The sequence below is a fragment of the Rhodococcus sp. 06-235-1A genome (genome assembly GCF_002258785.1).
Taxonomy (GTDB): domain Bacteria; phylum Actinomycetota; class Actinomycetes; order Mycobacteriales; family Mycobacteriaceae; genus Rhodococcoides.
Genome location: NZ_NOYI01000009.1, coordinates 56,893 through 166,245, shown reverse-complemented (window position 1 = coordinate 166,245; position 109,353 = coordinate 56,893). Strand labels below are relative to the sequence as shown.

Below are 109,353 nucleotides of genomic sequence, written 5' to 3'. Positions count from 1 at the left end.
CACCGCGACGATGGTCGTCGGAGTGGCAATGACGATGGCGTCGAACCTCGCCGTGATCCTGGTCGGTTTGGTGATCCTGACCATGGGATTCTTTGCCGCCCACGCCATCGCGTCGGGATGGACGGGCCAACGCGCCGTCCACGGCCGCGCGCAGGCGACGTCGCTGTACAACCTGTTCTACTACGGTGGGTCGTCCATCGTCGGCTGGCTCGGCGGTGTCGTCTTCCAGTCCCTGGGATGGAATGCGTTGGCGCTGTTCGTCATTGCGTTGGCCGTCGTCGCAGGAATCTGGGCTGCGTGCCTGGGCGGGCGGCTGGCGCGGCCAGTCTCAGTAGGTCGATGAGGTCGACGCCGCCACCGCGAACAGAATGATGGCCCCCACTACGATGACGAACAGCGCGATCGATACGTACCCGACCACCAGGCCTGCCGTAGCGAACCCGGATCCGCCCTCGCCGGTGCGCTTGATCTGACCGCGCGATATGTGGCCGCAGACCACGGCGCAGACGGATGCAAGCAAGGGAATGAACGTCAGACCCAGAATTGCCAACACGAGCGAGACTATCGCCAGAGTGTTGGTGGACGCGGGTGCCCGATACCCGCCCGCATACGGCGCGTTCCCGTACTGGGGGTTGGGGTACTGAGGATTCTGGTACTGGGGATTTTGGTACTCAGGGTTCTGGTACTGCGGGTTCTGGTACTGCGGGTTCTGGTACTGGGGGTACTGCTGCTGGCCCGGGTACGGCTGATCCTTGTTGGATGCGTCGAACGGATCGCTGCCCTCGCCCTGCGGATTCACCATTGCGGGAGTTTGACACTTCGACACCGTCGCCGCAAGCGCGCACGCAGTGGTTATGTCCCGAGCTTGCCCCAGCCCACATACGCGTCGACGGTCACGTAACCGGTCACCCGAGGCTGATCCCGAACCGGATACGGGTTCCCGGTGTAGTGCGTCGAAATGCGATCGATATCCACCAGATCCGGATCGTCCTGCAACTCGATCGAGCCGTGAACCGTCACGTGCGTGTACCAACTGGCCTCGTCCAACACCGAAATCGAGACCTTCGGATTCGCCCTGATGTGCTCGAGTCGCTTCCGGGACGCGTCGAAATTGAGCACGATCTTCCCGTCCTCCCACAAATACCAGGTGGGCGCGGTGATCGGCGTTCCATCGGCACGAACCACAGCCATGACCGCGGGATTCGGCTTCTTCAACAACTCGACTGCGGCATCGGGCAACGGGGGCTTCGGCATAGGACAACACTACGACTCGACCGTCGCCTTGGTCCCACATTCCGCCACAGCGCCTCCCTGAGTCCGCCCCCGAGTCCACTCGATGTGCCATTGACTGCCGAAAAGGCCACTGAATGTCACATCGAGTGCACTGGGGGATCCGGGCGCGATCGGACGTCGAGTGCGCCCGCGAGGTACTGCCGACTACAGGTTCGGGAGTTTGACGACCTGTCCGGCGTAGGACAGTCCTGCACCGAAGGCGAGGAGCAGTGCGGTGTCGCCTGCTTTTGCTTTGCCGGTTCGTAGGAGTTCTTCCATGGCCAAGGGGATCGAGGCTGCCGAGGTGTTGCCGGTTTCGGCGATGTCGTTGGCGACCGGGGTTCCCTCGTCGAGGTTGAGGCTCTTGGCCAGTAGTTCGGTGATGCGGCTGTTGGCCTGATGGGGGATGAAGGCGTGCAGTTCGTCGGCTTTGATGCCTGCGACGTCGAGTACCTTCTGTGCTGCCTTGCCCATCTCGAATGCGGCCCAGCGGAAAACGGAGATGCCGTTCATCCGGATCCAGGGGCGTTCCATGTCGGCCTTGGTGATGTAGTCGTACCAGTCGATGGTCTGGACGATGGCGTCGGACTGCGAACCGTCCGAGCCCCAGACGGCAGGTCCGATTTCGGTTTCGTCGCTCTGTCCGACGACCACGGCACCTGCGCCGTCGGCGAAGATGAAGCGCGTGGTGCGGTCGTATGGGTCGGTGGTGACGCTGAGCTGCTCGGCACCGATGACCAGGACGTACTTGGAAGTTCCGGCCTTGACGAGGTCGGATGCGACGGCCAGGGAGTAGCAGAAGCCTGCGCAGCCGGCGCAGATGTCGAATGCGGCGGGCCCCTTGGTGCCGAGTCCGTGCGCGACCTTCGCTGCTGCCTGTGGTGTCAGCTCGAGATGCGTGGAGGTGGCCACGATGACGGTGTCGACCTGATCGGCCGTGATTCCGCTGGCCTCGAGGGCTTTGCGGCCTGCCGAGATCGACATCTGTACGACGTTTTCCTCGGGATCGGCGAAGCGCCGGTTCTTGATTCCCGAGCGCGTCTGAATCCACTCGTCACTGGAGTCGATGAATTCGCAGATCTCGTCGTTGGTCACGACTCGTTCGGGGCGGTGAACGCCGAGTCCGAGTAGTTTCGACTGTCGTCCCTGCGTCGTGCTGATCGCACCCATCTTCAATTTCCTCTCGTGCTACCGCGCCATCGCCGAGCTTCGGCTCGGGTCTTGGGCTACGGGCTCGGGGACACACGTTACGTGCGTCGCCTCGAGCGGTTCACACCAGTTCGGCGATGAGGGCCGCGACCTCGGCGGGTTTGTCGATCATGGCGTGGTGGTGCGCCGGTACGACAACGGTGAAATCGGCCTGCAGGTACTCGGCCAGCTTGCGCTGGGTTCGGATCCACCGTGTTGCCCAGGGCGACGGCCGGCCGGTATGTGCCGCCGCGACGGTAACGGGGACGTCGAGCTCGAATCTCTGACGAATGCGGTTCAGTTCGGCGGCGAGATCCGGGTACACGACGTCTTCCATCAACGCGGCGGCAAGATAGGTGGGCCGGCGATAGATGTCATCCACCCAGTCGAATGTCTCCTGCGGCGTGCCGTCGGGCGGGGTCGCCTGGTTGAGAACTCGGCGCGCACGCGGTCCGACCAGTTTTTGCAGACCGGTTCTGCTGAGCACCGTGGCGATCACGTGTGCAGCTTCGACGCGCACGGCGGCCGGGATGATGCGTCGAGGGTCGGATTCGGCGCTGGAATCGAGGAGCAGAACCCCACGGATGCGCGACGGGTACAGCCGGGCGACGGCTTCGGCGTAGAAGCCGGCGATCGAGTGACCGGCGACCACCGCCGGTTCCGTGGCACCGAGTGCATCGAGGACACCGATGATGCGGTCGGCTTCGCCCCGGACGGTAGGGGTGGCACCGGCAGGCAATGGATCGCTGAGTCCGAAGCCGGGCCGGTCGATGACGACGACGCGGTGCTCGGCGCCGAGAATGTTCACCGTGTCCTGCCAGTCGAACCAATTGCTGCCCAATCCGCCGCACAGGACGATCGTGGGGCCCGAGCCGCGCACGAGAATGTGGAGGCGCTGGCCGTCGACCTCGACGAACTGCCCAGGCGGATGTTTCACGGGAAACAACGCTGCTGGCTCGGTTCGGGCTTCGAGGTCCATGTCGTCTCCAGGGCGATATGCGTGACGCATTTCCGGTTTCCGCCACTGTTTACAGTCATGTTCCTTGTTTCTGGCCGGTTCGTCCAATTGGCTCGGTTGCAGAGGACATCACTGACGAGGCTTGGCCAGCGGAAACGCCAGCGTCTCGCGAATGCTGCCTCCGGTGATGAGCATGACGACGCGGTCGACGCCCATTCCCAGACCACCGGTCGGCGGCATTCCGTGCTCGAGTGCCTGCAGGAAGTCCTCGTCCAAGCTCATCGCCTCCTCGTCGCCGCCTGCCGCCAACAGTGATTGCTCGGTGAGTCGTTGCCGCTGATCGACGGGGTCAGTCAGTTCGCTGTATGCCGTTCCCAGTTCGACACCCCACGCAACGAGATCCCACTTCTCCGCGACGCCCGGGATGCTGCGATGCGGCCTCGTCAGTGGCGACATCGACGTCGGGAAGTCCTTGTAGAACGTGGGGAACTGGGTGTAGTCCTCGACGAGGTGCTCGTACATTCCCTGGGCGAGCGCTCCTGCGTCCCAGGTCTTCTCGTACGGAATGTCGTTCTCTTCGCACAGACGCTGGAGCTCCTCCAGAGGAGTCGCCGGTTCGACGGGCACTCCCAACTTCTCTGCGACGGCACCGTGCAGCGTCTTGACGGGCCACTCGCCGGAGATGTCGATCTCGATCATCTCCCCGTTGGGACCGTCGGGGCGCAGGATGATCTCGCGACCGTGTGCCGCGACGGCTGCCCGCTGAATCAGTTCGCGGCACAACACCATTGCGCGTTCGTAGTCGCTGTGGGCCTCGTACGCCTCGAGGATCGTGAACTCGGGATTGTGTTTGAAGTCCGCGCCCTCGTTGCGGAACACGCGACCGATCTCGAACACCTTCTCCATACCGCCGACGCACAGGCGCTTGAGGTACAGCTCCGGGGCGATCCGCAGGTAGAGATCGAGATTGTAGGCATTGATGTGAGTCACGAACGGCGCTGCATTCGCGCCACCGTGCACCTGCTGCAGAATCGGGGTCTCCACTTCCATGTACCCGCGCTCGCTGAGCGAATCACGCAGTGACTTGACGACATTCGAGCGAGCGATCATCAGCGCGCGAGCGTCGCGATTGATGGCCAGATCGACGTAGCGTTGCCGCACCCGGGCCTCGGGGTCGGTGAGTCCTCGGTACTTGTCCGGCAACGGGTGCAGGCACTTGGCGTTCATTCGCCAGTCGCTCGCGAGTAGCGACAGCTCTCCGCGCTTGCTGCGTCCGATGGTGCCGCTGACCTCGATGAGATCGCCGAGGTCGAAATCGGCGTCGAAGTTCTCGATCGAATCGCCGACGCGATCGCGGTCGAACAGCACCTGAATGTCGGCCGACCAGTCGCGGACCACAGCAAATACGACGCCGCCGTAATCCCTGATCCGCAGGATACGTCCGGCGATTCGCACCGTTGTACCCTGCGGCGAGGTCACTGCTGCCTCGACCGTGTGAGTCGGGGGATAGGCGACGGGATAGCCCTCTGTGCCCTCGCGTTCGAGGCGATCGAGCTTCGACATCCGCACGCGCACCTGGTCGGGGCGCTTGCGACTCGCTGTCTGCTCGTCGAGAACGCTGTCGGGACCACTGCCGTCCGGATGAATGTCCTCGGCGTCGGCCAGAGCGGCGGGGACAGCGACATGGGATCCGGTGTGCGTCGACGCCCGTCGGAAGGTCGGGAGGGTAAGGAAGCCCTCGGCGATGGCAGAAGCGACTCCGACCTTGGGCAACACCCGATTGTCTGCGAAGCACAGGTAGCGGGGTTCCCACTCGGGCAGGTACTTCACGTTCGAGCGATACAGGGCCTCGAGCTGCCACCATCTCGAGAAGAACACCAGCACGCTGCGCCAGATCCGCAGTACCGGTCCGGCCCCTATTCGGCTGCCCTCCTCGAACGCCGCGCGGAACACCGCAAAGTTCAGCGAGATCTTGCTGACGCCGAAATGGTCTGCGCTGGTCGCGAGTTCGGTCACCATCAGCTCGATCACCCCGTTCGGCGATGCCGGATCCCGGCGCATCAGATCCAGCGACGCGCCCGTGCGGCCCCACGGCACCAGCGAGAGAACACCGATCACCTTCTCGCCCTGAATCGCCTGCACCAGAAGGCAATCGCCGTCGAGCGGATCACCCAGGCGGCCCAACGCCATCGAGAAACCGCGCTCGGTCTCGGTATCGCGCCACGCATCCGCGCAGGCAATGATCTCCGACATCTCCTCCGACGAAATGTCCCGATGACGACGCACGGTGACCACGACACCCGCTTTGCGAGCCCGGTTGACCGCCTGACGCACGGGGCGCATCTCGCGTCCATTGAGGTTGAAGTCTTTGGTTTTCAGGATCGCTTCGTCGCCGAGTTCGAGGACGCTGAGGCCGGCCCGCTTGTACGCGGTGGCTCCGATCTCGCTGGCCCCCATGACAGCTGGAGTCCAGCCGTACTTCTCGGCCAGGTCCAACCATTCGGATATCGCGTGCGGCCATGCCTCCGGATTGCCGATCGGGTCCCCACTGGCCAGACACACCCCGACCTCGACGCGATACGTCACCGCCGCCTTGCCGCTCGTGGCAAAGATGACACCTTTGTCGCGGCGGGTGGCGAAGTATCCGAGGGAATCGTCGGCACCCCACTTGTCGAGCAGACCGCGGAGAGCGGACTCGTCGCGACCGGTGAGCGCATTGCTGGACCGCTGCGACCGAAACAACGTGAAAATCGCGCCCAGCAACGCCAATGCACCGAACAAGCCCAACGCCGTGTTGACGAAACCGTTGGGCCTGCCGTCGAACTGCTCGTTGTCCACCGTCGCCAACGCCGTGACGCGGTTGAACGCCCACAGAAATGTCTGACCTTCCGGCAACGAACCGGGGAACAAGGCCACCAGCGCCCACCCGACAATCGTTCCGACGGCCGCTCCGAGCACGAGCACGCCGAGCGCCTTCCAGACCGCGCCACGGCGGACCCGGGTGTAGAACTCCTTGCGCGACGCGACCAGCACCCCGGCCACCAGAACGTGCACAGCCAGTGCGATCCACGAGTTGACGTTCTTGTCCTGGATACCCTCGACGACATTGGTGATCGCCAACAACACCAGATAGATCGTCAGCAACCACCACGCAATTCTCTTGCGACTCGCCAACGCTGCCGCCAACAACCCGACAACCAGCGCCCACGACAAACTCGTGTCCGGCGCGTCGAAGTAGTACCGGTCCACGTACTCGCGAGGAACGTGAATCAGAAAACGCAGAGTGGGCGACAGACTCCACAAGAACAACAGCACGGCGAACACCCCGAGCACCAGCCCCGCGATATGCGGAACCTCACTCAACCGACCTCGCTCGGGCGGAACGAACGACCGTGGAGTCGTAGAACCGGACCGCTCCGAGGGAACTGCTGTCGCCGTCATGTCTCACTCCCGAAGTCAGAATGCATGTATGCAAAGTAGACGGTATCCCCGTCGCCCCCGACTCTGCGATCATTGCCCGCACCTCCCGCCCACTCAATGTGACCGACAGTGGCCTTTTCGACGGTCAATGGCACATCGAGTGGACCTGAGACGGTCGGCGGGCGGGCGGTTGCGGCGGGCGGTTGCGGGCTCGCATCGGCCCTCGATGCCGGCGATCGGATTCCGAGTCGATCCACAGGCAAAGAGTTATCCACAGGGCATTCTGTTGTCCGTCGTCATGTGCCAATCGTGTCGTGCGGGCAGCGCATCATCATGTTCATGAAACGGGGCGGCGCACGAATCGATGCGAAGGTGATCGCGGCTGCGTCGGATCGAGGGTTGGTGCGGACGGCGAAGCTGCTCGAGCTCGGGGTGGCCTCGAAGACCATTGTCCGACGCACACTCCCGGACGGTATCTGGTCACGGGCGCTGCCTGGGTTGGTGTTCTTGACGAACCGTTCGTTGACGCAGTTGGAACGCGCGACCGCGGTGTCGATCTACTGCGGGAGTGATGCTGTGATCAGCGGTCGGGCAGGGTTGGCGCTGCACGGATTGCTCCCGCCGGGGTCGTTCGAGGAGACGTTCGCCCTCATTCCCGAGGCGCAACATCGAAAGTCCGTGGGCTTCGCTGCGGTGGAGCGCACGTGGCGGATGCCGCCGCCGGAGATCAAGTCGGGGCTGCGCGTCGCGCCCGTCGTTCGATGCTTGTGCGACGCGGTCCGCCGAATGAAGAACACCGAGCAGTGCATGGCGTTGATTGCACGTGTCGTGCAGAGGGGAGCGGCCACCGTCGACGCGATCATGAAGGAGCTGAACGCCGGTAGTACGCGGGGAACTGCGATGCCCCGGCGAGTGTTGAGGGAATTGGCGACGGGCGCACACTCGGTGGCGGAGGCCAAGGCCCAGAAGCTGTACGGCCGCAGCGGGCTTCCGGCGATGCACCACAACGTTGCTGTGTACGACGAGCAGGGCAAGTTCCTGCTGATCGCCGACAATTGGCTCGACGACGTCGCGTTGGACTGGGAGATCGATTCGCTCGAGTACCACCTGTCCCCTGCAGACCACCGAGCGACGGTGGAGCGGCGTGAGCGAGCGCAGAACGCGGGCCTCATCGTCGTGACACACCTGCCGAGCGACATACGTGACAATCCGGAACGGGTGTTGTCGGATTTGCGGGCACGCTACGAACAGGCAAGGGCACGACCTCGACCGAACGTCACGATGCGCCCGACAGTGGACCGCACCTACCGACAATCGGGCTGATATACCCACACCATGTGACGGCCCGTTTCGGACGCCGCAGCGATCGGTCGATTCTCGATCCTGTCCAGCGCGAAGCCGACCCTTCTGGGCACGGCCTGGCTCCTGAGATTTGCTTCATCGCAGTGGATTTCGACTCGGTCGATTTCGTCGAGCTCCAGTGCGACCTTCATCAGCGCCGTGGTGGCCTCGGTCATCACCCCGCGACCCTCGGCTTCGGCATCGAGCCAGTACCCCAATTCGATTCCGTGCGGACCGATCCTGCGATGCAGGCCGATCTTGCCCATGAAGGAACCGTCCACCAGATCGAAAATGCTGTAGTCGAACATGTCGCCGGCGTCCCATTGCTCGCTGGCGCCTGCGATGCGAGCGACCTGCGTCGACACTTCCGCAGCCTCGCCCGTCGCCCAACTCATCCACGGCAGAAGCCGAGTTCGATTGCGATCGATCGCATCGGCTACGACGGCAGCGTCATCCGCCGACTCCCGACGAATCACGAGGCGGTCGGTCACAATCCGATCGGGAGGCGCGAAGACCATGGCAGTCAGTCTGACGGCCACGCCGCGCATCGGCGAGCCATTTTGACTGCAGTTCGCAGATCGTCATGTCCACTCGATGTGCCATCGACGGTCGAAAGGGCCACCGAATGTCACATCGAGTGGACGGAGGTGTCTCGTGAGGGTCAGGAGGCCGACCAGGATCGCCAGGACAGTTTCTCGATGATGATCACCGGACCCTCGGGTCTGTTGTTCTTGTATTGACTGTATTTCGCGACCAGGGCGTCTGTTGCCGATGTGCCTTCGGCGCTGGAGGTTTCGGTGATGTGTGCGTTTCCGTCGGCGCGGATCCACCAGAGTTGGGTCCAGTCGTCGGAGTAGTGGTCGACGATGAGGCTGACGGCGGGGTCGGCGCGGATGTTGTCGAGTCGCTGGAGTTTCTGTGTTGTCTTGGGTTTCCAGTCGATGGCGGTGAAGATTCGGTCGCCGGTGGGTGCGACGGCGAACACGATCGGCACCAGGTGCGGTGTGCCGTCGGGGTTGATGGTGGAGAGTTGAGCTCGGGGTGCGTCGGTGAAGCGTTGAACTTCGTTGTCGATCTTCACGTTCGTTCCTTGGGTTATGCGGATTCGCTGTGGGTGCTGTGTCGGGCGATGAATTGTTCGAGTGCCGCGATGGACATGGGGCGTCCGAGTAGGTGTCCTTGGCCGAAGGTTACGCCCATGTCGGTGCAGATCTGGAGTTGCTCGGCGGTCTCGATTCCTTCGATGACGGTGTCTTTGCCGAGTGTGGTGGTGACGTCGACCAGGGCTGTGCACAGCGTGGTCATGGCGCGTCGTCGGTGGAGGTTGTCGCTGTCGAGGTGCTGGGTGAGTGATTTGTCGATCTTGAGGATGTCCACGGGGAGGGTGGCGAGGCGTTCGAGCGAGGAGAAGCCGGTGCCGAAGTCGTCGATGGCGATGAGGACGCCGTGGCGTTGGACGTCGCGAAGTTGGTAGTGCACGGCATCGAGGTCGTGCAGTGTTTTCGATTCGGACAGTTCGAGTGCGAGCCGTCCGGGTTCGATGCGGTAGGTGTCGACGATATCGATGACGTCGGTGGCCAGGGTTCCGGTGGCGAAGTGGGCCGGGCTTATGTTGACCCCGATTTGGAGGTGGATGCTGCGGGACTGCCAGTCGGCGATCGTGTGCGCGACCTCGGTGATGATCCACAGGCTCAGCGGGACGATGAGGTCTGCGTCTTCGGCGAGTGGGATGAAGGTGTCGGGCATCAAGAGGCCGAGTTCGGGGTGATTCCATCGGATGAGCGCTTCCGCGCCGACAACCGACCCGGTCGCGAGTTCGACGATGGGCTGGTAGACCATCGTCAGTTCACGTTCGACCATGGCGACGCCGCGTAGTCGTTCGATGAGTTCGAGTCGGGTGCGGTTGGTGTGGTGCAGCTCATCGGTGAAGACGTGATACTTGTTCCGGCCGACGGCTTTCGCGGCGTGCATCGCAGCGGTGGCATTGTGCACCAATTGTGTTGCGCTGATGTCTTTTTCGGTGCTGGAGGCGACTCCCACACTGGCCGTGAGGGTGAGTTGCCGGTTGCCCAGCGCGAAAGCGGGCTCGAAGATGCTCGCGAAGCCTGCTGCCATCGCGCGGGCCGCGATGGAGTGGCATCGTCGTGCGATGACCACGAATTCGTCGCCGGCGAGTCGGCCGATGGTGTCGCCGGGCCGGAGCGAGGCGGCGAGCCGGTCGGCGATCATGCACAGCAGATCGTCACCTTGAGCGGGCCCGAGGGCGTCGTTGAATTCTCGGAATCCGTCGATGTCGACCAGCAGGACGCTGAAGTGCTGGTCCGAACTGCGGTCGGCCAATTCGGCGGTGATGAGAGTGAGAATCTCGTCGCGGCTCGGGAGTCCGGTCAGTGCGTCGTGTCGGGTGGCAGCGACATGACGGGGCGGCGCGTCGTGCTCTCGGCTCACTGTTCCCCCTCATGGCCGGATAGCCATGACAGATCGTAGCTGAGAGTTTGCTTTTCTGCTATAAACCGGGGACATCCCCCTTTTTACGACCTATTAGATCATGATGTCCTCGGTTTGTGTCCGGTTTTCGACTTCCGTCGATTTTCGTTCCTCGATGCTCCAGGCTGCGGCATCCACGCCCTCGCTCAGTCCGAGTACCCATCGGGCCGCCGACCGGCCCTGGTCGAACAACGATTGCGCAACGGTGGTCAACCCGGCTGCTGCTGCAGCGGGGGAGTCGTCCCACCCGGTGACGGCCAGCCGCGCTGGAATGTCGATTCCGGACGATGCCGCAGCGTCGATCGCCCCCAAGGCGAGCTCGTCGCTCATCACGAGCAGGGTGTCGACGACGTCGTCCTGGAACAACTGCTGCGCAGCGACGGCACCTTCGGCGCGGGCGTTGTGGGTGGTGAAGAGAGTCGGTACCGTCGACCAGTCGATACCGAGTCGAAGGCACGCGTCGCGGTAGCCCTCGATCCGGGCTCGCGTCACCGGCATCGAGATGTTCGACGCATCCGCGCCACGCACGATCGTCGATTCGCGTCGGGAATCGGGCCGAAGAGCCACGATCGCCGGGTGTGCTCGGCTGCTCAAGGCGGCGGTGGCGATTGCCTCTGCCGCTGCTCGGTCGTCGATGGCGATCCACTCGAGGCCGGGGTGGTCGGGCCCACCCTGGATGCAGGTCGGGCGTCCGGTATCGACGAGTACGTCCAGGAGGGGGTCGCCGATCTCGGTGGTCCACACGACGTACCCGTCTACCTGTGCGTCTCGGATTCGCGCGGTGTCGTTGTCCCGGTGCAGGTTCGGCAGCATCACCAGTGCGGTGTCGGCGTCGAGGCACGCGTCGGCGATACCCGACAGGAAGCGTCGAGCCTGCGGATCCTCGAAAGCGTAGGTGAGTTTCTCGCCGAGTACGACGCCGATGCTGTTGTGTTTGCCGCTCCGCAGCGATCGGGCTGCGCGATTGGGTCCGGTGTAGCCGAGGTGGGCCGCTGCCGCGCGGACTCGGTCTCTGGTGGCCGACGAGACACGGCTCGGCTGGTTGTAGGTGTAGGACACGCTCATGGTGGAAACGCCCGCCGCCGCGGCAACGTCGGCCATGGTCACCCGAGTGTTCACTGGGCAACTGTAGCGCGATCCAACAATGATGTGTAACGATACACAGCATGTCGTCACCTCTACCGAGACTGCTCGTGCTCGCCGCGGCCGCCTTCATCTACGTCACAGCGGAAACGCTGCCCGTGGGTTTGCTCCCCGAGATCTCCGGCGACCTGGGTGTCAGCGAATCGGCCGTCGGGCTCCTCCTGACCTTCTATGCCTACGGCGTCGCCGTGATGACGATGCCGTTGATCAGGTTCGTACGCGAATGGCCGCGCCGACGCGTCGTCGTCATCACCGTTGCCGCACTCGCACTCTCGCAACTCCTCTCGGCGGTCTCCGTCGGTTATCCGATGTTGGTGATCTCTCGAATGCTCTGCGCCGCGACGCACGGAGTCTTCTGGGCCGTCGTCGCGCCCGTCGCCGCGTCCCTTGCGCTGCCCGGTAGGCAGGGCAAGGCCATCGCCACGGTCTACGCGGGCACCTCGTTGGCGTTGGTCGCCGGCAACCCACTCACGGCAGCCTTGGGCCAGTGGTTCGGATGGCGCACGGCAGCAACGATTCTCGGCATCGTCGCCGCAGCCATCGCTGTGGCACTGTACTTCGTACTCCCGGCGCTTCCGGTCGCCCGAGCGGTCTCGGAAACGAAAGAGACACCGCGAGTGCTCGACGGCTCCCTGGCCATTCTGTGCGGCGTGACGTTCCTGGCTGTCCTCGGTCATTTCGCCGCGTACACGTACTTCTCGGTGATCGTCGACCGTGCCATCGGATCGGCGGGAACCACCCTGACCTTGATGTTGATGCTGTACGGACTGTTCGGGGTGATCGGCATCTGGGTGATCGGCAGAACCTACGACCGGTGGCCCCGGCACTCGACCATCGGGGCACTGGGTGCGGTCGCAGCGGCAGTGGCAATTCTCTGGTGCACTCTGAGCGGGGCACCGGGCAGCTGGGCCGTGTTCGCCGTCGGTGCCATCGCGTTGTGGGGGCTGGCATTCACCACCCTCCCGGTGTGTATTCAATCGGCCGTGGTCAGAGCAGCACCGGCCGATGCGGACAAGGCGTCGGCGATCTATGTGGTTGCTTTCCAACTGGCGATCGCGACGGGCGCGCTGGTGGGCGGCGTCGTGATCGACCTCAGTGGCATCGTGGCCGTCACCGCTGCTGCAACGGCGCTCGTAGGCGCAGCGTTGGCCGTTGTCGTCCTGGCGCGCAACACCTTTCCACGCAGCTATGCACAGGGGCCGGTGACAGCAGCGGCACGCTGACCGTTGAGGGGTCCCGCACGATAGGGTCAGCACGCGACGAACGAGGGAATCCGGTGCAAATCCGGAGCTGGCGCGCAACGGTGACGAGTGAGAGCTCGAAGTCCGAATGCTCGGACGTCGTGATTCACCTCCATCCGCGGCTCCGCGACACGAGCCCTCAGCAGGAAGCTCTCTGACGATGCGTACCACTCTCGCCGTCCTAGGCGCTGTCTCCATCCTTGTTCTCGCCGGCTGTTCGTCCACGGCAACCACCGACGCGGCCGACCCGACCAGCGGCAACTACCCGCTGACCATTCAGAATTGTGGCCGCGACGTCGTTGTCGGCGCCCCTCCGCAACGCGCGGTCTCCTTGAACCAGGGTTCGACGGAAATTCTGCTGTCGCTCGGTTTGGCAGACCGCATGGTCGGCACCGCAACCTGGACCGACCCCGTTCGGGAGAACCTCGAGTCGGAGAACTCGAAGGTCCCCAGGTTGGCGGACAACAAGCCTTCCCTCGAGGTGGTGCTGGACGCCGAGCCGGACTTCGTCTCCGCCTCGTTCGGCGGCACCCTCGGGCCGGGAGGCGTCGCCGACCGGGACCAGTTCGAGCAGCTCGGTGTGCCGAGCTATCTCTCTCCCACCGACTGCAATGGCAAGACCGACGACAGCGTCAACTCCGACGGCGCGCGTACATCCCCGCTCGAGATCGAGACCGTCTACCAGGAGGTTCGCGACCTCGCGGCCATCTTCGACGTGCGTGATCGGGGGGAGCGCTTCGTCAGCGAGCTGCAGGATCGCTTCGCCGAGGCCTCCGGAGCCATCGATGCCTCTGGTGTGACGTTGGCGTACTGGTTCGCCGATACCGACACCCCGTACATGGCCGGGTGCTGCGGGTCGTCGGGCATCATCACCGATTCGGTCGGTGCGCAGAACATCTATGCCGACACCACCGACGAATGGCCCCAGGTCAATTGGGAGAGTGTCCTCGACCGCAACCCGACGGCGCTCGTGCTCGCGGATCTGAGCCGACGCAGCATTGCCGGGGATGCCCTCGACAGCAAAATTTCATTCCTCGAATCGAACTCCGTCACAAGCCGACTGACCGCTGTCGAGGACAAGCGCTACATCGTCGTCAACGGTGCCGACCTCAACCCCTCGATCCGGACGATCGACGGAGTCGAGAAAGTGGCTGCTGCCCTGCAGAATTGGGGCCTGACCACCCGATGAGCCGGACCGATCGCGGGTTGCTGATCCCGCTTCTTCTCGGTGGCTGTGCGGTGTTGGTGCTGTCGATCGGCGTGGCCGTGACGATCGGTCCGGCCAGTGTCTCCGTTGCCGACGTCTATCGAGTGATACTGGGGCACATCGGAATCGGCACGGCCGGGGTGAGCCGCATCGAGGATGGCATCGTCTGGGAGCTGCGGCTGCCCAGGACGCTGCTGGCGGCCGTCTGTGGTGCGGGTCTGGCGCTGTGCGGAGCCATCATGCAATCGCTGCTGCGTAATCCTCTCGCAGACCCGTTCGTGCTTGGTATCTCGTCGGGCGCATCCACCGGTGCTGTCGTGGTCGCTGTGCTGGGGGTCGGCGGCGGCGCACTGTCGCTGTCGACCGGCGCGTTCGCTGGTGCACTGCTGTCGTTCGTACTGGTCATGCTGCTCGCCGCAGGAGCGGGCGGCGGCAACGACCGCGTCGTGCTGGCGGGAGTGGCCGGAACACAACTGTTCTCGGCTCTGACGTCGTTCATCGTCATCTCCTCGGCCGATGCCGAACAAACCCGGGGAGTGCTGTTCTGGCTCCTGGGCTCTCTGAGCGGTGCCGACTGGACGGACGTGGCCCTGTGCGGGGCGGTCACGCTGCTGGGAATGGTGTTGTGCCTGTTCAACACCTCGGCCCTCGATGCGTTCACTTTCGGGCACGACGCGGCGGCCGCCCTCGGTGTTCCGGTGAAATGGGTGCGAATCCTGTTGCTGATCATCACCGCATTGATCACGGCCGCGCTCGTCAGTGCTGCCGGCGCGATCGGTTTCGTGGGGCTGGTACTGCCGCACGCTGCTCGCTTCCTCGTCGGCGCGAGGCATCGACGACTGCTGCCGACGACGGTGGTGATCGGCGCGATCTTCATGGTCTGGGTCGACACCATTGCTCGAACTGTGTTCGCGCCGCAGGAGATTCCAGTCGGAGTGGTCACGGCGCTGATCGGGGTGCCCGCTTTCGCGCTCATTCTCTTTCGGCTACGGAGGTCTCGATGACATTGCACGCCAACCACATTCGATGGACCCGTGGCGGGCACCCGATCCTCGACGGCATCAGCTTCGCGCCCGAACCGGGAGAGACCATCGGGCTGATCGGTCCCAACGGTTCGGGAAAATCCTCGCTGCTGCGCATCCTCGCGGGGATCGTCGCCCCCGACGGCGGCGACGTCCTGCTCGACGGAGACAGCCTGCGGACCCTGCGTCGACGGCGGGTGGCCAGACGCGTGGCGATGGTCGACCAACACTCCGACACCGACGTCGACATCAGTGTCCGCGACGTCGTCCGCCTCGGCCGCATCCCCCACCACGGGATCCTCGGCGGCGACGCGGCCGACGACGACGTAGCGATCGCGCAGGCGCTCGCCGATACCGCGATGGCGTCGAAAGCCACCCGCCGCTGGCACACCCTCTCCGGGGGCGAACGCCAGCGAGTCCAGATCGCGCGCGCCCTCGCCCAGCAACCCACCGAACTACTGCTCGACGAGCCGACCAATCACCTCGACATCCAACATCAACTCGACATCCTCACCCTCGTCGCAGGCCTACCCCTGAGCAGCTACATCGCGCTGCACGACCTCAACCTGGCAGCCATGTTCTGCGACCGGATCATCGTCCTCGACCAGGGCACCATCGTGGCTTCGGGCACCCCTGGAAATGTGATCACCGAACACCTGGTGCGATCGGTATACAACGTGCACGCCACCGTGACGAATGCCGACAACTATCCACAGGTGACCTACCGTCGCCCGCAATCTCCCGCCCCACCCGCCCCCCGAGTCCACTCAACGTGACATCGACCGTCGAAAAGGCCACCGAATGTCACATCGAGTACCGGCGGAGGTGGTGAACCCGGACGAGGGCAGGCGACCCTAGAGTTGCCGCAGTTTCTTCTCGAATGCGTCGATGCGTGTCGTGTCCTCGAAGAAGTCTTCCTGCGAGATGATTTTCCCCCAGCTCGTGCGGATCAGTAGCACTGTGCGGTTGCTGTGGAGCTCGGTGCGGTCGGCTGTGCGGGCGTAGTCGTCGAAGCGTGCGAGCAGGGTCATTCGCCAGGGTGCGCCGCCGCTGTAGATTTCGGTGATCTGGCCCTTGATGCCGGCGGCGACGAAGTCCTGGAAGAATTTTTCGATGGCAGGGCGGCCGCGGTGGGTACCGGACCAGCGGCTGTTCCCGTCGGCGAATCTGAGCACCGCATCTCGGTGGAACGACGCCAGCAGGGGACGGTAATCGCCGTTGTTGAGTGCCTCGATGTCTCGCTGCAGCTTGAGTGTCAGCGCTCGCATCACCAGGAGCTTGACTGCAAAGGCCGTCGAGACGCCGGCCAGAAATCTCAGTTGCATACCCATACGTTTGCCTACCGTTCACCGACGTGTCAATCGAGATGGCGGTACGTTCGTTCGATGATTCACCACGTGCAGGTCGCATGCCCGGCGGGCGGCGAGGACCGTGAGCGCGAGTTCTACTCGGGTGCGCTCGGCTGGCAGGAAATCGCGAAACCGCCGTTGTTGGCAGTCCGCGGGGGCTGTTGGTTTCGCGTGCCGGGAGTGGGCGGTCCCGATGGCGAGGTGCATGTCGGCATCGAGGACGACTTTCGCCCGGCGCTCAAGGCGCACCCGGCCTTCGCCGTCGACGTCGATACCACCGCTGCAGCGCTGACGTCTGCCGGATATCCGGTGGACTGGGCCGACGTGGACGAGATACCGGGTCGTCGACGATTCCATACCCGTGACGGAGTGGGTAATCGAATCGAATTCGTAGCAGCACAATAGATCACAGACCGACCGAGATTGCTCCGGTGAGTATCGCGAAGACGATGTACATCAGCGATGCGGCCAGTATCCACAGGAATGCGAAGCGCTGGAAGTCGCCCAGTGATGCGCGGACCAAGCCGAGAAGGACCCACAACGGCGCCGACGCCGGTCCGATCGAGTGAGCCATCTGTCCGATCACTGCGGCGCGCGCCATCTCCTCGGGTGGGATGGCGTACTGCGCAGCCGATTCCGCGAGGACCGGCACGATCCCGAAGAAGTAGGCATCGTTGGCCATGAAGAAGCTCAACGGTATGCCGATCAATGCGGCCGCGGCAGGGATCATGCCCTCGGCGCCGTCCGGAATCAGCGAGATCAGCGCGTCGGCCATGGCGGTGGTCATACCGGTCTCGGTGAGGATTCCTGTGAACACGCCGGCACCGAGGACCAATATGACGACGGGGACGGCGTTGGCTGCGTGCGATCGGATCACCTCGCCCTGATCGGAGGGCTTGGGGTGATTGACGACCAGCACGATGATGAATCCCAGCATGAACAGCACCAGTAGGTCGGCAACTCCCAGCACCAGCAGCACCAGCAAGGTCACCGTCAGTGCTGCGTTGACCCAGGTTCGCCAGGATGCCTTCGTCAGAAGTGTTCCTTCCGAGCCCTTGTCGTGCCCGCCGGAGGACACGTGCGCGGTGACTTCGGCGATGCGCTCAGGGGAGATCTTCTTCCGTGCGCTGCGGCCCAACAGGTACGCGAGCCCGATGATCGCCGCAGACATGAGCAGCATCGCCGGCAGCATGTGTACGAAGTAGTCGGTGGCGTCGATCTGCAACACGCTGATCGCTCGGGTCGCAGCTCCACCCCAGGGGGTGGTGCCGGATATGGTCCCGAGGGCCATCGTCGCGATCGTGGCGATAACCAGGGGATTGATTCCGAGCTTGCGATAGATGGGAAGAAACGCAGAGCAAATGATCATGTACGACGTCGTGCCGTCGCCGTCGAGTGCGACCAGGAGTGCGAGAACCGCTGTGCCGACGCAGATTTTGACGGGGTCACCTCCGGACAACCGGATGATGCCACGCGAAATGGGGTCGAACAGTTTGGCGTCCATCATGATCCCGAAATACAGGACGGCGAACAGTAGGAGGATCGCTGTGGGAGCGACGGTTTCGATGCCCTCTGCCACCATGTCCGGTAGTGCCGCCCCCTGACCGCTGATCAGCAGGACCGCGATCGGGATGGTCACGACGGCAACCAGAGCCGTCGCCCACTTCTTGATGACCACCAGCATGAAGGATGCAAGAGAGACGAATCCGAGTACTGCCAGCACGATTCAGGCCTCCGAATCGAGGTGCTCGATCACCGCGCGTGTGAAGTGCTCGGTTGTCGCGGTTCCGTGGAGGTCCGCTGTGCGGGTCTCGGGCTTGCCTACTGCGGTGTCGATGGCTCGATGGATCGATTGTCCGGCTGCAGAGACTCTTTCGTCGCTGCGCTGTTGCCCGATCCAGTCCAGGAGCATGGCCGCAGAGCCGATCAAGGATGCCGGGTTGGCGATTCCCTGCCCGGCGATATCGGGTGCCGATCCGTGTTGAGCCTGTGCGACGGCATGCGTGTCGCCGACATTCAGCGACGCTGCCAACCCCAGGCTGCCCGAGAGTTCGGTCGCCTCGTCGGACAGGATGTCCCCGAACATGTTGGTGGTGGCGATGACGTCGAAGGACTCCGGTCGACGGATGAGAAGTGCCGCGACTGCGTCGACCAGTAGCTCCTCGTAGTCGACATCGGGGAAGTCCTGTCGGACGGCCCTGGCGGCCTCGAGGAACAGTCCGTCGCTCAGCCTGAGGACGTTGGCTTTGTGTACCACTGTGACCTTCGATCGACGCGTCTGTGCAAGCTCGAAGGCGCGGCGAACAATTCGTTCGGAACCACGTCGCGTCACTTTTCGGATGGCGAGGGCGAGGTCTTCGGTGGGCATGAATTCGCCACCACCTGCGAACATGGTGCGGTCGGCGTAGAAGCCTTCGGTGTTCTCTCGGGCGATCACGAGGTCGAACTTCTTGCCGAGAGGATTCGGCAGGGCCGGGACGGTCCTTGCGGGCCGAATGTTGGCGTACAGATCCAACTTTCGCCGCAGTATTCCCGACGGGTTGACGCCACCCTCCGACGCCGGGGGGTAGTCCAGGTGCGACACCGGGCCCAGGATGACGCCGTCGGCTGTGCGTGCGAGGTCGACGATGGCGTCGGGCATCGTTGTCCCCGATGCGCGATGTGCCTCGAATCCGATGACGCCGACGGTGAAGGTGGCGGTGATGCCGTTGCGTGCGAGCGCGGCCTCTACGACAGAAACCGTCGCGGAGCTGATTTCGGGACCGATGCCGTCTCCGGCGAGAACCACCAGTTCGACGGTGTTGGGACGGGCGGAGTCGGAATATCCGGATGTCACGATGTCTCCAGGTGTTCACGTCCGCACCGTTGCGGACTCGGCCCTCGTTGTGACCTGTGGCATACCTTGCCGTGCCACCAGCGTGAAGACCAGAGACTGTTTCTTACATCGGACTTAAGCCGAATTCATAGCTTGGAACAACGCGATCAGAACCGATCGCATAGCCTTCGCGGCGGGTGACGGCGTTCGTTGATCGAGCCGGCACAGCAGGATTCGACGCCGCGAGAGTTCGTCCAGAGCGATGGATTCCACGCCATCGCGAAGGTAGCGAGTGGTCATGGCTGGTGCCACGGTGAGTCCCAGTCCGGCTGCCACCATTGCCTGAGATTCCATGTAGTCGTTGGACTCGACGAGGACCTTCGGCTCGAATCCCGCTTTGAGACAGGCCGATCGGAACATCGTGGTGATGGCGTGCTGCGATGCGCGGACGATCCACTGCTCGTCTGCGAGCGAGTCGAGGAGAATCGGACCTCCGCGCGACCAACCCGCCGGAACGAGAAGAACGGTGGCGTCGTCGGCGATGACCTCGGTCTCGACGTCGTCGACCATCATCGGCAGTTCCGGGTAATCCCATGCCAAGGACAGATCCACCTCACGGCCGAGCAGCATGGCGTGCAGATCGCGTAGCCGTGACGACCGTATTCCCAGCTCGATCCCCGGGTGCGCGGAGCGAAACGCGCCCATGACGTCCGGCAGAAGAGATGCAGCGAAGGAAGGGAAGACGCCGAGGGTGACGTGGCCGCTGCGGGCGTCGAGCAGATCGTCGAGGTCGGCGCGCAGGGCAGACAGTTGCGTGTCGATGGCCGCGGCTCTCCCGGCTACGAGCCGACCGGCTTCGGTGAGGCGCACTCCGCGCGCATGTCGCTCGACGACGGGGGTGCCCACGACGGACTCGAGTCTTTTGACCTGCTGAGACACCGCCGATGGGGTGTACATGAGCCGTTCGGCAGCGGCCGTCATCGACCCGCTGCGGTCGATCTCCACCAGTAGCTTGAGCAGGGACAGTTCCACATCCATCCGTCGAGACTAAGCGGTGTCTGCGACGATGGAGCCCGTGACGACAGCACCTGTGCGAGTAGGTTCAGCGCACTCGACGAACGAGCTGCAGCAGGGGGAGGCACCGTGGACCCGCTAGCGGCGTTCTGGCGGGAAGCGGACGACACCGATCCCGTACGGATGCGGATGCAGATGGACCACCTGCTTTCCACCGCACCGTATTCGGACGCTCGCATGATGTTCGAGCGTGCATCGTTGGAGGACTTTCTCGGCGACGGGGCAGCCGCAGTCCCGTTGTACGAGGCGTCCCTGTCCGGAGGGCTCGATGTCGACAGAGAGAATCAGGCCCGGATTCAACTGGCCAGCTCGTTGCGCAATGTCGGGCGTTTACACGAAGCGCTCGACGTGCTGCAGAACTTCGAGTTCTCCAGTGAATACATCTCTGCACGTGACGCATTCGCCGCGCTGACCCTGTGGGATCTCGGTCGAGGTGAACGGGCACTGCAAAACGCCTTGCACGCAGCGCATCCGGCGCTGGGGAAGTACCGCCGCGCAATCGGGGCATACGCGGCCGAGTTGTCCACACGACCTGAGGGGAATCCATGACCGGCAATGCATTCGATCCACACGACTTGCTCGAGCAAAGCCGAATCGGAGTGCTGGCCACCATCAAGGCCAGCGGACTACCGCAGCTGTCTCCGGTGACGCCGTTCTACGACCGGGCAGCCGGCACCATCCGGATCTCGGTCACCGAAGGGCGGGCGAAAACGGCCAACTTGCGCCGAGACCCGCGTGCCGCGCTGGAAGTGACCAGCCCCGACGGTAAGGCATGGGCAACGGCGGAAGGGACCGTCACCCTCACCGGGCCGGGCACTTCACCGAACAGCCCCGAAACCGAGGCACTGGTCGACTACTACCGCGCCGCGGCCGGTGAGCACCCTGACTGGACGGAATACCGAGCAGTCATGGTCGCCGACCGACGAGTACTGGTGACGATTGCCGTCACCCACGTCTACGGTCAGTCGATTTGACGGCCCCCCATGTCCACTCGATGTGCCATTGACTGCCGAAAAGGCCACCAAACGTCACATTGAGTACATGCCGTCGGGCGGTTCAATTGACCTGGTACACGTCCAACTCCACTGAGTTCGGCAATCGTTCGCCGGATCCGAGGAACAAGCGCTCGTTCATCCACGCGTGTCGGCTCGAAGCGGAGGACAGTCGTGGTTGGCTCCTGAAGTAGATGCGGTCGGCAGGGACTTGTTCGCCGCGTACCAGTGAGTCGATGTCCTCCTCGGTACCGCTTCGAGTCCCCACGTTGTGTACGGCGATTCGTTCGCCTGCGTCGGTCTCGAGCGCGTATCTGGCGTCCAGCTCGGTGAGTGTGGCAGTGCGGAGAATTTGGTGATCCGCCCCGCCGGGCAGGACTCGACCGCGTAGGAGAGGGCCTTCGACGGTCCCGCCCAGGATCGGGACGAGGCGACGGTGACCATCGACCACCTCGCCCAGGTCGATCGGGTCACCCACGATCACCGACAGATGTGCGACGAAGGTCAGCTCAGGGCGCACGTTAGTTGGTTCGGTCGGCAAATCCGTCGGGTAGGTCAGCCGGCGCGACCGACACGATCGTCTCGTCGTCGCTGCCGACGTTTTCGAATAGCGTGATTTTGGCGAACTCGGGGACCACGTAGATGGGGTAGGTCGGCCCCGCATCACGGTAGGCGCGCATCTCGTCGAGATGATCATTCTGGTATAGAACGGTTTTCGTACCGTCGAGCTCGATCCACTGAGGGAAGAAGATGGTGCCGTGTAAGCGTCGTTTACCGGGTAGGACGTTGACGACAACCGATGTTCCCGTGGGTTCGTTCCAGGAGATCTTGTAGACGTCGTCATCGAGCTGAACGAGGTCGACCTCCTGATCCTTGACCCATCGTCCGCCGACCATGCCGGTGTGGATGCGGTAGTCGATGGTTGTGGCGTTCTTGACGTACATCTCGTACTGCCAGTTGTTCGCGTACGTGTAGATGAATCGGTGTCCGACGATGCCGCGGAGGTCCTGAGTCGGAATCGGGTTCTCAACTGTGGTCTCTGTTTCCATAGGACAATTTTGTCACAAAACTATGTTTGCGGCAAAACTATCTGTGCGACCATCGAACGATGCACTCCACCGCGATCGAGCTCGGTCGGCAACTGGGACCGCTACGACGTTCGTTGCTTCGTGCGACGCGAGAAGCCGCTCAGTTGCCCGACATTCCGGATTCGCACATCGAGGTCATGCGAGCCCTCGCCGGGGGACCGTCGATGAGCCCGGGAAACCTCGCCGCATACCTCAACCTCGCCCGCTCCACCGTGAGCAACCTGATCAAAGCGATGGTCGACGCGGGGCTCGTCGAAAGATCGGTCTCATCGGGGGACCTACGCGGTGCGGCCCTCACAGCATCACCGAAGGCCCTTGCACTCCTCGCCGAATACGACGCAGTCAGCTCACAGGTGCTCTCGGACGCACTCGACGAACTGACACCCGACCACCGGCGAGCGCTGTCTGCGGCCACCCCAGCCCTGGCCGACCTGACGACGATCTTGGCCCGCGGGTATTCCTGATTGTTCGGACCCACATCGTGCGGGTCCACTCGATGTGCCATTGACCCCCGAAAAGGCCACTGAACGTCACATTGAGTGGGCACCGTGGCTAGTGGCTTCGCTGGATTGGAATCCACAGTTCTCCCGCTCCCGAGGTCCAGTCGGGTGTGTTTTCGGTGACGGTCAGAATTTCCGGTCCCGGGATCGTTTCGTAGGGGTTGGAGGGAAACCATTCGCCGAATGCGTCGGCCCAGAGTTGTTGGAGTGCGGGCGCGAGTGCGGTATCGCTGCGCGTCTCGAATACTGCCCAGGTCGATGCGGCGACGGCGAGGGTGTCCCACTCGGGTGGTGTGGGTGATGTGGTGGCGACGGCGAAGTAGTAGTCGAAGAGACTGCCGTCCTCGCGTTCGGGTTCGAAGCCGTCGCTGACGAAGAGGATGTCGGGTAGTTCGGGAATGTCGGCGAGTTCGCGTAGTTTCTCACCGGTTCCGGGGGCCAGGCTTCGGTGGAATTCGGTCATGGCGGTGTTCTCGCCGCGGAACCGAAGTGGGATGCGGGTCGACTTGCCGACGATGTGCAATTCCGGCAGTTCGGTGATTCGGTATCGCATGGTGCTCCGTCCTTCGATGGTCAGATGAAATGTCACTGCTTGTCTCGAACGAAGGTTGGCTCCGGGCTTGCGTGCTCGAGATGGGTTGATGCCATGCAGGTCTCGGAACGCACGGGTGAACGCGTCTGCGGTGTAGCCGTACTTGGATGCAACGTCCAGCACACCCGAGCCGCCCAGGAGGTCCGCTGCTGCCAGGGTCATTCGGCGTTGACGGATGTACAGCGACAGCGGTAGTCCGGCGAGCGCCGAGAACACGCGTCGGAAGTGGTACTCGGAGGTGAGGGTGATCCGTGCGAGTTCGCGCGGGTCGATCTCGCCTGCGAGGTTGTCCTCTATGTAGTCGAGTGCTGCGTTCCATCGTTCGAGCATGTGGCGGGGACCTTCTTTCGTTCTGACCGAAACGATAGGCAAGGGTGGCAGCGCACACTCGACTTTCTGTGCCCGGCAAAGTCGGACGTCAGATCGTGCGCAGATGCCGCCCACTGCGTCGTTGTCGCTGCCGAACGAGTTCGTCCAGCGCAGAACGAGATTGCGCGTCCGCGGGCCGGTAGACGATCAGCCGTAGGTCCGGGTCTCCGAGTGGCGTGAGAACATCGAACGTCACGGTCACCGGCCCGACGAGCGGATGTCGCATCGGTTTGTCACCCCGGTTCCGTACGGCCACTTCCCGAGACTGCCAGAATCGGGAGAACTCGGTGCTCCCTCGTTCGAGCTCGTCGATCAAGGCGGCGAGCTCCTCGTCGTGAGAGTGATTCACCCATGCGGCACGTAGGTCGGCCACTGCACCTCGGACGACGTCGTCGCGTGCCTCGTAGAATCCGTCGAATCGTTTGTCCAGGAAACACATTCGCAGAACATTGCGTTCCGAGACCGGACGGTCGTCGATGTCGAGCAGCAGCGCGGCCATCGTGTCGTTCGCGGCCAGTATGTCGAGTCGGTGATTAAGCACCATCGCCGGCAGCGGGGCGATATCACCGAGCAAGTGCCGGATGCCGGTGGGAACCTGCGGGGCGGCGGCCCGCTCGGGTGCCCGATGCCCGGCGAGCGTGAACAGATAGCCGGTCTGATCGGAGGACAGCTTCAACGCATTCGACAGTGACCGAACCACCTGGGCGGACGGCCGAACATCTCTTGCCTGCTCGAGCCGAACGAGATAGTCGACGCTCACCCCGGCCAGCGCAGCGACTTCCTCGCGTCGCAGTCCAGGCGTACGTGACGCCCCGATTCGCGGCGGCAGACCGACATCCGACGGGACGAGTGCCTCGCGTCGGGCACGCAGAAATGCCGCCAGCTCGTCTCGACCCGGCCGCGTACTCACCCGCCTCAGAGTAGGCGATTGCAGCGTGATCAGCCTGGTACCGCCTTTCCCAGGATGATCACGACCTTCCCGTCGCTGGACAGGACCGGGACTGTGGGCTGGAGAGAACCGTGAACGAGAGGAACAACCGATGACGCGCATGGACGAGTACCGACTGCTGGGCCGCTCCGGTCTGCGAGTATCACCACTATCGCTGGGAGCCATGACATTCGGCGACGCCTGGGGCTGGGGTGCTGACGAGGACGACTCGAGGAGAATCTTCGACGCCTACCTCGACGCCGGCGGAAACATGGTCGACACTGCCAACGTCTACACCGAGGGCCAGTCGGAGCGGTACCTGGGCAGGTTTCTCCGGGGCCGTCGCGATTCGATCGTCGTCGCGACGAAATACGCGGCAACGCGTGATCCGTCGGATCCGAATGCCGGTGGGGGTGGGAGAAAGAGTCTTCGCGGGTCTGTCGAAGCGAGCCTGAAGAATCTCGGCACCGACTACATCGACCTGCTGTACTTGCATGCGTGGGACGGGATGACGCCGAGTGACGAGGTCATCGCATCGCTCGGTGAACTCGTCCGTTCGGGAAAGGTGCTGTATCTCGGTGTTTCGGACACCCCAGCGTGGCAAGTCGCTCGTATGCACACCACGGCAGAGGTGCGTGGATGGCCGGCTTTTGCGGCACTTCAGGTGGAATACAGCCTGATCGAGAGAACCACCGAGCGGGAATTACTTCCTATGGCAGGCGATCTGGGTCTCGGTGTGATTCCTTGGGCTCCGCTCGGCGGTGGGGTGTTGACGGGCAAATATTCTGCCGCCGACCTCGAGACGGCGGGTTCCGACAGCCCAGTAGGAACCCGTCGCGATCACGCGAAGTCAAGCGGAACGCTGACCAGGCGGGGACTCGCCATCGCCGACGTCGTCGTCGACGTCGCACGAGAACTCGGTGCGTCGGCTGCGCAGGTAGCGCTGGCATGGACGCTTCGGAATCCGTCGGTCACCAGCTCGCTGATCGGTGCTCGGACCGTGGAACAGTTGCAGCAGAACATCTCTGCTCTCGATGTGCTGTTCGACGAATCCCAGCTCGACAGGCTGCATGCAGTCAGCGCTGTGGACCTCGGTTTTCCGCACGAATTTCTGATGCGACCGATGGTGCGCAGCGTCACGACCGGACACACCAGTACTCGTCCGCGCCCGACCAGGCGGTGGTGAGCCGCAGCATCATGGCACGGGAGGGCGACGGTAGGTCATGGGCTCCGTGTCGTCGACGAGCGAGAATCCCGCACTTTCGAGCACCCGGCGCGAGGCCGTGTTCGCCCGATACACCTGCGCCGCCATCGGTAGCCCGGCCGCATACTGCTGCGCGTGCTCGAGCAGCTCGCCTGCGTATCGGTGGCCCCAGTGTTCCGGATGCACCCAATAGCCGACCTCCAGGTGGTCGGATCGCCGAGTGATGCTGAGCAGTCCGACGGGTATCGGCTCCCTCGTCGTTCCGATGAACCATCTCTGCACATCCGGCCGGTGGCTGTCCGTCGCGCTCAACGCCTTCGCCAGTCGGCGATCGAAATAGGCTCTGCTCCAGACCTTTCCGTCTCCGACCCATCGGACCACCTCGGCGTCCGATGCCATCGAGAACAGAAACTCGGCATCGGACCGAACAGCGGGGCGCACGAGAATTCGCGTCACAACTCTCGGACTCGAGAAGTCAGGTCTCCGCCCGCATCCCCGGTATTGACGGTGCCCGTTCTCTCGAACAGCAACGCCGATACCTCCTCGACGGCCTTGGGGCAGTGCTCGACGCCTGCCGGGACGACGAAGACATCGCCAGGACCGAGGACGACGTCTCGGTCGCGCAGCTGGATGATCAGTTCCCCACTGTGAACGAAGAACATCTCATCGGTGTCCGGGTGCGTGTGCCAGACGAACTCGCCGAGGAGCTTCACCACCTTGACGTCGTAGTCGTTGACGCTGACGAGTCGGTGGGGTTGCCACGGATTCTCGATCACGTTCAGAGCGTCGGAAACATTGCGTACATCGCCGCCGGTGCTGTCCATGCTCATGTGATGTTGCCCTTCGTCGTCGCTCCATTCGACCGTCCCCAAATTCTACTCGTCGGGCAGTTCCGACACGGGCCCGATATGGACTGCACGATAAACTTTGTCGCGCAGTAGATTTGCTTCCCGGTCGGTCATCGTGCGACCGAGTGGCCGCAGCGTCATGCGGATCAGCGCATTCACGTGGTCGGCACCGAGGCCGAGTCGGATACGAGCGGCCTCGGGCAGATCGCCGTAGGTGGTGACAGAGAGAAGTTCGACGGATTCGAGCAGTTCGCCGTCGCCGCCAAGAGCGGTGCGAACGGCATCGCCGAGGATCTCGTCGTCGATGCTCCGGTGCACAACGACCGAGATGTCGCGACCGATGGGCGGCATGTGCGATACGGGTCGCCACCGGTTCAAGTGGAGCATCTGGCTTCGAATCCGCGGATCTTCGGCGCGTAGCAGGCGAATGTCGTCGATTCCCTTGCGTAACATCAGTGCTCGGTCCAAGCCCAACCCGAGTGCGAGCCCCGACCACCGGCCCGGATCGAGTCCGCTGCGCTGCAACAACTCCGAAGAGATCCTGCCGCATTCGGCGAGCTCCATCCATGCATCGCCGACGAGTACGTCGATCTGGTAGCCGCCGGTGGTGTAGGGATGCTTCGCCGGTGCTGCCCGCCACTCGGCGTCCGGTAGCACGGAGCGAACAACGGATTCGATCATCGCCGTCATGTCCTGGTCGGTGAGGGTCGCCCGAGATGTCAAGCGCCACAGGTCTACCTGATGAGGTGCACCGACATGCGTACGGTCGATGGCATCGCGCCGATAGACGAGGCCGGGCAGAACGACGAGCCGGTCGACGTCCGATCCATTGTCCGTCTGCTCGAGTAGCCACGGGATGTATGCGGAGGTATGACTGCGCAGCATCACCTCCGGACCGAGGTAGCGCGAGTACCGACGGTCACGGGTGACGGCCTCGGCATCGAAACCGAGCTTGTCGTAGTTGTCCTCCACCGGTACCACGGCACTGAGCCGAACGACCTCGGTAGCCGTGTGCCACATGTGCGCGAGATCCTCGACCACATCGGTCACCAGGAGCTGCATCGCGTGCGCACCCTGGTCCGGGTCTGTCAGGTCTCGCAGCGAGAGATACTGCATCAGTTGAGAATTCGAGATGTAGCTGTTCATGACACTGTCCTTCATCGATCGACGGATGGAATTCCCTCGACCGTGTCGGACGTCCGGACTTCAGCGGAGTACTGGGCTGGCCCGACGACCGGTACCCGGTCGAGGGCCTGTAAATCGCAGTACGATGTTCATGACCTGTAGACGGTAACGGCACGCGCTGTGGGCCGCCACCGAATTCCGTGAGGAGCGCTCGCACGATGGATCTCGCCGACTACGACGTACTGAGCTTCGATTGCTACGGGACGCTGATCGATTGGGAGGCAGGAATTCTGAACGTTCTCCGGGCGTGGGCGGAGGAGTCCGGTTCGGTCGTGTCCGATGACGAGCTACTCGAGGCCTACGGGGCAAACGAGTCTCGGGTTCAGCTCGACTCACCCTCGATGCTCTATTCCGAGATCCTCGCAGAGGCGCTCGTGCGGACCGGTGACGCGCTGGGAATCGGTGTGTCGGCGCAGTGGGCGAGCACACTCGGATCGTCCGTACCCGATTGGCCTGCGTTCCCGGACTCCGCCGACGCATTGGCGACTCTCGCCGAGCACTACAAGCTCGTCATCCTGTCCAATGTGCACCGCGACGGTTTCGCCGGTAGCAGTCGGCGACTGGGCGTCGAGTTCGACTCCATCGTCACAGCCGAGGACGTCAAGGCCTACAAGCCGGCCGACAACCACTTCGATGCACTCGACGGAGTACTCGACGACCTCGGCGTGCCCCGATCGCGTCTGCTTCACGTTGCGCAGAGCCTGTTCCACGATCACGTGCCGGCCAAGCGCCACGGCATTCCGTCGGTGTGGATCGATCGACGCCAGGACCGACCCGGTTGGGGCGCAACCCCACAACCGGGCGGTGAGTACAGCTACGACATGAAGTTTCCGAGCATGGCCGCCTTCGCAGCAGCTGCCGACGAGGCGCATCGCAGTGGGTGAGCTGGTGACGCGGCGCGTCCGCCGCAGCCGAGCTCACCAATGCCATGCGTCCCCTCCGACGTTCTCGATCGTCTGCTGCAACACTCGAATAGTCGTCACGAACTCGTCCTGTCCGATGCCCTGCATGCGCTCGTCCTGCAGCATTTGCTGAACGTCCGACGCCCGCCGAATCTGTGCTTCACCGTCCGGCGTGAACTTCAGGCGTGAATTCGATTCCACGATCCAACCTTTGGAGCGCGCGGAATCGATGGCCTCGACGATGGCCTCCGGGGTGTCGTTGTGGCCGATCTTCTCGATTGTCTCGTCCCGATCGGCTCCGGCGGGATGCAGCGAGATCTGATGCAGGAGCCACCATTCGGGTTGTGTGACGCCGATATCGTGGAGTGCTCCACGGGTCCGTGCTCGAATGGCTTCCCCCGCGCGGGCGGTCCAGAACCCGATGGGCTGACGCTCCGGCGGTTGCATCGGTCGTGGCGGTATGGGTGCCTGTGTGTTCATGGAAGCGACAGTAAAACCTCAACCACGCTTCAGGTCAACAGGACAGACGCCACAAGAGCGACACCGACCATTACTGCGCTGGTGGCAAGCGGTCCGACCGTCCCGAGGCTCGAGCCGTAGACCAGGCCGCCGAGAGCGGGCCCTGCGGCGGCACCGATGTTGAGGCTCGCTGTTGCGAACGAGCCCGCCATCGTCGGCGCACCGACCGCGTTGCGCATCACCAGGCTCACCAGTGTGCTGCCGAGGGCGAACGACAGTCCGCCCTGCACGAAGGCAAAGACCAACACGCCGACCGGGCTCTGCGATAGCAGCGCGAGCAAGCACCAGCCGACGACAAGCGCTGCGCCGCCGGAAGACACGATCGTCGTTGCGTATCGATCACCGAATCTGCCCGCGGCCCACACTCCACCCAGAGCACCCAGCCCGAACAACGCAAGCACCACCGGCACCATCGCACTCTGCAATTCCGCTCGTTCGGTGACTACCGAAGCCAAGAAGGTGAACGAGCAGAACGTGGCACCGTTGACGAGAACACAGAGAACGAGGACTCGAATCAACGACTGTCGTTGCAAGACAGTGAATTCTGTTGTCAGCGAACCATCGGATCGCCAATCCTGCGTGGTGGGTGCAGTCATGCTCACGGCGATGAGGGCGGGAACCGACAGCAATGCCACACCCCACAGCGCTGCGCGCCAATCCAGAAGTGCCCCCACCAGCGTGCCGGCCGGTACGCCGACCACCAAGGCAAGAGTGGTGCCGGCCAGGATGGTGGCGATGGCGCGCGAGTGGCGATCGGGTGTGACCAACGCCGAGACCATGGCCAACGTGAGTGCCAGGAAACCGGCGTTGGCGAAGGCGGCCACTACCCGCGAGACGAACAGGAGCGCGTAGCTGTCGGTCGACGCGCCCAGTACGTGCATCGCGATGAAGGTCGCCAGCAATGAGCACAGGGCCAGACGCGGTGGACACTGCCGAGTCGCTACGGCCATGACCGGCGCCCCGACAACCATGCCGATGGCGAATGCCGAGGTCAGCAATCCAGCGCGGGGGACCGTTGTGTGGAGATCGGTGGCGATGTCGGTCAGCAGTCCGGCCAGCATGAACTCTGACGTTCCCTGGGCGAAAACAGCTGTGGACAGCAAGAATACGAGCGGTGGCATGGAGGTTTCTCCGAATGTGAGACGGGTCCAGGACAGATGGACCGGCACACGGGTGCTCACCGAACGGTCGTGATCGAGTGCTTCGGTTTCGTCGAGCTACCGGGGTGCCGGTAGCTCGAATCTGGATGCCTCGGGTGAACTCACGGCCTCACCGTAGCGCGCTCTCGTGCCCGATGCCACCGAGTTCTCTTCGGATCTCGTGGGTAGAGTCCCGACCGTGGACAGCCCATCAGGGAAAGGCCTCGTGGCGGTGCTCGCCGCAGTCGGTGCCTCGATAGGCGGTGCGGCAGCGGTCGTGTGGCATGTCGCCATTGCCGGCTCGGTCGATGGCGCGCCGGAATTCGGTACGGCCTATCTGCGGCCGAGTTGGTTTCCCGTCACCTTCTATCTCGTCGGTGCCGGGCTGGCAATCGGGTTGGCGGCGGCGTCGTTTCTCGTCGATTCGGGCTTACGTCTCGTCCAGGATCGGCAGCGCAGTCGCATGCACCTGTTCGGATTGTTGATCGTCGTGGGTGCGGCACTGGGAGCGGGCAGTGCACTCGCCTGGGCGCATTGGCCACCGCAGCCTGCTGAAGCGGTTGTCATGTCGCCTGTGTGGCCCCGGTACTTCGAGACCAACGGCGGCGCTGCCGGTCCCCACCAATCGCTTTACGGCGTCGCCATCGGAGAAATTTCGGTTGACCCCGATGTAGATACGAACTCCGCCACCATCATTCTCGACAGTGAAGTCGCCCCGTCGACCTTCGCTCCCACCATCGGCAATCCGTGGTTGGTGTTTCCGATCGGTGGAGTAGCGATTGCAGCGTTGGCCGCACTCAGTCTGTCGCTGCGAGACTTTCGGCTGGTGGTGTCGCGCTCGGATCAGCAAGCACGGTAACGCGACCAGCTCTATTCGTCCGTCCGCAGTTCGTCGACCAGTGCGAAGAGGCGTCCCAGGTAGTCGCTGTGAAAGACCTCCGTCGCTCGGATCTTGGCGTCTCCGTCGAGGCCGAATTGAAGGTTGACGAGTTCGACCCCGATGGCGACGCGTCGAGCATCGAGGTGTTCGAGTTCGGCGGCGAGAGCGTCGACCTTGGCAACCGGAGACAGTTCGTCAGTCATCCCAGAATCGTAGATGTCAGCCGACGGCCGCGAGGAATTCGCTGTAGAACAACCCGAGCCCCAGCGCCGACGCGATGGCCGCGAACAGCCACAGCCGGATGATGACCGTCGTTTCTGCCCAGCCGGCCAACTCGAAGTGGTGGTGAATCGGTGCCATCCGGAAGGGCCGCTTGCCGGTGCTCTTGAACGAGGCGACCTGAATGACGACCGATGCAGCTTCGGCCACGAAGAGAGCTCCGAAGACCAGGGCGATCAGCTCGGTCTTGCTGACGATCGACAGGCCTGCGAGCAGTCCACCGAGGGCGAGAGAACCGGTGTCGCCCATGAAGATCTTGGCCGGGGCGGCGTTCCACCACAGGAATCCGATGCAGGCACCTGCGGCTGCGGCACAGACGACGGCGAGGTCGAGTGGATCGCGCACCTGGTAGCACCCGGCGACGGAGTTGGTTGCGCACGACTGCCGGTACTGCCAGAACGTCATCACCGTGTAGGCGCCGAGTACGAGGGTCATCGAGCCGGCGGCCAAACCGTCGAGACCGTCGGTGAGATTGACGGCGTTGGACCATGCGATGACGAGGAATACACAGAACAGCACAAAAACGATCGGGGCCATGGTGAAGAACGTGGATTGGCGTACCAGCGAGAGTTCCACGTTGCCCGGCGTCAGCCCGTTCCCATTGCGGAACTGCAGCGCCAGCACAGCGAAGATCACCGCTGCGCTGATCTGCCCGACGTACTTGCCGGTCGCCTTGAGGCCGAGACTGCGTTTCATGCGGAGCTTGATGTAGTCGTCGAGAAAACCGACGATGCCGAGTGCCGTCGCGAGACCGAGGATCAACAGGGCCGACGCCGACGGCCCGTCGCCTCCCATCGCCACCAGGTGAGAGCCGAGATAGCCGGCCCACAGACCGATGATGATCGCGACGCCGCCCATCGTCGGTGTCCCTCGCTTGGCCTGATGGCTTGCGGGTCCCTCGACGCGAATTTCCTGGCCGAAGCCCTGTCGGGTGAACAGCGCGATGAGAAACGGCGTCAACAGAATCGAGACCGCCAACGCGATACCGCCGGCAACGAGAATGTTGATCATGCGTTGGAGCCCACTCTTCCTCTGTGCTGCTGTTCCCCGCCCGGTGCTACCGAGCACCGCGGGATACTGTGCCAAACGAATGGGCAAAAGTCCCAATGCGTGACGAAGGCGTTACTCACAGTTGATACGAACTGGGTGGCATTCCCACCAGTTCGGTGAACTCGCGGGTGAAGTGCGCCTGGTCGAACCAGCCGTATCGCGCCGCGAGGTCTGCCAGGGGACCCGAGTAGCCGTTGTCGAGCTCACTGAGAGCATCGTGAATGCGATACCGGCCGAGAACCCACTTGGGCGTTGCTCCGACATAACGCTCGAACAGCCGCTGCAATCGCCGAGTGCCGATACCGCAACGCTCTTCCACCTGGGCGACGCGAATCAACGTTCGATCTCCCAGCATGGTCGCGACGATGTTCAGAACGGTCTCGTACTCCGGGTCCGCATTCGGCGCGTAGGGGGTGAGAACCGCGTCGACGACGGTGCGGCAGTGGTCGGCATCCCGATGCCGGCCGAGTTCCGCCAAGGCGTCGACGGTATCGGCACGGAACGGAGTAGGCGGCGCCACGTGGACGTCCCGCAGGGTGCGAGCCACCGTTCCCGTGAAGGCCGCGTAGCCGCCCGGCCGGAACTTGACGCCGAACACCCAACCGGATTCGGCGAGCACGACGTCGAAGCGGCGGGTGAGCACTCCCGTCACCACCACGGGTTCGACGACGCCTTCTCTGGTCCAGCCGTGTTCGACGCTGAGCGTGCAGGCCGGGTGCGCGAGCGTCGAACTGCGGTACGAGGTGCCGGGCGGCAGATTCCACTGAAGCTGCCAGTAATTCTCGACCCACGGTTCCAACGCCGCTGCACACGGCAGCCGTACCAGGTCGACGTACTGCGCCAGCTGATCCGGCCGCAGGACACCGGACTGGGTGGCTGTCGCATTTTTCCTATCCGGCACGGGCGTCAGTGTAGGAGTCTGGTCCGACATCCGCTGTGGAGGAGGAACACCATGACCGAGACACCCGTGGCCACCCTGAAGATGGTCACCCTGGACTGCGCAGACCCTGCGGCCAGCGCGACGTTCTGGTCGTCGTTGCTGGGCTGGAGCGTCGTACATTCGGAACAGGACTACGCGATGCTGCAGGGTCCGAGCAGTGCGCTCGGGTTCGGCCGCGTCGACGATTACCAGCCGCCGTCGTGGCCCAATGCCAACGGCAGCAAGCAGTTTCACTTCGATCTTGCGGTCGAGGATCTCGACGCCGCGGCGGCGTCCGCGGTGAAACTCGGGGCGACGCTGCCCGAGAACCAGCCGGGTGAGACCTGGCGCGTCCTGCTGGACCCGGCCGGCCATCCCTTCTGCCTGACAAATGCCGCGAACTGGGGCTGACGCGGTTAGCCTTGTGGTCGTGACTCCACGTCTGGCAGGAATCGAAATCGTCGTCGCCGACATGGCTGCCGCGCTGGCGTTCTATCGCGTTCTGGGACTGGATATTCCGGCCGACGCCGATGCCGAGCAGCATGTCGAGGTCGACCTCGGCGGCGTCCGCCTCTTGTTCGATCTCCCGTCGACGATCACTTCGTTCGACCCAGCATGGACGCCGCCCAGCGGGGGCCACCGCGTTGCGCTCGCCTTCGATTGCGGAACGCCCGACGGTGTGGACGCGGCGTGGAGTGCGGTGACGAAGGCCGGGTACACCGGCCACCTGCAGCCGTGGGATGCGTTCTGGGGGCAGCGTTATGCCGTCGTGCACGATCCCGACGGCACCACCGTCGATCTGTACGCGAACGTCTGAATTGTCAGCTCGCCGGAGCGATGATCTGAATCAGGTTGCCGCACGTGTCGTCGAACACCGCGGTGATCACCGGGCCCATCTCGGTGGGCTGCTGAGTGAACCGAACGCCGAGGCCGATGAGCCGATCGTATTCTGCTGCAACATTGTCCACCGCGAACTGCGTGAACGGGATGCCGTCCGCGAAGAGTGCATCCTTGAACGGCGCGGTTGCGGGATGACCGCTGGGCTCGAGTAGCAGCTCGGTACCTTCTGGATCCTGCGGTGAGACGACCGTGAGCCAACGATCGGGTCCACCCATGGATACATCGTGTTTGACGACGAAGCCCAGTATGTCGGTGTAGAACGTCAGCGCCTTGCTCTGATCGTCGACGAAGACGCTGGTGATGTTGATTCTCATGCCGGTCCCTCACCTCTCGGCCCGCCGGCCAGTTCGACAGCGACGTCGAGGTGGCCGAGGTGACGGGCGTATTCCTGCAGTACATGGAAGCAGATCCAGATCAGAGTCGGCCGCTCATCGGTGAATCTTCCACCGAGCGTGGCCAATTCGTCCATCCGGTGTGTGCTCAATACTTCTTCGGTGAGCCTGGCACCGTCGTCGAGCCTGGTCAGGAGGGTCTCGGCGTCCACCTCGGCCGGCACATGCCAGGAGCCGTCCTTCTCGTCACCCCACGGCGCGTCGACTGCCCTGCCGAGAAATCCCCACACGAACCAGCGCTGCTCCATGTGCACCAGATGGGTCAGCATCTGCAGCGGGGTCCACTCCGAGGGAACGGCTGTGGTGGTCAGGGAATCGCCGCTCAGGGCCGTGATTCGCCGAACCAACTCGCCGCGATAGAAGCGTAGGTACTCGCGAAACAGGTCGGCGGGATCGGAGAGGGCGGAGTTCGGTTCGGGAAACGTCGTCAGCTTGGCCATGGTGCTATTCCGCGTGCACTGAGCGTTGTTGGCTCATTCGCTCTTGCGCTGCTCGCGGGCGATGCGACGCTGCTCCTCGGCGCGGGCGCGGCAGCGGCGTAGGAACTCCTCGTCGCTCTCCTGCGACTGGGCGACTGCTCGGCCGGGTTTGGCGTCGTACTCGGGGTATGCCGACGCAGTGCGAGGTGCACCGCTGCCACCCCAGATGCCGCCGCCTTCGGGTCGTCCCACGACGAGCCACGCGATGGAGCCGGCCAGCGGCAGGACGATGACGAGCAGCAGCCACACCATTTTCGGAAGGTGGCGGATGCCGGAGTCGTCGGCGGTGATGACGTCGATCAGGCAGAAGATGGCCATAAGCATGATCAGCAGGCCGAGATACGGCACGGGCGTCCTCCAGGGTGTCGAGACCGTGCGGTCGGTCTTCCGCGACTATCAGATCACTCGTTGTACCGCGGATCAAGTGTCCAGGTTCAGCCGAACACCAACAGTGCCGCGAGCGTAAGCATCATGATCCCGATCCCGAGGTCGAGGATTCGCCAGGCCAGCGGCCGCGCGAACAGTGGACTGAGCACTCGTGAGCCGTAGCCGAGCGCGGTGAACCACAGAATGCTGCCCAGCACCGCGCCGACGGCGAACCACCACCGCAGGTCTCCTGGCTGACGGTTGCCGATCGAACCGAGGAACACGACGGTGTCGAGGTAGACGTGTGGGTTGAGCCAGGTCAGTGCCAGGCACGTCGCTACGGCTGCGATCAGTGAACCGCCGCCGTGCGCCTCGGCCGTCATGGTCGATGGCGTGCGGGCCCGGTTCAGTGCCATCAGTCCGTAGACGAGCAGGAACAGCGCACCGAGGATGGTCACGACTCGCAGAGCGACGGGGAAGCGGTCGACGAGTACTCCGATGCCGGCCACCCCGGCGAGAATGAGCACCGCGTCGGACAGGGCGCACACCGCCACCACCGGCAACACGTGGGTGCGTTGCAGGCCTTTGCGCAGCACGAACGCGTTCTGCGCGCCGATGGCGACGATGAGCGAGAGCCCCACGCCCAATCCGGTGAGGGTCGATTGTGCGGCGGCAAGCGATGTCATGACGGCAACGCTAGAAGAGCACTCCGATTAGGTCCAGCGAATGTATTTCAGGAATGATTAGCGTATCTTCATCTGATGGAGATCGAGCAGCTCAGGGCCCTGAAGGCGGTGGTCGACGGCGGGACGTTCGAGGCCGCGGCTCGCGCGCTGCACGTGACGCCGTCGGCGGTGAGCCAGCGAATCAAGTCCCTCGAACAGTCGTTGGGCCGTACCTTGGTTCAGCGAAGCAAACCGGTGGTGGCCACTCAATCCGGCATTGCTGTGCTGCGTCTGGCGCGCCAGATCGATACGTTGACCGACCAGACTCGGGCAGAATTGAACGACGACGGCAGGGCTGCTCCGATTTCCCTTGCCGTCAATGCGGATTCGATGGCGACGTGGGTGTTGCCGGCACTCGCGCCACTGGCGGGCCAGGCGACCTTCGACCTGCATCGGCAAGATCAGGATCGTACCGCTCAACTGCTGCACGACGGGATCGTCTCTGCCGCAATAACATCGGTCGCCGATCCGGTTCGTGGCTGCACTGTTCGACGCCTCGGTGTGATGCGCTACCGTCCGTCGGCCACGCCCGACTTCGTCGAACGATGGTTCCCCACCGGGGTGACGGCGGCTGCGTTGCGGGTCGCCCCGGTGGTGGTCTTCGATGCCGACGACCGGTTGCAGGACAACTATTTACAGCGATTCGATGTCGAACCGCACGAGCCGCCGCGGCACCTGGTGCCGGCATCCGCGGACTACGCGCGTGCCGTCGATCTGGGATTCGGCTGGGGCATGATCCCCGATCTGCAGGCCCGCGACTCGCTGAAGTGCTTCGACAACAACGGAATCGACGATGTGACGTTGTACTGGCAGCAGTGGTCGCTGTCGTCTGCTGCACTTCAGCGAGCAGCCGATGCCGTCGCGGCAGGGGCAGTGCGCATGCTGTTGTAATTCAGGCCGGACTGTCGTTCGCGACGATCTCGGGCAGTCCGTCGCCGACGGGATCGAGAATCGCTGCCGATCGAGCACCCCACCGCTCGTGTGCAGACTGCCGTGACATGCCGACAGCGGTGCCGATGGTCGCCCAGGTTGCACCCTGAACTCGCAGTACCACAACGGTTTCGAGTCCGTCGAGCCCCGCCGCCAGTTGTACGCGAAGACTCAACAGGTGCCACGCGAGGCCGCGTCGTGCGGGCAGATCGGTCGATTGGTCGGCCTCCCATTCCGGTGTTCCCGGCAGGGGGCCGGTGCCGATGATCTCGTCGGCGATGCGTCCGGCCTCGGTGGCCGCTGCTGTCACGACCTCCCGCGTTGCCGCGGTGATGTCTGCCTCGATGGCGAGGGTGATGGGATCCATGATCGACCTCCTGTGTCAGGTACAGCCTGACACCGGGTTGGTCGTGCTGTCAAGGTTTACCTGACATCGGCTTGATCAGGCACCGATAATCGCTGTACCCAGTGGTGTCGCATTGTTAGCTTGTGCCGATGACCATTCGCTATCACGTGACCTCGGTGCTCAACCGTGAGTCGATTCGACGGCACGGACTCGACTGGAGTCGAATGGGTGCCGCTCGCGGTATCGCCGGTAGCTACCAGCCCGAGCAGGAAGGTTGCTTTCTGGCGGCCGATGCGTGGGAACGTGATTGGTTCGTGGGCATGAACAACACCGGTGGACCGGTCGATGTCTGGGAAGTCAGTGGCGTCGAAGACAGTGATCTCGTGCAGTCGCCGGAGAACTTCTACTTCCGTCCCGGTGTCATTCCGACGTCCCAGATTCGGTTGGTGCAGAAGGACATCGAGCCCGAGCGCTAGAGCATGCTCAGCACCCGATCGATGGAGTCGACTGCCTGGGTCAGCTCGGCTTCGGTGATCGTCAGTGCGGGGCGGAATCGCACTGCCGCGTCGCCGCAGCCGAGAGCCAGCACGTGTTCCTCGGTACGCAACAGCTCGATCACTCGGTCGCGCGTGGCGGCGTCGGGCAGGGAGAAGGCGCACATCAGACCGCGTCCACGGACCTCGGAGACCACTGTGTGTCGAGTTGCCAACTCCTGCAGCATCGTCAGCAGTACGTCCCCGAGCTCACCGGCACGGGAGATGAGCTTCTCGGACTCGACCACTTCCAGGATTCGACGCGACCGCACCATGTCGGTGAGATTGCCACCCCACGTCGAGTTGATGCGAGAGCTGACAGCGAAGACGTTGTCGTCGATGTCGTCGACTCGGCCGCCTGCCATGACGCCGCAGACCTGCACCTTCTTGCCGAAGGCGACGACATCCGGGACCACGTCGAGCTGTTGGAAAGCCCATGCGGTACCGGTCATTCCGGCACCGGTCTGAACTTCGTCCATGACGAACAAGGCGTCGAACTCGTGGCAGAGGTCGCGCAACTTCTGCAGGAAGCGAGGCCGGAAGTGGTGATCTCCACCCTCGCCCTGGATGGGTTCGATGATGGCGCAGGCGATGTCGTGTGGGTTGGCCTCGAAGGCCAGGCGGGCGGCCGCCAACGATGCGTCCTCGAGTTGGTCCATGTTCGCGTCGGATCTGATGAACGGGGATGGGATTCGCGGCCAGTCGAACTTCGGGAAGCGGGCAACCTTGTTCGGGTCGGTGTTGGTCAAAGACATCGTGTAACCCGAACGGCCGTGGAACGCGTGCTCGAAGTGCATCACCTGCGACCCCAGCGAAGGATCGATGCCGTGACCCTCGTTCCAGCGTGACTTCCAGTCGAACGCCACCTTCAACGCGTTCTCCACTGCCAGTGCACCGCCCTCGACGAAGAACAGGTGGGGGAGTCGCGCGTCACCGAGGACGCGCGCGAAGGTGTCGACGAATCGAGCCATGGGCACGGTGTAGATGTCGGAGTTGCTGGGCTTGTTCATCGCTGCCTGCATCAGATCCGCTCGGAACTCCGGGTCGTCGATGAGGGCTGGATGGTTCATGCCCAGGGCGTTGGACGCGAAGAACGTGAACAGGTCCAGGTAGCGGGTGCCGTCTCTGGCGTCGACCAGGGTGGAACCGGTCGAGGCATCGAGGTCGAGGACCAGCTCGAAACCGTCGGCCAGTAGGTGGTCACCGATCACGTCGCGAACGTTGGAGGCGTCGATCGTCACTCCGCTGCGCTGTAATACTTGCGTCATGACGTCGAAGATACGCGTTAATATTCCGTAAGCAAGCCCAATGGACAGGAAATTATACGGTTGTGACCGTCATCGGTAGGCTGATCTCCGACGGTTCGGTTCTCTTCACGGAAGGTGTACGCGCATGTCTGCATCCATCACCCACGACGAGTTGAGTGTGCGCACTCGCGCCATCCTCGACCGGCTGGGTGCGACGATCGCGCTCGACGCCCCCGCGGGACCCGACGCGATCATTGCGCGCTCGCCCATCACCGGTGGGAATCTGGCGTCGCTGACCTCTGCGTCGGCAGCCGACGTCGAGGGCGTCATCTCCGACGCACGTACCGCGTTCGTGTCGTGGTCGCAGGTGCCGGCCCCTGCGCGCGGACAGGTGATTCGGGAACTCGGCGAACTGCTACGTGTGCACAAGGAGGACCTGGGCGCGCTGGTGTCCATCGAGGCCGGAAAGATCGTCTCCGAGGGCCTCGGTGAGGTGCAGGAGATGATCGACATCTGCGACTTCGCCGTCGGACTCTCGCGTCAGCTCTACGGCAACACCATTGCCACCGAGCGGCCCGGGCATCGCATGATGGAGCAGTGGCACCCGCTCGGGGTCGTCGGCGTCATCACAGCCTTCAATTTCCCTGTAGCGGTGTGGAGTTGGAATATTGCTCTTGCGCTCGTCGCAGGCGATACCGTCATCTGGAAGCCGTCGGAGAAGACTCCTTTGACGGCCGTCGGAGTGCAGGCGCTGTTCGAGCGTGCCGCCGCCGCTGCCGGAGTGGATCCCAAGATCGCGCAGCTGGTGATCGGTGATCGCGCGTCCGGCGAAGCGCTGGTGGACGATTCACGCGTCGCACTGGTCTCGGCAACCGGCTCGACCAGGATGGGCCGAGCGGTGGCACCGCGAGTTGCCGAACGATTCGGCCGAGTGTTGCTCGAACTCGGGGGCAACAACGCGGCGATCGTGACGCCGTCGGCCGATCTCGATCTGACGACGCGTGGGTTGGTGTTCTCGGCCGCCGGAACGGCCGGTCAGCGCTGCACCTCGCTGCGACGCGTCATCGTGCATTCCTCGGTCGCGGACGAGTTGGTCGGCAAGCTGGTCGCGGCGTACCAGACGCTGTCGATCGGATCCCCCTTGGCAACAGACACTCTGGTGGGTCCGCTCATCGATGCCGGTGCGTTCGCGGGGTATCAGAAGGCGCTCGAAGCCGCGGTATCCGACGGCGGATCGATCGTGGTCGGCGGGGAGCGAGTGAACGTGGTCGACGAATACTCGTTCTACGTTCAGCCCGCGATCGTGACGATGCCCGCGCAGACCGACATCGTCAAGCACGAGACGTTCGCGCCCATCCTGTACATACTGACGTACGAGACCCTCGACGAGGCAATTGCCTTGCACAACGATGTGCCGCAGGGTCTTTCGTCGTCGATTTTCACCACCGACCTGCGTGAAGCGGAGCGTTTCCTGTCCGCAGCCGGCTCGGACTGCGGCATCGCGAACGTCAACATCGGACCCTCCGGCGCAGAGATCGGCGGAGCCTTCGGCGGAGAGAAGGAAACCGGCGGCGGACGCGAATCCGGTTCCGATGCATGGAAGGCCTACATGCGCCGCGCAACCAACACCGTCAACTACTCCAACGAACTGCCCCTGGCGCAGGGAGTGAAATTCGGCTGACGGCATGATCGGCAGTATGAAAGTACTGTCGATGCTCCTGGCCGGTTTTGTCGTCGGCTATGCCATCAGTGACATCGGCCCGTTCGACTCTCTGTTGAGCAGCACCGCGGAACTCCGTTCGTTCTGGGCAATTGTCAACGGGCTGACCGTCGTTGCGATTTCTGCCTGCGTGGCCTCGGTCGCGCTGGCGCGTGCGAGCGCGCGCGCCTCGATCGTTGTGGCGATCGCATCGGTGCTCGTCGTCGTGTTCCAGACCGTCGGAATGGTGACCGGATTGCTCGGCCAGTGGGCCGGCGCACTGGCCACCGGTGCATTGCTCGCCGCGGCTGCGGTGTTGGCCGGGCGGCATCGAGGTGCACAGGCCGCGTTGGCAGTTGCCGTCCTCGGGGCCGGTCTGCTCGGTGGCGCACTGGATGCGTTGTTGGAGGCGAACGACGGTCCCGTGTTCGTCTGGGATGTGGTCGGTGCCGAGGACGACGTGAGCCCACAGCGGGCGATAGTGATGGTGATCGTCGCGTCGGGCACCGCGGTTGCTCTGTTCCTGGCGCACCGCCACGAGGAACTACAGCCGTACGAGACCCGGCGAATTCTGTTGGTCGGCATTCCATTGCCGGTCGCGGCGGGAGTCCTGAGCTGGATTGCCGCCAGTCACAACGCCGGGAGCGAGGTCTGGCTCGGCAGCCTCGCCGGCGTGACAGCAATTGCATTGCTGGCCTCGTTCCTGATCCCCGGGCGCGACGGCCGCGTGCTGCTGGTGCTCGTCGCACTGTCGGCGTCTGCGCTCGGCTCGTTCGGCCTGGCCGCTGAAGACAGTGCACAGCTGGCTCTGAGTGTGGGCCTGCTGATCGTCGGAGCAGGGATCGGGTTCCGGTGGCCGCAGCTGTACATCGGACTGGGCGGGCTGCTCCTGATCGCTGTTGCGGCCGTTGTCGAGGGTTACTTCGAGGTGCCGACAGGAACTGAATTCATTCTGCCGTTCGTCGCCGCGTTCGTGGTGGTGTCCGCTCTGACGACCTCACCGGGTTCACTGGCACTCTCGTTGCCCGCGCTGTTCACGATGACCCTGCCGGTGACGGTGTATTCCGCAAGCTTTCAGACTGCCTCGGCATACGACCGCGCAGTCTTCACGACCACGACCGAGCCCGACCACCTGGTGTTGTCGGTGGCCGGGCTCGTGGTTGTTGCGGTGATGACGGGTGCCTGCGCCCTGCTGATGCGTCGGCCCGCCGTCGTGAGCGGAACCTCGTAGCGGAGAACGAGGTTCCGTTCACCTAGGGAGCAGGAACCGCCGCCGTCGTGGTCGGAACCGCAGTCTCGGGTGCTACTGCAGCGGGTGTCTCGGTCGGGGTGACACAGAGCGGCGGTGCACCCTCGACGGGCGTCTCACCCTCGACGGGGACGGTGCACTCGGGGGTTACGACCGGCTCGGACGCCGGTGCCGGTGCCGGTGCTTCTGCCGCGGGTGCAGGCACAACCGGAACCGTGGTGGTCACGACGGGTGTCGAGGTTGCCGGGGCGGTCGTCGTAGCCTTCGGAGTTGCCGTTGCCGAGGTGGTCGCGGGTGCCACGATCGTTTCGATCGCCGCACGTCCCGCCTTCTCCTGAACCGCTGCGGACTTGATCGGCTCGCCCCTGTTGGCCTCTTCCGCCAGCTGGGTCAACCAGGCCGCGGCGTACTGCACCGAGGTCAAGGGCTTGCCGTTGGCCGCGTCGGCGTCACGCCAGTAATCGAAGTGGTGTCCCGATCCGGGGCCCAAGGTGAGGCCGTACGGGTCGTTCATGATCACCGGAACGGTGTTCTGGTTGGAGGCGATGAATCCGGTGATCTCGCGGAAGATCTTCTGCGGCAGGTATGCCAGGTCGACCATCTGGCCGGTTTCGATCGGCTCCTGCTCGCCGTCGACCTTGGCCGCGACGGGAGTGGTGACGGTGCCGGGCTTGTAGTTCGGCTCGGACACCTTGATCAGCACGTCGAGGAATGTCTCGTCGCTCTGCATCCAATTGGGCTGCGAGGCGATGTCGTTGAAGGCGTTGACTGCGATGCGTCCCAGGGCCAGTGCCAGATCTGCACCGGTGGCGGGGGTGAGCTGCTCGTTCTGCAGTGCGTCGGCATTGACCTGACGACCGATGTTGGCGGCAAGATGAATCAGCGACGTGTTCTCCGGCAGTGCACAGGTGAGGTCGCCGTCGGAGCAGAAGGACGCCACTCGGCCGTCGAGTGCTCCGAACCCGCCGGACGTGCCGGGCAGTGCGCCCTGGCCGGGAATTGCGTTGTTGCCGTTCTGGTACTTGGTGTCGAAGCCGTCCGGGTTGCTGAACGGGTTCTCGGCGCCGGGGAACGGGCCTTCTCCCGAGACGCGTCCCGCGTCGGCGAAGATGACGACTCCCACGACCTGCGAGGGATCGACGATTCCGTACTTGCCGTCGGCTCCGGCAACCTGGTTGCCGACCTCCATGGCGGTTCGGCGAGCCACGTCCGCGCCTTCGCTGTAGCCGACGATGGCGAAGCGGGTCTTGGGGCAGGACGCCGTGATCGACTTCATGATTGTCTGTGAGTTCGTCACACCGGTCTGGACGGCGTTCTCGTAACTCGCCAGGTCGGCTGGGTATTCGACGTACACCGCGGCGTAGGAGTCCGGAACCACGTTGCCGTTGTTGGGCGCACGCACGGCCTGGTCGATCCAGTCGCTGGAGTAGTCACCCGACATCGCTGCGGGGAGCCGCTCGCCGTCGGGGGTGGTGAGCCACTTGACGCCTTCGCGAGGAGTGTCGCCGCGGCCGCCGATCGCGATGCTGACCATGTCGTAACACGTCGCGGTCGACACCAATTCGATGGAGGCTTCTGTACTCGTGGAGGACGTGGACCACGGCGCGGCGATCACCACTCCGGCACCGAGTGCTCCGATTGCGAACGCGCTCAATGCAACGCGCACTCGCTTCGACTTGCCAACATTCATGTTTGCGATCCCCATCATGTCCGCCCGAACCGATCCCCACTGCAGTTGCCAGTGGGTTACCCGACATTTCGTCCATCGGATCGTTCGCGTTACAAAGCGCATCATTTACCGTCGTGCGCATGGCAATTCACCCCCGAATGACATCGATGGAATTCGACCTGATCGATGGATCGACCTGCGTTCTGCGCGAGGCTGTGGCGTCGGACCTGGATTCGATCGTGGCGCTGCTGGTCGACGACCCGTTGGGCGCAGTGCGCGAGTCGGCCGACGACATGGATCGGTATCGCGCTGCGCTCGAGCACATCTCATCGGACCCACGGAACCTGCAGGTAGTCGCGGTGCACGGTGACGCGGTGGTGGCAACGCTGCAGCTGACCCTCATTCCCGGGCTGGCGCGAGGGGGCGCGTTGCGGGCGCAGATCGAGGCAGTTCGAGTGGACGGTCGGTGGCGCAGCCGGGGACTGGGCGGTGTGCTGATCAGGTGGGCGATCGACGAGGCCGCGCGGCAGGGATGCGCCCTGGTGCAGCTGACCTCCGACGTCAGTCGCACGGACGCGCATCGCTTCTACACCCGTCTCGGCTTCGTCGACTCGCACGTCGGCTACAAGATGCAACTCGAACCTACCGCTTAGATACCCTGGGGGGGTAGGGTAGGCCTATGAACTCAGGACGGCAGGAACTCGACGCCCCCACCAAACTCGTCGGGTTCTTCGTAGGGATCGCATTTCTGTTCCTTGCTGCCCTGTTCGTCGGAGACACGATCGGGCCCGACGCCCCGGCCGCCACCGCGGCCCCGCACACCGGTCACGATTCGCACGAAGCACCCGAGTCGACCTCGATTCCGGCCGGGCTACAGGCCACCCAGGACGGCTACACCCTCGGGCTCGATCGATCCGTCGTGGAGTCCGGCCCGGCCGTACCGGTCGCTTTCACGATCCGGGGACCGGACGGGGCTGTTCTGACCGACTACGACGACATGCACACCAAGCAACTGCACCTCGTCGTCGTGCGTCGCGATCTGACGGACTTTCAGCACGTACATCCGACGCGTGACGCGTCGGGGACGTGGTCGACGGCTCTCGATCTCACCCGGCCCGGGCCGTACCGTCTGTTCGCGGACTTCACTCCGGCCGGTGGAGAGAACATCACCCTGGGGGCAGAGCTGACCGTGCCCGGCGACTATCGGCCGCAGCCCCTGAGTCCACCGAATGTGACATCGAGGGTCGACGGTTACACCGTGACGCTCGCCGGTGCGGTGACCGCGGGCACGAACTCGACCGTCTCCCTGACGATCGAGCAGGACGGCCGCGAGGTCACCGACCTCGAGCCGTACCTCGGTGCCTACGGACATCTGGTGGCACTGCGGGCCGACGACCTGGCCTACCTGCACGTACACCCCGAGGACGGGCCGCCCGGTCCGACGGTCGACTTCACCGTCGATGCACCGACCGCGGGAACATATGCGCTCTATCTGGACTTCCAGCACGCAGGCGTCGTGCACACGGCCGAATTCACCATCGAAGTACGGGAGGGGCAGGCATGAGCCAGGAAACCGAACTGATCCTGGGTGGCATGACCTGTGCGTCGTGCGCCAACCGCATCGAACGCAAGCTCAACAAGCTCGACGGGGTCTCGGCGACGGTCAACTACGCCACCGAGAAGGCACGCGTCACCAGTGACGGCGTGGCCACCGAGGATTTGATCGCGGCCGTCGAAGCCGCCGGATACACCGCCACTGTGCCTGCCGCCGAGCCTGCCGCCGAGCTTCCCACCGACCCACTGAAACAGCGGCTGATCGTGTCGGCGGTGCTCAGCGTGCCGGTGATCGCGATGGCGATGATTCCGGCGTTGCAGTTCACCAACTGGCAGTGGCTCTCGTTGACTCTCGCTGCGCCCGTCGTCGTGTGGGGGGCATGGCCGTTCCATCGCGCCGCGTGGACCAACCTGCGGCACGGCACCTCGACCATGGACACCCTCGTCAGCATGGGAACCCTTGCTGCGCTGGGATGGTCGTTGTACGCACTGTTCTTCGGAACCGCAGGAACACCCGGTATGACGCACCCCTTCGAGTTCACGATCGCGCGGACCGACGGGGCGAACAACATCTACCTCGAGGCCGCGGCGGGCGTGACCACGTTCATTCTCGCCGGCCGCTGGTTCGAAAGTCGATCCAAGCGTCAGGCCGGGGCAGCGTTGCGTGCGCTGATGGACCTCGGTGCCAAGACGGTCTCGGTTCTGAAAGGTGATGAAGAACAACAGATTCCGATCGAGCAGTTGGCCGTCGGCGATCTGTTCGTCGTCCGCCCGGGTGAGAAGGTGGCCACCGACGGCATCGTCGAGAGTGGGTCCTCCGCCGTCGACCGATCGATGCTGACGGGTGAGTCCGTGCCCGAGGAAGTCGGCGTCGGCGACGCCGTGGTCGGTGCAACGGTCAACGTCGGTGGCCGAATCGCAGTGCGGGCAAGCCGAATCGGCGCAGATACCCAGTTGGCGCAGATGGCGAAGGCGGTCGAGGACGCGCAGACGGGTAAGGCGCAGGCACAGCGTTTGGCCGATCGCATCTCCGGCATCTTCGTGCCGATCGTCATCGCGATCTCGGTCGCCACACTCGGATTCTGGCTCGGTGCGGGCAGTTCCGCAGCAGGTGCGTTCACGGCTGCGGTTGCGGTGCTCATCATCGCGTGCCCTTGCGCACTCGGATTGGCCACGCCCACTGCGCTGATGGTCGGCACCGGCCGGGCTGCGCAACTCGGCATCCTGATCAAGGGCCCGGAGATTCTCGAATCCACCCGCCGAGTGGATACCGTCGTGCTGGACAAGACGGGAACCGTCACCACCGGCGAGATGACACTGCACTCGGTGCACGTGGCCGACGGCGAGGACGAGGACGTGGTCCGTGCCGTGGCGGCAGCGTTGGAATCGGGTTCGGAGCACCCCATCGCCCGTGCCATCGCGGGTTCGACCCGGTCCATGGCGGTCGAAGAATTCACCAACGTCGAAGGCCTCGGGGTGCAGGGCGTCGTGGGCGGTCGTGCCGCGGTCATCGGGCGTCGCTCGTTGTTGGCCGACTGGTCGATGCCCCTGCCGACAGAATTGGCGGACGCCTTCGAGACCGCCGAACGTGAAGGACGCACTGCAGTCGCCGTCGGCTGGGACGGCAGGGCCCGCGGAGTGCTGGTGGTCGCCGACTCGGTCAAGCCGACCTCGAAGCAGGCCGTCGCGGAACTGCGGGCACTCGGCCTGACTCCCGTCATGCTGACCGGCGACAATGAGGCCGCCGCGCGCACGATCGCGACCGAGGTGGGAATCGACCAGGTCATCGCGGGCGTTCTGCCGTCGGGCAAGGTCGAAGCCGTTCGTGAACTGCAGGCGTCGGGCAAGGTCGTCGCGATGGTCGGCGACGGCGTCAACGACGCGGCCGCGCTGGCCATGGCCGACCTGGGCCTCGCGATGGGGACCGGCACCGATGTGGCGATCGAGGCCAGTGATCTCACCTTGGTGCGCGGTGATCTGCGGGCCGTGGGAGACGCCATTCGGCTCTCACGACGCACGCTGAGCACCATCAAGGGCAACCTGTTCTGGGCCTTCGCCTACAACGTCGCGGCTGTGCCGCTGGCCGCTGCCGGCCTGCTCAACCCGATGCTCGCCGGTGCCGCGATGGCACTGTCCTCGGTATTCGTGGTGAGCAACAGCCTGCGATTGCGCCGGTTCCGTTCGTCGATGTGACTGGTTGGTAGCAGCGAACGGCTTGCTAGTACAGGATGGAGCCATGTCCGACGCACACGATGTCCCCATTCGCGACGAATCGATCAGATTGGGTCAATTCCTCAAGCTCGCCAACCTCATCGAGTCCGGTGCCGAGGCGAAGGGCGTGATCGCCGACGGTTTGGTCAGTGTCAACGGGGATGTGGACGTGCGGCGCGGACGGCAGTTGCACCACGGTGACGTCGTATCGGTCCAGGGCGGGCCTTCTGCCCGCGTGAGCAAGGAAGAGGCACTGTGAAGGTCGGTAAGAGCGGACTGCCGCGCAACGAAGTCCCCGGAGCATTCGATGTCGGCGCAAAGGCGTACGACCGACTCGTCGGAGCGAACCCCGGCTATCACGACCACCTGCTCAAGTCGGCTCAACGCCTGCGGATCCCTGATCTCGGTGCCGGCCTCCGCCTTCTCGACATCGGCTGCGGCACAGGTGCATCCACTGCCGCACTGCTCGAAGCCGCGCCGCATGCCCAGATCGTCGCCGCCGATGCGTCCGCCGAAATGCTCGACGTGGCCCGCAGCAAGGACTGGCCGTCGAACGTGACGTTCGTGCACTCGCGTGTCGAGGACCTGGCGGTCAACGGGGTCGACGGACCGTTCGACGCAATCCTGGCCGCGTACCTCATCAGGAACGTCGACGAACCGGACACCGAGCTCAAATCGCTTCTGTCGCTGCTGCGTCCGGGATCGACCATCGCGTTCCACGAGTACTCGGTACACGATTCGCTCCGGGCCAGGATCTCCTGGAACGTGGTGAGCTGGGGAATCATCATTCCGCTCGGGTGGCTGGCGACACGCGACGCCACGCTGTACCGGCACCTGTGGCGAAGCGTTGTGACGTTCGACGGCGCGTCGGCCTTCATGCGGCGGATGCAGCGCGCCGGCTATACCGGCATCGCCAGAGAGACGATGACCGGATGGCAGAACGGTGTGGTGCACACGTTCCTCGGCTCTCGTCCCACGGAGGAAGAGCGTTGACCGATTCGAAAAGGGTCACACATTCTGCGCCGCAGGGATACTCGGATGCGGGTCAGCTGGCGGACGTGCCGCATGTGGTGGTGGTCGGTGGTGGCATCGCCGGGCTGAGTGCCGCGACAGCTCTGGCCGAACGTGGTGTGAAGGTGCACGTGGTCGAGCGCGAGAGCTACCTCGGTGGCCGCGTCGGCGGGTGGGACACGACGCTGGAGGACGGGTCGCCCGCGACCATGAGCCGCGGCTTCCACGCGTTCTTTCGGCAGTATTACAACCTACGAAACCTGTTGCGCCGCACAGATCCCGCGTTGGCCCGGTTGCGTCCGGTGGACGACTACCCGTTGATAGACGGCGACGGCCGAATCGACGGATTCAAGGGTCTACCCGATACGCCGCCGCTCAACGCCTTCGCGTTCGTCAAGCGCAGTCCGACGTTCCGGTGGAAGGACCTGACCGACCTCAACGGCATCGCGGCACTGCCGCTGATGACGGTGAGCGTGCCCAAGACGTTCGACGAGCTCGACACCACCCCGGCCGCAGAATTCCTGCGCAACATCAACTTTCCAGAGGCGGCGCGGCACCTCGCCTTCGGTGTGTTCTCTCGAAGCTTCTTCGCCGACCCCGAGAAGATGTCCGCTGCGGAGCTGGCGATGATGTTCCACATCTACTTCCTAGGCTCCTCCGAGGGGTTGATCTTCGACGTTCCACGCGACCCGTATCCGCAGGCGCTGTGGAACCCGCTGGGGGAGTACCTCACCGGACTCGGTGTCGAGATCAGGACTTCCACCCCGTGCGGTGAGATCACCCGCGGCGGGCTGCGTAAGTTCCGCGTCGATGCAGGCGGAATCATCGATGCCGACGCTGTGGTTCTCGCCGCTGACATCGCCGGATTGCAGAGCGTGCTCGTGCAGTCACCCGAGCTCGGGACGTCCGCGTGGCGGGAACAGGTTGCTGCGCTGCAGAACACACCACCGTTTCTGGTGCACCGAGTGTGGTTGAGCAAGGCCGTCAACGCAGATCGACCTGCCTTCATCGGCACCGGCGGAATGCCCCCGATCGACAACATCAGTGTGCTCGAACGTTTCGAGGACGAGGCCGCGCAATGGGCTGCCCGCACCGGCGGCTCCGTCGTCGAACTGCACGCTTACGCCGCCGAGGAATCCGAGGAGGTCACGCGGCAGCAGCTGATGGACAGGATGCACGAGATCTATCCGGAAACGGCCGCAGCAAAGGTGGTTGCCGAGCGGTCCGAATGGCGGGACGACTGCCCGATGTTCGGCCTCGGCGCTTTCGCCGAACGGCCTACGGTCCGCACTCCCGAACCTGCGCTGGTACTCGCGGGTGACGGCATCCGCATCGATCTGCCGGTGGCGTTGATGGAACGTGCGGCCACCACCGGGTTGCAGGCTGCGAACACCCTTCTTGCGAGCTGGGGTATCGCTGGCCACGACATCGAAACTGTGCCCACGAGTGGACGATTCAAGATGTTCGATGCCATCGAAAAACTTGTGAACCGGTGACGTCGGAGCTGCGGATCGAGGTCGACGATCTGTCGCGTCCGCAAGTGCATGCACTGCTCACCGAGCATCTCGAGGACATGCACGCCACCTCGCCTGCCGAGAGTGTGCACGCCCTCGATCTCTCCGGTCTGAGCGGACCGGATGTCACGGTGTGGACAGTATGGGATGTGAACACGCTCTGGGGCATTGCAGCGCTGAAGGAACTCGACCCTGAGCACGGCGAGTTGAAGTCGATGCGCACGTCGGCGGAGGCGCGGGGACGCGGAGTGGCGTCGAGTCTGCTCGTGCACGTGCTCGACGATGCGCGTCGTCGCGGGTACGTGCGGGTGAGCCTGGAAACGGGAACCCAGGACTATTTCGCTGCCGCCCGCAGGCTGTATGTGCGCCACGGATTCGTCGAGTGCCCGCCCTTCGCGGACTATGTGCTGGATCCGTCGAGCACCTTCTTTTCGTTGTCCCTGTAGATGTTCCGATGAGAAGGGCCGGCACGGAGTGTTCGGTGCCGGCCCTTCTCATCAGGCTGCGTGCTGTACGTGCGGGTAGAGATCGTCGTCGAGAGGCTCGGCTCGACACTGATCGAGCACATCGGCCGTCGAACATTCCCTCATGCTCGTCTCGGTGCCCACCACCGTGCGCCACCACTGCTCACGGTCGGTCGATTCCGCCCACACCACTGCATCGGATTCCATTGCACATCACCCCCACTGCCGTGTCGTGGTCGGTTCAGGCCGGTTCGTGTTCGATGGACTTCTGCTCGCCTGTCGACTCGGTGCGAGCGATGTCGATCTTTCGCGGCTTCGCACGCTCCGCGAGTGGGATCGTGACCGACAGAACGCCATTGTCGTAGGACGCGGAGATGCGCTCGGTATCGACGCCGTCTCCCAGCGCAACCTGGCGCCTGAACGTGCCGGCGAAGCGCTCCGAGGTAATCCACTGCACGCCAGTGCTTTCCGGAGTAGATCGATGAGCGGTGAGTGTAAGGGTGCCCCGATCGACGTCGACGTCGATCGATCCGGGGTCGACACCGGGGAGGTCGGCACTGAGCACGTAGTGATCATCGACCTTGTACAGGTCCATCGGCATGAACCGCGGGGCGCGGTCCGAACCGGACGAGGCACCCAGCATCGCCGAGGTGAGGGATTCGACATCACGGAACGGATCGAAACGAAGCACAGCAACCACCTCCTGTACCCAGATGCACTCGCCCCTGTGGCGAGTCGCTCTTGACTGTGCAGAACAGAAATTAGCACTCTCCCCCTGCGAGTGCCAAGAAGAATTCGGAGGTTCTCAGAAATTTTTCAGCACCAATAGTGCTGCGCTGCAGTGAGGGTCGCTGCAGAAGGCAGCGGTTTGTTACTTTGCTCTTGCGCTAAGTGATGCGCCAGGGATAGTGTGCCCTATGGCTCAGTATTCGACGGTTCTCGACGACGTGTTCCAGGCGCTGGCCGATCCGACTCGGCGCGCGGTTCTGGGTCGGCTCGGGTCGGGACCGGCAACCGTGGGAGAGCTCGCCGAACCGTTCGACATGACCCTGCCGTCCTTCATGAAACACATTCACCTGCTCGAGCGCAGTGGCTGGATCAGTACCCGCAAGGTCGGCCGCGTCCGTGCGTGCACGATCGAGCGAGCCAACTTGGACGTGGCCGGTCACTGGCTCCTGGAACAGCGGGCCGTCTGGGAATCTCGCACCGATCGCCTCGAACACTTCGTCACCGATACCTCGAAAGTAAGTGAAGCGCAATGACATCGATCGATCCTGCTCTTGACCTGACCATCTCCCGCATCATCAAGGCTCCGCGCGCCGCCGTATGGGACGCCTGGGTGGACTCGTCCAAATTCGAGAAGTGGTGGATTCCAGAGCCCGCGCTGTGTCGAGTCGCTGCCTGGGATCCGAAGCCCGGTGGTGCTTTCCGCACGCTGATCAGCGAATCCGGCGGTCCGTACGAGCCCCATATCGACGGTTGTTTTCTTGCCGTGGACGACGGTGAGCGCATCGTGTTCACCAACTCCCTCGTCGAAGGTTGGCGCCCGGCACCGCAGCTCTTCATGACCGCGGTGATCACTTTCTCCGACCACTCCGACGGAACGGAGTATCACGCGCACGTGATGCATCGCAACGAAGAAGACCGAAAAATGCACGAGGAGTACGGATTCCACGACGGTTGGGGAACCGTCATAGGTCAACTCGCTGAGTTCGTCGAGGGTCAGGCCCGCCCCGTCGAGCGCAGTTCGTAACGGCGTTCGGCGTAATCCAGATCGTCCTTCCACAAGCGTGCGGCGGTGAAATTCATCGCCGGCCGTAGCAACCCGGATACCTTGCGTGCCATCTGGAATCCCGGGCGATCGGAGCTGGCGATGGTCGCTTCGATGACGGCGGTGCGCGGGGTCCCGTCGGGCGCGGGCGAGAGTGGGGTTGCGTGCGTCTCGACGACGCTGCCCGCTCCTTCGCCGTCGAGGATGCGCATGACGATGGTGCGGGGGCCCGGGCAGACGAATTCGGCCCGCACCGGAACTCCGACGCCACGGCTGACTCGGAAGGTCACGTCGACGAGAAAGCGATCGTCCTCGTCGGGCACGTCGATCTCGGTGGGCGCACTGACCACCTTCAGGCGTGCGAAGGAGTACGGGTGGAACCACGCGCCGTGCCAGGGATCGAGACGATTGGCGATGATGTCGTCGGGCTCGCACTTGCCGACGAGAGTGACCACCCCGGCGATGGCGGTCGATGCGGGCGGACGAATCGGGACCACGGGAACGGGCGTCGGCTCCTCACCGCCGAGCTCGTCGAGCCGAACCCACACCAGAACCCCGTCGTCGAATGCGGGAACCGGACGCCAACCGGCCTTGCCCTTCGGCCCGAGCGCAAGACCGTGCCAACGACACACCAACGCATCGCACTCGATCTTCGCCGTGTCCAACGCGGCACCGAGATGCGGACACGCGCCGGGGCCGATGTGCACCTTGCCCGCAGAGTCACGCCAGGCAACCAGTTCGGTGGTGCCCACATAGCGACCGAACGGCTTGTCGGCCTTGACGTCGCGACTGGCGGCGAACACGAACCAGTTGCCCGAGGTGCGCGTCTTCGCACGCTTGAGAGCAGACTCGATGACCTGGGGATTCGCGCCCTTCCAGGTGGGCTCCTGCTTGGCCCACGACTCCGACGGCAACGGCTGCAGAGGCATCGTCTTCGGCCACCGTCGTCGTACTGCATCCAGCGCGGTCATTGCTGCTCCCAAAGTCGACAGTCGTTTTCCCGTGTTCCTTCCCCATTGTTCCCGTTCCGCTCCACTCGATGTGACATCTGGTGGCCTTTTCGGGGGTCGATGTCACATCGAGTGGACTCGGGTGTGTGGTGTCGAGGAGCGCGCGAGGCGGATTCGGGTGTGTCGGCGGATGTGGCTCGTGTGCGGATGGTCAGTTGATTCCGAACCAGCGGAGGGCTGCTGTTGTTGCGGCCGCCGCGATGACGATCACGACGAACGGTGCCCGTCGCCAGGCGAGCAGGGCAGCTACGGCGACGCCTGCAGGTAGTGCGAATCCAGCGAAGTCCCTGCCGACAAGGAGCGTCGATGTGGCGACCAGTGCCACGAAGATGACGGCGACGGCAGTGGTCATCACATTGTCGATTCGCGCGGAAATGGTGATTCGAGTGCGCAGGGCGGGTCCCGCGATGCGGAGCCCGTAGGTGCCGATGATCAGGGCGATGAGGGGAATCGTGAGGCTCATGCAGATTCCTTCCTTGCGGCAGGAGTATTGGACAGCATGGCCGGGACGACCGCGACCAGAGCAAGAAGCACGGGCAGCCCACTCGGCAAGAACATCGACGCGACGAGGGCGATACCCGCTCCGAGAAGGGCTGCGTTGCGAGTGGCTCTGTCTCGGAGGGCGGGCATGATCAGTCCCAGCAGAATCGCCGGGAATGCGGCGTCGAGACCGAGTGCGGCGGTATCGGTGATCGCTCCACCGCCCAGGGTGCCGATCAGGACGCCGATGTTCCACGTGACGAACAGTCCGATCCCGCACAGCCAAAACGCTGTTCGACGGTTGCCTTCGTCCTTCTCGGCAACACTGAAGGCCACCGCCTCGTCGGTGATGAGGTGGGTTCCGAGTAGCCGCTTCAGTGGGGAGACGTTCCGAAACACCTCCCCGATGGAGAAGCCGAGCGGAACCAGTCGGGTGTTGGCGAGCAAGGCGCTGGCCACTGCGGCAACGGGATTGCCGCCGGCCGCCATGATGCCGACGAAGATGAACTGGGAGGAGCCCGCGAAGACCACCAGTGACATCACGACCGGCAACCACAGGGGCAGGCCCGCGGCTACCGAGATGGCACCGAACGATGCCCCGACCAAGGCGTCGGCCAGGCAGACCAGTGCGATGTCGCGGAGATTGACCCCCTGGAGGGTTCGCCATGTCGAACGCATGGTCGTTATAGTGGACGATGTTAGGCTGTTCGTCAAATCAAACGCACGTACCGATGGAGTGAACGAATGGCGGATACCGGCCCACCGATCGCGGCCATCGCTGCTGCTCTGCAGCAGGAGAGGCGACGCGTCGGCCTGTCCCTCGCCGAAGTTGCCCGCCGAGCTGGTATTGCCAAATCGACTCTGTCGCAACTGGAATCGGGCACCGGCAATCCGAGTCTCGAAACCCTCTGGGCGCTCAGCGTCACCCTGGGCGTGCCGTTCTCCAGACTGGTCGAGCCCGCGAAGCAGTCGGTCCGCCTGATCCGTGCGGGAGAGGGGCCGAGATTCGCGTCGGACAGGGCGGACTACACGGCGACGCTGCTGGCGTCGTCTCCGCCGAACGCTCGGCGGGACATCTATCTGATCAGCGCGGATGTCGGCGAACCGAGGCGCTCGGACCCGCACTCGCCGAATGTCGTCGAGCATGTGGTGCTCAGCGCAGGACGAGCCCTGGTGGGTCCGACGGGTGAGGCCGTCGAACTGGCCCCGGGAGACTACGTCGCCTACCCCGGCGATGTGCCACACATCTTCGAGGCGTTGGAGCCGAACACCATGGCGGTGATGATCACCGAACACAGCTGACGGGTGGGAATAGTCGGCGGGGGTGCCTCGTTGGAACCCCTGACGGCGTTCGCTTGGCAAGCCCCGGGCCTCACCCCATTTGTCGCTACGAGCGACCACTCGCCGAGAGGCGTTTGCAGCGGACGTCGTCCCTACTTTTGTCCGTGTAGCGAAGGGACGAGTTTCATGGCAGCGAAGACATGGTTCATCACCGGTACGTCCAAGGGGTTCGGACGCGAGTGGGCGATCGCAGCCCTCGAGCGCGGCGACCGCGTGGCGGCAACCGCCCGCAACACAGACACCTTGAAGGATCTCGTCGAGCAGTACGGCGATGCGATTCTGCCGATCGAACTGGACGTGAACGACCGCGCCGCAGACTTCGCGGCAGTGCAGCAGGCCCACGACAAGTTCGGCTCACTCGACATCGTCATCAACAACGCCGGCTACGGCCAGTTCGGCATGATCGAGGAACTCTCGGAGGAGGACGCCCGCGCGCAGATCGAGACCAACGTCTTCGGTGCGCTGTGGGTCACGCAGGCGGCGCTGCCATTCATGCGTGAGCAGGGCAGTGGCCACATCTTGCAGGTGTCGTCCATCGGCGGAATCTCCGCATTCCCGAATGTCGGTGCGTACCACGCCTCCAAGTGGGCCCTCGAGGGATTCAGTCAGGCTTTGGCCCAGGAGGTCGAGGACTTCGGTATCCATGTGACGCTGATCGAGCCGGGTGGGTTCTCCACCGACTGGTCCGGCCCGTCCGCGAAGAAGTCCACCGACATCGCCGCGTACGACGCGATTCGTGACAAGGCCGCGAAACTGCGCAGTGCCCGGCAGGCAACTCCTGGCGATCCGAGCGCAACACGGTCGGCACTGCTGAAGGTTATCGATGCCGAAAAGCCGCCATTGCGAGTCTTTTTCGGCGAGGCTCCGCTGCAGATCGCGACGAAGGACTACGAGTCGCGACTGGCCAACTGGCGCGAATGGCAGCCCGTGGCCGTCGAGGCGCACGGGGGCTGACCTACAGCCACCCGTTCTCACGTGCGGACTTGATTGCCTCGAGACGACTGCTTGCGTCCAACTTGGTGATGGTGCTCGAGAGATAGTTGCGTACGGTTCCGGGGCTGAGGAACAAGCGTCCGCCGATCTGCTTGGTGGACAACCCTTGATCGACGAGCCGCAACACGTCGAGTTCGCGCTCTCGCAAGGGATTCGGCCCGGCGCGCAATGCTTCGGCGGCAAGCGCGGGATCGATTACGGTGTGCTTGGAATGCACAGCTTTGATGCCGGCAAAAAGGTGCACCGCGTCCGTGCTCTTGAGGAGATACCCATTCGCTCCAGCGGCCAAGGCATCGTGCACATGTCCGCTGCCGGGTAAGGCGGTCAGCAATAGAACTGGTGTGCGGTTGTCCGCAGCTCGAAGGGCCGCTGTCGCCTGGATACCCGTCATCCCGGGCATATCGATGTCCATCAGAATGACGTCGGGCCGGAGCCTGGTGGTGGCCTCGCAGACCTCGTCGCCTCGGGACACTCGTCCGACCACCTCGATGTCCGGGTCGGTGGACAACAACACCTCGAAGGCTTCGGCCAATAGAGCGACGTCCTCGGCAAGCAACACGGTGATCGTCATGCATCGGCCCCCTTCCGCGGGATTATTGCCACGACTCGAAACTCGGTGCCCGACGGCGTCTTACCGGCTGTGAATCTGCCTCCCACGTCCTCGACCTGACGGGTCAGTGCGGCAATCCCGGTTCCCGTACCTGCGTCGGTCTCCTCACGGGTGACGCCGTCGTTGGTGAACTCGAAGACGTCGCAGTCCTTCTCGGCGGTGACTCGAACGGTGCACCTGCGTGGGTGAGCATGCTTGAGCATGTTGGTGGACGATTCGCGTACGACGGCGGCGAAGATGCGGTCCACGTCGCTGCCCGGCGGGGCTTCCACCGAGGTGAGGCAGTCGATGCCCAACCGGGCACACATCGCTTCGACGGCTGCCAGCTCCGACACGAAGTCGTCGAGGATGGGTCCGCTGGTAATCCTCCTGAGATCGGCCTGACCACTGTTGAGAACGTCGTGCACATGCCCGAGCTGTTCGCGGGCCTTCTCCGGCTGGTTCTCGAACATCTGCAGTGCAGCCTGGTTGCGTAGCTGCGCGGTCACGAGAGTTCGGCCGATGACGTCATGCAAATCCCGCGAAATCCTATGGCGCTCAGCGTCGACCAGCAGTCGTGCGACCTGTTCACGAGACGCCCGCAAAGCATCGAGTGCCAGTGCAAGCTCGGTGAGTACGATCAGCACCACAGTCGTACACGTGTTGAACAACGTGATTCCGAACGCCTGTAGGGGGTCAGCGCGGTCCACGCCGACAGTGACAACGGTCGCAATGACGAACACACCGCCGACGACGGCTGGTGCCCAACGTCCACGTACCAAGGTCGCCGCGATCGCGACCGACATCGCGCTCATCTCCCATACCTCGGAAAGCGGGACGAGGACGATGCCGAGCGGAATTGCGATCCATGCCGCCACCGTCAGCCGGGAATCGACGCGTCCCAGTACCGACATGCGTTGCGTCAGCACCAGGATCACCGCAATGAAGACGACCATCGCTGCGGCGAGGAGAGCAAGCCAGTATCCGATGATCTGTCGATGATCGAACACGGTGGTGAGAGCGATGAATGTGAACAACGCGACGACGAACCAACTCGCAATGAACGCGACCAACGCGCTGGGGAACCGCTCGTCGCGTCGGGCATCGATTTTCTGCAAGGTCACTGCTGTCACTTTCTCCGGTGAGGAACCCACACACTATCGACGACGCCTCCGCGCAGGGCAACCGTGACCTGTATGTCACTGGCGTCCGGTCGCCCCAGCGAATCGGCGGACGGCGGCGAAGGAGAATCCGAAAAACCAGGCTGCGACGTTGATGAGGGCACCTGCGAGCGAGGCGTGGGATCCGTCGAGGTTGTAGCCGTCGGTCAGCGCGTAGCGGGCCAGTGTCGCGACACCGTAAAGCGGTGTCACCTGTGCGACGGCGAGCATGCCACCCGAGAGCGGGATGAAGATGTTGCCCAGGAAGGCGAGGCCGGTCATGACGACGCCGGGAACGTGGGTGACCACCTCGGGTGGCAGCAGCATTCCCAGCACGAGGCCGAGAGCGGAAAAGATGGCAGATCCGATCCAGGCCACGACGAGGCCGGTGATCCAGACGATCGCGTCGGCGCGGGCTCCGGTGAGTGCTCCGAGGATGCCGACCACGATGACCGGGATGGCCGCGTACACCTGGCAGGCAATGATGCGCGATGCGACGTAGCCGCCGGCACCCAAGGGCGACAGGCGAATTGTCCGCAGCCAACCGTTGGCCTTCTCGTTCGAGATGCCCGCGGCCCGCGAGATGGTGCCGATAGACGCACCGTAGACGGCGATTCCGATAATCATCCAGGCCTGAAAGTTGCCGTGCGGCAGGTCGACTCCGGCGCTGGGCTCGACGACGCGGAACAGGGCGAGGTAGAGCACGGCGGGCAGCGCGACGGTGAAGATCAGATTCTGTGGGGTGATCTGCCTGCGGATGTCGTGCAGTACGAAGGTGTGGTGCAGGCCGCGGCGGGGGCGTAGTGAGGTTGTGGTGGTCATCGGATGTCCTCAGTTCTGGGGGGTGCGGTCGGTCAGCGCGGAGAACGCTTCGTCGAGTGAGGCCGACACGATCGCGATATCTGTCGCGGAGGTCGACGTGCTCAGTGCGCGCACCACGGGATCGGTATCGGTGCACACGAAGCGGAACCGGCCGTTGGCGAGTTCCTGCAGCCGCGAGCCGGTCTGCCCTGCAACGAATTCGGCCTCGGAGCGTGGCAGGTTGGCGTCGACGGTCCGATTTGAGACGGTGGCCTTGATCTGGGCAACCGTGCCGTCGGCGACGAGGGCTCCGTCGACGATGACGACGATGCGATCGGCGAAGTCCTGTGCCTCTTCGAGGTAGTGGGTTGCGAACATGACGGTGGTGCCGTTGGCTGCCTGTGCGTGCATCGCCTGCCAGAAGTGCTTGCGTGCAGTGACATCCATACCGGCGGTCGGTTCGTCGAGCAGCAGCAGTTCGGGGTCGGACAGGAGCGCGAGAGCGAACCGCACCTTCTGCTGTTCGCCACCAGAGCATTTCGATACGCGTCGATTCACCAGTTCACCGAGTCCGGCGCGTGCGATCGCGGCGGCAGGATCGGCCCCGATGTACAGCGAGCCCATCATCGCGACCAGTGCGCCGACGGTGACGTCCGGCAACAGTCCACCGGACTGCAGTACCGCTGCGCTGCGTCCTGTCGACGCGGCGGTCAGCGGGTCGGTGCCGAGCACCTCGATGGTGCCGCCGTCCGGTTCGGTGAGTCCGAGGATCATGTCGATGGTCGTGCTCTTGCCTGCGCCGTTAGGCCCGAGAAACGCCACAACCTGCCCGCGGGGAATCGAGAGGTTCAACTCGCGAACGGCGCGGAACTTCGAGCCCGTGGAGTCGCTGAACGACTTGTGGACACCGGTGGCGTGTACCGCGAGTGCTGTCTCGGTACCCACCGCCTCGGTGCGAGTCGAATTCTGCGTGATCATCTGCAATTCCCTTCGCTCTGTCGTCAGTGCGTCTTCGGTCGTGTACTTCGGCGACACATCGGACTCTTCACCTCGGAGAAAGCGCAGGTCAACGCGAAATGGCACGTCGTTTTCGCCGTCATGACGAACTGCTGACAACTGTCATGTGCATCTATGGACCAGGTGTCACGTGAGTGCCCCGATGCCGAGATTGACGCCCTTCGCGGGGATTCACACCGCCTGGAGCGGGCGTGAATGACGATGAAGGGCGTGGATTGGGTAGTGGACTTATCGTGGCGTGATGGAAATCGGATTCGACGCGGGTTCGTATACGGTCCGCGAGGTAGAGGGCGGCGATGGTCCTGAGGACTTCCTGGCGGTGTTCAACAGCAACCCCGAGTTCCTCGACGCGAGTACGTTGCACACCGGTGTCACCGCATTCACCACGGAGGATGTCGAGAAGTTCTTGTGGCACAACACGGTGATGGAGAATTCGCATTGTTTGGCGATTCGTGTCGCAGAACGAATGGTGGGAGTGGTGACGTTGCTGGTTCCGCATCCCCGCGAAGGTCAACCGTGGGTGGGGAGTCTGATCGTCGACGCCGACGAGGGCCACGATCGTGTGGCGAATCCCGTGCTGGCGCAGCTCGAGCGCATTCTTGCGGCACAGGGGTGTACCCATGTGTTCGTGGGTCCGATGGTGAGCATGGTCGAGAGCATCGGATGGTGGCGTTCACACGGCTATCTGCCGGTCGAACGGCGACTGGACAACGACAAACGCGAGGTCGAAGTCCATCGAAAAGCGTTGCGGTGCTAGCTTCCCGGAGTGAGTGCGGTGATGTTCGCAGACGTCTGGGTGTCGGCAGCCTCGGTCTCGTGGAAGTAGCGCCGAAAGAGCATCCGCATCGACTCGATAACGTCGATGTGCTGCTGAAGAATCACGTCGAGAGAGCGATCGGTGCCGGTGGCTTTCGCGAGGAACTTGTCACGTAGCGCCTGCGCGGACGGTAAGTCACCCCAGGAAGCGACTACGGCCAGCTTTTTCGCGTCGATCTTCATCTTGTCGAGATGCTCGAGGTAAGTGACGCAAGCGGCGTCGCATTTCGCGGCCACATCGGCTGGAATGGTGATCATCCCGGCTTCCGCTTGAGCGTTGAGGCCCTGCCAGTGGGCGATGAGGTTCGGATCGGCGTCGGTCATAGTCTGAACATCCTCGGATTGCAGGTCTAGTCGGGTAGCTCGGAATCGAGGCTGGCGGTGAGTTCGCTGAGTTCAGTGCAAGGGTCGTACGGTACGAGATCGACCAATGCGCTCGTGTTCAATGTCGTCATGATCAGTTCTGTCCCAGCAGTGAAGGCAGCGCCACAATTGAGGGACGCATCTGCACCGACCTGCTGATATTGAGTGGCGTCGCGTGTTCCCACTCGGACGGACTGGAGTCGGTCGAACTTGCTCGGATCGTCGATGTAGTCGATACCTTCCAATCCGACGAATATCGAGAAGTAGTACTTGCTATCCGATGGCTGGCTCTCCCAGCCACAGATCTTGAATCCGTTTTGATCCCGGCCGAACACTCCCGACTCCTTGGTGGCGACGTTCAATCCCGCTCGCTCGATGGCCTCGTCGGGGATGGTGCAGGGATCCCATGGCGTAGCTGGTGCCGCGGCGGTGGTGGTCTGGACCCCGGGTGACGCCTGACCTGCAGTGGCGCCTGAGCAGCCAGTGAGCAGCACAAGCACCAATGCTGCCGGCATCCATCGACGTGCTCCACGCATTGCCTCACCTGTTCTCGCGAAAGTCCCATCTCCTTGGACGCAGGCCAGCTGTCATCGGTTCCCGGGACGGTCGAGCTGGGATTCACGCCCTTCGTGGGGATCCACGCACCGCCGACGGGGCTTCCTTGACAATCCCGGGCGTGGATCGCAGTGCCGCCATCGTAGGTACCTCGCGCGTCGTGGACGGTAGGGCTGGCCCCCGAATATTGGGTAGTGCGTGCGTCACTGTGTGGTGTCGACGCAAAAGGTTCGATGACTGCATGATTCGAAACAGTGCAGTTGCGGTTCGACTCGACGGGGTACGGAAGGTGCACGGCGAGGGGCAGCGTGCGGTGACCGCTCTCGACGGGGTGTCGATGGACTTCGGGCGGGGCAGTTTCACGGCGATCATGGGCCCGTCGGGCTCGGGTAAGTCGACTTTGCTGCACTGCGCCGCAGGTCTCGAACGCCCGACCGGTGGCACCGTCACTATTGCGGGCTCCGACATCGCTCGATTGGACGAGACGGCACGCACCGAATTGCGCCGCCGTCACGTGGGTTTCGTCTTTCAAGCGTTCAATCTGGTGGGTTCGTTGACTGCCTCGCAGAATGTCGAGCTACCTGCGCGGTTCGCCGGGCGTCGGGTACCGGCGCGCGAGATCGCAGCAGCGCTGGCAGCGGTGGGGCTCGCGGATCGCGCGTCGCATCGTCCCGCGGAACTATCGGGCGGTCAGCAGCAACGCGTCGCCTTGGCGCGCGCGCTCATCACTCGGCCGGACGTTCTGTTCGCGGACGAGCCGACCGGTGCGCTGGACTCTCGTGCGTCCAAAGATGTTCTGTCCCTGTTGCGTACGCTCGTCGACGATCATGAGCAGACCACGTTGATGGTCACGCACGATCCACTCGCGGCCTCCTACGCCGACGCAGCGATCTTTCTCGAAGACGGCCGAATCGTCGACTCGCTGGAGATCGAACGCGGACGGCCGGACAACTCCGCCCTGATCGCGGCACGGATGGCCGGACTGGAATCGTGATGCTCGCAGCGGCGAACCTCCGCACGCAGTGGAGAAGCTTCCTGGCTGCGTTGCTGGCCACGACCTTCGGAGTCGCGGTGATCAGTGCGACGCTCATCGTCTACGACTCCTCCCGGCCGGTGGTGCAGCCGCGGCTGGAGGGTGCTGCAGTACTCGTTCTGCCCATGCAAGCCGACAACGAATTCGGCAACACGGCGGACTTCGTTCCGTGGAGCGCGAACCGAGCCCGACAGATTGCTGCCGATCTCAGCGCAGTGCCAGGAGCGGAGGCTGTCGTCACGGACAGGTCGTTCTATGCACAGCCTTTCATCGACGGCGTGCCGGTCGAGGACGAGGGAGCACAGGACGCCGGGCACGGTTGGTCGAGTGCGCAGTTGACGCCCTATCGGTTGATATCAGGTGCAGCACCGGCACGATCCGATGATGTCGTTGTCCCGAGTTCCCTCGGCCTCACGGCCGGCGACTCGGTCTCGATCAACCTCGCAGCGGGAGCAACGAGTTTCACGGTGTCGGGAACACTGGACGGCCCGGCAATCTACTTCACGGACGGTGTTGCGGCCCAGCTCGATCCCGGTGTTCGAGCGATCGGCATCGTAGCGTCCCTCGATGCAGGCATCGACGAACTCGCGAGGGCGGCCGCAGAACGACTCGGTGATCGAGGTCGGGTTGCCACCGGTGCCGATCGCGCCGCGTTGGAGCCCGAATTCGTCTCACACAGGCGAAATCTGGGCAACCAGCTCATCATCGCGATGTCCACGATCGGCCTGTTCACGACGATTTTCGTCGTCGGATCGACTTTCGCGCTCACCACGGCCGAACGCCGACGGGAGATGGGCCTGCTTCGGATCGTCGGTGCTGCAACGGGGCAAGTTCGGTGCATGGTGCTCGGTGAGGCCGCCGCAATCGGTCTCATCGGTGGTCTGGTCGGTGCTGCCATCGGCACAGTGGCAGCTCCCGCCCTGCGGATACTGCTGTTGAACCTCGACGTCCAACCACCGCACTTCCGTCTCCAGATCTCGGCGTGGCCCTTGCTGGTGGCCGTGGGAGTCGGAGTCTGCGTGGCGGTGATCGGTGCGTGGGCGGCCGCTGGATCGGCGACCCGAGTCGCTCCGATGGAGGCACTGCTCGAGGCCGCTGTGGAACGACGTCCGATGACGCCACTGCGCTGGATCGCTGCACTCGTCGCGCTCACCGGTGGTCTGGGTGCGACGGTTCTGACAGCCACCGCGGCAACGGACAGCAGAGTCAACGTTGCCGTCGGTGCAGCCATGCTGCTGATCCTCGCTGCGGCGTTGCTCGCACCGGTGGTGATCGGACCGATCGCCGATACGGTCGTTCGGCTGCTCGCGAGTCGATCTTCGTCGGCGGCAACGATGCTCGTCAGGGCAGAATTGAGCACGGGGACTAGGCGTGCGGCCGCTACGGCCGCGCCCGTCATCGCTGCCGTCGGCTTCGCGGTGTTGCTGAGCGGAATTGTGCAGACCATGGCCGCCGCGTACCCGGCCGAGCAGGCCGAGCAATTGCACGGCCTTGCGCTCGTGACACCCGATGGAACCGCGGGTCTGAGTGATCAGGTGGTCGCCGAAACAGGTGCCGGACCCATAGGAACTCGCGCTGGACTACCTACCCGTGTGTTCGTTCCTGGAGCGCAGGGCGGCGTCACCGTCGTCGACGCCGTGGGCAGCCTCGACGAGCGGTACGCCGCCCCGGGTACGGCAGTACTGGACGAGTCGACCGCGAGCCTGCTCGCTGTGCAGGGCGGCGAGACGATGTCGGTGACATTCGCAGACGGGCGATCCGAGAGCGTGGTGGTGTCGCAGGTGCTCCCGCTCGACCCCGCTCGTGGACAGTTCGTGCTGCCCCGAGACCTGGTACGCGAGCATGATCCGTCGGCCTTGACCGACGCCGTGTTCGTCCCGGCCGACCGCGCACCGACACACCTGACCGCAGGTGCCAGGGTCGAGGACGCCTACAGTTTCGCGTTGGACGACTATATGGTCGACGCACGCCTCACCAATTGGCTTGCAGCCGTGCTTATCACGATGGCCGTCGGTTACAGCGGGCTTGCGGTGGTCAACAGCATGGCGATGTCGGCGCATCGACGCAGGCCCGACACCGTTGTGCTGAAGCTGTCCGGTGGCACCGACCGACAGCTGATGTCGACGGCCGTCGGCGAGACTGCTGCGGTTGTTCTGATCGGCGCTGCGCTCGGTCTGATCGTCACCGTACCTCCACTGTTGGCCATGGCCGCCGGCCTGTCACAGGTGACGGAAACCGAGGTGGGCCTGCACATCGAGTGGTCGACAGTGCTCGAGGTGGTTGGGGGATGCCTGGTTCTCGCCACGGCGGCCACCGCTGTGGTGGTTCGACGCGGACTTCGAGCGCGGACCGGAGTCTCGGGCGGCTGAGACTGCCCACGACCGCCACTACCCCTGGGGGTGAACTCGAGGTTCATCGAATGAAGGACTGAACGACATGACCGGTGACACCGAAAGCATCGCGTTGGTACTGAACCGTCTGCGGCGTGCGCGGGGTCAGCTTGAAGGAGTGATTGCCATGATCGAGAGCGGTCGCGACTGCAAGGACGTCGTCACCCAACTGGCCGCGGTATCGAAGGCGCTCGACCGCGCAGGCTTCAAGATCGTCGCCACCGGACTTGTGAGTGCATCACGGGAGCGGGCACAGGCGAGAAGACGAGCGAGGCGGAACTCGAGAAGCTGTTTCTGGCCCTCGCCTGAGAGTCTCTCCTCCTGCCCCCTGACAGACCGGCATCTGTTTGGCATGGTGGAGGGATGCAGCGGCGCGTGGGCGAGAGTTGGTCCGCGGGACCGGTCTCAGGGGTAACCCCTGGGTGCAACACGAGAATCGAGCACTGCGTCCGAAGCAGCTCGGCACGCTCCGCGTGCTTGACTGCTCCGAGGACGAAAGATTTCGGTCGCCCCGTGCCGTTGCATGTCACAGCGTTGCATTTCTATTCGCTGCACTCGATCGGTAGCCGCCTGTGACCGAACGCGAATTGACCCCACAGGCGGCCGCGACTCTGGCGCGGTTGGCCGCCGATGCCGAATGGACGCGCTCGGGGCTGGAGGTGGCGTTCGCACGTCTCGTGCCCGCCAAGGCGTCGTGGTTGGCGGATCGCATCATCAATCTGTATCCCGGCCCGCCCTTCGGTGAGGCGTCGATCTTCGTTCTGCTGCGCGATCTCCCGTTCATCGCGGAGCCCTCGGTGTCCTCGCAGCGACCCGCGAAGCTCAGCGGAGACAAACCCTGGCGATTCGAGGTACCTCGGTACGAGACCACCGGCCAATTGGCGCGGTCGCTGGACTTGACGATCTCGGAAATCGAATGGTTCGCCGATCTGCAGGGCAGGCTGCGCACCGCGCCGTTCCCGCTGCAGCACTATCGATCTGCGCGACTCGACAAGCGTCAGGGCATCAGATTGCTGGAGGTGCCGAAACCGCGTTTGCGTGAGATCCAACGAAAGATACTGCGGCGCATCCTCGATCGAATCCCTGCTCACCCGGCCGCACACGGCTTCCGGAAGGCACGCAGCCCCCGGACGTTCGCGATACCGCATTCCGAACGCGACGTGGTCATCTCGGTGGATCTCCGACGCTTCTTCCCGTCCATCGGGTTCGACAGAGTGGCCGCGATCTTCGAGGCCGTGGGCTATCCGCGGACGGTTGCGAAGACTCTCGCAGCCCTCTGCACGACGGTCACCCCGGCATCCGAACTGACCGGAATGGATCGTCCTACCGCTGCCAGGCTTCGTGCCACACATCTGCCGCAGGGCGCCCCCACGTCACCCGCCTTGGCGAATCTGGCTGCGCGACAACTCGATATCCGAGCCACCGGTCTGGCCCGATCCGTAGGTGCCCGCTACAGCCGATACGCCGACGATCTGGCGTTCTCCGGTGGTGCAGACCTCGATGTCGACCGACTGCTGTGGCTGATCTCCCAGATCGCTCACGACGAAGGATTCACGATTCATCCCGACAAGACCAGGGTCAGGCGCGCTCATCAGCGACAGCAGCTCACCGGGCTCGTCGTCAACTCGTGGCCTGCAGTGCCCCGAGAGGAGTACGACTCTCTCAGGGCACTGTTGCACAATTGTCTCTCCACCGGACCCGCTGCGCAGAATCACAACGGCCTCAACGACTTCCGAGCTCATGTATACGGACGCATCGCCCGAATCGGCGAGACGAACGAAACGCGTCGAGCGAAGCTACTGAGCATGGCGTCGCAGGTGAACTGGGATTGAGCAGCCTCAGACGGCCCGCACCCTGAGCAACACCCCGGTCTGCGGGTACAGCACCGGTAGTGCCACACCTGCCCAAGCCAACATCGACCCCGACAGCTCGACCACTCCGCCGTCGGCGATCCACGGTGGTAGCTCGATCCCGTTGCCGGAATCACTCAGTGCATGAACGAATTCGACGCGGTAGCGCACGGTCGGATCGAGGCCGGGAAGTCGGACTCGATCGGTGCGGTCCTCGGCCGAGGTATCCATCCGCACTATCGAATACGCGGCCTCCGAGCAGTCCGCTGCCACGACGCCGTGCACCCAGACGCTCGGGTCGGGATGGTCGGCGCGTACCACGTCTCCGGTGTGGAGCAGGCCGCGCAATTCCTTGTACAAGCCGGTCCACGCTGCCAGGTACTCGTGGTCCTCGGACGAGAGCTCGGTGACATCCATCTCCAACCCCGCATGACCGAACAGTGATGTCAAGCAACGGAACTGAAGAGTGGACCACCGGCCCGACGTATGTGCGATCTGGGGCCCGACGTGCGAGCCGATCAGCTCCGGCGGCAACAGCTGCGTCGTCCACCGTTGCAGGCGTTGGCGTTCGAGCGGATCGTTGGTGTCGGACGCCCATACCCGGTCGGTGTGTTCGAGTACCTCGAGGTCGACGCGCGCCCCGCCGGATGCGCAGGACTCGAATTCGACGCGGGGATGCCGGGAACGCAACGCGTCCAACAACCGATAGAACGCCGATGTCTGGGCATGCACCGCAGCGCGTCCGTCGGAGTCGACCGCCAGCATCAGGTCTCGGTTGTGGTCCCACTTCACGTAGTCCGGCCGCTCGGTGGTGAGTACCGCATCGATCGAGGTGAGCAGGTAGTCGAACACCTCGCCGCGGGTCAGATCCAGCACGTGCTGATGACGCCACTCCAGCGGGATCCGCCCCGGCGCCGCCAGCAGCCAGTCCGGATGCGCCCGAGCAATATCGGAGTCGAGATTCACCATCTCGGGCTCGAACCACAGGCCAGGGCTCATGCCGAGCGCGCGGACGTGATCGAACAGCGGGGCCAGCCCGTCGGGCCAGACGCCCTCGTCCACCTGCCAGTCGCCGAGGCCCGCTCGATCGTCTCGCCGGTGGCGGAACCAGCCGTCGTCGAGAACGAATCGTTCGACGCCCACACGCGCGGCGACGTCCGCGATGCCGCGAAGCCGTGCGAGATCGTGGTCGAAGTAGACGCCTTCCCAGACGTTCAACACCACCGGTCGAGGCGAGGTGGGATGTGCGGGTCGGGATCGCATCCATCGGTGCAGCGACTGCGCCGAACCATCCAGTCCTGCAGCAGAATACATGAAATGCACCCAGGGCGTGGAGTAGGTTTCCCCGGTCTCCAGTACCACCTCACCGGGCGCGAGCAGTTCACCGCCACCCAGCACACCGGAGGCCTGACCGGCCCGCTCGGGAAGCCGCTCGGCCAGATGCAGGTGATCGCCGCTCCAGGCGACATGCGCACCCCACACCTCGCCGCTACGAAAGCCGAAGCCTTCACTACCTGCGGTGAGAACCAGGGTGGCGTCGTGCCCGGTGCGTCCGCGGCGTGAGGCGCGCACGGTCGAGCCGTGATCGAACCGTCGTCGCTGCGGGGTACGTTCGCGGCAATGCCGTCCCGTCAGGTCGAGTAGTTCGGTTGCAGTGTCCGGCAACGGCATCAGCGTCACGACGCCGTCGACGGTCAAGGGTCCGCCGGAGACGTTTCGCACGTTCTGGCGAACACGCAGTGATCCACCGACCTCGAGCGACAACTCGATCGACCACGAGATACCCAACTCACCATCGGAAGCGTCTACAACACAACCGAATTCGGTAGAGGCAATCTGCACGTCCGCCCAGCGGGGGTACTGCACGGTGCCGGAGCGGTGCAATGCCAGAGCCGGTGTTCCCTGCCAGGCGTCGTCGCCGCCGGGTGCGAGGGTGAGCCACCGGGGTACATCCACACTCGAGTGCGGGACAGCGGGGATTGCGGCCCTTCGTAGCTCGGTGAGGTCGTTCTCGGACAGCTCGCCCAGATCGGTACCCCAGTGCAGCACAGCCGGAACGGCGGTGGACGACGGGCCGAGGATCACCATGACACCGTCACGGCGAAGGACGGAAAAACTCACTTGTTGGCACCCATCGTCAGACCGGACACGAAATGGCGTTGCAGCGCAACGAAAACGAGCACGGTCGGTAGTGCCACCAGTACCGAGCCCGCGGCCAGCAGGTTGGTGTCGGTGAAGAAACTACCCTGCAGATTCTGCAGCGCCGTCGTCACCGGGAGCTTGTCTCCGCTGACCATCAGGGCAAGAGCCCAGAAGAAGTCGTTGTAGATCCACGTCACCATCAGTGTCGCGAGAGCCGCGAGCGCGGGACGGCACAGCGGCATCACCACCTGCCAGTACTGGCGGAACAAGCTCGCTCCGTCGACGGTGGCGGCCTCGAGCAGTTCGTGCGGAACGGTCTTCATGTAGTTGCTCAGCACGAACACACAGAATCCGGTCTGGAACGCGACGTGCACGATGATCAGACCCCAGTAGCTGTCGTACAGCGAACCTGAGGAACTCATCCAGTACGGAACGGGAATTGCGTTGTACAGACGGAAGAGTGGCGTGAGCAGCGTCTGCTGGGGCAGCAGGTTGCCTGCGATGAACACAGCGAGCATGAAGATGTTGAACTTCCAGCTGAATCTGGCCAGGATGAACGCCGCCATCGAGCCGAAGAACAGGATGAGCAGTACCGATGGCACGGTGATGATCAGCGAGTTGAAGAAGTAGTGCGGGATTCCGCCGATCTGCCACGAGTCGATGTAGTTGCTGAATGTATAGCCGCCGACGGACAGGTATCCGTTGAGCAACACGTAGTCGTAATCGCGGAACGAGTTGTACACCGCCCACACGAGCGGGAACATCCAGACGAGCGCCATGACGGTCAGCAGTACGTAGATCGCGATCTGGGCGGTGCCTGCACGCCGACGGTTGGCGACGGCGGCGCGGTTGCGGGTCAACGGATCGCGCTCGGGAGGTGCTGTGCGGGTGAGTGAAGTGGTCATCAGTCTTTGCTCCGAAGAACGATGGCGAGGTACAGGGCGATGAAGACGAGAGAGATGAGAAGCATGACGGTCGCGAGGGCCGAGCCGAAGCCGATGCGGCCTGCTTCGCCGACGACGTTGGCCGTGACCAACGCCGATATCAGTTCCAATCCGTTTCTGCCCCTGTTGATCACCCAGACCAGGTCGAAGGCGCGTAGTGCCTCGATGACAGTGATGACGACGATGAGCAGATTGGTGTTCTTCATCAGCGGGAAGATGACGCTGAAGAACGTGCGGATCGGCCCAGCGCCGTCCATCACCGCAGCTTCACGGACGGACGGATCGATGGCCTTGAGGCCGGCCAAGTACAACAGCATGATGTAGCCGGTGTGACGCCACCCTGCGGCGACCATCACGGCCCAGATGTTGATGTCCGGGTCGCCGAGCCAATCGACGTCGGTACCCAGCAGGCTGTTGAGAACACCGCCCTCGGTGGAGTAGATGAGCTGCCAGATGAAGCCGATGAGGGCCATCGACAGCACCACGGGTATGTAGAAGATGCTCTGGTAGAGCCGAGATCCCTTGAGGTTCTTGTCCAGAAGGATCGCCAGCAGGATGCCGATGACGGTGGGGACGAGGAACAGGAAGACCAGCCAGAGCACGTTGTTGTGCAGGGCCTGTTGGAACGGTGGGTACGCCTCGACTGCATCGACGTAGTTCCTCGTGCCGATCCACTCGATGCTCGACGTGCCGCCGATGCCGTCCCAGCGGGCGAACGACAGGATCACCGTGAAGATCGTCGGAATCCAGACGAGACCGATGACGATCAGCGCGGGGACTCCGAGCATGAGCGCGATGGTCCACTTCTCGCGAACACTGCGCCGAATCTTCGGCGACTTGACCCGTTCGGGTGCGGTCATGGCATTACCTGATCTCGATGTCGAGTGGATGGTGAGGGTCGAATCGCACTGCGCACGATCATGTTCCGAACACCGCCGATTTCTGGCGCTCGATACTGCGTACCAGGCCGTCGACATCGTTGGGGTTGCCGATGAACTGCTGCAGGGCCGGAATCATGACGATGGACGCGAAATCGGGACGGGTGTCGCGGTCGAAGAACTGGGTGATCTCCTCGGCGTTCTGCACCAGATCAGCCGATTTGCGTACCAGCGCAGGGAAGCTCGACAGGTCGGCATCACGGTGAGCGGGAATGGCCTGCGGATCCTGCTTCGCGTAGGCGACGGCAGGGTCGGGCCCCGTCATGTAGGTGAGGAAGTCCTCGGCCCCCGGACGGTTGCGCGGATCGGTGCGCATCATGAACCCGTCCATGGGGGCCTCGACCGTGGATGTTCCGACGGCGGAGTCGAGTTCGGGGAAGGTGAAGAAATCCAGATCGTCGCGTTCGGCACCGGCGGGGAAGCTCTGGGCGACGAACATGCCGGCGACGAGTGACCCGACGCTCTTGTTCAGCAGTGCCATCTGCGCATCGGCGATCTTGCGGCCCAGTGGCTGTGGCTGGTGGAACGGCAGTAGTTCACGCCAGGTGTCGAACACCGAACGCACGCGATTGTCGGTCCAGCTCACGTCCCCGGCGAGCAGGGTTCGGTGGAACTCGACGCCGTTGAGCCGCAGATTCAGGTAGTCGAACGTTCCGAACGGTGGCCATCCGTCGCGGGCACCGAAGCCGATCGGGGTGAGGCCGTCGGCCTGCATCTGCTTGCTCAGCGCCACCCACTGGTCGTAGGTCGCCGGGGGCTCGTACCCACGCTCGGCCCAGAGGCTCGGCCGGTAGAACACCGCCCACGGGTAGTAGAAGAACGGGATCAGGTACTGCTTGCCGTCCATGCCGGTCGAGTTCTCGCGGAAGCTCTCGTTGAAGCCGCCGCCGTGGTTCGCCCAGATCGGCGACAGGTCCTCCACCAGACCCTTCTCGGCGAAGTACTTCACCCGATACCCACCCATCCAGGTGACGACGTCGTCGGGCGTGCCCTGAAGGTAGTTGTTGACGTTCTCCTGGAAGGACGTCGAATCGACAGTGTTCACGGCGAGCTGACGCCCGGTCTGCTGTCGGTACATCGCGACGAAGTCCTCGACACCAAGCTTGGAGTTGGGGTCGGACAGGCGTGACCCGAGCGTGGTGACGTTCGGATCGACGCTGTTCGAGCATGCCGACAGCGCGCCACCTGCGGTGATCGCACCCGCGGCGACGAGCGCTGACCTGAGGAAGTCGCGTCGGGACGGCTGCCACGTGCGCGGCCACTCGTGTGGGTTCATGGAAGTCCTTCGACGAGAAGTATCGATAACGATCAGAAGTGAACATGGCCGCTGTGCGTTCTGCGGTGTTCGGCTGACCATTCGGGGTGATGCAGGTTACAGAAACACGACGATACGGCGTCTGTCAAGCTCCTTGAGGCCCGTTCACCTGCATCAGTACGAAAATGTTCATTCATGTTGACATCTGAGAAAGCCTCGTTCATATTGTGAGCATGGACACAGCGCGACGCAGCACCTGGCCGACCCAGGGAATCTCCTTCGGCGGCGACTACAACCCCGAGCAGTGGCCCGAGGACGTGTGGCGACGCGACGTCGAGCTGATGCACGAGGCCGGCGTCGACTTCGTGACCGTCGGCGTCTTCTCCTGGGCGCGCCTGCAGCCGACCGCGACGACGTGGGACTTCGAGTGGCTCGACCGCGTCATGGACCTGATGCACGAGGGCGACATTCGCGTCGACCTGGCCACCGCCACCGCGTCGCCCCCGCCGTGGTTGGCCACTGCGTACCCGCAGATGCGCCCGGTGGACGAGCGCGGCTACCGCTACGCCATCGGCAGCCGACAGACGTGGAGCCCCAGTTCCGCTGTGTACCGCGAACATTCACTCACGCTGGTCGAGAAGATGGCGCACCGCTACGGCGAGCACCCCGCGCTCGCGATGTGGCACGTCTCCAACGAACTCGGCTGCCACAACGCCCTGTGCTATTCCGACGACAGCGCGCATGCGTTCCGAGAATGGCTCAGCGCCAGGTACATCGACCTCGAGACCCTCAATACCGCCTGGGGCACCGACTTCTGGAGCCAGCGCTACAGCGACTGGGACGAGATCGTTCCCCCGTCGGTGAGCACCACGTTCGGCAATCCCACGCACCAACTCGACTGGCGCCGTTTCTGCTCTGACGCCCTCCTCGAGCAGTACCGCGCCGAGAAGGCCGTGCTGAACCGGATCACCCCGGACGTGCCGGTCACCACGAACTTCATGGTGGGCATGGGCCAGGGCCCCGCGCTCGCAGGCAACATGGACTATGCGTCCTGGGCCCCGGAGCAGGACATCGTCTCCACCGACCACTACCTCGTCGGCCCCGAGACCGGCGACGGCGCAGCGCATCACAAGCTCTCGTTCTCGGCCGACCTCACTCGCGGTGTCGCCGGCCGTCGACCCTGGTTGTTGATGGAGCATTCCACCAGCGCCGTCAACTGGCAGCACATCAACCGCGCCAAGGTCCCCGGCGAGATGATGCGAAACTCACTGGCCCACATGGCCCGCGGGGCAGACGGTATCGCCTACTTCCAGTTCCGCGCCTCCAAGGCCGGGGCAGAGAAGTTCCATTCGGCTCTGGTGCCGCACGCAGGCGAGGACTCCGCTCGCTGGCGCGAGGTCGTCGAGCTCGGCGCGGCTCTGCGTCGTATGGCTCCGGTGGCAGGAAGCACCGTCGATGCTCGGGTCGCCGTGCTCTTCGACTGGGCCTCGCAATGGGCGTGCGAGCAGGAGGGCCATCCGTCGATGGCCATGCAGCCCATGGAGATTGCCCGACGCGTCCATCACGGATTCACCTCCGCAGGCGTGACCTGCGACGTCGTTCCGTCGTCGACGGACCTCAGTGGCTACGACGTCGTCGTCGTGCCTGCTCTGTACCTGTGCAGCGACGAGACCGCAGCGCGGATAGCCGACGCGGCCGACGGCGGCGCGCAGGTACTCGTCACCGCTTTCTCGGGAATCGCCGACGAGGACGACCACGTGCGACTCGGTGGCTACCCGGGCGCATTTCGCGAGCTGCTCGGCGTTCGCGTCGAAGAGTTCTTCCCACTCGCAGACGGCGAGACGCTGACTCTCGACGACGAGACTCTCGGTGAGATCTGGAGCGAATACCTCACCACGACCGAGGACGTCGATGTGCTGGCGCGCCATACCCAGGGGCATCTGCGCGGCGTTCCCGCGCTGACCAAGAACACCGTCGGCACCGGTGCGGCCTGGTACGCGGCCACCGTTCCCGACGCGGCAGGCTGGGCGACGCTCGCCGACAAGCTCTGCGCCGCAGCCGGTATCGACACCCGACGCGATCTCGGATCGGATGTGGAGATCGTCCGACGGTCGGCGGGGGAGCAGTCCTGGCTGTTCGTCCTCAACCACGGAACCGACAAGGTCAGCGTGCCTGCCTCGGGTACCGATCTGGTCAGCGGCGCACAGATCGACGGCGAACTCATCGTGGCCGCAGGCGGCAGTGCTGTGATCGCCGAGAACCGCTGATGCTCGCCCACCAGCGTCAGCAGAAGATCCTGGACCAGGTCACGGCCGAGGGTGCGGTCAAGGTCGCAGATCTCGGTGCCGCACTGTCGGTGTCGGACATGACCATTCGGCGCGACGTCAACGAGCTCGTCGCTCGTGGTCTGGTCGAGCGGGTGCACGGCGGCGTGACGCTGCCGCGATCGGCGAGTGTGTTCGAGCCGGGGTTCTCGGCCAAGTCCGAACTCGATCGAGATGCCAAGGCCGCCATCGCCCGTGCCGCTGCACGATTCGTGCGGCCCGGGACATCCATCGGCATCTCCGGTGGCACCACGACGCACGCACTCGCGCAGGAACTGCTCGACGTTCCTGACATCACCGTCGTCACCAACTCCCTGCCCGTCGCCGATGTCTTCCACACCGGTGGCCGGTCGGATCAGACCGTGCTGCTCACCGGTGGGCAGCGAACGCCGTCCTATGCGCTCGTCGGACCACTCACGGTCAGTGCACTGCAGAGTATCCACCTGGACATGCTGTTCCTCGGAACACACGGGGTGGACATCGAATCCGGGCTCACCTGCCCCAATCTCATGGAAGCACAGACCAATCAGGCACTTGTCGCATCGTCCCGACGCGTCATCGTGCTGGCCGACCACACCAAATGGGGTGTTCGCGCGCTCGCCAACACCATCCCGCTCTCTCGCGTCGACGTGTTCGTCACCGATGCCGGACTCGACCCCGGCGCTCACGAAGCGTTGTCCGAGGCGGTCGACGACGTGGTGATCGCCGGAGAGCAATCCGCCGACACGAACGAGGAACGAGCACTCGATGACCGCGCATGACGCCACGACGCACTCGATGCGCAAGACATCGACCACTTTGGCCGACGGCCGTGAGCTGATCTACTACGACGACACCGAGCCCTACGTCTCCGGGGGAGACACCCGCGACCTGGTCGATACGCGAGCCCTGTTGCCGTCGATGTCGGAGTCGCAGATGCGATTCGACGTACTCACCGGTGAATGGATCGTCATCGCCGCACAGCGGATGGACCGCACGTTCCTACCCCCGGCCGACGCGTCACCGCTGGCGCCGAGCCGACCGGACCGTCCGGCCACCGAGATTCCGGCCGCCGACTACGACGTGGTGGTGTTCGAGAACCGGTTCCCGTCCCTGTCCGAAACGGCAGCGCAGCAATCACTTCCGAGCGAGGTGGACGGCGAGGCACTGTGGCCGATGGCCCCCGGCACCGGGCGGTGCGAGGTGATCTGCTTCGCCAGTGACCCCGATGCGTCCTTCGTGTCACTGGAGCTCTCGCGCGTCCGCACCATCATCGACGTCTGGGCCGATCGCACCGCTGCCCTGTCGGCGATCCCCGGTGTTCAGCAGGTGTTCTGCTTCGAGAACCGGGGCAAGGAAATAGGCGTCACCCTGACGCACCCGCACGGTCAGATCTACGCCTACCCGTACCTTCCGCCGCGCGCCGATGCGCTGATCCGTCAGTCTCGCAAGCACTTCGAGCGAACGGGCCGAGTGCTGCTGGCCGATGTGCTCGCCGCCGAGCTCCGTTCGGGTCGACGCATCGTCGTCGACGCCGAGCACTGGGTTGCGTACGTTCCTGCAGCATCGCGGTGGCCGGTAGAGGTTCACCTCGCTCCGCGCCGCGACGTTGCGGACCTCGCCGAGTTGAACGGTGCCGAGCGGGACGAACTGGCCGGGGTCTATCGAGACCTGCTGCGCGCCGTCGATGCGTTCTTCGAGGGTGTCGCGGAGGTGCCGTACATCGCGGCCTGGCATCAGGCCCCCGTCGGAGTGGATCGCGAGCTGGGTCGGCTACACCTGCAACTGTTTTCGATGATGCGCTCACCGGGCCGGATGAAGTTCCTGGCCGGATCCGAATCGGCGATGGGTGCCTGGATCAACGACACCACGCCCGAGCGGATCGCCGATAGGCTGCGCGAGGTGCTGACGTGAACTGGCTCGACGTCGTTGCCGATGTGGATCTCGCCGACGGTGCAGCTGCGCTGTTCCGCAGCGCGTTCGGCGGTGAACCCGACGGCGTTTGGATCGCTCCGGGCCGCGTCAACCTGATCGGTGAGCACATCGATTATGCAGGCGGATTGGTATTGCCCTTCGCGCTGCCGTACGCCACTGCCGTCGCTGTACGCCGCCGCGAGGACACCACGATGCGTGCCGTCTCGACGCACACCGACGAGTCGTGGATCGGTGAGCTCGGCGACATCGGCCCTGGTGCCCCGGCGGGCTGGGCCGCCTATGTGGCGGGTGTGTCCTGGGCGCTCCAGGAGCACGGAGTCGGCGGAGTCGATGTAGCCGTGCACTCCTCGGTGCCGGTGGGTTCGGGCTTGTCGAGCTCGGCGGCCCTCGAGTGCTCGTTCGCCTTGGCGCTCGACGACCTGTTCGGTCTTCGCCTCGACCGGAAGGTGCTGATCGAGGCCAGTATTCGCGCCGAGAACGAGATCGCCGGCGCGTCGACCGGTGGCATGGATCAGAACATCGCGATGTCGGCGGAACCGGGACATGCCCTACTGCTCGACTGTCTCGACGGTTCGACGCGTCAGATTCCCCTCGATCTGGGCGGGTCCGGCTCGCGGCTGCTGGTGATCGACACCAACGCCCCGCATCGTCTGGTCGACGGTCAGTACGGCGCTCGGCGGGAGGCGTTGGACACCGCATACGCCGAATTGGGGGTCACGACACTGCGCGGTCTCGATCTCGACAAGGCCGTCGACAAGCTGTCCGGCGAGACCTTGATCGCGCGAGTTCGCCACATCATCAGCGAGATCGGTCGAGTCGAGCAAGCTGCCGAACTCTTGGACCAGGGTGCCGCAGGTGCCGAACTCGGTGCGTTGATGACGGCGTCGCACGTGTCGTTGCGAGACGACTACGAGGTCAGTTCACCCGAACTCGACAGCGCTGTCGACGCGGCTCTGCGTGCAGGCGCGCACGGAGCTCGGATGACCGGCGGTGGTTTCGGCGGCTCTGCCATCGCGCTGGTTCCCTCGGATCTCGTCGAGACCGTTGCGAATGAGATCACCTCCAGTGCAACACGATCCGGATTGCCGGAACCCACCTTTCTCATTGCCGAGCCCGCCGGCTCCGCACATCGATTCTTCTAACCTCTACAAAGGAGCACTCCCATGGCACAGGTCACGTACGAAGGAGCCACCAAGCTCTACCCGGGATCGGACGTCGCGGCAGTCGAATCGCTGGACCTCGCCATCGAGGACGGCGAGTTCCTGGTGCTCGTCGGGCCTTCCGGCTGCGGTAAATCCACCTCGCTGCGGATGCTCGCCGGGCTGGAGGACGTCGACTACGGTGCCATCAAGATCGGCGACCGCGACGTCACCTCCCTGGCGCCCAAGGAACGCGACATCGCGATGGTGTTCCAGAACTACGCGCTGTACCCGCACATGACCGTCGCCAAGAACATGGGCTTCGCTCTGCAGATCGCCGGTATGGACAAGGCCGAGGTGGGCCGACGCGTCGAAGAAGCCGCGAAGATTCTCGATCTGACCGACTACCTGGGCCGTAAACCCAAGGCGCTCTCCGGTGGTCAGCGTCAGCGCGTCGCGATGGGCCGAGCGATCGTGCGCAACCCGCAGGTGTTCCTCATGGACGAGCCGCTGTCCAACCTCGATGCCAAACTGCGCGTGCAGACCCGTACCCAGATCTCGCTGCTGCAGCGCAGGCTCGGCACCACCACCGTGTACGTCACCCACGATCAGGTCGAGGCCATGACCATGGGCGATCGCGTCGCCATCATGAAAGCCGGTGTGCTGCAACAGTGCGCCAGCCCCAAGGAGCTCTACGAGCGCCCGGTCAACGCCTTCGTCGCAGGATTCATCGGATCGCCAGCGATGAACCTGTTCGAGGTGGACGTCGTTGCCGGTGCAGCGAAACTCGGATCGCTGTCGGTGCCGATCGAGCGTGCGATCTCCGACCGGATCGACGGCAGCCGAGTCACGATGGGCGTCCGGCCGGAAGCGTGGACGCTCTCCGATTCCGGTACCGACATCGTCGTCGACGTCGTCGAGGAACTCGGTGCGGACGCCTACATCTACGGCCGCACCGTCGAGGACGCGTCGAACCTCGGAACCGTCGGGGCGCAGATCATCGCGCGAATCCCCGATATCGCGACCCCGTCGCAGGGCGATGTTCTCCGACTCGCCCCGCGCGCCGAGTCCGCGCACTACTTCTCGACGACAACAGGATTGAACCTGCGTCCCTGAGCTCGAATCAGGAACGAACCAGAGTGGCAGCGAACTGTGCGCCCTGAGTGGTGGATCCGTTCGTACCGTACTGAAGGTGCGCGAAGGCGTTGAATCCGCCGATCTGGCATACCGGATCGCCGAAGTTGCAGAAGCTCGTCGTTCGTGAACCGTATGTGCTGCTGGATGTTTCGATCTTCCGCCCGAACAGGCCGAACGGGTTGCCGAACACCACGACTGCTTCGACCCGGGAGGCCAGGGCGGCGGGAATGACGGCACCGGTGAAACTGCTGGGGGTGCGCAGGCCGACGGCGTTGGTCACCACGGTGGCTCCTTGTGAATATCCACCGATCACGAACTTCGTCGAAGGGCAGGATGCAGCAACGGAATTCAAGTGTGCGACGAGGTCACGGGATCCGGGGCCCGCGCTCGCCTGGGTGAAGTCTGCGGAGTAGTCGACGGCGTAGGTGCTCACCGAGCGGTCCGACAGCTGAGATTTGAGGCTGTTGACGAACGGTGTGCCGGTGATGCCGAGTCCGGGGAGCTCGCCGGTACCGCGAGCGAAGGAGATATCGACGTCCGAACATGGCGCAGCGGAGGCCACGCCCGCCGGAAGTGCCACCGTCGACGCCGAAATAGCTAGCGCTGCAATGGAATATGCGAGCAAACGTTTCTTCATGCGGTGTCCTTCTTGGGTCGAGGGAGGCCTACCGGCACGAACGATAGCTGCTGAAACGATCTTTTCCCAGGGTCGTCAAACTTTCGATTACCAGCATCTCGACGGTTGGTTGGACAGTTCTGGGGGAGTGTCCCGCGATCGTGTCGTTCGGACATCACGGGGCTGGTTTCTCAACGTCTGTTGCGATACGGTCTCCGCTGGGGTTGCCGTAGACCGGGCGCAAAGCCTGGTCCGAATTTTTCGGGGGATATGTCGTGAAGAGTCGTGGAGTACAGGTTGCTGTAGTGGCGGCGGCGGTCGTGGCCATGTGCCCGACGATCGCGGCGAACGCTGCGCCCGGCCCGGCTCCGGCCCCCGCAACGATCCTCGGCTCGATCGAGAACGGACCCGGTAGCTTCAGTGTCTACCGCACCGTCGACAGCGGGCAGCGACCCACCGAAGCCGACAATTCCGCGTGCAACGACTACTTCGGATCCCCGCGCTCGCTGACCGTGGTCGAGCGGCTCGACGCGCGGATGTACACCTTCACCAACGATCCGTCGACGGGTTTCCTGCTCGATCCCACCGCCCAGAACGTCGGACCGATCTACGTGTGCGACGGCCCGACGGTCGACGGCCAGGCGTTTCTCGACCAGTGGGGGGTGCTGACCGCTCCGGGCCTGGGCAGGTTGTCGATGAACGGTCCCTGCGGGCTCGAGTTCATGATCGGCTCGCCGGGGCGCGGCGCCGTCGATTGTGTTCTGCGAGTGCAGCCCAATGACTCCGGGGTCACCGACGGGGTCGCGACCAGCAACTCGGTCGCCAATCCGCTTCGGTTGCCGGACGGTCGAACCGGCTCGCTGTGGACTCTGTACACACTGGGCGAGGGGACTGCTCCGGTGGCCGAGCCCGTACCAGGCACTCCGCAGCCGACCGGCTCGGTGAAGTACAGCGTCGGCCGCGAGGTCAATTCGATTTCGACCGGTTCCACCCCGGCATGCCCGGGTGGAGTGCGCACTACGGAGATCCACTCCGTCTCGGTGGACCCGGCCACCGGAGCGGCATCGACCGAGCCGTCCGAGGACGTTGCCGCCAACGCGTCGATCTGTTACCAGAACCCGTCGTCACCGGACTTCGGCGCGTCGCTGAGTATCACGAGCCTCGGCGTCACACCCGCGCTCACGGCAACCTCGACCGGGCAATGCCGGCGTACCGATCTGGCAGTCGGAGCAGATACCGTGCAGCAGTCCTGTGGCTTCACTCTGCCACCGCAGCTCGGTCGCGGCCTGACCGGTGGACAGGTGACGCTGAACGGTCTGGTCCCGACGAACGATCCAGCGGGATCTGCGAATTCGGCAATCTGGACCACTTCGTTCCTCGGTTCCATCACCCCTCGATGAACGGACGTCGGATCGGGTTTCTCGTTTTGACGTTGATGGCAAGCTGGATCTCGGGCGCGGTCGTGACCGCGCCCGAGGTGGCTGCCGAACCGCTGGACGGTTCCCTCGACTACGGGCAGACCAGGGATATCGCTGTGGTTCCGCTGCCCGGGCAACCCGAAGGAATGGCGGTCGATCCCGAGGACGGCAGCATCTGGTCGGGGTCGAACCGCCCCAATTCGTCTGCGGACGTATGGCATTGGGCCGCCGACGGTAGCCTGCTCGAGACGTATTCCCTGGCGGATCACGTACCCGCCCAGCATGGCGTCAACGGTATTGCGCTCGACGGCGACGGTCGGGTCTACGCCCTCGACTACTCGGGGGCGCGGGCAGTGCGCATCGATCCGGCGACCGGAACGCAGACGGTCTACGCGACATTCGCCGACCTCCCCGCCTGCGCGGGGGCCGCGGGCAATCCGTGCGAGCCTGCATCCGTCGATCGACCGGCCTGGCCGAACTGGGCGACCTTCGCGCCGGACGGAACCATGTACGTGAGCGACCTGAATCAGGCCACCATCTGGAAGGTGCCTGCCGGCGGTGGCACGGCCGAGATCTGGTATCAGAATGCGGAATTCGCCTCGATCTACGGTGTCAACGGCATGCAGTTCGACGCCGCCGGACGGCTCAATTTCGTGGTGACCATGTCCCTGGTGCCGAGTGTCGAATCGTTCGGTCGTGGTGTCGTTCATCGACTTTCGGTGACGCCGGACGGTAGGCCGGGCGCTCTCGAGACAGTGGCGGTCGCGAGTCAGGGTGACGGTTTGGCCATCGGGTCCAGCGGGCGCATCTACCTCCCGATTGCGAATCCGCTGTACAACGCCGTCGAGGTGGTCGATCCCGACACACGTTCGGTGGTGGCGTCCTTGCCCACGCCCGTCGAGAGCATCACTCGATCCATCCCGTACTCGACCCCCGCGTCGGTTGCGTTCCGAGGAACCTCGTTGATCGTGTCCAACCACGGCCTCTTGGCTATCGACCCACGTCAATGGGCGATCCTCGAACTCGGAGTCGGAGAGACGGGATTGGCGCTGCACTATCCGACGGGGATTTCCTGAAACCGGTGCTACCGTCTGCCGGTGGACCTTGTCGTTCCCTCCGCTGATCTCGCCGCTGCATGGCGGGATGCGCATGCCGAGTGGGGACCTGGGTTTCATGAGGACGGTTTCGGGTTGACCGCTGACGATGATGTCGATTCCGCACAGGGCTTCTCGGACTGGGTCGATCGGCTGCGACGCGACAGCCTGTGCACTTACCGCTGGATCGTGGAGGGTCGCCGATTAGTGGGCGGAATCGCTGTGCGGCACGGCAGCGCTGCGGAGATCGAGCGGTTGGGCCACCTCGGCTACGGGGTGCGACCGTCCGACCGTGGCCGCGGAGTTGCCACGCGAGCGCTCGCCGACATGCTGAAAGTTGCCGCAGAGATTGGGTTCTCGGAACTCACGGCGGTGTGCGAGGTCGATAATCGTGCGTCGGTTGCGACGCTCGAAGGGGCCGGTGGTGAGCTCCTCGACCGCCACGGACCGACGGTCAGATATCGGATCAGGGTCGCGCTCTGAGTCTCAGCGCTTCGATATTCGACGAACCGCCTGATCTGTCTACCGCTGGCCGCTCACTGCCGGGCCGACCACGACTGGGTCGACGCTGCAGTAAACCAGAATTGCTCAACGGCTGATTCTGCGCCGATCGGCAGCTGTTCTGGCTGGATCGAGAGCGGTCGGCGCGCGACACTTGACCCTCACACAGTGTGAGAGGGGATTCTCTTCAGAATCATGTTCAGCATCGGAGAGTTCGCATCGATCGGCCGGGTCTCGGTTCGCATGCTTCGGCATTACGACGAGATCGGGTTGTTGACGCCGGCGCGGGTGGATCCGTTCACCGGCTATCGCTCGTACGACGGTAGGCAGTTCGAGGTTCTGGGTCGCATTCTGATGTTCAAGGATCTCGGTTTTCGGCTCGACGAGGTGAAACAGATCGTGCACGCCCAGGTCGGTGAAGACCGGTTGCGCGAGATGCTCGAGGCCAAACGCGACGACGTCGCCCGTCGACTCGATCTCGACGCCGCCCGCCTACGCCGACTCGATGCGCGCCTCCACTACACAGAGGGAGACAGCTCGATGATCACCGTGGATACCAAGTCGTTGCCGGCCACCCGCATTGCCGCCGTCACCGAGACCGCCGCCGGTTTCGGTCCGCAGAACATCGGCCCGGTCATCGGCCCGATGTACGCGCGACTCGCCGAGTTTCTGGGACGGGACGGCGTCGAGTTCGGGCCGTCGTCGATCGCCAGTTACGAGGCCGTCGACGATGGAGAGGGCACCGGCATCACCGTGCACGCCGCGTTCGAGGTGGGACCGAAGGTCAGCGCGGCCGAGGGGTACGAGGTTCGCGAACTGCCGCCGGTCGAGCTGGCGGTGACCACAGTCCACCACGGGTCGATGGCCACGATCGGCGAGACCTGGGAGCAGTTCATGGCGTGGATCGACACCAACGGCTACGAGCTCTCGGGCGTCTGCCGGGAGTTCTACCCGGAGCCGCAGCCGCAGGAGAACTGGGTCACCGAACTCCAGCAGCCGGTGGTCCGACGTCAGGACGCCTGAGCAAACTCCACGAGTGCGGTGCACTGGCAGCCGCCGGTGACCTCCTCGCACTCGAGCACCAGGAAGTGACGGACGTACTCGAGGTCCACGCAGTCCGGCTCCGTGCACTCCGCACCGCCGACCGCGTGGATCACGAGTGTGCCGTGGCAAGTATCGAAGCTGGTGGACACGCGAATTCCCTTCTGTCGTTTCTCCTACGTCCTTGATATCACCGGGCTCCGACAAGTTCGGGAGAAGACCAGCGTGTTCGACGCCTGAGCTGGGTGACAACCACGACCGTCACGGCCGGAATCCAGGCGTATCCCAGAGGGGTCCGGATGGCAGTGTGGTCACCCAGCCACGCGCCGACACTCACCAGAGCGGTGGCCCAGACCCCGGCCGCGACGAGACTGATCACCGCGTATTCACGCCGCCGCAGGGTGGTGGCAGCGACGAGACGAGGGGCGATGGTGCGGATGCCTCCGACGAGGTGCCCTGCTGCCGCCACTGCGCGTGGTCGTGATTGCGCCGACGCAGTCACTCCGAGAACTACCCGGAGCACCGTGCGCGGTAGGACGGCTTCGATCCGGCCCGACCCGAGAATCGTCTCGCTGCGGCGACTACGCCACAGCGCCCACTGCGCCCCCATGCTCGACGCCACCGCCGCGGTGACGACAGCGGGAAACCACGGTACGACGCCGATGGACGTCAGTACGCCCAGCGTGATCGGCACACTGTTCCCGGGCGTGAAAAGACCGAGCAGAGAGCCGGATTCGAAGGCCAGCAACACCACGACACCTGCGAGGACGACCCAGACAGGCACGGCCGAGAGGCGATCGACGTCGAATAGGTTGAGGTTCATACCCGTCGAATATTCTCGCCCGCGGAGCGGGAATCACCACGGTCGTCCCACCGATCGATGGTAGTGCGCGCCCTACCATGAGTCGTGGGTTCACAGTGGGGACAGGTCGACGAGCGCCCACTTAGGCTGATCCGCATGAACGAGGCACTACCGATTCCCCTGAATCCGCTCAGGGCCTGGATATCACCGAACTGGTGGTTGGCGGTGGCGTCGCTGCTTGCGTCGACGCTCGCCGGCCTCGGCGGCTGGATGATCCTCGGCCTGCTGGTGCTCGCTGTCTGCGCACTCCCGTTTGCGCTGAGCGGAGTGCTGGTCTTCGCGGTGACGATCGTGGTGCTTCGGTGGATGGACATCGCCGCCAGAGCCGGAATCGGTTTCACCAGCGGTATCGCCATCGCGGGACCTGCGGTGACCGTCTATCCCACCAGCTGGCGCAAGCTCGTCTGGTGCGTCCGCGACGTCGGACTGTGGAAGTCGTTGTTCTACTGGCTTGTTCGCATTCCAGTCTCGGCAGTCCTGGTGTTCCTGCTGCCCGCGCTCTTTCTGGTTCTGCCCGTTCTCGGTGCGGCTCCGGTCGCGTGGATCGTGACGAACCCGGTCGGCAATCAGCTCGAAATCGGGGATCGGGTGGGCTACCCACTCGTCGCGCTGGTCGGCGTCGCTGCCCTGGCCACTTTCGTCGTGGGATTGCCGTTGCTGGTGACCGGCTTGGCGAGACTCGACTGGTGGAGTGCCACAGCGCTTCTCGGACAGTCCGAATCGAGTAGGAGGGTGGACGAGCTGACGGTGAGTCGGGCACGGGTCGTCGACGCCGCAGACGCCGAGCGCCGACGCATCGAACGCGATCTGCACGACGGGGCCCAACAGCGATTGGTCTCGGTGGCGATTTCGCTGGGGCAGGCGAAGTCGCGCGTCTCTGCGGCCGACGATGCGGTGCTGAGAGAACTGCTGGACGACGCTCACCGGGAAGCCAAGAATGCGATCGGCGAGATACGAACCCTCACCCGTGGTTTGCATCCGCCGATCCTGACCGACCGAGGACTGGATGCGGCGCTGTCGTCCGTCGCGGCCCTGTGTTCGGTGCCGGTGACGATCGAGGTGGACCCTGCTCTGTCCGGGTCGCAGCGCCCGGATTCCACCGCCGAAGCGACCGTCTACTTCGTCGTCTCGGAGGCCTTGACCAACGTCAGTAAACATGCGAGCGCCGGTCGCGTTCGAGTCGATGTCACGAGGAACGAGTCCGCGGTGCATGTGAAGGTGGTTGACGATGGGTGCGGCGGTGCGCATATCGCTCCGAACGGAGGCCTGGCCGGTCTCGCGGACCGGCTCAGCGGAATCGACGGCACATTGTCGGTCACTTCACCGACCGGCGGCCCGACGAGTCTGGAGGTGAGCATCCCGTGCGAGTGATCATCGCCGACGATTCGGTGCTGTTGCGAGAGGGTGTCGCCCGATTGTTGACCGACAGTGGAGCCGAGGTGATCGGCAAGGTGGGCGATGCGTCGGAGTTGCTCGCGTCGATGTCTGCGGCCGACCCACTTCCCGATGTGTGCGTGATCGATGTACGGATGCCGCCCACCTTTCTGGACGAAGGTCTGCGCGCGGCATTGGTCATTCGCCAACGATGGCCGGCCGTGGGTGTTCTCGTGCTCTCGCAGTATGTGGAGGAGCGCTATGCGGCCGAGCTGATTCGGCAGAGTACCGACGGCGTCGGGTACCTGTTGAAAGATCGGGTCGCCGATGTGGACGACTTCGCCGACGCCGTGCAGACCGTTGCCGACGGCGGCACCGTCATCGATCCCGAGGTGGTACAGCAGATTCTGGCTCGCGCACCGCGATCGGATCCACTCGACTCCTTGACCCCGCGAGAACGAGAAGTGTTGACGGCCATGGCCGAGGGTAAGTCCAACGCCGGCATCGCGGCCACGCTGGTGGTCGGTCAGGCGGCCGTGGAGAAGCACATCGGAAACATCTTCGGCAAGCTCGGTCTGCTCGGAGACAGCGCTGATCATCGCCGCGTCATGGCCGTTCTACGATACCTGGGAGCAATTCGATGAAGAAAGCGTTGTGGCGCAACACCGTTGCAGTGTCGGTTGCCGTGGTGGTCGTGGGCACCGCAGGTGCAGCTACGACGGCAGCGATCGCATACGGCTTCACCATGCCGAAGATGCAGACTTTCGACTACACCGAAGACCACGCCGTGACCGGGAACAATCTGGCGTTCACGACGAGATATGCCCATGTGACGGTGTCGATGAGCCCCGATTCCGAGCTGCACGTACGGGCCGACGGGTCATACCGGGGAGATGTCCCGACGGTCGACATCAGCGACGACGGATCGAAGATCGCGGTGGAATGTTCGTACCGAGATCGTGGCAGCTGCGACGTCGATGTCGAGCTTCGGATTCCCGCCGGGTCGATGCTCGATATCAACGGAATGGCGGGCGATGTCGTTCTCTCGAATGTGGATGCGCAGACGTCGGTGACAACCACGTCCGGGGCGGTGATCGCTCGTGGTGCCTCGGGAACCCTGGATGTGACCACGCGATTCGGTGATGTGGACATCGCCGATGCGGCTGTGTCCGCGATCGAGGTCGACACGACATTCGGTCAGGTCGTTGTGGACTCGCGAGTTCCACCGGATTCGGTGCTCGTGCAGAACACGATGGGAGACAGCACGATCCAGCTTCCGGCTGCCGAATTCTACGACGTCGATGCATCGTCGGAGAAGGGGGACGTCGAGACCGACGTGATCGACGATCCGAATTCGCCGAGATCGGTGTCGATCACCAGTGAGGAAGGCCGGATCTCGGTGCAGCGCAGATAGTTCCGGTCGATGACTGCTGTTCGATGACTGCAGTTCAATGACTCCGCCGCCACGCACTGAACGAACGGACCGAGGACGTGGTGGGACGCGTCAGCCAGGGCCAGGGATGCAACTCGACCGGGGCGATGGCGTCGGCGATGCGGGAGAAGCCGGGAACGGGTGCCCAGGTGGCGGCCAGAGACCGTCCGGAGAGCTCGTCGGAGACCCTGCCGAGACGCACCTCCAGTGGGCGGGTCGACGCGATCTCGCCGAGCGTCTCGGCGAGAAAGACCAGCCGCTTGCCGGACAGTCGCAGCTTTCGCAGCAGTGGTTCGTCGAATACGAAGACGGCCGGTCGCTCAGGATTCGCAGCCATAGCGGGGTCTGCGGTGCCGAGCGATTCGGCGGTCAACCACACCTGTTCTGCACCATCGCCTTCCATGTGCTCGGGGCCCGCGGGTACCGGTGCCTTGTTGAGATCGGGGCCGTCGACCGCCGGTCCGAGATCGTCGTCGGGCCAATTCTCGATGGGGCACGCGTCTTTCAGCGCGCAGTTGCGGCACAGCGATGGGGCGCGCTTGTTCACCTGCCATCGACTGAAGCCGTATACCTTCCCACTTCCGGTGCCGACGGTCCACTGCCAGCCGAGGCGGTTCGCGGCACGGGAGCCATCGAGTAGGTGGGCGAACATCTCGTCCTCACCGTCGCGCCACGTCGCTCCGGCGCGGACCGCCCACTGGGAGGCGAGCCACATACGAGTCTGGTTGACCAGCCAACCGTCGTCGTGCAATTCACCCACCACGGACGACATGCAGTTCATCTCCTCGGCCCAGGGCTGGGCGGTCCATCCCTGCTGCCGCGGTTGCTCACGCCGTAGCGAACGCCCCAGATCGGTGCCGACTCGTGCGTAGAGATGGCGGGCGTACTCCTGCCACATGAGCTCGTCGCGGTACCGAGAACGGTCGCGTGAGGGCGCGTCGGATACCGAGTCCCAGACTTCTCGCAGCGTCAGCAAGCCGTGGCGGATGTACGGCGACATGCGGCTCGCGCCGCGGCGATTTACCGGAAGGACGGTGCTGCGGTCGCGGGCATAGCCGGTGATGTCCAGCCCGGCCAGTGCGACGTCGGCAGCCGACTGCCCACCACGAATACCGCCGGCGGCAACCCCGTCCGATCCCTCGCGCGTCAGATCGCCCAGGTGCTCGGCAACCCAGGCGACGACGTCATCGGTGGCGGCGCCGTCGGCAATGGACGGGGGAGGGGGCAACTCGGACATGCCGTCGGACTTCCCCGTCGGCGCGCAAGGGAAACGCGGGCGTCAGGGGCGGGGCAGGCGGCGGTGCAGTGGGTTGGACGTCGTCCTCGTTGCGGATCTGCCGGATGGCGGCAGAGACGATACGACGGTCGGTGTGTCCGCGGTGGCGCGCGAAGCGTCGTGTGCCTTCATTGCAGCGCTGTTTCCAAGGCCGAGGGCAGGAGAGGAGATCAGTCGTGCAGCTGCCCCGCCGCACTCCGGGCACGGCACCTCGCCGGGAACGTCGGCCATGGTGAATCTTTGCTCGACGGGGGCGCAACGCCGTGCGCAGCGGAAGCTGTAGGTGGGCACGCTTCCGAGCGTAGCGGCAGATGGCCGTCAGCAGCGTTATGGCACAACGTCATAGAAGATTTACATGCCATACACGGCCGGATGCGCCACGACGGTGCAATGATCGAGGCAGGAGAATCCGCGCAACCGGAGGTGCCTCGTGCCCGAACTGCTGTTTCCGCTCGACTCGACGAAGAGTTTCACCGAACAGGAGATCGTCGGCCACAACCGATGGCATCCCGACATTCCGGCGGCGGTCACGGTCAAACCCGGCACGTCTTTTCGAGCGCACTGTCGCGAATGGTTCGACGGGGCCATCCACAACGACGATTCGGCCGAGGACATCCTCAATGCGCCGCTCAACAATGTGCACACGCTGTCCGGGCCGTTCCACATCGAGGGAGCCGAGCCCGGTGACTTGCTGATCGTCGACATCCTCGACGTGGGACCGATACCGCAAGAGGATTCGGGTCCGCTGGCCGGTCAGGGATGGGGATACACGGGGATTTTCGCCAAGGAGAACGGCGGTGGGTTCCTCACCGATCGATTCCCCGACGCGTACAAGGCGATCTGGGATTTTTCCGGGCAGACCACCACCTCTCGCCACGTTCCGCACGTGAAGTACACCGGCATCACCCATCCCGGTTTGATGGGGACCGCGCCCTCGGCGCAATTGTTGGCGAAGTGGAACGCCCGCGAAGGTGCGCTGATCGCAACGGATCCCAACCGTGTTCCGCCGCTGGCTCTGGCACCCGAACTCGACGGTGCGATCCTCGGTTCCCTGAGCGGTGACGAATTCTCCCGTGTCGCAGGTGAAGCCGCGCGCACGGCACCGCCGCGCGAGAACGGTGGAAATCAGGACATCAAGAATCTGACCAAGGGCACCCGCGTCTTCTACCCGGTGTTCGTGCCGGGGGCGAAGTTGTCGTTCGGAGACTTGCACTTCTCACAGGGAGACGGAGAGATCACGTTCTGCGGAGCCATCGAAATGGGCGGCTTCATGGACCTGCACGTCGACCTGATCAAGGGCGGCATGGAGACCTACGGGGTGAGCGAAAACGCGATCTTCATGCCCGGCAACACCGCACCGCAGTACTCGGAATGGATTGCGTTCTCGGGTATTTCGGTGACCGTCGACGGCGAGCAGAAGTACCTGGATTCCGACTTGTCTTACCAGAACGCCTGTATGCACGCGATCGATTACCTCACCAAGTTCGGCTACAGCCCCGAGCAGGCATACCTGTTGCTGGGATCGGCTCCGATCGAAGGACGGCTGTCGGGCGTGGTGGATATCCCGAACTCCTGTGCCACCGTGTACATCCCCACCGCGATCTTCGACTTTCCCATAGCGCCGTCCGCCAGCGGACCGTTCCAAATCGACCCGGGAATGGGAGCGCCGAGAGCGCAGTTCTGATCGACTTCGCCTGATATGTCGCAACTGTGGATGCTCGAGGACATGGAACCGTGGCCTGACGAGCCCGCGGTGGGCGCGGTGTTCACACCTACGACGTACTGGGCGTCACGAGAGCAGATGGAACTGCCCGCGGAGGTGTGCACCGAAGTTGCCGCGCGGGTCGACGCTGTGACCGCGGATGGGCGAACGGAGTGGGTAGCGCACCTCGGGAACGGGTTCAGCACGATGATGGGTGACGGTCGCCTGGTCGGTGATGTGATTCTCCACGGTTGCCTGGTCTGGGACAGATACCTGTGGTTGGACTTTCGCTCGAAACCGCGGGGCAGTCTCCGCGTCCTGGATCGGGCGGGCGTTCTCGTGCAACAGGAGGCCTGGATCGCGACACGTCACCCAGGCGTGTTCAGTGTGGTGCCCTCCGGTCCGCTGGAGTATCACCAACGGGATTCAGTACCTGCGGGATTCGGGATTCGATGGAAGGCATCGGTTGTCGAGACCGTTGCGTCAGGGGTCGAGGCGACTCAGTCGTTTCGCTCGTCGTAGTTCGCAGTGACGATCTGGTCGAAGCGGACTGGCGAGGATTCGAGCTCGGTGAGCGCCAGAATGTCGGTGACCGTATCTGCGCTGCCTCCGAGATACGCACACGGGAAGTCGAAGTGCTGGGCCACGCACCATGCGTGGTCGGCGGGCCACCAGAGATTCGGCGACAATCCTCCGAGGGTGTCCGCTGCGCGTGAGACCGATCCCTTCAGCAAGAAATAGTTGTAGCCGGCGATGTCCGCGGTCGGTGCCCGATCGCGAATGTCGTCGAGTGCGGTGTTGCCCTCCCAGACGGCGAACCAGCATTCGTTCGGTGTATTTGTGCTTCGAGCGAGTACCTCGATGATGGCTGTCAGCTGAACATGCCAGCGTGCAACGTGTCCGGAGTTGCGTAGCGGGTACTGGACGCGGGCATAGGCGTCGAACATTGTGGGGACCAGCGAGCCCACCGTAGTTTGGGGGACGACCTTCAGACCATCGTTCACCCACCTTGCGTCCGAGACATCCTGCTGCAGATCGTCGTTCGACCAATCTGTGCCGTCGGAATTCAATGGCTGTACCAGGGTTGTGGGCTGTCGGGGTCGTCGATGACCGTGTCGACGCGACGGTCGGCGAGAACGTCCTGGATTGCCGATGAGCTGGCACCAATGGTGGCGAAGTGGGGGTCGACGTCGTTGGCGATGCACCAGGCGCGGTCGGCGGGCCAGGCGAACGAGGGAATCGGCAGACTCTCGGAACCCGGGGGATCGAGCGCCTGCTCCCAGTTGAGCAGGTCCAGCGCAGGTCCCCGGAACAGGAATGCTCCCCGTTCGGGAAGGTTGATTCGTGCGGCACCCCGAACCGTTGGACCGCCCCATCCCTCCCACACACAGAAGTAGCAGTCCAGCGGTGTCGCCGTGTGCTTCGCCAGTGTCTCGACGACTATCGCCAATTGGTCTGTCTCCGAGCGCTCGTCGTATGGAACGTCAGCCTCGCCCTCGCGTTGAGCCGGGTGTGTCGGATCTGGGATGAACCGTAACCGCGCGTAGCTCTCGTACCCCAGTGGGCCCCTGGTGACAAGGTCCCACCAATCGCGGTCAGCGTGGACGAGCCAATCGGCGGCATTTGCATCGTCGGACGGTCGCACGGTCATGGTGTGCCCTCCCTGTCGATACCGAGCTTTCTGAGCCTGAGCGCGATTTGATGCGTTGCCACGACGCTACCGACCAACCCGGTGGATCGGACTAGTCGCGGTGGCGTGACAGTCCGTTGGGAACGTGTGTTCGAAAGTGTGTCGGTGGGTCGCGATAGATTCTGTTCATGCTTTCGGGGGACGGCGGATCAGGGGTGGACGGCATCGAGACGGTGCCGCCTCCCCCTGAGGTGTCCGATCCCGACCTGTCGATGTTGATCGATCGTGTCGAGTCCGCGGTCGCGGAGTTGGCCGAACAGGGGTCGGTGTCGTGGACGAACGCCGACCGGCGTGCGGTGATCCAACGCATGGAAACACTCACCCGATCGGTGACGGCGTATTCGTATACCTGGCTGAACGAGTTGATCGCGCAGCACGGCCTCGATGTGTATCCGGGGTCGGTGCCGTGCTCGGTGGCGTGGATGCTCCGCATCACCCCACGAACCGCCGGTGCGCGAGTGCGCCTGGCAGCGGAGTTGGGTGATCGCACCGCCCTGTCCGGTGAGGTTCTGCCGCCGTTGCTGCCGCACACCGCAAAAGCATTGCGGGCGGGGTTGCTCGATGCCAAGCATGTGCAGATGATCCGCGAATTCTTCAAGCACTTGCCGACGAGTGTCGATCCGCAGACGCGGGATCTCGCCGAACAGCAATTGGTGGGCTACGCCTCGACGAGGCGGCCCGACGACTTCGCGCCGTTGGTGGCTCATTTGGATTCGATCCTCAGCCCCGACGGTGATTACGACGAGGACGAGGACGAGAACGGAAAGCCCAAGCCGAAGAAGCGGCGGGATGCGTTCTTCTACCTCGGTGAGCAGGGTGCCGACGGGATGTCGGAAGGGAACTTCTGCGTCGATTCCGAACTACGCGCCTACCTCGAAGCCCTGTTCTCCAAAGCCGCGAAACCGGGAGTGAACAATCCAGCCGACCCGACATCGGTCGTCCACGGGGATGAACGTAGCGACCAGACCGGCGACGACAACGACAGCGACAAGCCCTCCGGTAAGGATGCTGCAGCCCCACCGCAGCCCAGGCCGACGCCCGACGATGCCGGCTCCAGCGATGCAGGCCTGTGGGATGGAACGGACTGCAACGATGACGATGCCTGCGGTGACGACGACTGCAGCGACGGTATCGACTGTGGTTGCGGCACAGGGCCCGACGGCTCCGACGGCGCTGTAGGCGCTGCTGAACCCGGCGGTCACTGCGGATCAGCTACCGGCGTCGACGACGAACCACCGGATACCACCTCACCGGACACCGCAGCACGCGACGCTGCCGCTGCGCGGGATCGACGCACCCAGAACGAACGCCGCCACGACGCCCTGAAAATGGCACTGCGGCAAACCCTCGCATCCGGGACCCTCGGCACCCACCGGGGCCTGCCCGTCACCGCCATCGTCACCATGACCCTGAAGGATCTGAACGCCGGATCCGGTTACGCCATGACCGCCACCGGATCCCGCGTGTCCATCCGCGATGCGATCCGTATGGCTTCCCACGCCCACCACTACCTGACCATCTTCGACGACAACGGCAGAGCCCTCTACCTCGGCCGATCCAAACGGATCGCCTCCGCAGACCAACGCATCGTGCTCATCGCCCGAGATCGTGGCTGCAGCTTCCCCTCCTGTACCCGTCCCGCGACGTGGTGCCAAGCCCACCACCTCGATGACTGGACCACCGGCGGACCCACCGACATCGACTCCCTGACCTTCGGCTGCGACATGCACCACGCCCTCGTCGGCACCGGACCAGGAAAATGGGCGACCACCAAAACCACAGCAGGACATCGATATCCGGGCCGCACCCTCTGGCATCCACCCACCGGAATGGACCCACGCCGGCGTGGGCTGATCAATCACGCCCACCATCCCGAGGAAGTGCTGTACCCGCCCGAACAGCACGACGACACCGGCGACGAGGAACCACGACAACCCGCGTGACGGTCCGCACCACGTCGGGGCACAGCTCTGCCCGCAGCCGGATACTTGCCGGTCGTGCAGAAGCCTGTTGCTCTCGCCGCCGGACGACCTACCCTGTCTCGCGAGCTGCGTCGCCCGACCCACTCGGCAATGTCTGTTCGATCAGCATCCGCGCGCTTCGGTCCACTCGATCGTGATCGCCGGTGACCAAACGGTCGACGAGCAGACCGCGGACACCCGACACCAGAATGGTCGCCACGGCTTCCGGGTCGGTGTGTGACGGGTCGATCGTCCGGAGAGATCCGGCAAGCTCTCGGACGATGTCGGCCGTCGCCGACTGGGCGTACTCCAAGAAGGGCCCGCCTTGGATGCCTGCCTCCGCAAGGACCTGGAGAACGACCCGAGTACTGCGAGACGAGGCCCCTTCAGAGTTCGATTCCCAAGCCTCCCAAAGCCTCTCACGAAGGAGTTCGACGTCGTCGATGTCGGCGAACATCGCCGAGACCACGGGCCGCTGGGTTTCGAGTGCGGCGACGAGCATCGCCTCTTTGGTCCCGAAGTAGTGAATCAGCATGCGCGAGCTCGTATCGAGGTAGTCGGCGACGGGCCGCAGCGACAGTCCTGCCAGACCTCGGTCCGCGATGTACTCCACGACGCCGGCGAGGAGCTCGGAGCGTCGAACAAGGTCTTGGGTGCGTGCCACAGAATTAGTGTAGCGATTATTTCATTTATTGCTTGACGGGGGTACCCGGCTGCCGGTAGGCATAGGGGCATGAAATTCGCAGGAGCACGTAATCCGTTCTCGGCCAACGGATGTTTTCCCGACGTCGTGGTGACCTCGTTGGCGGCTACCACGTCGATCGCCGGGGACATCGATGAAACCTGGGCGGGGTTGCTGGCCGGTGCCAGCGGTATCGGTGCGCTCGACGCCCCGTTCGTCGACGAGTTCGATCTACCGGTGCGGATAGGCGGTTGTCTGAAAGTGCCGCCGGAGTCGCTACTCGGTCGAGTGGAGATGCGCAGGCTCTCCTACGTTCAACGGATGGCGACGGTGCTCGGACGTCAAGTGTGGAGCAACGCAGGCAAACCCGAGGTCGACGGCGACAGACTCGGGGTCTCGATCGGAACCGGGCTCGGCGGCGGAGATGCACTGATCGACGCGGTGGACAAGTTGAAGACCGGTGGATATCGCCGGGTGTCGCCGCTGGCGGTGCAGATGATCATGCCGAATGGACCGGCTGCGTGCGTGGGTCTGGAACTCGGTGCACGGGCCGGGGTGTCGACGCCGGTTTCTGCGTGCTCGTCGGGATCCGAGGCCGTGGCCAACGCGTGGCGAATGATCGTCACGGGGGACGCGGACATCGTCGTTACGGGAGGCGTCGAGGGGCACATTGCTCCGGTGCCGATAGCTGCATTCTCGATGACGCGGGCAATGAGTACGCGAAACAGCCATCCCAGCAGTGCCCCTCGCCCGTTCGACAAGGATCGTGATGGATTCGTATTCGGCGAAGCCGGCGCACTCATGGTGATCGAGACCGAAGACCATGCCAGGGCCAGGGGCGCACAGATTCATGCTCGACTACTCGGGGCCGGCGTCACCTCCGATGCATACAGTCTGGTTCCACCCGACCCCAACGGTGCAGGTGCGGCACGGGCGATCGAGCGTGCGCTTGCAACGGCCGGGCTGACGCGTCGCGAGATCTCACACGTCAACGCCCATGCGACGTCCACTCCGATCGGTGATCTCGCCGAGGCCAAGGCCATCCGAACAGCGATCGGTGATCACGCATCCGTCTACGCCCCGAAGTCCGCATTGGGCCACTCCATCGGTGCAGTAGGAGCACTCGAGTCGATCCTGACGGTGCTCAGTATCCGCGATGGTGTGGTGCCGCCGACGTTGAACTACGACACACCCGACCCGGAAATCGGATTGGATGTGGTGCATGGGAATCCGCGATACGGAGCCGTCGATTATGCGATCAACAACTCGTTCGGATTCGGGGGCCACAATGTCGCACTGGCCTTCGGCCGGGCGTAGCGCATCTACGGTATCGGTGCCGGGTTGCGCCGCGTAGGGTGGGCGCATGATCGTTCTCGGCAGCCGTACTGCGGTGTTGTCGCCGCCGGTAAGCGTCGTCTGGAAAGCGTTGATGCGTCCCGATCTGCATCCGTTGAACAGAGGATTCGCCTGGCCGATCATGTTCGAGGATGCGACGCTACCCCGGATTGTCGAGAGCAGCGAGTTCGACCGCGTCGTCTGGAGCTCACCGTGGCCGCAACTTCCAGACATCCTGTTGCAGTTCGATTTACGCCCGGAGACGCGGATTCGCTGGACGCTGTTGGCCCACACGCCCGCGCCCGGTCAGCAGACCGTCGAGTGGCTCCGCGATCAAGTCAGCCATCTGGTGAACATCGACCTGCGAAATGCAACTGGGTACTGACCTGTTATCGGTTGCCGCCGTTCAGTCCGTGGCGATAACGCTTGCCGACTGCGAACCACAGGATCGGACCGACAATGGGCAGAGTCAACGCAACGACTACCCATGCCAGCTTGGCAACGCAACCCGTACCGGGGTCGCGCACGATCGAAGCGAGGGCAAGAGCGAACAGGGTGAGGGCGACCGCGCCACCGGCAGATGCCATAACTTCGACAGTAGCTCAGCCGGCACTGCGTAATTCGATCTACCTCTTCCGATACTGGCTGCAGAGTTCGATGTTCGAACGTCTACGGCGTCTTGTCCCCGTTGATGGCATGCACCCAGGACTCTGGATTCTCGACGAGCCATGCCACTGAGTCCGTGACTGTTGCCATCCGAAACTGAACGCGGAGCAGGCTTCGGCCGACCGTCTTGCCGGCATGCGATCTGGTCACGTCCACACCGCTTATGTCCTGCAACGGTATTCGAAGCGCAGTGGCGCTGCCGATGCGTCGGAACCACAATTCGCTGTCGGTCAGAACGAGCGCGCCGTTTCCGCGGACCTGGGCGCCGCCCTTCGATCCGAGGCCGAAGAAATTCGCCATGGGATCCGACTTCACGATGCTGGAATCCACGAACTGCTCCTCGATGGCCGATTGCGACGACGAAGACAGTCGATTCACCATCACCTTGGCGAGCACCACAATGCCCACGACAAGGAGCACGACGCCCACGATGCCGAGCAATACAATCACTGTGACATTCATCGGCGAATCGTAGCGAGCTACGTCGGGTTTGTCCGGTCAACTCCTTCTCTCGAATCCGTCAGCATCCGAGCAACATCCACTCTCGAGGGCTGCGTCAGCACCGGATCGTCGTGTCGAACTACGCGGACTCCACGCGCGATGACCAGGATCCGACCGGTGTCGTCGGCTGCGACGTTCGGTCTGGTTGCAAATACGGGGGCACTCGTCAGCGGCGTGAGAGTCGTCGCGTCGTAAACGGTGAACAACCAGAACTGTTCGGTTCGTTCGTAGTGCACCGGGCCAGGGAGCGGCCACCAACCCGTCGACGAGGTGCCATCGGGCGGATGTCCGATTGTCCATGCGAACCCGCCCAGCTGACCACCGTGGAACTGACTGCGGCGCAATTGCTCCCCGTCGTCGCGAATGCCGAGATCGGGTTCCACGACGGCGACATCGACACCTCGAATCAAGCGAACGGGATCGCCTGCAAGAAAGGGATTTCCATGTCCGCGTGGCAACTGCGGAATGATGGGTCCGATCGTCGACTGTCCTGCACTCGTCACCCGCACCAGACGGGCCACCGACTCTCCGCGTGGTTGAACGCACACGATCCAGGCATCACGTTCCGCAGCAATCGAATTGACGTAACCGTCGATTGCCGTAACGTCGGTGGACCCGCTTCCGGGTGTGTACATGCGCCACGTAGGGTCGCCGGTGCAGACCAGCAACCGGTCGTCGTTGACGGCTCCGACGTGCGCGGGCAGGGAATCGATCCGAACCGCTTCTTGACCGCGGGGAATCCAGAACATTCCATCCACTCCGCCGACCCAGCACCCCGTATCGGTGGCCCAAATGGAACGGGTGCCACCGACTTTGGCCGGCAGAACATGCTCGGCGACAACCCCCTTCGTATCGATGCCGACGACCAGCGGCAATTCGGCGTCCAGAACCCAGGTGACGCCGCCGGCAGCGGCTACGTCTCCCGGCACGATGCTCGGGCGAGTCGGCAGAGGCGGTACATCGTCGAGATCGAGAGTAACCATGACGTTGTTCTCCTGATCGACGGTGAGGCTGTTGTCGTCCGGCATGGGTTCGTGACCGAAGAACCGTTCGACCTCCACCACGTCGCGTGTGGAGCATTGGCCGGGAGCTATCTCCCACCCCTCGCCGGGGACGAAGTGATAGCGCTCCGACACCAGCTGAGCGCGGGTCACTCGACCGCGGAAGCGTCCCTCGGTGTCATAGCCGAAGACGCCGAGGAAGCGTCCGGTCAGCTCGACTCGACCTGTGCGGGGGATGAACCCACGCCACGACGCAGTCCAGCCCTCGCCGCGCAACAACCCGGTCCACTCCCAGCGCCGCGAGGAGTTCTGGCCCGTCTGTTGCAAGATCGGTTGATTACCGGAGGGTTCGAGAATTGCCTTGATCGTGACGATATCCGGTTCGGTATCGGGCAGCTCCACGAAACGGAGTGGGCCGGTCAGAACCGCGCCCACTCGCGGCGCGGCGATCTCACCGTCGCCGATCACCGATGACGAGATATGCACGACAAGCGTGCGATGGTCGCTCATGCGCCTTTCAACGAGTTCATGTGCGCAAGGGTACTGCTGCCGCGCGGTAGGTTCAGAGGGTGACCGATGTGCGGTGCACAGATTGCGCATGGATCCGCTACAAACCCCCGGTTGTTCGAGGACAACACTGCTCTTCGGGTGCGCATTTCGCAATCACGTCCGGGCAAGAACGATAAGGTAGTCCTTCGACGCGAAGGGGCATGCGATGGACGGTGACAACAACCCCACTCTGCCGTTGGCGTTCGATCTCGTCTGGATGGCCGCGATCGTGTTGTGGCTGCTGCTCGTTGGCGTTGCGTGGGTATCGATCGTGCGCACGTCCCACCGCCGGCGCGGTGCCGCATTCTGGTGGTGTCTGCTCGTATTGCTCATGCCGATCATCGGTGCGTTGATCTGGTTCGTCGCTCGGCCACGAATCTCCGATACCGATCAGCGGACGAGTTCGTAGCGGGCCAACCACAATCCCGGCAGGACCTGCTGATTCTCGGTGTGCACAAAGCCGAACGACTCGTACAGTCTGCGTGCCGGGGTATTGTCTCGCCCGGTAGCCACCTGTATGCGTTGTCCGACAATCGATTCCAACATCACGTCGACCAGCGCTCGTCCGATGCCCTGGCGATGTGCGTGTGGAGCCACCACCAGACGGTCGATTTCGGAATTGCACCACGCTGCGGCACCGAGGATTTCGTCACCCTCTCGCGCGACGAGCCAGTGGACCTGGGCAGCGCACAGATCGTCCACCGACTCGTGCAGAAGCGGGATTCGGTCGTCGCCGATCAGTCTCGCTTCGACCGCATACGAGCTCTTCTGCACTGTGCGGATCTGCTCGGCGAGGGGCCGATCTGCGGCGGGGTCGACGCGAATGATCTCAATAGCGACCACCAGCGGGAGCCGGCAGAGAGTCGAGTACAGCGAGGTGGTCCGGGCTCAAGGTGAGCGAGGCCGCGCCCGCGTTTTCGTCCAGACGTGAGGTGCGTCGGGTACCCGGGATCGGCACCACGTGCTCACCCTGCGCCAGAACCCACGCCAAGGCCACCTGCGCCGGTGTTGCACCGAGCTCGTCGGCGACGGCTGCGATGGCGTCGACGATCACGAGGTTTGCATCGAGGTTGTCCTGGCTGAAGCGTGGGAGTCGAGCTCGGAAATCGTCGGCGGCGGGAGCAGTTCCGCGGAAGTTGCCGGTCAGGAAGCCGCGGCCCAGTGGTGAGAACGGCACGAATGCTGCACCGTTGTCTTGCGTCCACTTCAGCGACGTAGCGAGGTGATCGCGCGTCCACAGGGACAACTCCGACTGCACCGCAGAAATCGGATGCACCTGCTGGGCCCGATCGAGCTGCTCGACGGTGAACTCCGAGACACCCAGTGCGCGAACCTTTCCGGCCTGCACGGCCTCGGCCATCGCGCCGATGCTGTCTTCGACGTCCACCTCGGGATCGGGACGGTGCAGGTAGTACAGATCGATGTGGTCGACGCCCAGGCGGCGTAGCGAATCGTCGATTGCCGAACGCAGGTGACCCGGCTTGCCGTTGGGGCCCGAAATGACCGGTTCTCCGGCGTCGCCGACGTGAGAGACGAGACCACCCTTGGTCGCGAGAATTACCTCGGCGCGCCTGGTCGCGATGGCCTTGCCTACGACCTCCTCGTTGGTGAACGGTCCGTACACATCGGCCGTGTCGATGAAGTTCACACCCAGGTCCAAGGCGTGCCCGATGACGCGATCGGGGGTCTCCGTCCGGTCGTCGGCCTTGTATGCCCAGGTCATTCCCATGCATCCCAAGCCGATTGCACCCACCTCGGGGCCGTCGCTCCAGAGAGTTCGGGTCGGTACTGTGCGTTCGCTCATGTACTCGACCATAGAGAAGTAAAAGCGTTGTCGCTGGCACTCACCGGACGACTAGCATCGCCGCATGGCTCTTCCGCACTCGAAGGTGTATTTCGGCGATCGCTTGGTGGACGCGCAGGACGCGACGCTCGGGGTCGCGACCTCGGCCGTCCTGTACGGGCTCAGTGTCTACACGGTGTTCCCCGTGCAGGTGGACGGTGAACGACGTACCGCCTTCCGGTTGCTCGATCACTATCAGCGGCTCGTCGAATCCTGCAAGATCATCGGCATCGACACGTTCGCCTCGCAGTGGACGTTCGAGCGATTCGTACAGGTGACGCGCGACGTGGTCGCTGCCAATGCCCCGACGACCGAGGTCTACGTTCGCGCTACCGTCCACGTGGACGAGTCGATTCCCGGAACGCGGGTGCGCGGACTGCACACCACGGTGTCCATCTTCCTGTACGACGCCAATCCCATTGTCCCGCAGAACGGGATGCGTTTGAAGACGAGTGTGTGGCGACGAATCCCGGACAACGCCATTCCCTCGCGTGCCAAGGTGAACGGAGCGTACGTCAATTCCGTTCTGGCCAAACAGGATGCGATCGACAGCGGCTTCGATGACTGCATCTTTCTCGACATCAACGGCCATGTCTGCGAACTCAGTGCCGCGAACATCTTCCTCGTCCGGAACGGAGTGCTCGTCACCCCCGACGTCACCAGCGACATTCTCGACGGCATCAACCGCCGAACCATCCTGACTCTGGCGCGCGAAGAAGGGCTGACGGTTCAGGAGCGCACCGTCGACCTCACCGAGCTGTACATCGCCGATGAGGTCTTCGTGTGTGGCACGTCGGCCGGGGTCGCGCCGGTCTACGAAATCGACGGTCGTGCAGTCGGATCGAAGGAGAGCGGGCCAGTGACGCTGACTCTCCGTAAACGTCACCAGGCCGCGCTCACCAGCGACGAGGTACACGGCTGGGTGTCCGTCTTGTAGGTGTTATGCCGGGCAGGTCGACGCCAGTCCGGCGATCAATGCCTCGGTGGCCGGCTGCTCCAGCGGGTCGGCGGCCGGATTCGGAGCTGCTGCGGTCCAGGCCAGCGATACCTGACGCTGCCCGTCCGGGCTCGAGAACGCGTAGGTGCGGTAGCCGAAGCCGTTGCCGCGGTTGCCGAACACGAGCTCGCCCGAACCCGGGTTGCACGCGTCTCCGCCCAGGAGCAGGCCGAGTCCGTACGCGGATGGCGTCACGACCTGCATCTCGTCGATCAGGTTCTGCGGGATCAACGTGCCGTCGAACAATGTTTTGAAGAAGACGTTCATGTCGCCGACGGTCGAGACCACTGCGGCACCGGACGACCAGATGCTGGCGTCGTAATCGGTTACGTCGGTGTACGTCCCGTTCTCGAGGGTGTAACCGTGCAGGGCGTCGTCGGCGATGGCCGAATCGGTGGGGTAGGTGGAGTCGGTCATCTGCAACGGGCCGAAGATTCTGTCCTGCAACGACTGGCCGATGGTTCGTCCGTCCAAGGCGGCCACGATGCGGCCCAGAAGAACGTAGTTGGTGTTGGAGTAGACGAATTCGGAGCCCGGTTCACTCGTCCAGGGCATCGCCAACGCCCGTGAGATCAACTCGTCGTCGGTAATGGAATCGGCGGAGCGAGATGCAATCTGCTCCGCAGAGTCGAATCCGGTGAAGTAGTCCGGCACGCCACTGGTGTGATCGAGCAACTGACGGACGGTGACCGGCTTGGGCAGCAGGCCGGGTAGCAGCTCGTCTACCGGCTGATCGAGCTCGAGCTTTCCCTCGTCGACGAGCTGCAGCACCACTGCGGCAACCATTGCCTTGGTGACGCTGGCGATACGGACCGGGTCGTCGGCGGACGCAGCCTCGGTGCCCCCGCGCTCGACCAGACCGGCCGCTCCCGACCAGGAATCCTCACCGTCGCGTACCTGCGCAACAGCGGCCACGGATCCGGCGTCGACCAGAGCGTCCAGGGCAGCCTGGACGTCGTCGGTCCTGATGTTCCCGCTCGACGGCGTCGTGGTGGTCGGCTCGACGGTAGACGGTTCGTCCGTTGACGAGCACCCACTGACCAGCAGGGATGTCGAGACTGTGAGGGCGGCGAGGATTCGTAGCTTGCTCATGTCCTCGACGCTATCGTCGTTCGGCGAATGATTTCAGTGTCAAATGTCAGTGATTCTCCGTGTCCGGGACAGTGGGAAGCAGAGCGCGAGAATGTATGTCGTGCTGTACCGCCGCGACGAAAACGTGCCTACCGAGTACAGCTGTCGCGTTCAGTGCAGGATACGAGACCGAGACCGCATCACTGTCTCGCTCTCGTTCGCCGATGACCGCGATGTAGGAGTCGCGATGCAGTCTTGCACTCCGGATACGTGCGCCCAGGGAACCGTCCTCGAGAATCTCGGCACGTACTGATGCGTCGTGCAGTCGGTCGACCAGCGCGTTCGCCGGCGGGGAATCCGACGCGCTCACCGGAATCACCGCCAATTGCCGAGGTGCGAGCCATGGTGGCATTCGACCTGCGTGGCGATCGATCAGCATCGCGGTCAGACGCTCCATCGAACCGAGCACGCCGCGGTGGATCATCACCGGTCGATGCTTCTCACCGTCGGACCCGGTGTAGTCGAGGCCGAACCGCTCGGGCTGATTGAAATCGACCTGCACGGTCGACACAGTCTCCTGATGACCGGCGACCTGTACATCTATTTTCGGCCCGTAGAAGGCGGCATCTCCATAGCCGACGGTGAACTCACGATCACCCAGTGCCGCGCGTAGCTGCCCCTCGGCGGTACTCCACTGCGCGGCGTCACCCAGGTAGCGTCCAGTCCTGCCCCGAAGCGAGAGCCTGAACGAGGGAACGAGTCCCATTACGCGATAACATCTTTCGATGGAGGCGAGAGCCAGTCGGACTTCGTCTCCGACCTGATCAGGGGTGCAGAACACATGCGCATCGTCGAGTGAGATCTGCCGAACTCTGGTCAATCCGCCCAGTACACCGGACAGTTCGCTTCGGAACATCGACCCCAGCTCCGATACTCGAAACGGAAGGTCACGAAAGCTGCGTCCGCGTGCTGCGAAGACCTGGGTGTGATGAGGGCAATTGGCCGGTCGCAGAACGTATTCCTCGCCCCCGATGCGCATCGGGGGGAACATATCGGCCGAGAATTTGTCCCAGTGCCCGGATCTCTCGAACAGCGAGCGTTTGGCCAGGACGGGGGTGTAGACGCCGAGACATCCCGATCGAGCCGATTCCTCGGCCGCCAGTTTCTCCAACTCCGCTCTGATGATTGCGCCGTCTGGGAGCCAGACGGGTAGACCGGCACCGATGGCCGGGCTGGTTGCAAAGAGATCCAACTCGCGCCCGAGCTGGCTGTGGTCGAACTTCATGGGTGCTCCACTTCTGCTGTGGCCCAGAAGAAGTGCCCAGAAACGTCAAAACCCCGGGAACAACTCCCGGGGTTCGTCGAAACAGGGGCTTTGCAGGCCTACTTCGGACGCCGGAAGAAAACCGGCGTCGTCGTCAGTGGCTGCAGGTGCATCATGGCTTGGACGGTACAACGATCGAGTGACGGCTGGCAAGAGATATCAGTGATTCACCTGACAGAAATTGAGATGATTCGAGAACGGGTCTATGACCGTCATGGTCGGCCCGCCCGGTGCGTCGTGATCGATTCCGGGTCGGCTGCGTGGGCTGTTCTTCTGTAGCAGTTCGGCATTGAAGGACGTGACGTCCGGGATCGGTATCCACACCGATGTTCCCGGAGTGCCGTCGCCGTAGTGCTGGGACAGATCCAGGGTGCAGTCCCCGCGCGAAATGCGAATGTAGAGCGGAAGATCCGGTTCGAATCGGTGTTCCCATTCGACCGAAAAGCCCAGATAGTCCAGATAGAACGCGCGCGCTTCGACGTCGTCGAAGATGCGGAGAATCGGAACTGCCGAGCCGAATGCCTTCATGGCATCGAGTGTGGCATGTCCAGCGGCGCCTGCGCCAGGGTTGCGCTAGCCTCCGCTCGAATCCAGCAGCACCTCGGCCGCAGCCTTTGCTGCAGTAGCAGATTCGGCCAGTTCGGTGATGGCTGCGGTAGTTTGTGCGCCTTCGGCGAGCAAGGCGATTTGCAATCCGACCGACGGAGCGCATCCGGCTTCGACGGCCAATCGGGTGACGTATTCGATGAAACTCTTCTTGTGCTGATGTGCGGCGTCGGCGACCTCGGGCATGGTTGCGCCCAGTTCGCCGAACGAGTTGATGAAGGCGCACCCGCGGAAGTCGTCCTCGCGGAACCAGAGGTCCAGGAAGTCGAAGATCGACAGCAGTTTCTGTCGAGGTGATTCATGTGCTGCGGCCTCGGCGTGGATGCCGTCGTTCCACTGCTGGGTGCGACCACGAAGAACCTCGGCGACGATGGCGGTTTTCGAGGGAAAGAGCGTGTACAGGCGCTTGAGGGAAATGCCGGCCTTGGCGCGCAACTCGTCCATGCCCACAGCCTGGATGCCGCGCGCATAGAACAGTTCGTCCGCGGCGTTCACCACCTGTGCCCGTCCGATTTCCGTACTGGTCATCGCTTACCCCTTGCCGAGAGAACCAACGTTCTCTACAGTAGTCCACATGCGGAGAGAACGACCGTTCTCCCGCTCGATGTTCAGGACACAGGAAGGCAGGATCATGGCGTACATCAACGTCGGAACCGAGAACTCCACCCCCGTCGAGGTCTACTACGAGGATCACGGCACCGGCCAACCCGTCGTGCTCATCCACGGCTACCCGCTCGACGGCAACTCCTGGGAACGTCAGTCGCGTGCCCTGCTGGACGCCGGGTACCGCGTCATCACCTACGACCGTCGCGGGTTCGGGCAGTCGAGCAAGCCCACCGTCGGCTACGACTACGACACCTTCGCGGCCGACCTGGACAAGGTACTGACCGAGCTGGATCTCAACGATGTCATCCTGGTCGGATTCTCCATGGGCACAGGTGAATTGGCTCGGTACGCCGCGAAGTACGGCACGGATCGCGTCGCGAAGTTCGCGTTTCTCGCATCCCTCGAGCCGTTCCTGCTGCAGACCGACGACAACCCGACCGGCGTCCCGCAGTCGGTGTTCGACGGCATCGAGACCGCAGCTCGCGAAGACAGGTTCACCTGGTTCGACAATTTCTACAAGGACTTCTACAACCTCGACGAAAACCTCGGCACCCGCATCAGCGAGGCCACAGTGCGCGCGAGCTGGAACACCGCCACCACCAGCGCGCCCGTCGCGGCCTACGCCGTCGTACCCACCTGGCTCGAAGACTTCCGCGCAGATGTTGCGAAGGTACGTGAATCCGGAAAGCCCACGCTGATCCTGCACGGAACCGCGGACAACATCCTGCCGATCGATTCGACGGGACGTCCATTCCACGAGTCGTTCCCCGAGGCCACGTACATCGAGGTCGAGGGCGCACCGCACGGACTGCTGTGGACGCACTTCCAGGAAGTGAACGACGCGCTTCTCGCGTTCGTGAAGTAAGAGCACAACGGCGGCAGGCATTCAGGCCTGCCGCCGAGTGGGCTGCTAGACCGCGACTACGCCGTCGTGGTCGCTGTAGACGATCTCGCCCGGATTGAACGTCACGCCGCCGAAGCTGACCGGCACGTTCTTCTTACCCGATCCGGTCTGTGTGCTCTTGCGCGGATTCGTGCCCAGTGCCTTGACGCCGATGTCGAGCGTGCGCAGGATCGCGGAGTCGCGCACCGCACCGTTGACGATGACGCCAGCCCAACCGTTGGTGACGCCGCGTCCGGCGATGATGTCGCCGACGAGGGCGGTGTGCACGCTGGCATCGCCGTCGACCACCAGAACACCACCGTTGCCGGGCTCACTGAGCGTTTGCTTGACCAGAAGATTGTCCTGAAAGCAGCGGATGGTGGTGATGGGTCCCGCGAACTCGGTGTGCTTGCCGAACTGGATGAACTGGGTGTCGCAGCTGCGGATCTCGGGACCGATCTCGTCGGCCAGATCAGCGGTTGCCTTGAATTCCACAGGTGAAGTCATGCGGCACAGACTATCGCCCGGACATCAGCCCCGGCCGTGACGCCGTTCGTAGTCGTCGCGGGTGCGGTCGACGCGGCTCTGCGCCTTGGCGTTGATCAGTTGCGGGTCGAGACCGTGGATCAACAGGCGATGCCGCCGGTAGACGTTCATCAGGGCAATGGAGAAGTACACCAGCGGGATGAACAGCAGCGACATCATCGCGAGCGACATCCACAGCGGACCCGGAATCAGCAGGAACAGCAGCAGTAGCGGAATGATCGGCACGATGAATCGTGCGATGTAGCGGACCTGGGCGCCGTTGCCCACGAGATCCTTGCGAACCCAATCCTGCATCGACTCGGGCAGGGTGCGTCCGAACGAATACCCCAGAAACTGCAGCGGGGTGGGCGTCGTGCGTTCGGTGGTCATCGCGCAATGCTAGTCCGGTCTTCGTTGGTAGATCTCACCGTTGACTGCGGTTTATCTCATATGTGACGATAACGTCAGTTGAGTCGGTGGCATCGACGAGAAGGACTTTCACTGTGATCGATCGCAGAACCCTGCTGGGCACCCTCGGTGCCGCGACGATCTCCGGGGTTGCCCTCTCGACATTGACCTCCGCTACGACACTGACCTCCGCCATGGCATCGGCATCCACCGGTCCGGCCGCAGCCGGGGTGATCGATGTCCATTCGCACATGGTTCCCGACTTCTACCTGCGCGAAGCCCTCGCGTCGGGCATCGCCTTCCCCGACGGTATGCCGAAGTGGCCGTCCTGGTCGGTCGGTGGACACCTGCAGATGATGGACGGCAGCGGCATCGACAGTGCGATCCTGTCCGTCTCATCGCCCGGAGTGCATTTCGGCGACGACGGCAAGGCGGCCGATCTTGCCCGACGCGTCAACGACTTCGGGGCCGGGGTTGTGCAGGGTCAGCCCCGACTCGGGTTCTTCGCGTCGCTGCCACTCCCGAACGTCGTGGACTCGACGATCGAGGCTGTTCGTGCTCTCGATCAGCTCGGTGCCGACGGCGTGACGGTGATGTCCAACGCCGGCGGCATGTACCTGGGCAACGCCGTACTGACGCCGTTGTTGGCCGCGCTGGATGCGCGATCGGCAGTCGTGTTCGTGCATCCGACGTCGCCGCCGAATTCTGCCGCAGTGTCGCTCGGGCGCCCGGCACCGATGATCGAATTCCTCTTCGACACAGCGCGAACCGTCGTCGACCTGATTCTGTTGGGCGTGATCGATCGATTCCCGAATATTCGTTGGGTGTTCACGCACGGCGGCGGAGTTCTGCCACTGTTGGCCGATCGCGTCGATTTCTTCCGAACCCAGGTGGGTCTTGGGACGCCGACGACGCCGGATGTGCTGCAGGGCTTGTGGTTCGACCTCGCTGGGACCCCGCTCCCGCGGCAACTGCCCGCGTTGTTGTCCGCCGTCGGCTCCGATCGCCTGGTGTACGGCAGCGACTACTGCTTCACGCCGATCGCCGCTGTGCACGAACAACTTCGGTCTCTGGATGCCGGAGCGGCGAACGGCGGCCTCGAGAACTGGCGAGCGGCGACGTCGAACAATGCTCGCGCGCTGCTGAGGATCTGACCAGTGGGGGATGAATGAAAGCGCAAGCACCGCAACCGATATCCGAACACTGGGATTGGCAGATGAATGCGGCCTGCCGCTCGATGCCGGTCTCGATGTTCTACCCACCTCTGGCGACCAGGGGGTACTCGCTGAGAAATCTCGAGCGGCAGGCCAAGCTCGTGTGCGCTCGATGCCCCGTCGTATCGCAGTGCCTTCAGCACGCACTCGACTCGAACGAAAGGCACGGAGTGTGGGGTGGATCGACCGCACACGAGCGGTCCGCGATGGTTCGCGTCACCCCTGACGAGCAGCGTTCGCGACGATGACGTCGCGAAGGTACTGCGCCAGTCCGGTGGCAATATCGTTGTAGTGCTTGGCAAACCGCTCGTCGGCGATGTACATCTCCGCCAGGTTCACCTGCATCTCGTAACCGCAGTCGTAGTACCGCTCGATCGATGCCCGATGACGCTCGGCCAGTAACCTGGCCTCGGTGGAGTCCGGCGACACACCCCGCTGCAATGCGGCCGCGAGATCCGCTTCCAGTAGGTCCGTCTCCTCTTTGACGGCCTTCCAATCGTCCTTCGTGAACGACGCCGTTCGCTCCTGCGACTGCTTCCACTCGTCGGTCTCGCCCCAGCGTTGCTCGGCCTCCTCTGCGTACTCCTCGCCCGGCCAGTTGTCGCCGAAAATCTCGCGCTGTTCCTCGGGGGTCAATTGCATGCCCATCTTCTTCGCCTCCATCATCTTGTCCACGGCCGCAGCCATTGCGTGCAAGTGATCGATCCTCTCGTTCAACAACTCTCGCTGCCGACGCAGATGCGCCATGGCATCGACCGCCGGATCGTCGAGCAACGCTGCAATGACCTCGAGCGGAAACCCGAGCTCGCGGTAGGTCAGTACCTGATGCAGCCGCTCGACATCGGCCGACGAATACGTCCGATAGCCCTTCGGGGTTCTCCCCGACGGCACCACCAACGCGATCTCGTCGTAATGATGCAGCGTCCTGACGCTGACACCCACCAACTTCGAGACCGCGCCCACCTGCATGCCTGCCGAATCGTTCGCGGACGAATCACTCACGAAGGACACTG

123 protein-coding genes, 1 pseudogene and 1 riboswitch (1 of these 125 only partly in view) are annotated in these 109,353 nt (G+C 63.9%); of the genes and pseudogenes, 57 read left to right on the top strand and 67 right to left on the bottom strand.

Annotation, left to right across the window (positions count from 1 at the left end):
• Nucleotides 1-343, top strand: partial view of an MFS transporter gene (locus CH275_RS07635; RefSeq protein WP_094676729.1) — the end only. The gene continues 887 nt to the left of window position 1, outside the view; 343 of the gene's 1,230 nt are visible here — the last part of the coding sequence; its start codon lies off the left edge, out of view; its stop codon occupies nt 341-343.
• Here the strand turns inward: CH275_RS07635 and CH275_RS07630 are convergent.
• The 5 genes from CH275_RS07630 to lysX all read right to left on the bottom strand — a co-directional run bounded on the left by CH275_RS07630 (nt 329) and on the right by lysX (nt 6,859).
• On the bottom strand, nt 329-802 hold the full coding sequence (locus CH275_RS07630; protein ID WP_094676727.1) for a DUF4190 domain-containing protein: 474 nt from the start codon (nt 800-802) through the stop codon (nt 329-331). The genes CH275_RS07635 and CH275_RS07630 overlap by 15 nt on opposite strands.
• 50 nt (nt 803-852) lie before the next feature.
• The gene (locus CH275_RS07625; protein ID WP_094676725.1) at nt 853-1,254 is read right to left on the bottom strand and encodes a PPOX class F420-dependent oxidoreductase; all 402 of its coding nucleotides are present in this window, start codon (nt 1,252-1,254) and stop codon (nt 853-855) included.
• A 183-nt stretch (nt 1,255-1,437) separates the two neighbouring features.
• A complete protein-coding gene (locus CH275_RS07620; RefSeq protein WP_094676723.1) occupies nt 1,438-2,442 on the bottom strand; it encodes a beta-ketoacyl-ACP synthase III in 1,005 nt (334 codons plus the stop codon).
• Nucleotides 2,443-2,542: 100 nt separating this feature from the next.
• Entirely contained in the window at nt 2,543-3,439 is an 897-nt protein-coding gene (locus CH275_RS07615; RefSeq protein WP_179276033.1) for an alpha/beta fold hydrolase, read from the bottom strand.
• Between the two features lie 108 nt (nt 3,440-3,547).
• Nucleotides 3,548-6,859, bottom strand: a complete 3,312-nt coding sequence (lysX, locus tag CH275_RS07610) for a bifunctional lysylphosphatidylglycerol synthetase/lysine--tRNA ligase LysX (RefSeq protein WP_094676721.1) — start codon at nt 6,857-6,859, stop codon at nt 3,548-3,550.
• 318 nt (nt 6,860-7,177) lie between these two features.
• On the opposite strand from lysX, the gene CH275_RS07605 reads away from it, so the two are divergent.
• The gene (locus tag CH275_RS07605) at nt 7,178-8,161 is read left to right on the top strand and encodes a hypothetical protein (protein WP_094677299.1); all 984 of its coding nucleotides are present in this window, start codon (nt 7,178-7,180) and stop codon (nt 8,159-8,161) included.
• Here CH275_RS07605 and CH275_RS07600 read toward each other — a convergent pair.
• The 4 genes from CH275_RS07600 to CH275_RS07585 form a co-directional block, all read right to left on the bottom strand.
• Nucleotides 8,143-8,697, bottom strand: a complete 555-nt coding sequence (locus CH275_RS07600; protein ID WP_094677297.1) for a GNAT family N-acetyltransferase — start codon at nt 8,695-8,697, stop codon at nt 8,143-8,145. The genes CH275_RS07605 and CH275_RS07600 overlap by 19 nt on opposite strands.
• A gap of 143 nt (nt 8,698-8,840) precedes the next feature.
• Nucleotides 8,841-9,260 carry a TIGR03668 family PPOX class F420-dependent oxidoreductase gene (locus CH275_RS07595; RefSeq protein ID WP_094676719.1) on the bottom strand — a complete coding sequence of 140 codons (420 nt, stop codon included), beginning with the start codon at nt 9,258-9,260 and terminating at the stop codon, nt 8,841-8,843.
• A gap of 14 nt (nt 9,261-9,274) precedes the next feature.
• The gene (locus tag CH275_RS07590; RefSeq protein WP_094676717.1) at nt 9,275-10,627 is read right to left on the bottom strand and encodes a putative bifunctional diguanylate cyclase/phosphodiesterase; all 1,353 of its coding nucleotides are present in this window, start codon (nt 10,625-10,627) and stop codon (nt 9,275-9,277) included.
• A gap of 93 nt (nt 10,628-10,720) precedes the next feature.
• Nucleotides 10,721-11,785, bottom strand: a complete 1,065-nt coding sequence (locus CH275_RS07585) for a substrate-binding domain-containing protein (RefSeq protein ID WP_256990908.1) — start codon at nt 11,783-11,785, stop codon at nt 10,721-10,723.
• A 47-nt stretch (nt 11,786-11,832) separates the two neighbouring features.
• Between CH275_RS07585 and CH275_RS07580 the strand changes: the two genes are divergently transcribed.
• The 4 genes from CH275_RS07580 (at nt 11,833) to CH275_RS07565 (ending at nt 16,055) form a co-directional block, all read left to right on the top strand.
• A complete protein-coding gene (locus tag CH275_RS07580) occupies nt 11,833-13,032 on the top strand; it encodes an MFS transporter (RefSeq protein WP_094676715.1) in 1,200 nt (399 codons plus the stop codon).
• Nucleotides 13,020-13,208, top strand: a riboswitch (cobalamin riboswitch). Its footprint overlaps the gene before it by 13 nt.
• Nucleotides 13,209-13,210: 2 nt before the next feature.
• Complete coding sequence (locus tag CH275_RS07575) at nt 13,211-14,239, top strand: ABC transporter substrate-binding protein (RefSeq protein WP_094676713.1); 1,029 nt, start codon at nt 13,211-13,213, stop codon at nt 14,237-14,239.
• Nucleotides 14,236-15,261 carry a FecCD family ABC transporter permease gene (locus CH275_RS07570; RefSeq protein WP_094677293.1) on the top strand — a complete coding sequence of 342 codons (1,026 nt, stop codon included), beginning with the start codon at nt 14,236-14,238 and terminating at the stop codon, nt 15,259-15,261. Before CH275_RS07575 ends, CH275_RS07570 begins: the two co-directional genes overlap by 4 nt.
• Entirely contained in the window at nt 15,258-16,055 is a 798-nt protein-coding gene (locus tag CH275_RS07565) for an ABC transporter ATP-binding protein (RefSeq protein ID WP_094676711.1), read from the top strand. Before CH275_RS07570 ends, CH275_RS07565 begins: the two co-directional genes overlap by 4 nt.
• 78 nt (nt 16,056-16,133) lie before the next feature.
• Here the strand turns inward: CH275_RS07565 and CH275_RS07560 are convergent, their stop codons facing one another.
• Nucleotides 16,134-16,604 carry a nuclear transport factor 2 family protein gene (locus CH275_RS07560; RefSeq protein WP_143546708.1) on the bottom strand — a complete coding sequence of 157 codons (471 nt, stop codon included), beginning with the start codon at nt 16,602-16,604 and terminating at the stop codon, nt 16,134-16,136.
• A gap of 60 nt (nt 16,605-16,664) precedes the next feature.
• Here CH275_RS07560 and CH275_RS07555 point away from each other — a divergent pair, with 60 nt between their 5' ends.
• Complete coding sequence (locus CH275_RS07555; RefSeq protein WP_094676707.1) at nt 16,665-17,033, top strand: glyoxalase; 369 nt, start codon at nt 16,665-16,667, stop codon at nt 17,031-17,033.
• 1 nt (nt 17,034) lies between these two features.
• Here the strand turns inward: CH275_RS07555 and CH275_RS07550 are convergent, their stop codons facing one another.
• From CH275_RS07550 to CH275_RS07540, 3 genes are all read right to left on the bottom strand, one after another.
• Entirely contained in the window at nt 17,035-18,351 is a 1,317-nt protein-coding gene (locus CH275_RS07550; RefSeq protein WP_094676705.1) for a CitMHS family transporter, read from the bottom strand.
• Between the two features lie 3 nt (nt 18,352-18,354).
• On the bottom strand, nt 18,355-19,464 hold the full coding sequence (locus tag CH275_RS07545; protein WP_094676703.1) for an isocitrate/isopropylmalate dehydrogenase family protein: 1,110 nt from the start codon (nt 19,462-19,464) through the stop codon (nt 18,355-18,357).
• A gap of 114 nt (nt 19,465-19,578) precedes the next feature.
• Complete coding sequence (locus tag CH275_RS07540) at nt 19,579-20,481, bottom strand: LysR family transcriptional regulator (protein ID WP_094676701.1); 903 nt, start codon at nt 20,479-20,481, stop codon at nt 19,579-19,581.
• Between the two features lie 105 nt (nt 20,482-20,586).
• On the opposite strand from CH275_RS07540, the gene CH275_RS07535 reads away from it, so the two are divergent.
• Nucleotides 20,587-21,066, top strand: a complete 480-nt coding sequence (locus CH275_RS07535) for a tetratricopeptide repeat protein (protein WP_218828757.1) — start codon at nt 20,587-20,589, stop codon at nt 21,064-21,066.
• Nucleotides 21,063-21,491 carry a PPOX class F420-dependent oxidoreductase gene (locus tag CH275_RS07530; protein WP_094676699.1) on the top strand — a complete coding sequence of 143 codons (429 nt, stop codon included), beginning with the start codon at nt 21,063-21,065 and terminating at the stop codon, nt 21,489-21,491. Before CH275_RS07535 ends, CH275_RS07530 begins: the two co-directional genes overlap by 4 nt.
• A gap of 82 nt (nt 21,492-21,573) precedes the next feature.
• Here the strand turns inward: CH275_RS07530 and CH275_RS07525 are convergent, their stop codons facing one another.
• Together CH275_RS07525 and CH275_RS07520 are read right to left on the bottom strand one after the other, a co-directional pair.
• The gene (locus CH275_RS07525; RefSeq protein WP_094676697.1) at nt 21,574-22,029 is read right to left on the bottom strand and encodes a DUF3237 domain-containing protein; all 456 of its coding nucleotides are present in this window, start codon (nt 22,027-22,029) and stop codon (nt 21,574-21,576) included.
• Nucleotide 22,030: 1 nt separating this feature from the next.
• Complete coding sequence (locus CH275_RS07520; RefSeq protein WP_094676695.1) at nt 22,031-22,558, bottom strand: phenolic acid decarboxylase; 528 nt, start codon at nt 22,556-22,558, stop codon at nt 22,031-22,033.
• Between the two features lie 59 nt (nt 22,559-22,617).
• Between CH275_RS07520 and CH275_RS07515 the strand changes: the two genes are divergently transcribed.
• On the top strand, nt 22,618-23,061 hold the full coding sequence (locus CH275_RS07515; protein ID WP_094676693.1) for a MarR family winged helix-turn-helix transcriptional regulator: 444 nt from the start codon (nt 22,618-22,620) through the stop codon (nt 23,059-23,061).
• An 88-nt stretch (nt 23,062-23,149) separates the two neighbouring features.
• Here the strand turns inward: CH275_RS07515 and CH275_RS07510 are convergent, their stop codons facing one another.
• Nucleotides 23,150-24,019, bottom strand: coding sequence for an AraC family transcriptional regulator (locus tag CH275_RS07510; RefSeq protein ID WP_094676691.1), 870 nt, complete (start codon nt 24,017-24,019; stop codon nt 23,150-23,152).
• Between the two features lie 88 nt (nt 24,020-24,107).
• Entirely contained in the window at nt 24,108-24,968 is an 861-nt protein-coding gene (locus tag CH275_RS07505) for a helix-turn-helix transcriptional regulator (RefSeq protein WP_256990907.1), read from the bottom strand.
• Between the two features lie 130 nt (nt 24,969-25,098).
• On the opposite strand from CH275_RS07505, the gene CH275_RS07500 reads away from it, so the two are divergent.
• Nucleotides 25,099-26,172: an aldo/keto reductase gene (locus tag CH275_RS07500; protein ID WP_094676687.1), complete on the top strand. Its 1,074-nt coding sequence runs from the start codon at nt 25,099-25,101 to the stop codon at nt 26,170-26,172.
• A 9-nt stretch (nt 26,173-26,181) separates the two neighbouring features.
• On the opposite strand, the gene CH275_RS07495 is transcribed toward CH275_RS07500, so the two are convergent.
• The 3 genes from CH275_RS07495 to srmL are packed head-to-tail and all read right to left on the bottom strand — an operon-like array spanning nt 26,182 to nt 28,184.
• On the bottom strand, nt 26,182-26,646 hold the full coding sequence (locus CH275_RS07495) for a GNAT family N-acetyltransferase (RefSeq protein WP_179276032.1): 465 nt from the start codon (nt 26,644-26,646) through the stop codon (nt 26,182-26,184).
• Complete coding sequence (locus CH275_RS07490) at nt 26,643-27,020, bottom strand: cupin domain-containing protein (RefSeq protein WP_373453687.1); 378 nt, start codon at nt 27,018-27,020, stop codon at nt 26,643-26,645. Before CH275_RS07490 ends, CH275_RS07495 begins: the two co-directional genes overlap by 4 nt.
• A 45-nt stretch (nt 27,021-27,065) precedes the next feature.
• The gene (gene srmL, locus CH275_RS07485) at nt 27,066-28,184 is read right to left on the bottom strand and encodes a PheS-related mystery ligase SrmL (RefSeq protein WP_094677287.1); all 1,119 of its coding nucleotides are present in this window, start codon (nt 28,182-28,184) and stop codon (nt 27,066-27,068) included.
• 197 nt (nt 28,185-28,381) lie between these two features.
• On the opposite strand from srmL, the gene CH275_RS07480 reads away from it, so the two are divergent.
• Nucleotides 28,382-29,107, top strand: coding sequence for a haloacid dehalogenase type II (locus CH275_RS07480; RefSeq protein ID WP_094676683.1), 726 nt, complete (start codon nt 28,382-28,384; stop codon nt 29,105-29,107).
• Nucleotides 29,108-29,140: 33 nt separating this feature from the next.
• Here the strand turns inward: CH275_RS07480 and CH275_RS07475 are convergent, their stop codons facing one another.
• Together CH275_RS07475 and CH275_RS07470 are read right to left on the bottom strand one after the other, a co-directional pair.
• On the bottom strand, nt 29,141-29,605 hold the full coding sequence (locus CH275_RS07475) for a MarR family winged helix-turn-helix transcriptional regulator (RefSeq protein WP_094676681.1): 465 nt from the start codon (nt 29,603-29,605) through the stop codon (nt 29,141-29,143).
• 29 nt (nt 29,606-29,634) lie between these two features.
• Nucleotides 29,635-30,765 carry a Cmx/CmrA family chloramphenicol efflux MFS transporter gene (locus CH275_RS07470; protein ID WP_094677285.1) on the bottom strand — a complete coding sequence of 377 codons (1,131 nt, stop codon included), beginning with the start codon at nt 30,763-30,765 and terminating at the stop codon, nt 29,635-29,637.
• 217 nt (nt 30,766-30,982) lie between these two features.
• Between CH275_RS07470 and CH275_RS07465 the strand changes: the two genes are divergently transcribed.
• Nucleotides 30,983-31,642: a hypothetical protein gene (locus CH275_RS07465; protein ID WP_143546707.1), complete on the top strand. Its 660-nt coding sequence runs from the start codon at nt 30,983-30,985 to the stop codon at nt 31,640-31,642.
• Between the two features lie 11 nt (nt 31,643-31,653).
• On the opposite strand, the gene CH275_RS07460 is transcribed toward CH275_RS07465, so the two are convergent.
• From CH275_RS07460 to CH275_RS07450, 3 genes are all read right to left on the bottom strand, one after another.
• A complete protein-coding gene (locus CH275_RS07460) occupies nt 31,654-31,866 on the bottom strand; it encodes an oxidoreductase (protein ID WP_094676677.1) in 213 nt (70 codons plus the stop codon).
• A 16-nt stretch (nt 31,867-31,882) separates the two neighbouring features.
• Nucleotides 31,883-32,953 carry a phospho-N-acetylmuramoyl-pentapeptide-transferase gene (gene mraY / locus CH275_RS07455; protein WP_094677283.1) on the bottom strand — a complete coding sequence of 357 codons (1,071 nt, stop codon included), beginning with the start codon at nt 32,951-32,953 and terminating at the stop codon, nt 31,883-31,885.
• A gap of 115 nt (nt 32,954-33,068) precedes the next feature.
• Nucleotides 33,069-33,893, bottom strand: a complete 825-nt coding sequence (locus tag CH275_RS07450) for a helix-turn-helix transcriptional regulator (RefSeq protein WP_256990906.1) — start codon at nt 33,891-33,893, stop codon at nt 33,069-33,071.
• Nucleotides 33,894-33,944: 51 nt separating this feature from the next.
• On the opposite strand from CH275_RS07450, the gene CH275_RS07445 reads away from it, so the two are divergent.
• Both CH275_RS07445 and CH275_RS07440 read left to right on the top strand, forming a co-directional pair.
• Complete coding sequence (locus CH275_RS07445) at nt 33,945-34,322, top strand: VOC family protein (RefSeq protein WP_094676675.1); 378 nt, start codon at nt 33,945-33,947, stop codon at nt 34,320-34,322.
• Nucleotides 34,303-34,728, top strand: a complete 426-nt coding sequence (locus tag CH275_RS07440) for a VOC family protein (RefSeq protein ID WP_373453686.1) — start codon at nt 34,303-34,305, stop codon at nt 34,726-34,728. The genes CH275_RS07445 and CH275_RS07440 overlap by 20 nt, the downstream gene beginning before the upstream one ends.
• A 4-nt stretch (nt 34,729-34,732) precedes the next feature.
• On the opposite strand, the gene CH275_RS07435 is transcribed toward CH275_RS07440, so the two are convergent.
• The 4 genes from CH275_RS07435 to CH275_RS07420 all read right to left on the bottom strand — a co-directional run bounded on the left by CH275_RS07435 (nt 34,733) and on the right by CH275_RS07420 (nt 36,734).
• A complete protein-coding gene (locus CH275_RS07435) occupies nt 34,733-35,125 on the bottom strand; it encodes a VOC family protein (RefSeq protein ID WP_094676673.1) in 393 nt (130 codons plus the stop codon).
• Nucleotides 35,122-35,643: a mycothiol transferase gene (locus CH275_RS07430; RefSeq protein ID WP_094676671.1), complete on the bottom strand. Its 522-nt coding sequence runs from the start codon at nt 35,641-35,643 to the stop codon at nt 35,122-35,124. Before CH275_RS07430 ends, CH275_RS07435 begins: the two co-directional genes overlap by 4 nt.
• Nucleotides 35,644-35,676: 33 nt before the next feature.
• Complete coding sequence (locus tag CH275_RS07425; RefSeq protein WP_032401614.1) at nt 35,677-36,030, bottom strand: PLD nuclease N-terminal domain-containing protein; 354 nt, start codon at nt 36,028-36,030, stop codon at nt 35,677-35,679.
• A gap of 86 nt (nt 36,031-36,116) precedes the next feature.
• Nucleotides 36,117-36,734 (bottom strand): LysE/ArgO family amino acid transporter, encoded by a 618-nt coding sequence (locus CH275_RS07420; RefSeq protein ID WP_094676669.1) that lies wholly within the window; start codon nt 36,732-36,734, stop codon nt 36,117-36,119.
• A gap of 75 nt (nt 36,735-36,809) precedes the next feature.
• Here CH275_RS07420 and CH275_RS07415 point away from each other — a divergent pair, with 75 nt between their 5' ends.
• A complete protein-coding gene (locus CH275_RS07415) occupies nt 36,810-37,664 on the top strand; it encodes a LysR family transcriptional regulator ArgP (RefSeq protein ID WP_179276031.1) in 855 nt (284 codons plus the stop codon).
• 1 nt (nt 37,665) lies between these two features.
• Here CH275_RS07415 and CH275_RS07410 read toward each other — a convergent pair whose 3' ends face one another.
• A complete protein-coding gene (locus CH275_RS07410) occupies nt 37,666-38,070 on the bottom strand; it encodes a hypothetical protein (RefSeq protein ID WP_094676665.1) in 405 nt (134 codons plus the stop codon).
• A gap of 128 nt (nt 38,071-38,198) precedes the next feature.
• Between CH275_RS07410 and CH275_RS07405 the strand changes: the two genes are divergently transcribed.
• Nucleotides 38,199-38,525 carry a hypothetical protein gene (locus tag CH275_RS07405; RefSeq protein WP_094676663.1) on the top strand — a complete coding sequence of 109 codons (327 nt, stop codon included), beginning with the start codon at nt 38,199-38,201 and terminating at the stop codon, nt 38,523-38,525.
• Here the strand turns inward: CH275_RS07405 and lat are convergent.
• Nucleotides 38,522-39,850, bottom strand: coding sequence for an L-lysine 6-transaminase (gene lat / locus CH275_RS07400; protein WP_094676661.1), 1,329 nt, complete (start codon nt 39,848-39,850; stop codon nt 38,522-38,524). The genes CH275_RS07405 and lat overlap by 4 nt on opposite strands.
• A gap of 124 nt (nt 39,851-39,974) precedes the next feature.
• On the opposite strand from lat, the gene amaB reads away from it, so the two are divergent.
• Entirely contained in the window at nt 39,975-41,510 is a 1,536-nt protein-coding gene (amaB, locus tag CH275_RS07395; RefSeq protein WP_094676659.1) for an L-piperidine-6-carboxylate dehydrogenase, read from the top strand.
• Between the two features lie 16 nt (nt 41,511-41,526).
• On the top strand, nt 41,527-42,759 hold the full coding sequence (locus tag CH275_RS07390; RefSeq protein WP_143546706.1) for a hypothetical protein: 1,233 nt from the start codon (nt 41,527-41,529) through the stop codon (nt 42,757-42,759).
• A gap of 22 nt (nt 42,760-42,781) precedes the next feature.
• Here CH275_RS07390 and CH275_RS07385 read toward each other — a convergent pair whose 3' ends face one another.
• Nucleotides 42,782-44,482 (bottom strand): cutinase family protein, encoded by a 1,701-nt coding sequence (locus CH275_RS07385; RefSeq protein ID WP_094677277.1) that lies wholly within the window; start codon nt 44,480-44,482, stop codon nt 42,782-42,784.
• Between the two features lie 104 nt (nt 44,483-44,586).
• Here CH275_RS07385 and CH275_RS07380 point away from each other — a divergent pair, with 104 nt between their 5' ends.
• Genes CH275_RS07380 through CH275_RS07350 form a run of 7 tightly spaced genes read left to right on the top strand, consistent with a single transcriptional unit; the run spans nt 44,587 to nt 51,182 of the window.
• Nucleotides 44,587-45,099 carry a GNAT family N-acetyltransferase gene (locus CH275_RS07380; RefSeq protein ID WP_256990904.1) on the top strand — a complete coding sequence of 171 codons (513 nt, stop codon included), beginning with the start codon at nt 44,587-44,589 and terminating at the stop codon, nt 45,097-45,099.
• Between the two features lie 26 nt (nt 45,100-45,125).
• Nucleotides 45,126-46,010, top strand: coding sequence for a hypothetical protein (locus tag CH275_RS07375; RefSeq protein WP_094676655.1), 885 nt, complete (start codon nt 45,126-45,128; stop codon nt 46,008-46,010).
• Nucleotides 46,007-48,193: a heavy metal translocating P-type ATPase gene (locus CH275_RS07370; RefSeq protein WP_094676653.1), complete on the top strand. Its 2,187-nt coding sequence runs from the start codon at nt 46,007-46,009 to the stop codon at nt 48,191-48,193. The genes CH275_RS07375 and CH275_RS07370 overlap by 4 nt, the downstream gene beginning before the upstream one ends.
• Nucleotides 48,194-48,236: 43 nt before the next feature.
• On the top strand, nt 48,237-48,470 hold the full coding sequence (locus CH275_RS07365; protein ID WP_094676651.1) for an RNA-binding S4 domain-containing protein: 234 nt from the start codon (nt 48,237-48,239) through the stop codon (nt 48,468-48,470).
• Nucleotides 48,467-49,204, top strand: coding sequence for a class I SAM-dependent methyltransferase (locus CH275_RS07360; RefSeq protein WP_094676649.1), 738 nt, complete (start codon nt 48,467-48,469; stop codon nt 49,202-49,204). The genes CH275_RS07365 and CH275_RS07360 overlap by 4 nt, the downstream gene beginning before the upstream one ends.
• A complete protein-coding gene (locus CH275_RS07355) occupies nt 49,201-50,718 on the top strand; it encodes an NAD(P)/FAD-dependent oxidoreductase (protein ID WP_094676647.1) in 1,518 nt (505 codons plus the stop codon). The genes CH275_RS07360 and CH275_RS07355 overlap by 4 nt, the downstream gene beginning before the upstream one ends.
• An 8-nt stretch (nt 50,719-50,726) precedes the next feature.
• Nucleotides 50,727-51,182, top strand: coding sequence for a GNAT family N-acetyltransferase (locus CH275_RS07350; protein WP_256990934.1), 456 nt, complete (start codon nt 50,727-50,729; stop codon nt 51,180-51,182).
• A gap of 51 nt (nt 51,183-51,233) precedes the next feature.
• Here CH275_RS07350 and CH275_RS29400 read toward each other — a convergent pair whose 3' ends face one another.
• Both CH275_RS29400 and CH275_RS07345 read right to left on the bottom strand, forming a co-directional pair.
• Nucleotides 51,234-51,407, bottom strand: coding sequence for a hypothetical protein (locus CH275_RS29400; RefSeq protein WP_179276030.1), 174 nt, complete (start codon nt 51,405-51,407; stop codon nt 51,234-51,236).
• A 34-nt stretch (nt 51,408-51,441) separates the two neighbouring features.
• Nucleotides 51,442-51,891 (bottom strand): Hsp20/alpha crystallin family protein, encoded by a 450-nt coding sequence (locus CH275_RS07345; protein ID WP_094677271.1) that lies wholly within the window; start codon nt 51,889-51,891, stop codon nt 51,442-51,444.
• A gap of 226 nt (nt 51,892-52,117) precedes the next feature.
• Here CH275_RS07345 and CH275_RS07340 point away from each other — a divergent pair, with 226 nt between their 5' ends.
• Both CH275_RS07340 and CH275_RS07335 read left to right on the top strand, forming a co-directional pair.
• Nucleotides 52,118-52,462 carry an ArsR/SmtB family transcription factor gene (locus CH275_RS07340; protein ID WP_094676645.1) on the top strand — a complete coding sequence of 115 codons (345 nt, stop codon included), beginning with the start codon at nt 52,118-52,120 and terminating at the stop codon, nt 52,460-52,462.
• Entirely contained in the window at nt 52,459-52,953 is a 495-nt protein-coding gene (locus CH275_RS07335; RefSeq protein WP_094676643.1) for an SRPBCC family protein, read from the top strand. The genes CH275_RS07340 and CH275_RS07335 overlap by 4 nt, the downstream gene beginning before the upstream one ends.
• On the opposite strand, the gene CH275_RS07330 is transcribed toward CH275_RS07335, so the two are convergent.
• The 3 genes from CH275_RS07330 to CH275_RS07320 all read right to left on the bottom strand — a co-directional run bounded on the left by CH275_RS07330 (nt 52,923) and on the right by CH275_RS07320 (nt 55,139).
• Nucleotides 52,923-53,942: a DUF5914 domain-containing protein gene (locus CH275_RS07330; protein WP_179276029.1), complete on the bottom strand. Its 1,020-nt coding sequence runs from the start codon at nt 53,940-53,942 to the stop codon at nt 52,923-52,925. The two genes, CH275_RS07335 and CH275_RS07330, sit on opposite strands and share 31 nt — an antisense overlap.
• Before the next feature lie 190 nt (nt 53,943-54,132).
• Complete coding sequence (locus CH275_RS07325; protein ID WP_094676641.1) at nt 54,133-54,444, bottom strand: AzlD domain-containing protein; 312 nt, start codon at nt 54,442-54,444, stop codon at nt 54,133-54,135.
• Nucleotides 54,441-55,139 (bottom strand): AzlC family ABC transporter permease, encoded by a 699-nt coding sequence (locus CH275_RS07320; protein WP_094676639.1) that lies wholly within the window; start codon nt 55,137-55,139, stop codon nt 54,441-54,443. Before CH275_RS07320 ends, CH275_RS07325 begins: the two co-directional genes overlap by 4 nt.
• A gap of 66 nt (nt 55,140-55,205) precedes the next feature.
• Between CH275_RS07320 and CH275_RS07315 the strand changes: the two genes are divergently transcribed.
• Nucleotides 55,206-55,763 carry a helix-turn-helix domain-containing protein gene (locus tag CH275_RS07315; protein ID WP_032378835.1) on the top strand — a complete coding sequence of 186 codons (558 nt, stop codon included), beginning with the start codon at nt 55,206-55,208 and terminating at the stop codon, nt 55,761-55,763.
• Between the two features lie 165 nt (nt 55,764-55,928).
• The gene (locus CH275_RS07310; RefSeq protein WP_094676637.1) at nt 55,929-56,756 is read left to right on the top strand and encodes an SDR family oxidoreductase; all 828 of its coding nucleotides are present in this window, start codon (nt 55,929-55,931) and stop codon (nt 56,754-56,756) included.
• Between the two features lies 1 nt (nt 56,757).
• Here CH275_RS07310 and CH275_RS07305 read toward each other — a convergent pair whose 3' ends face one another.
• The 4 genes from CH275_RS07305 to CH275_RS07290 form a co-directional block, all read right to left on the bottom strand.
• A complete protein-coding gene (locus CH275_RS07305; protein WP_094676635.1) occupies nt 56,758-57,366 on the bottom strand; it encodes a response regulator transcription factor in 609 nt (202 codons plus the stop codon).
• Complete coding sequence (locus CH275_RS07300; RefSeq protein ID WP_143546705.1) at nt 57,363-58,508, bottom strand: sensor histidine kinase; 1,146 nt, start codon at nt 58,506-58,508, stop codon at nt 57,363-57,365. The genes CH275_RS07305 and CH275_RS07300 overlap by 4 nt, the downstream gene beginning before the upstream one ends.
• 75 nt (nt 58,509-58,583) lie before the next feature.
• Nucleotides 58,584-59,366: an ABC transporter permease gene (locus CH275_RS07295; RefSeq protein WP_094676631.1), complete on the bottom strand. Its 783-nt coding sequence runs from the start codon at nt 59,364-59,366 to the stop codon at nt 58,584-58,586.
• Between the two features lie 9 nt (nt 59,367-59,375).
• Nucleotides 59,376-60,323 (bottom strand): ABC transporter ATP-binding protein, encoded by a 948-nt coding sequence (locus tag CH275_RS07290; RefSeq protein WP_094677267.1) that lies wholly within the window; start codon nt 60,321-60,323, stop codon nt 59,376-59,378.
• 280 nt (nt 60,324-60,603) lie between these two features.
• On the opposite strand from CH275_RS07290, the gene CH275_RS07285 reads away from it, so the two are divergent.
• On the top strand, nt 60,604-61,119 hold the full coding sequence (locus CH275_RS07285; RefSeq protein WP_094676629.1) for a GNAT family N-acetyltransferase: 516 nt from the start codon (nt 60,604-60,606) through the stop codon (nt 61,117-61,119).
• Here CH275_RS07285 and CH275_RS07280 read toward each other — a convergent pair.
• On the bottom strand, nt 61,116-61,502 hold the full coding sequence (locus CH275_RS07280) for a hypothetical protein (protein WP_094676627.1): 387 nt from the start codon (nt 61,500-61,502) through the stop codon (nt 61,116-61,118). The genes CH275_RS07285 and CH275_RS07280 overlap by 4 nt on opposite strands.
• A gap of 26 nt (nt 61,503-61,528) precedes the next feature.
• Entirely contained in the window at nt 61,529-62,077 is a 549-nt protein-coding gene (locus CH275_RS07275) for a DUF3558 domain-containing protein (protein ID WP_256990903.1), read from the bottom strand.
• Between the two features lie 260 nt (nt 62,078-62,337).
• Between CH275_RS07275 and CH275_RS07270 the strand changes: the two genes are divergently transcribed.
• From CH275_RS07270 to CH275_RS07255, 4 genes and pseudogenes are all read left to right on the top strand, one after another.
• Nucleotides 62,338-63,090 (top strand): ABC transporter ATP-binding protein, encoded by a 753-nt coding sequence (locus CH275_RS07270; protein ID WP_094676623.1) that lies wholly within the window; start codon nt 62,338-62,340, stop codon nt 63,088-63,090.
• Nucleotides 63,090-65,498: an ABC transporter permease gene (locus tag CH275_RS07265; RefSeq protein ID WP_179276058.1), complete on the top strand. Its 2,409-nt coding sequence runs from the start codon at nt 63,090-63,092 to the stop codon at nt 65,496-65,498. Before CH275_RS07270 ends, CH275_RS07265 begins: the two co-directional genes overlap by 1 nt.
• Before the next feature lie 67 nt (nt 65,499-65,565).
• Nucleotides 65,566-65,828, top strand: a pseudogene (locus CH275_RS07260) (metal-sensitive transcriptional regulator).
• A 263-nt stretch (nt 65,829-66,091) separates the two neighbouring features.
• Complete coding sequence (locus tag CH275_RS07255; RefSeq protein WP_094676621.1) at nt 66,092-67,351, top strand: reverse transcriptase family protein; 1,260 nt, start codon at nt 66,092-66,094, stop codon at nt 67,349-67,351.
• A 6-nt stretch (nt 67,352-67,357) separates the two neighbouring features.
• On the opposite strand, the gene CH275_RS07250 is transcribed toward CH275_RS07255, so the two are convergent.
• The 4 genes from CH275_RS07250 to CH275_RS07235 are packed head-to-tail and all read right to left on the bottom strand — an operon-like array spanning nt 67,358 to nt 72,669.
• Nucleotides 67,358-69,490, bottom strand: a complete 2,133-nt coding sequence (locus CH275_RS07250; protein ID WP_256990902.1) for an alpha-galactosidase — start codon at nt 69,488-69,490, stop codon at nt 67,358-67,360.
• Nucleotides 69,487-70,416, bottom strand: coding sequence for a carbohydrate ABC transporter permease (locus CH275_RS07245; RefSeq protein ID WP_082073862.1), 930 nt, complete (start codon nt 70,414-70,416; stop codon nt 69,487-69,489). Before CH275_RS07245 ends, CH275_RS07250 begins: the two co-directional genes overlap by 4 nt.
• On the bottom strand, nt 70,416-71,315 hold the full coding sequence (locus CH275_RS07240; protein WP_045197906.1) for a carbohydrate ABC transporter permease: 900 nt from the start codon (nt 71,313-71,315) through the stop codon (nt 70,416-70,418). Before CH275_RS07240 ends, CH275_RS07245 begins: the two co-directional genes overlap by 1 nt.
• 58 nt (nt 71,316-71,373) lie before the next feature.
• Nucleotides 71,374-72,669 (bottom strand): ABC transporter substrate-binding protein, encoded by a 1,296-nt coding sequence (locus CH275_RS07235; RefSeq protein WP_094676619.1) that lies wholly within the window; start codon nt 72,667-72,669, stop codon nt 71,374-71,376.
• 212 nt (nt 72,670-72,881) lie between these two features.
• Between CH275_RS07235 and CH275_RS07230 the strand changes: the two genes are divergently transcribed.
• Genes CH275_RS07230 through CH275_RS07210 form a run of 5 tightly spaced genes read left to right on the top strand, consistent with a single transcriptional unit; the run spans nt 72,882 to nt 79,141 of the window.
• On the top strand, nt 72,882-74,915 hold the full coding sequence (locus CH275_RS07230) for a beta-galactosidase (protein WP_094676617.1): 2,034 nt from the start codon (nt 72,882-72,884) through the stop codon (nt 74,913-74,915).
• Complete coding sequence (locus tag CH275_RS07225; RefSeq protein WP_094676615.1) at nt 74,915-75,733, top strand: DeoR/GlpR family DNA-binding transcription regulator; 819 nt, start codon at nt 74,915-74,917, stop codon at nt 75,731-75,733. The genes CH275_RS07230 and CH275_RS07225 overlap by 1 nt, the downstream gene beginning before the upstream one ends.
• 16 nt (nt 75,734-75,749) lie before the next feature.
• Complete coding sequence (gene galT / locus CH275_RS07220) at nt 75,750-76,865, top strand: galactose-1-phosphate uridylyltransferase (protein WP_094677261.1); 1,116 nt, start codon at nt 75,750-75,752, stop codon at nt 76,863-76,865.
• Nucleotides 76,862-78,028, top strand: coding sequence for a galactokinase (gene galK / locus CH275_RS07215; protein ID WP_094676613.1), 1,167 nt, complete (start codon nt 76,862-76,864; stop codon nt 78,026-78,028). Before galT ends, galK begins: the two co-directional genes overlap by 4 nt.
• 21 nt (nt 78,029-78,049) lie before the next feature.
• Entirely contained in the window at nt 78,050-79,141 is a 1,092-nt protein-coding gene (locus CH275_RS07210; RefSeq protein WP_094676611.1) for an ABC transporter ATP-binding protein, read from the top strand.
• A 7-nt stretch (nt 79,142-79,148) separates the two neighbouring features.
• Here CH275_RS07210 and CH275_RS07205 read toward each other — a convergent pair whose 3' ends face one another.
• Nucleotides 79,149-79,799: a cutinase family protein gene (locus CH275_RS07205; protein WP_094676609.1), complete on the bottom strand. Its 651-nt coding sequence runs from the start codon at nt 79,797-79,799 to the stop codon at nt 79,149-79,151.
• A gap of 254 nt (nt 79,800-80,053) precedes the next feature.
• On the opposite strand from CH275_RS07205, the gene CH275_RS07200 reads away from it, so the two are divergent.
• The 4 genes from CH275_RS07200 (at nt 80,054) to CH275_RS07185 (ending at nt 83,814) form a co-directional block, all read left to right on the top strand.
• Nucleotides 80,054-81,178 carry a hypothetical protein gene (locus CH275_RS07200; RefSeq protein ID WP_143546704.1) on the top strand — a complete coding sequence of 375 codons (1,125 nt, stop codon included), beginning with the start codon at nt 80,054-80,056 and terminating at the stop codon, nt 81,176-81,178.
• Nucleotides 81,175-82,272, top strand: coding sequence for an SMP-30/gluconolactonase/LRE family protein (locus tag CH275_RS07195; RefSeq protein ID WP_094676605.1), 1,098 nt, complete (start codon nt 81,175-81,177; stop codon nt 82,270-82,272). Before CH275_RS07200 ends, CH275_RS07195 begins: the two co-directional genes overlap by 4 nt.
• A gap of 21 nt (nt 82,273-82,293) precedes the next feature.
• Nucleotides 82,294-82,773, top strand: a complete 480-nt coding sequence (locus CH275_RS07190) for a GNAT family N-acetyltransferase (protein ID WP_218828756.1) — start codon at nt 82,294-82,296, stop codon at nt 82,771-82,773.
• A 213-nt stretch (nt 82,774-82,986) separates the two neighbouring features.
• On the top strand, nt 82,987-83,814 hold the full coding sequence (locus CH275_RS07185) for a MerR family transcriptional regulator (protein WP_094676601.1): 828 nt from the start codon (nt 82,987-82,989) through the stop codon (nt 83,812-83,814).
• Here CH275_RS07185 and CH275_RS07180 read toward each other — a convergent pair.
• Nucleotides 83,802-83,984, bottom strand: a complete 183-nt coding sequence (locus CH275_RS07180; RefSeq protein WP_256990901.1) for a hypothetical protein — start codon at nt 83,982-83,984, stop codon at nt 83,802-83,804. The two genes, CH275_RS07185 and CH275_RS07180, sit on opposite strands and share 13 nt — an antisense overlap.
• Before the next feature lie 38 nt (nt 83,985-84,022).
• Nucleotides 84,023-84,655: a DedA family protein gene (locus CH275_RS07175; protein WP_094676597.1), complete on the bottom strand. Its 633-nt coding sequence runs from the start codon at nt 84,653-84,655 to the stop codon at nt 84,023-84,025.
• A 135-nt stretch (nt 84,656-84,790) separates the two neighbouring features.
• Between CH275_RS07175 and CH275_RS07170 the strand changes: the two genes are divergently transcribed.
• The 3 genes from CH275_RS07170 to CH275_RS07160 are packed head-to-tail and all read left to right on the top strand — an operon-like array spanning nt 84,791 to nt 87,482.
• On the top strand, nt 84,791-86,065 hold the full coding sequence (locus tag CH275_RS07170) for a sensor histidine kinase (protein ID WP_094676595.1): 1,275 nt from the start codon (nt 84,791-84,793) through the stop codon (nt 86,063-86,065).
• A complete protein-coding gene (locus tag CH275_RS07165; protein WP_094676593.1) occupies nt 86,056-86,712 on the top strand; it encodes a response regulator in 657 nt (218 codons plus the stop codon). The genes CH275_RS07170 and CH275_RS07165 overlap by 10 nt, the downstream gene beginning before the upstream one ends.
• Nucleotides 86,709-87,482 (top strand): DUF4097 family beta strand repeat-containing protein, encoded by a 774-nt coding sequence (locus CH275_RS07160; RefSeq protein ID WP_094676591.1) that lies wholly within the window; start codon nt 86,709-86,711, stop codon nt 87,480-87,482. Before CH275_RS07165 ends, CH275_RS07160 begins: the two co-directional genes overlap by 4 nt.
• 34 nt (nt 87,483-87,516) lie before the next feature.
• On the opposite strand, the gene CH275_RS07155 is transcribed toward CH275_RS07160, so the two are convergent.
• On the bottom strand, nt 87,517-88,737 hold the full coding sequence (locus CH275_RS07155) for an FAD-binding domain-containing protein (RefSeq protein WP_094676589.1): 1,221 nt from the start codon (nt 88,735-88,737) through the stop codon (nt 87,517-87,519).
• 42 nt (nt 88,738-88,779) lie between these two features.
• Complete coding sequence (locus tag CH275_RS07150) at nt 88,780-89,067, bottom strand: FmdB family zinc ribbon protein (RefSeq protein WP_094676587.1); 288 nt, start codon at nt 89,065-89,067, stop codon at nt 88,780-88,782.
• A gap of 139 nt (nt 89,068-89,206) precedes the next feature.
• Between CH275_RS07150 and fmdA the strand changes: the two genes are divergently transcribed.
• Both fmdA and CH275_RS07140 read left to right on the top strand, forming a co-directional pair.
• Nucleotides 89,207-90,460 (top strand): formamidase, encoded by a 1,254-nt coding sequence (gene fmdA, locus CH275_RS07145; RefSeq protein ID WP_037195472.1) that lies wholly within the window; start codon nt 89,207-89,209, stop codon nt 90,458-90,460.
• 15 nt (nt 90,461-90,475) lie between these two features.
• On the top strand, nt 90,476-91,000 hold the full coding sequence (locus tag CH275_RS07140) for a hypothetical protein (protein WP_094676585.1): 525 nt from the start codon (nt 90,476-90,478) through the stop codon (nt 90,998-91,000).
• On the opposite strand, the gene CH275_RS07135 is transcribed toward CH275_RS07140, so the two are convergent.
• Nucleotides 90,979-91,482 carry a hypothetical protein gene (locus tag CH275_RS07135; protein WP_143546703.1) on the bottom strand — a complete coding sequence of 168 codons (504 nt, stop codon included), beginning with the start codon at nt 91,480-91,482 and terminating at the stop codon, nt 90,979-90,981. The two genes, CH275_RS07140 and CH275_RS07135, sit on opposite strands and share 22 nt — an antisense overlap.
• A 62-nt stretch (nt 91,483-91,544) precedes the next feature.
• Nucleotides 91,545-92,129: a hypothetical protein gene (locus CH275_RS07130; RefSeq protein ID WP_094676581.1), complete on the bottom strand. Its 585-nt coding sequence runs from the start codon at nt 92,127-92,129 to the stop codon at nt 91,545-91,547.
• A 167-nt stretch (nt 92,130-92,296) separates the two neighbouring features.
• Between CH275_RS07130 and CH275_RS07125 the strand changes: the two genes are divergently transcribed.
• Nucleotides 92,297-94,111 carry an HNH endonuclease signature motif containing protein gene (locus tag CH275_RS07125; protein WP_094676579.1) on the top strand — a complete coding sequence of 605 codons (1,815 nt, stop codon included), beginning with the start codon at nt 92,297-92,299 and terminating at the stop codon, nt 94,109-94,111.
• Nucleotides 94,112-94,199: 88 nt separating this feature from the next.
• Here CH275_RS07125 and CH275_RS07120 read toward each other — a convergent pair whose 3' ends face one another.
• Entirely contained in the window at nt 94,200-94,793 is a 594-nt protein-coding gene (locus tag CH275_RS07120) for a TetR/AcrR family transcriptional regulator (RefSeq protein ID WP_094676577.1), read from the bottom strand.
• Nucleotides 94,794-94,862: 69 nt separating this feature from the next.
• Here CH275_RS07120 and CH275_RS07115 point away from each other — a divergent pair, with 69 nt between their 5' ends.
• Both CH275_RS07115 and CH275_RS07110 read left to right on the top strand, forming a co-directional pair.
• Entirely contained in the window at nt 94,863-96,128 is a 1,266-nt protein-coding gene (locus CH275_RS07115; RefSeq protein WP_094676575.1) for a KasA/KasB family beta-ketoacyl-ACP synthase, read from the top strand.
• A gap of 46 nt (nt 96,129-96,174) precedes the next feature.
• The gene (locus CH275_RS07110; RefSeq protein ID WP_094676573.1) at nt 96,175-96,531 is read left to right on the top strand and encodes a hypothetical protein; all 357 of its coding nucleotides are present in this window, start codon (nt 96,175-96,177) and stop codon (nt 96,529-96,531) included.
• A gap of 4 nt (nt 96,532-96,535) precedes the next feature.
• Here CH275_RS07110 and CH275_RS07105 read toward each other — a convergent pair whose 3' ends face one another.
• The 3 genes from CH275_RS07105 to CH275_RS07095 all read right to left on the bottom strand — a co-directional run bounded on the left by CH275_RS07105 (nt 96,536) and on the right by CH275_RS07095 (nt 98,824).
• Nucleotides 96,536-96,733, bottom strand: a complete 198-nt coding sequence (locus CH275_RS07105; protein WP_094676571.1) for a PLD nuclease N-terminal domain-containing protein — start codon at nt 96,731-96,733, stop codon at nt 96,536-96,538.
• An 82-nt stretch (nt 96,734-96,815) separates the two neighbouring features.
• Nucleotides 96,816-97,274 (bottom strand): hypothetical protein, encoded by a 459-nt coding sequence (locus CH275_RS07100; protein ID WP_094676569.1) that lies wholly within the window; start codon nt 97,272-97,274, stop codon nt 96,816-96,818.
• A gap of 17 nt (nt 97,275-97,291) precedes the next feature.
• On the bottom strand, nt 97,292-98,824 hold the full coding sequence (locus tag CH275_RS07095; RefSeq protein WP_094676567.1) for a hypothetical protein: 1,533 nt from the start codon (nt 98,822-98,824) through the stop codon (nt 97,292-97,294).
• A 205-nt stretch (nt 98,825-99,029) separates the two neighbouring features.
• On the opposite strand from CH275_RS07095, the gene CH275_RS07090 reads away from it, so the two are divergent.
• The gene (locus CH275_RS07090) at nt 99,030-99,272 is read left to right on the top strand and encodes a PLDc N-terminal domain-containing protein (protein ID WP_094676565.1); all 243 of its coding nucleotides are present in this window, start codon (nt 99,030-99,032) and stop codon (nt 99,270-99,272) included.
• Here the strand turns inward: CH275_RS07090 and CH275_RS07085 are convergent.
• Nucleotides 99,254-99,706: a GNAT family N-acetyltransferase gene (locus CH275_RS07085; protein ID WP_179276028.1), complete on the bottom strand. Its 453-nt coding sequence runs from the start codon at nt 99,704-99,706 to the stop codon at nt 99,254-99,256. The genes CH275_RS07090 and CH275_RS07085 overlap by 19 nt on opposite strands.
• The gene (locus tag CH275_RS07080; RefSeq protein WP_094677259.1) at nt 99,693-100,667 is read right to left on the bottom strand and encodes an aldo/keto reductase; all 975 of its coding nucleotides are present in this window, start codon (nt 100,665-100,667) and stop codon (nt 99,693-99,695) included. Before CH275_RS07080 ends, CH275_RS07085 begins: the two co-directional genes overlap by 14 nt.
• A 64-nt stretch (nt 100,668-100,731) precedes the next feature.
• On the opposite strand from CH275_RS07080, the gene CH275_RS07075 reads away from it, so the two are divergent.
• Nucleotides 100,732-101,643: an aminotransferase class IV gene (locus CH275_RS07075; RefSeq protein WP_179276027.1), complete on the top strand. Its 912-nt coding sequence runs from the start codon at nt 100,732-100,734 to the stop codon at nt 101,641-101,643.
• Nucleotides 101,644-101,646: 3 nt separating this feature from the next.
• On the opposite strand, the gene CH275_RS07070 is transcribed toward CH275_RS07075, so the two are convergent.
• From CH275_RS07070 to CH275_RS07055, 4 genes are all read right to left on the bottom strand, one after another.
• Nucleotides 101,647-102,795: a serine hydrolase domain-containing protein gene (locus tag CH275_RS07070; RefSeq protein WP_094676561.1), complete on the bottom strand. Its 1,149-nt coding sequence runs from the start codon at nt 102,793-102,795 to the stop codon at nt 101,647-101,649.
• A 46-nt stretch (nt 102,796-102,841) separates the two neighbouring features.
• Nucleotides 102,842-104,059, bottom strand: a complete 1,218-nt coding sequence (gene thrS, locus CH275_RS07065; protein WP_094676559.1) for a threonine--tRNA ligase — start codon at nt 104,057-104,059, stop codon at nt 102,842-102,844.
• 198 nt (nt 104,060-104,257) lie between these two features.
• A complete protein-coding gene (locus CH275_RS07060; protein WP_094676557.1) occupies nt 104,258-104,626 on the bottom strand; it encodes a glyoxalase superfamily protein in 369 nt (122 codons plus the stop codon).
• A 45-nt stretch (nt 104,627-104,671) separates the two neighbouring features.
• Nucleotides 104,672-105,232 (bottom strand): TetR/AcrR family transcriptional regulator, encoded by a 561-nt coding sequence (locus tag CH275_RS07055; protein WP_094676555.1) that lies wholly within the window; start codon nt 105,230-105,232, stop codon nt 104,672-104,674.
• 103 nt (nt 105,233-105,335) lie between these two features.
• Between CH275_RS07055 and CH275_RS07050 the strand changes: the two genes are divergently transcribed.
• Nucleotides 105,336-106,175, top strand: coding sequence for an alpha/beta fold hydrolase (locus CH275_RS07050; protein ID WP_094676553.1), 840 nt, complete (start codon nt 105,336-105,338; stop codon nt 106,173-106,175).
• A 45-nt stretch (nt 106,176-106,220) separates the two neighbouring features.
• On the opposite strand, the gene rraA is transcribed toward CH275_RS07050, so the two are convergent.
• Together rraA and CH275_RS07040 are read right to left on the bottom strand one after the other, a co-directional pair.
• Complete coding sequence (rraA, locus tag CH275_RS07045; RefSeq protein ID WP_094676551.1) at nt 106,221-106,700, bottom strand: ribonuclease E activity regulator RraA; 480 nt, start codon at nt 106,698-106,700, stop codon at nt 106,221-106,223.
• A gap of 24 nt (nt 106,701-106,724) precedes the next feature.
• Nucleotides 106,725-107,108, bottom strand: coding sequence for a DUF5313 family protein (locus tag CH275_RS07040; RefSeq protein ID WP_032401464.1), 384 nt, complete (start codon nt 107,106-107,108; stop codon nt 106,725-106,727).
• 113 nt (nt 107,109-107,221) lie between these two features.
• On the opposite strand from CH275_RS07040, the gene CH275_RS07035 reads away from it, so the two are divergent.
• A complete protein-coding gene (locus CH275_RS07035) occupies nt 107,222-108,280 on the top strand; it encodes an amidohydrolase family protein (RefSeq protein WP_256990900.1) in 1,059 nt (352 codons plus the stop codon).
• Nucleotides 108,281-108,294: 14 nt separating this feature from the next.
• On the top strand, nt 108,295-108,588 hold the full coding sequence (locus tag CH275_RS07030) for a WhiB family transcriptional regulator (protein ID WP_094676549.1): 294 nt from the start codon (nt 108,295-108,297) through the stop codon (nt 108,586-108,588).
• Here CH275_RS07030 and CH275_RS07025 read toward each other — a convergent pair.
• On the bottom strand, nt 108,557-109,309 hold the full coding sequence (locus CH275_RS07025; RefSeq protein WP_094677253.1) for a MerR family transcriptional regulator: 753 nt from the start codon (nt 109,307-109,309) through the stop codon (nt 108,557-108,559). The genes CH275_RS07030 and CH275_RS07025 overlap by 32 nt on opposite strands.
• Nucleotides 109,310-109,353 lie beyond the last annotated feature (44 nt).

Excerpts from the sequence above, each read along its gene's own strand:
- CH275_RS07420 (WP_094676669.1), bottom strand. The coding sequence starts at position 36,734 with ATGACATCGCTTGCCGCCGCACAATCGACCCTCACCGGATTGGGCGTG.
- CH275_RS07325 (WP_094676641.1), bottom strand. The coding sequence starts at position 54,444 with ATGAGCCTCACGATTCCCCTCATCGCCCTGATCATCGGCACCTACGGG.
- amaB (WP_094676659.1), top strand. The coding sequence starts at position 39,975 with ATGTCTGCATCCATCACCCACGACGAGTTGAGTGTGCGCACTCGCGCC.
- CH275_RS07295 (WP_094676631.1), bottom strand. The coding sequence starts at position 59,366 with ATGACCACCACAACCTCACTACGCCCCCGCCGCGGCCTGCACCACACC.
- CH275_RS07480 (WP_094676683.1), top strand. The coding sequence starts at position 28,382 with ATGGATCTCGCCGACTACGACGTACTGAGCTTCGATTGCTACGGGACG.
- CH275_RS07530 (WP_094676699.1), top strand. The coding sequence starts at position 21,063 with ATGACCGGCAATGCATTCGATCCACACGACTTGCTCGAGCAAAGCCGA.
- CH275_RS07615 (WP_179276033.1), bottom strand. The coding sequence starts at position 3,439 with ATGGACCTCGAAGCCCGAACCGAGCCAGCAGCGTTGTTTCCCGTGAAA.
- CH275_RS07340 (WP_094676645.1), top strand. The coding sequence starts at position 52,118 with ATGGCTCAGTATTCGACGGTTCTCGACGACGTGTTCCAGGCGCTGGCC.
- CH275_RS07230 (WP_094676617.1), top strand. The coding sequence starts at position 72,882 with ATGGACACAGCGCGACGCAGCACCTGGCCGACCCAGGGAATCTCCTTC.
- CH275_RS07160 (WP_094676591.1), top strand. The coding sequence starts at position 86,709 with ATGAAGAAAGCGTTGTGGCGCAACACCGTTGCAGTGTCGGTTGCCGTG.
- CH275_RS07055 (WP_094676555.1), bottom strand. The coding sequence starts at position 105,232 with ATGACCAGTACGGAAATCGGACGGGCACAGGTGGTGAACGCCGCGGAC.
- CH275_RS07460 (WP_094676677.1), bottom strand. The coding sequence starts at position 31,866 with ATGACTGACGAACTGTCTCCGGTTGCCAAGGTCGACGCTCTCGCCGCC.
- CH275_RS07570 (WP_094677293.1), top strand. The coding sequence starts at position 14,236 with ATGAGCCGGACCGATCGCGGGTTGCTGATCCCGCTTCTTCTCGGTGGC.
- CH275_RS07515 (WP_094676693.1), top strand. The coding sequence starts at position 22,618 with ATGCACTCCACCGCGATCGAGCTCGGTCGGCAACTGGGACCGCTACGA.
- CH275_RS07630 (WP_094676727.1), bottom strand. The coding sequence starts at position 802 with ATGGTGAATCCGCAGGGCGAGGGCAGCGATCCGTTCGACGCATCCAAC.
- CH275_RS07290 (WP_094677267.1), bottom strand. The coding sequence starts at position 60,323 with ATGATCACGCAGAATTCGACTCGCACCGAGGCGGTGGGTACCGAGACA.
- CH275_RS07410 (WP_094676665.1), bottom strand. The coding sequence starts at position 38,070 with ATGGATCCCATCACCCTCGCCATCGAGGCAGACATCACCGCGGCAACG.
- thrS (WP_094676559.1), bottom strand. The coding sequence starts at position 104,059 with ATGAAGTTCGACCACAGCCAGCTCGGGCGCGAGTTGGATCTCTTTGCA.
- CH275_RS07330 (WP_179276029.1), bottom strand. The coding sequence starts at position 53,942 with ATGACCGCGCTGGATGCAGTACGACGACGGTGGCCGAAGACGATGCCT.
- CH275_RS07285 (WP_094676629.1), top strand. The coding sequence starts at position 60,604 with ATGGAAATCGGATTCGACGCGGGTTCGTATACGGTCCGCGAGGTAGAG.
- CH275_RS07555 (WP_094676707.1), top strand. The coding sequence starts at position 16,665 with ATGATTCACCACGTGCAGGTCGCATGCCCGGCGGGCGGCGAGGACCGT.
- CH275_RS07335 (WP_094676643.1), top strand. The coding sequence starts at position 52,459 with ATGACATCGATCGATCCTGCTCTTGACCTGACCATCTCCCGCATCATC.
- CH275_RS07270 (WP_094676623.1), top strand. The coding sequence starts at position 62,338 with ATGATTCGAAACAGTGCAGTTGCGGTTCGACTCGACGGGGTACGGAAG.
- CH275_RS07470 (WP_094677285.1), bottom strand. The coding sequence starts at position 30,765 with ATGCCACCGCTCGTATTCTTGCTGTCCACAGCTGTTTTCGCCCAGGGA.
- CH275_RS07305 (WP_094676635.1), bottom strand. The coding sequence starts at position 57,366 with ATGACGATCACCGTGTTGCTTGCCGAGGACGTCGCTCTATTGGCCGAA.
- CH275_RS07310 (WP_094676637.1), top strand. The coding sequence starts at position 55,929 with ATGGCAGCGAAGACATGGTTCATCACCGGTACGTCCAAGGGGTTCGGA.
- CH275_RS07140 (WP_094676585.1), top strand. The coding sequence starts at position 90,476 with ATGTCGCAACTGTGGATGCTCGAGGACATGGAACCGTGGCCTGACGAG.
- CH275_RS07210 (WP_094676611.1), top strand. The coding sequence starts at position 78,050 with ATGGCACAGGTCACGTACGAAGGAGCCACCAAGCTCTACCCGGGATCG.
- CH275_RS07175 (WP_094676597.1), bottom strand. The coding sequence starts at position 84,655 with ATGAACCTCAACCTATTCGACGTCGATCGCCTCTCGGCCGTGCCTGTC.
- CH275_RS07025 (WP_094677253.1), bottom strand. The coding sequence starts at position 109,309 with ATGCAGGTGGGCGCGGTCTCGAAGTTGGTGGGTGTCAGCGTCAGGACG.
- CH275_RS07040 (WP_032401464.1), bottom strand. The coding sequence starts at position 107,108 with ATGACCACCGAACGCACGACGCCCACCCCGCTGCAGTTTCTGGGGTAT.
- CH275_RS07510 (WP_094676691.1), bottom strand. The coding sequence starts at position 24,019 with ATGCTCGAACGATGGAACGCAGCACTCGACTACATAGAGGACAACCTC.
- CH275_RS07405 (WP_094676663.1), top strand. The coding sequence starts at position 38,199 with ATGACCATTCGCTATCACGTGACCTCGGTGCTCAACCGTGAGTCGATT.
- CH275_RS07490 (WP_373453687.1), bottom strand. The coding sequence starts at position 27,020 with ATGAGCATGGACAGCACCGGCGGCGATGTACGCAATGTTTCCGACGCT.
- CH275_RS07110 (WP_094676573.1), top strand. The coding sequence starts at position 96,175 with ATGATCGTTCTCGGCAGCCGTACTGCGGTGTTGTCGCCGCCGGTAAGC.
- CH275_RS07370 (WP_094676653.1), top strand. The coding sequence starts at position 46,007 with ATGAGCCAGGAAACCGAACTGATCCTGGGTGGCATGACCTGTGCGTCG.
- CH275_RS07375 (WP_094676655.1), top strand. The coding sequence starts at position 45,126 with ATGAACTCAGGACGGCAGGAACTCGACGCCCCCACCAAACTCGTCGGG.
- CH275_RS07600 (WP_094677297.1), bottom strand. The coding sequence starts at position 8,697 with ATGGTCTTCGCGCCTCCCGATCGGATTGTGACCGACCGCCTCGTGATT.
- CH275_RS07565 (WP_094676711.1), top strand. The coding sequence starts at position 15,258 with ATGACATTGCACGCCAACCACATTCGATGGACCCGTGGCGGGCACCCG.
- CH275_RS07315 (WP_032378835.1), top strand. The coding sequence starts at position 55,206 with ATGGCGGATACCGGCCCACCGATCGCGGCCATCGCTGCTGCTCTGCAG.
- CH275_RS07265 (WP_179276058.1), top strand. The coding sequence starts at position 63,090 with ATGCTCGCAGCGGCGAACCTCCGCACGCAGTGGAGAAGCTTCCTGGCT.
- CH275_RS07475 (WP_094676681.1), bottom strand. The coding sequence starts at position 29,605 with ATGAACACACAGGCACCCATACCGCCACGACCGATGCAACCGCCGGAG.
- CH275_RS07185 (WP_094676601.1), top strand. The coding sequence starts at position 82,987 with ATGTTCAGCATCGGAGAGTTCGCATCGATCGGCCGGGTCTCGGTTCGC.
- CH275_RS07520 (WP_094676695.1), bottom strand. The coding sequence starts at position 22,558 with ATGGAAACAGAGACCACAGTTGAGAACCCGATTCCGACTCAGGACCTC.
- CH275_RS07320 (WP_094676639.1), bottom strand. The coding sequence starts at position 55,139 with ATGCGTTCGACATGGCGAACCCTCCAGGGGGTCAATCTCCGCGACATC.
- CH275_RS07365 (WP_094676651.1), top strand. The coding sequence starts at position 48,237 with ATGTCCGACGCACACGATGTCCCCATTCGCGACGAATCGATCAGATTG.
- CH275_RS07060 (WP_094676557.1), bottom strand. The coding sequence starts at position 104,626 with ATGAAGGCATTCGGCTCGGCAGTTCCGATTCTCCGCATCTTCGACGAC.
- CH275_RS07225 (WP_094676615.1), top strand. The coding sequence starts at position 74,915 with ATGCTCGCCCACCAGCGTCAGCAGAAGATCCTGGACCAGGTCACGGCC.
- CH275_RS07390 (WP_143546706.1), top strand. The coding sequence starts at position 41,527 with ATGAAAGTACTGTCGATGCTCCTGGCCGGTTTTGTCGTCGGCTATGCC.
- CH275_RS07560 (WP_143546708.1), bottom strand. The coding sequence starts at position 16,604 with ATGCAACTGAGATTTCTGGCCGGCGTCTCGACGGCCTTTGCAGTCAAG.
- CH275_RS07580 (WP_094676715.1), top strand. The coding sequence starts at position 11,833 with ATGTCGTCACCTCTACCGAGACTGCTCGTGCTCGCCGCGGCCGCCTTC.
- CH275_RS07115 (WP_094676575.1), top strand. The coding sequence starts at position 94,863 with ATGAAATTCGCAGGAGCACGTAATCCGTTCTCGGCCAACGGATGTTTT.
- lysX (WP_094676721.1), bottom strand. The coding sequence starts at position 6,859 with ATGACGGCGACAGCAGTTCCCTCGGAGCGGTCCGGTTCTACGACTCCA.
- CH275_RS07625 (WP_094676725.1), bottom strand. The coding sequence starts at position 1,254 with ATGCCGAAGCCCCCGTTGCCCGATGCCGCAGTCGAGTTGTTGAAGAAG.
- CH275_RS07435 (WP_094676673.1), bottom strand. The coding sequence starts at position 35,125 with ATGAGAATCAACATCACCAGCGTCTTCGTCGACGATCAGAGCAAGGCG.
- CH275_RS07385 (WP_094677277.1), bottom strand. The coding sequence starts at position 44,482 with ATGGGGATCGCAAACATGAATGTTGGCAAGTCGAAGCGAGTGCGCGTT.
- rraA (WP_094676551.1), bottom strand. The coding sequence starts at position 106,700 with ATGACTTCACCTGTGGAATTCAAGGCAACCGCTGATCTGGCCGACGAG.
- CH275_RS07275 (WP_256990903.1), bottom strand. The coding sequence starts at position 62,077 with ATGCGTGGAGCACGTCGATGGATGCCGGCAGCATTGGTGCTTGTGCTG.
- srmL (WP_094677287.1), bottom strand. The coding sequence starts at position 28,184 with ATGAACAGCTACATCTCGAATTCTCAACTGATGCAGTATCTCTCGCTG.
- CH275_RS07440 (WP_373453686.1), top strand. The coding sequence starts at position 34,303 with ATGCCGCGAACTGGGGCTGACGCGGTTAGCCTTGTGGTCGTGACTCCA.
- CH275_RS07575 (WP_094676713.1), top strand. The coding sequence starts at position 13,211 with ATGCGTACCACTCTCGCCGTCCTAGGCGCTGTCTCCATCCTTGTTCTC.
- lat (WP_094676661.1), bottom strand. The coding sequence starts at position 39,850 with ATGACGCAAGTATTACAGCGCAGCGGAGTGACGATCGACGCCTCCAAC.
- CH275_RS07240 (WP_045197906.1), bottom strand. The coding sequence starts at position 71,315 with ATGACCGCACCCGAACGGGTCAAGTCGCCGAAGATTCGGCGCAGTGTT.
- CH275_RS07445 (WP_094676675.1), top strand. The coding sequence starts at position 33,945 with ATGACCGAGACACCCGTGGCCACCCTGAAGATGGTCACCCTGGACTGC.
- galT (WP_094677261.1), top strand. The coding sequence starts at position 75,750 with ATGCGCAAGACATCGACCACTTTGGCCGACGGCCGTGAGCTGATCTAC.
- CH275_RS29400 (WP_179276030.1), bottom strand. The coding sequence starts at position 51,407 with ATGGAATCCGATGCAGTGGTGTGGGCGGAATCGACCGACCGTGAGCAG.
- CH275_RS07050 (WP_094676553.1), top strand. The coding sequence starts at position 105,336 with ATGGCGTACATCAACGTCGGAACCGAGAACTCCACCCCCGTCGAGGTC.
- CH275_RS07245 (WP_082073862.1), bottom strand. The coding sequence starts at position 70,416 with ATGACCACTTCACTCACCCGCACAGCACCTCCCGAGCGCGATCCGTTG.
- CH275_RS07070 (WP_094676561.1), bottom strand. The coding sequence starts at position 102,795 with ATGAGCAAGCTACGAATCCTCGCCGCCCTCACAGTCTCGACATCCCTG.
- CH275_RS07620 (WP_094676723.1), bottom strand. The coding sequence starts at position 2,442 with ATGGGTGCGATCAGCACGACGCAGGGACGACAGTCGAAACTACTCGGA.
- CH275_RS07195 (WP_094676605.1), top strand. The coding sequence starts at position 81,175 with ATGAACGGACGTCGGATCGGGTTTCTCGTTTTGACGTTGATGGCAAGC.
- CH275_RS07030 (WP_094676549.1), top strand. The coding sequence starts at position 108,295 with ATGAAAGCGCAAGCACCGCAACCGATATCCGAACACTGGGATTGGCAG.
- CH275_RS07235 (WP_094676619.1), bottom strand. The coding sequence starts at position 72,669 with ATGAACCCACACGAGTGGCCGCGCACGTGGCAGCCGTCCCGACGCGAC.
- CH275_RS07090 (WP_094676565.1), top strand. The coding sequence starts at position 99,030 with ATGGACGGTGACAACAACCCCACTCTGCCGTTGGCGTTCGATCTCGTC.
- CH275_RS07205 (WP_094676609.1), bottom strand. The coding sequence starts at position 79,799 with ATGAAGAAACGTTTGCTCGCATATTCCATTGCAGCGCTAGCTATTTCG.
- CH275_RS07605 (WP_094677299.1), top strand. The coding sequence starts at position 7,178 with ATGAAACGGGGCGGCGCACGAATCGATGCGAAGGTGATCGCGGCTGCG.
- CH275_RS07415 (WP_179276031.1), top strand. The coding sequence starts at position 36,810 with ATGGAGATCGAGCAGCTCAGGGCCCTGAAGGCGGTGGTCGACGGCGGG.
- CH275_RS07380 (WP_256990904.1), top strand. The coding sequence starts at position 44,587 with ATGGCAATTCACCCCCGAATGACATCGATGGAATTCGACCTGATCGAT.
- mraY (WP_094677283.1), bottom strand. The coding sequence starts at position 32,953 with ATGATCAACATTCTCGTTGCCGGCGGTATCGCGTTGGCGGTCTCGATT.
- CH275_RS07155 (WP_094676589.1), bottom strand. The coding sequence starts at position 88,737 with ATGTCCGAGTTGCCCCCTCCCCCGTCCATTGCCGACGGCGCCGCCACC.
- CH275_RS07080 (WP_094677259.1), bottom strand. The coding sequence starts at position 100,667 with ATGAGCGAACGCACAGTACCGACCCGAACTCTCTGGAGCGACGGCCCC.
- CH275_RS07430 (WP_094676671.1), bottom strand. The coding sequence starts at position 35,643 with ATGGCCAAGCTGACGACGTTTCCCGAACCGAACTCCGCCCTCTCCGAT.
- CH275_RS07095 (WP_094676567.1), bottom strand. The coding sequence starts at position 98,824 with ATGAGCGACCATCGCACGCTTGTCGTGCATATCTCGTCATCGGTGATC.
- CH275_RS07540 (WP_094676701.1), bottom strand. The coding sequence starts at position 20,481 with ATGGATGTGGAACTGTCCCTGCTCAAGCTACTGGTGGAGATCGACCGC.
- CH275_RS07500 (WP_094676687.1), top strand. The coding sequence starts at position 25,099 with ATGACGCGCATGGACGAGTACCGACTGCTGGGCCGCTCCGGTCTGCGA.
- CH275_RS07170 (WP_094676595.1), top strand. The coding sequence starts at position 84,791 with ATGAACGAGGCACTACCGATTCCCCTGAATCCGCTCAGGGCCTGGATA.
- CH275_RS07105 (WP_094676571.1), bottom strand. The coding sequence starts at position 96,733 with ATGGCATCTGCCGGTGGCGCGGTCGCCCTCACCCTGTTCGCTCTTGCC.
- CH275_RS07100 (WP_094676569.1), bottom strand. The coding sequence starts at position 97,274 with ATGAATGTCACAGTGATTGTATTGCTCGGCATCGTGGGCGTCGTGCTC.
- CH275_RS07280 (WP_094676627.1), bottom strand. The coding sequence starts at position 61,502 with ATGACCGACGCCGATCCGAACCTCATCGCCCACTGGCAGGGCCTCAAC.
- CH275_RS07130 (WP_094676581.1), bottom strand. The coding sequence starts at position 92,129 with ATGACCGTGCGACCGTCCGACGATGCAAATGCCGCCGATTGGCTCGTC.
- CH275_RS07075 (WP_179276027.1), top strand. The coding sequence starts at position 100,732 with ATGGCTCTTCCGCACTCGAAGGTGTATTTCGGCGATCGCTTGGTGGAC.
- CH275_RS07125 (WP_094676579.1), top strand. The coding sequence starts at position 92,297 with ATGCTTTCGGGGGACGGCGGATCAGGGGTGGACGGCATCGAGACGGTG.